Consider the following 115,343-nt stretch of genomic DNA (forward strand, 5'->3'; position numbering starts at 1 on the left):
CACGTCCTCCTTGACCTCGGCCATGTCCACCTTCAGGACGGCCACGTCCACCTTGAGCTCGGCGACGTCCTGCTTGACCTCGGCCATGTCCACCTTCAGGACGGCCACATCCTGCTTGACCTCGGCCATGTCCACCTTCAGGACGGCCACATCCTGCTTGACCTCGGCCATGTCCACCTTGAGCTCGGCCACATCCTGCTTGAGCTCACCGACGTCCACCTTGAGACCGGCCACGTCCTCCTTGACCTCGGCCATGTCCACCTTCAGGACGGCCACGTCCACCTTGAGCTCGGCGACGTCCTGCTTGACCTCGGCCATGTCCACCTTGAGCTCGGCCACGTCCTGCTTGACCTCGGCCAGCTCCTCCTTCGTGGCGCACCTGGCCACGTCCTGCCTGACCTCGGCCAGTTCTTCCTTCGTGGCGCACTTCGCCACGTCTCGTCGTAGCTCGTCGACATCCTGCTTGGTGGCGAGGGTGTCCATCTTCGCCATGATCTGCTCGAACATCGGAGCCACGTACTCCATGATCTCGGTACGAATCATCTCGGCCGACACGCGTCCTCTTCGAAAGAAGGATCAGGGGGAACCGGTGAGAGGGCCCGGTGTTGTTGCGGCGACAGACTACCAAGGGCGTTCACTCTGAGCATCCGAACGATTACCCGATCGGCATGGATGGGTAAACCCGGCGGACACCAGGCAGGACAGGAGTATTACAGGGAGTGAATATCTCTCACTACCGGTGGTGACCTCACATGTTCGTACTCGGCGTCTCCTGGCTCGTCCTGACCCCGCTGTGCCTGTGGAACCTCTTCCGCGGCGGGAGGCTGGTGCGGATGACGAGCGTGCTGGCGCTGGTCGCGCTGGAGGGGGCCACGATCTGGGCCACCGACGCCGCCCGCCTCCCCTCGCGGACCCCGGTCGTCGCCGCCTCCTCGGCCGCCGTCCAGGGCCAGGCCTCGTCCGCCGAGCCCGAGGCACAGCAGGCGGCCCGGCGGGACGTGCGGGCCGACTCCTGTGCCGGCTCGGCGCCCACGCCGCAGCGGGTATGGCCCGCTCGTCAGCGGGACGCGTCGCGGGGCGTGACGCCCTTCTGGACGGACGGGACGGACGGGTGCGCGACCGTGGTCCTGCGCCACCGGAACCGCGCCGTCAGGTGACCGGACGGCCCGCGCCCGCGGCCCGAGCCGTCCTTCCCTCCGATCCGGCCCGAGTCGCCAGCCCCGCCGTCCGGGCCGTCCGCCCCGGTGGCCGGTCAGTGGGAGCGCTGGGTGGCCCAGTGGCGGATCTTGGCGATCCGTTCCTGGATCTGCTCGGCGGACGCCTGCGCGATGGCCGGGCCGCCGCAGGATCTGCGGAGTTCGGCGTGGATGACGCCGTGCGGCTGGCCGGTGCGGTGGTTCCAGGCGCCGACGAGACCGTTGAGCTCCTTGCGGAGGGCGGCGATCACCTCGTGCGGGGCGACCTCCGGCTCCTTGGGCTCGGGCTTGCCGCGCCTGGCCTTCAGCTGGTCGGACTGGCGCTTGCTGAGCAGGGTCCGGACCTGGTCGGGCTCCAGCAGGCCGGGCAGGCCGAGGAAGTCCTCCTCCTCGGCGGAGCCGGTCTCCGCGGCGCTGCCGAACTCGCCGCCGTCGAACAGCACCCGGTCGAAGGTGGCGACCGCCTCCAGGGTCTCGAACGGCAGCTCGTCGCCCAGGACGTCGGGATTGTCCTTCTTGCGCTGGGCGTCCTCCATCAGGAGGTCGTCCAGCCCCTCCTCGGGCGGCTTTCGGTCGAGCACGTGGTCGCGTTCGGCCTCCATCTCCCCGGCCAGCCCCATCAGGGTCGGCACGGAGGGCACGAAGACGGACGCGGTCTCGCCCCGTTTGCGGGCGCGGACGAAGCGGCCCACGGCCTGGGCGAAGAACAGCGGGGTCGAGATGCTCGTGGCGTAGACGCCGACGGCCAGGCGCGGGATGTCGACGCCCTCGGAGACCATCCGGACCGCGACCAGCCAGCGCTGTTCGGAGGCGGAGAACTCCTTGATCTTCTTGGACGCCGTGGGGTCGTCGGACAGCACGACGGTGGCGCCCTCGCCGGTGATGGTCCGGATGTGGCGGGCGTAGGCGCGGGCGGTCTCGTGGTCGGTGGCGATGACCAGGGCCCCGGCGTCGGGAACGCCCCGGCGCACCTCGGTCAGCCTCCGGTCGGCGGCCCGCAGGACCTGGCGGATCCACTCGCCCTTCGGGTCGAGCGCGGCCCGCCACGCCTGGCCGAGCTGGTCCTTGGTGAGGGGGGTGCCCAGGGTGGCGGCGATCTCGTCGCCCGCCCGGGTCCGCCAGCGCATCTCGCCCGCGTAGGCGAGGAAGATGACCGGCCGCACGACGCCGTCGGCGAGCGCCGGCCCGTAGCCGTAGGAGTAGTCGGAGACGCTGCGCCGGACCCCGTCGCCGTCCTCGGCGTAGGTGACGAAGGGGATGGGGTTGACGTCGGACCTGAAGGGGGTGCCGGTCAGGGCGAGACGGCGGGTGGCCGGCTCGAACGCCTCGCGCACCCCGTCGCCCCAGGACTTCGCGTCGCCCGCGTGGTGGATCTCGTCGAAGATCACCAGGGTCTTGCGGGCCTCGGTGCGGGCGCGGTGCAGCGCGGGGTGCATGGCCACCTGGGCGTAGGTGATCGCGACCCCGATGTAGTCGCGGGAGGTGGCGCCCTGGCTGTTCTTGAACTCAGGGTCGATCGCGATGCCGACCCGGCTCGCGGCGTCCGCCCACTGCTGCTTGAGGTGCTCCGTCGGTGTGACGATCGTCACAGCGCGGATGATCCCCCGCGACAGGAGGTCGCTGGCGATGCGGAGCGCGAAGGTCGTCTTACCCGCTCCCGGGGTGGCGACCGCGAGGAAGTCGCGCGGCTCACGGCGGGTGTACAGGTCAAATGCCTCCTGCTGCCACGCGCGAAGCTTCGGCGCGGTGCCCCAGGCGGCACGGTCCGGATACGAGGGCGGCAGGTGGGATGCGGCGAAAGTGCTCACAGTGTCCCCAGCGTAATCGTCGTCGCCGACAGGACGTGCCGATCGGCCGAGATCCTCGCCAAGGCTCCTCCGGCGTGCTAGGGGCCCGCGAAGCCCTGTCCGGCGGGCCGTACGGCCCGGTGACCTGGGCGGGGGGGCCGTCGTGGCGGGGGGGGCGGGGCGGGCCCGCGACGAGAAGGACGAGGAGAGGGATCACCTCTCAGCGCAGGCCCGCGATCACCGTGTTGATCTCGGCCCTGAAGGCCGGGTCGTCCGGCTGGGCCATCCCGACCACGACCACCGGCCGGCCGCGGCCGACCAGGAGCGCCACGCGCAGGTAGGACGGCCGGTTCACCACGTCCCGGTACTCGGCGCGCAGGGAGCGGGTGTACCCGGTGCGCGGGCCCACCGAGATCTCGGTGTCGTCCACGACCTTCACCTCGTCGCCGTGCAGCAGGAGCCGCGCGTACAGCTCGCTGAGCTCGACGGTGGTGGCGCGCACGTCGGAGGCGGGCTCCACCGGCATGACCATGACGGTCGTGTTGGCGCCGTCGCCCACGACCGAGGTGAACGCGGTGACCGGTGGCGTCATGCCCGCGGACCAGCTGTCGGGCAGCGGGTAGCTGACCCCCGCGACCGGATCGGTCACCCGGCCCGGAGGCGTGGTGGGCAGCGCCCACAGGACCAGGGCGACCACGCCCGCGAGGACGGCGCCGACGGCCGCCAGGGAGAGCAGGACGACCAGCACGCGGCGCAGGCGCCCGGGCTCGCGCTCGGGCGGGGCGACGGGGGTGCCGTACCAGCGGGCCGAGGGAGGAAGGTCGTCACCCGGCTCGGGGATCCGGGGCGGCCAGGTGAGGTGCGAGCGCTCGTCCGGCGGATCCGATCCCCGGGATCGTTCGTGCACGGCGCCTCCTGCAAGCGGTCAGGTCATACCGTCCTACCACGCCCGCGAGGGCGCGGTCCGGCCATGCGCGAGCGCTGTTACGCCAGTGACCAATGAGTCAGGAGATGTCCCGCATCCGGCCGGCCACGATCACCCCGAGCAGTCCTATCGAGGCCATCAGCACGGTGAGCGTGGCGTAGCCGGTGCCGATGTCGTCGTGGCCGATCAGGTTGACGATGACACCGCCGAAGCCGATCGTGAGCGCGCTGCCCAGGGTGTCGACGACCTGGAGCGCGGCCGAGTTGGCGCCCTGCTCGGCGTCGGGCGACTGGCGCATCGCGGTGATGTTGACGCTGGTGGTGCCGATGCCCATGCCGAACCCGGCGATCACCCAGGCGGGCACGGTGATCCAGCCGGTGACGCCGGGCACCAGCGCGAGCAGGGTGAGCAGGATGCCGGTGGTGATCGCGGCGGCGCCGATCCGTACCAGCAGGGGACGGTCGTAGGAGCGGCGGCTCTGCAGGTAGGAGCCGCTGGTCCAGCCCAGGGCGCCGATGGTCAGCGCGATGCCGGCCTGGCCGACGGAGAAGCCGCGGACCTCGGTGAGGACCAGCGGGATGAAGGCGTTGACGCCGAAGAACGCCGAGGCGAGCACCCCGCGCATCATGAGCGTGGTGGGCAGGCCGCGGCCGAACCGCAGGGCGCCCGGGGGCAGCAGCCTCGGCAGCCCGGCGCCGAGGGCCACCAGGCCGAGGACGACGGCGACCGCGCCGGGCAGCGGGGTCTGGTGGAGGCGGTCCGCGCCGTACAGCAGCACTCCGGCGCCGACCGCGGTGGCGGTGGCGGCCAGGGTCATCGCCAGCGGCCGGGAGCGCGGCCCCGCGGGCACGGGAGCGGCGGCGTCGTCGGGGTCCCGTCCACCGCGCAGCGCGGGCAGGAGCATCACGAGGGCGGGCACGACCAGCGGGACGATGCCGTAGAAGACCCACCGCCAGCCGACGGTCCCGGCGATGAGGCCGCTGAGGCCGGGGCCGACCAGGGCGGGCAGCACCCAGGCGGCCGAGAGCGCGGCGAAGATCCGGGGCCTGGTGGCGGGGACGTACACGCGCGCGATCATCACGTAGATCGCCACGATGACGGCGCCGCCGCCGAGGCCCTGCACGGCCCGCGCCACGATGAACAGTTCCTTGGAGACGGCGGCCCCGGCCATGGCCATGCCCGCGGTGAAGAGCCCCACGCCGAGCAGGAACGGCCAGGCGTGCCCGCGCCGGTCGGACCAGAGTCCGGCGACGACGTTGGCGAGCAGCCCGGCGATGAGGAAGGCCGAGAAGCTCACCCCGTACAGGTCGAGGGCGTCGAGGTCCTTGGAGACGGCGGGCATGACGGTGCCCACGGACATGCCCTCGAAGGCGATCAGCGTGACGACGAGGATGATCCCCAGCGAGGCGGTGCGGTACTCGGGGCCGAAGACCCTGGGGACCTCGTGTGTAGCGTCAGGTGTCTTCGGTACTGTCACCCGTCAAGGGTAGTGTTCGCCTCCGCTGCCCGGTACGCGGCCCACATCTGCCGCATCCGCATGGCCTGACCTGCGGTGAAGCCGGACATGCAGCGGTCGTCGGAGTAGTCCATGAAGTTGTGGACCGGGTCCGGCCCGTCGCCCTCGCAGGTGTCCTTGACCGGCGGGCAGCCCTCGGTGGGGCGTCCCTGGGGCGAGGTGTCGGCCACCCCGTCGCCCATCGCCTCACAGCCCTTCTCGAAGGTGTGCAGCAGCCCGAGCCAGTGGCCGATCTCGTGGACGCCGGTGAACCCGCGGTCGAAGCTGCGCATCGCCCCGCCGGGCAGGCTGCGCCAGTCGACGACCACGCCGTCCAGGGTGGGCGCCTTGGTGTACCCGTGCGGGTAGGTGGAGTAGCCGAGCACCAGCTCGCCGAGCTGGGCCAGGTAAAGGTTGAGGGTCTCCGGACCGCCCCGGCGCAACCGCTTGATCTCCCGCTCGTGGACGACGGGATCGCGGAACCAGGCCGCGTTGACGGTACGGGTGACGCCGTCCAGCCTGAACCGGATCCCGGTGTCGGCCCCGCCGAGCTTCCCGGAGTAGGCGGCGTTGAGCGTGGCGATCTGGTCGCGTACCGCGGTCTCGGGGGCGCCCAGGCGGCCGTCGGTGAGGACGTGCACCCAGGTGGGCACGGTCACCGGGAGCGTGAGCGGCACGGCCGGGCCACCGGGCGACGCCGGAGCGGCCGGGCCCGTGGCCTGCGCGGGGACGGCGGGTCCTCGCGGCGGCTCCGGGGCGGCGTGCGCGCGGGGCGCGTCGACGCCCACCGTGAACAGGCATGCGGAAAGAACGGCGATCGCACGCCGAAACATGGACTCCCCCGACAGATCCAGGCGCTGGTCGTTTCGCCGCCCCCCGGCGACATCCCGACCGTAGCCTCATCCGCGGCGATCACCCGCGAGCAACACTCATTCCTTGTTGCCGTCTTCGCCCTTCGGCAGGCCCGAGTAGATCTCCTTGCACTCCGGGCAGACCGGGAACTTCTGGGGGTCGCGGTTGGGCACCCAGACCTTCCCGCAGAGCGCGCGGACCGGAGATCCGCTCAGCGCGCTCTCCATGATCTTGTTCTTCTCGACGTAGTGGGCGAAGCGCTCGTGGTCGCCGTCGCCGTGCGACAGGTCCGGGCGGACGTCGCTCTCAGGGAGAATCTTCGTACTCACCCTGGCGATTTTATGCCCGCGAGCGCCCGTCCTGGCCACCGGTGGCCGGGGAGGGCCGTCGAAGGGTCGCCGAAGGGCCGCCGGATCACACGGGACGAGCCGCCGGGAGGATCGCGGGATCACGCGGGACGGGGGGACCGCGGGACGGCCGGACCGCACGGAACGGGCCACCGGGAGGGCCCGGCGGATCGCGTGGGCCGCTAGTTCATCGAGGGGTCGTCCGGGCAGGTGGCCACGTAGGCGAGCTCGCCTCGCTGGCGGCGCAGCACCGCCCGCCACAGCGACTCGGGATCGTGGTGGAAGGTGTCACCGGGCTCGGACTCCACGACGTACCAGGCGCCCTCGCCGATCTCGCTCTCCAGCTGCCCGGCCGACCAGCCGGCGTAGCCCGCGAAGATGCGCATCTGGGCGATCTCCCCGGCGAGGATCTCCGGGGGCGCGTCGAGATCGACGGTGCCCAGCCTGGACACCGCCGCGATGCCCGCGTGCAGCCGCCGCCAGCCCAGCGGTTCCTGCCCGCTGGGCACCGCCGCCAGCGCCAGGGCGCTGTCGGTCTGGACGGGCCCTCCCTGGAACAGCACGGACGGGCCGGTGACCATGGTGTCCCAGGTGGGAAGCACCTGCGTCACCGAGATGTCGCTGGGTCTGTTGAGCACCACGCCCAGGGTGCCGCCGTCGAGGTCGTGCTCCAGCACCAGGACCACGCTGCGCCGGAAGTTGGGATCCTCCAGCTGCGGGGTCGCCACCAGGAGTCCACCGACGTAGATCGCCTCCGCCATACCTCCATCATGAGGGGTGAACCCCCCTGAGCGCTGCTCCCCCCTGCCTTTCCGATGCCCGGACCTCGGTCCGTGTCACCGGCCGCGCACGCCGGGCCACTCCGCGGAGCGTACGGGCCCGTGACGACGCCCGCGACGACGCCCGCGACGGCCCCGGATCCGCGTCCCGGGACGCGGATCCGGGCACGAGATCCGGGCACGAGGTCCGGCCGTGCGGTCCGGGCGCGAGGTCCGCGGCCCGCCGTCAGGCCTCGGTCATGCCGGTACGCGCCCGGCCGCCGGCCGACTCGCGTACCGCCGCCGCGACGGCGGCCGAGACGTCCGGGTGGAACACGCTGGGGACGATGTAGTTGGGGCCGAGCTCCTCGGCGGTCACCACGGCGGCCAGCGCCTTGGCCGCGGCCAGCAGCATCTCCTGGCTGACGATCGTGGCCTGGGCGTCGAGCAGGCCGCGGAAGACGCCGGGGAAGGCCAGCACGTTGTTGATCTGGTTCGGGTAGTCCGAGCGGCCGGTGGCGACCACGGCGGCGTGCTCCCGGGCGGCGTCGGGCGAGACCTCCGGCTCGGGGTTGGCGAGCGCGAAGACCACGGCGTCCTTGGCCATCGTGGCGATGTCGTCGCCGTTGAGGATGCCCGGCGCGGAGACGCCGACGAACACGTCGGCGCCCTTGACCGCACCGCGCAGGTCGCCGGAGTAGCCCTCGGTGTTGGTGTGGTCGGCGATCCACCGCAGCGACTCGTCCAGGTCGTCGCGCCCGCGGTGCACCGCGCCCAGGTAGTCGCAGACGATCACGTTGCGCGCGCCGGCCGCGAGCAGCAGGCGCAGCACCGCCGTACCGGCCGCGCCCGCGCCGGCCAGGGCGATGCGGACCTCGCCGAGGTCCTTGCCGACCACGCGCAGCGCGTTGGTGAGCGCGGCGAGCACGCAGATCGCGGTGCCGTGCTGGTCGTCGTGGAAGACCGGGATGTCCAGCAGGTCGCGCAGCCGCCGTTCCACCTCGAAGCAGCGCGGCGCCGAGATGTCCTCCAGGTTGATGCCGCCGAAGCCCGGGGCGATGATCTGCACGGTCCGCACGATCTCGTCGACGTCCTGGGTGTCCAGGCAGATCGGCCAGGCGTCGATGTCGGCGAACCGCTTGAACAACGCGGCCTTGCCCTCCATGACGGGGAGCGCGGCGGCCGGGCCGATGTTGCCCAGGCCGAGCACGGCCGAGCCGTCGGTGACGACCGCGACGGTGTTGCGCTTGATGGTGAGGCGGCGGGCGTCCTCGGGGTTGCGGGCGATGGCCATGGAGACCCGGGCCACACCGGGGGTGTAGGCCATGGAGAGCTCGTCGCGGTTGCGCAGCGGCACCTTCGACTTCATCTCGATCTTGCCGCCGAGATGCATCAGGAAGGTGCGGTCGGAGACCTTGTGGATGACGACGCCCTCGACGCCCTCCAGCTTGTCGACGATCGCCTGCGCGTGGTCGGTGTCACGCGCGGCACAGGTGACGTCGATGCGCAGCGTCTCGTGCCCGGCCGTGGTCACGTCGAGCGCGGTGACCACGCCTCCGGCGGACTCTACGGCGTGGGTGAGCTGGCTGACGGCCTTGCCGCCGGCGGGCACCTCCAGGCGTACGGTGATGGAGTACGACACACTCGGCACGGTGGCCACAGCCAATCCGCTCCTTTGCGACTGACTTTGGTTGGGATGACTCCCATCGTGCCACCACCGGCCGGGTCCGCGCGCCCCGCTCGGCGTCGCGAACCCGGCGGGAGGTCAGAACAGCGCGCTGGCCAGGTTCCTGCGGGCCCGCACGATGGACGGGTCGTCGCCCGGGAGGGTGTCGAACAGGCCGAGCAGGTGCACCCTGGCCCTGTCGCGGTCGGCTCCCGAGGTGCGGCGCACCACGTCGACGAGGCGGTCGAAGGCCCTGTCCACCTCCCCCGCGAGCATGTCGAAGTCGGCGGCCAGGAGCTGGGCCTCGATGTCGGCCGGGTCGCCCAGGCGGCTCTGCAGGTCGGCCGGGTCGACGTCCTGCGTCCGGCGGATCAGGCCGAGACCGGCCAGGCCGAGCTTGGCGTCCTGGTCGTTCGGCGAGCGGGCCAGCAGCCGCTCGTAGGCGGCCACGGCACCGTCGAGGTCACCGGCGTCGACGGCCCGCTCGGCCGCGAGCACGTCCGGGTCGACGGGGGGCTCCTGCGCCTGCTCCTGCCCCTGCTCGGGCTCCTCGCCGGGGGGCGGGAGGTACTGGGCGAGGGCCTCCATGAGCTGCGACAGCCAGTCGCGCAGCTGCGGCTCGGTGGCGATGCCGGGCACGACCGCCACCGGCTGCCCCTGGAAGATGGCGTACAGGGCGGGCACGTTCTGCACCCGCAGGGCCTGGGCGATCTGCGGGCTGAGCTCGACGTCGACCCTGGCGAGGGTGAACCGGCCGGCGTTCTCCGCGGCCAGTTTCTCCAGCAGCAGGCTGTACTGCTTGGCCTGCTCGGCACGGGTGACGGTGAGCTCCAGCAGCACGAGGCCGTTCATGGAGCGTTCGACGACCTCGGCCGCGAAGTTGGCGTCGTCGACGTCGAGGACCGGCGCCGGAACACCGCCGGTTTCCTGCGCGGCGGTCTCCCGCCGCGCCTGTGCCTCAAGTGCCTGCTTGCGTGCGCCGAGGTCCACGGCGCCGTAGAGCGATCCGGGTCGAGTGAAGTCCGCTGGGCTCATGCTCCAATCCTGCCGTATCCCGGTCGATGCCCCGGTCCGTCGCCGGAAGGTCCGCCGCCGCTAGAAGCGGGCCGGCTCGGTGTAGACGCCCCACTCGGCGCGCAGCGCGTCGCAGATCTCACCCAGCGTGGCCTCGGCCCTGGCGGCGTCGAGCATCGCGGGGATCATGTTGCCGTCGCCCCGTGCGACGCGCACCATCTCCGACAGGGCGGCGTCCACCGCCGCCTGGTCGCGCCCGGCGCGGCGCTCGGCCAGGACGCGGTTCTGCTCGCGCTCGACCTCGTGGCTGACCCGGAGGATCTCCAGCGGCTCGTCGATGGAGGCCGTATGGCAGTTGACCCCGACGATGCGCTTCTCGCCCTTCTCCAGCTTGCGCTGGTAGTCGAAGGCGGCCTCGGCGATCTCGGACATGAACCAGCCGTCCTCGATGCCGCGCAGGATGCCGGAGGTCATCGTGCCGTCCGGGCCCATGTCCCGGATCTTGGTGAAGATCGCCTCGGCCTCGGCCTCCAGCCGGTCGGTCAGCGCCTCCACGTACCAGGATCCGCCGAGCGGGTCGGCGACGTTGACCACCTCGGTCTCCTCCATGAGCACCTGCTGGGTGCGCAGCGCGATCTCCGCGGCCTTCTCCGAAGGCAGTGCCAGCACCTCGTCCAGCGCGTTGGTGTGCAGCGAGTTGGTGCCGCCCAGCACGGCCGCGAGCGCCTCGACCGCGGTGCGCACCACGTTGTTGTACGGCTGCTGCGCGGTGAGCGAGACGCCCGCCGTCTGGGTGTGGAAGCGCAGCCACTGGGCCTTGTCGGTCTTCGCGCCGTACACGTCGCGCAGCCAGCGCGCCCAGATCCGCCGGGCGGCGCGGAACTTGGCGATCTCCTCGAAGAAGTCGATGTGCGCGTCGAAGAAGAACGACAGGCCGGGGGCGAAGACGTCCACGTCCAGCCCGCGCGACAGGCCCAGCTCGACGTAGCCGAACCCGTCGGCCAGGGTGAACGCCAGCTCCTGCGCGGCCGTGGAGCCGGCCTCGCGGATGTGGTAGCCGGAGACGCTGAGCGGCTTGTACGCCGGGACGTCGGAGGCGCAGAACTCCATCAGGTCGCCGATCAGCCGCAGGTGCGGCTCGGGGGCGAACAGCCACTCCTTCTGCGCGATGTACTCCTTGAAGATGTCGGTCTGCAGGGTCCCGTTGAGCTTGCCGACCGGCACCCCCTGCCGCTCGGCGGCCACGACGTACATGCAGAAGATCGGGACGGCCGGGCCGCTGATCGTCATCGAGGTGGTGATGTCGCCGAGCGGGATGCCGTCGAAGAGCAGGTCCATGTCGAGGGCGGAGTCGATCGCCACGCCGCAGTGGCCCACCTCGCCGAGCGAGCGCGGGTCGTCGGAGTCTCGGCCCATCAGGGTCGGCATGTCGAAGGCGACGCTCAGCCCGCCGCCGCCCGCGCCGAGGATCATCTTGTAGCGCTCGTTGGTCTGCTTCGCGTTGCCGAACCCGGCGAACTGCCGGATGGTCCACGCCTTGCCCCGGTAGCCGGTGGGGTGCAGGCCGCGGGTGAAGGGGAACTCCCCGGGCCAGCCGATGCGCTCCATCCGCGGGTCGGCGCCGCCGGGCCCGTAGACCGGTTCGACGTCGAGCCCCGACAGGGTCCGGAACTCGGCATCGCGCTTACGCGCCCCGTCGAACCGCGCCTGCCAGCGCGCCCGTCCCGCCTCGACCTGCTCGGCGTCCATGGCCAACCCCCTTGTACGGCATATGGCTTCAATCCGGCTTGTGGCCTCCCCAAGATACTAGGACGTCCTACTAATTCTTGGCCAGCGATCCGCCCACCCCTTCGATCCGCCCTGAGGGAAAACCCCTCTCACCCCACCCCGGGGACCGCCCCGTGAGGCCGCGCCGGCGACTGGACCGAGGAGCGCCGTGAGGCCGCGCCGGCGACTGGACCAAGGAGCGCCGTGAGGCCGCGCCGGCGACTGGACTGAGGAGCGAAGGAGCGAAGCGGATGAGTGACGAGGGAAGGAGCCGGGTTCGAGCGGCCGAACCGCGACGCGCAGCGTCGCCATGAACACAGAGCCGGATCAGAGCGGACTCACCGCGACGCGCAGCGTCGCCATGAACACAGAGCCGGATCTAAGCGGACGAACCGCGACGCGAAGCGTCGCCATCAACACTGAAATCCCCCGCCGCCACCCGCAACGTCCTGAACAGCTCGAACATCTGCCCGAGCTCCTCCTCCCCGTACGCGGACATGGCGAAGTCGGCCTCCATCAGGTCGGCGGTCGCCAGCCGGACCACCTCGCGGCCCCGGTCGGTGATCTCGGCCAGCACTCCCCTGCCGTCGCGCGGGTTGGGCAGGCGGCGTACCAGCCCGGCGCGTTCCAGGCGGCCGACGGTGTTGGTCACGCTCGTGGGGTGCACCATCAGGCGCTCGCCGATCCGCGACAGCGGCAGCGCCCCCGTCCTGCTGAAGGTCAGCAGCACCAGGGCCTCGTACCTCGCGAAGGTCAAGTCATGTGGTTTGAGCAGCGTGTCCAGTTGCGACAGCAGGATCTGGTGCGCTCTCATGATCGATGTGACGGCGGCCATGGCCGAGGAGGGCCCGAAGTGAACGCGCCACGTCGAGGCGGCGCGTTCGATGGGGTCAAACGGGAGATTCAGCTGACCTGTGCCCACAGGGCTACGGTAGCGCGGCCTCACGCCGGTCCGTCCGGACGCGCAGAGTCACCGCGCTGATGGCTTCACCAAGAACCCGGGCGCCAAACATCACGCTCCGTTATGGTTCCCACATCGAATGGTGAGGCCGTGGCCAAGTGGCCGCGATGATCTCAGTCCGGCCTGCGGGGGACGCGAGCCGGACCGGCGCCGAGGGGACCGGCGCCCACACATTCACGGCACATTCACGGCACGGGGGGTGTCTTGATGAACGACAACGTGACGGCGTCCGAACGCCGGACCGATACCGGTCACACCGACGCGGCGTGGGTTCCCACCACGCCCGCCGGTGCGTGAGCGCAGGGGCGTTTCGCGCGAGGAACTCCGGCAGAGCGGGCTGATGGCGGTCGCCATCCTGCTCGTGCTCGGGGTGGCCGCGGCGTGGAGCGTCCTGGTTCCCGGTGTCAGCGCGTGGGAGAACATCATCGTCGCGGTGATCGGCTCGCTCCGGCTGACCGGCCCGGTGGCTGCGGCCTTCGCCGCCTGGGTGGCGGTGCGCAGGCGGCGCGGGGCGGGCGGCCGGGCGATGACCCCGTGGCAGGCGGTACGGGCGCCGCTGGCGATCCTGGTGGTGGCCGGGGGCGCGTTCACCGCCACCGTGATGGTCCTGGCGGTCAGGACCATGATGACCGAGCAGGCCGGGCGGCTGCTGCCCAGCGGCCTGGTGATGGGCGCGGCCGGGCTGGCGCTGTACGTCGTGATCGGCTGGGTGACCGGCTGGCTGATGCCCTGGACGATCACGCCGGTGCTGTCCGGGCTCGGCTGCTACAGCCTGTTCACCTGGCTGTCGCAGGGACCGGCCTGGGGCGACCGGCTCGCCCCCGCCACCCGGGAGCCGTACGACCCGTTCCGGGGGCTGAACGCGGCGGCGTTCACCGACCAGACGCTCTGGCTGGTGGGGATCAGCGCGGCGCTGCTGCTCGGCTGGGCGGCCGTGGTGACCCGCCAGGCGCTGGTGCTGGCCGCCGCGCTGATCGCGGTGCTGGCGGCGGGGACCGGGATGGCCAGGCTCTTCACCGAGCAGCAGCCGGTCTCGGCGCAGCGGGTGGTCTACAGCTGCCAGGAATGGCCGATCATGGTCTGCGTGCACCCGGGGATGCGCGCCGGGCTGCCCGAGCTGAGCGCGGAGTTCGTCAAGATCGCGGCTCGGCTGGCGGGGACCCCGGGTGAGTTCTCCCGGGTCGAGCAGCACTCCCGCGACGACGAGGCCCCCCTGTCGGCCGGTGTGATCGCGATCCACGTGGACGACCTGGCCGCGGGGTTCGCCGAGAAGGCGGCCGACGAGTTCGTCGACGGCCTGGCCTCGCGGTGCGACGCCACCCCGGCCGCGGGGTACCGCGACATCGTGACGGCCTGGCTGAGGGGGGAGCCGCTTCCGGGCGGGCCGCTGGCCGAGCACCGGTACGCCGCGGCGTGGTTCTCCGGCCTCACCGACGTCCAGCGACGCGACTGGCTCCGGCTCTACTACACCGACTTCACCGGCTGCAGGCTGCAGAGCACCCACTTCGGGGGGCAGACGGGCCAGGCCACCAGGACGGGGCAGACCGGAGGGGACGGCCAGGCCGGCCAGGGCGCGGGGGGCGCCTCGATCGGGCCCGAGCCGAGTCCCGGACCGGCCCACCGGGCACCCGGCGGGCCGCCGCCGTCACCGGCCGGCACCCCGGCGGCCCCGTGGAGCCTCCCCTACGCCGAGGGCGCCACGGTACCGTCACCCCGGGGCTGACAAGATCGGCATAGGCTCCGGGTGAGAAGACCACCGTCCGGGGAAGGAGAGCGCTGTGAAAGCCTCCCAGGAAGCTCCGCCCGGCACGCCACCGGCGCCGCCGCGCAGGCGTCGCTGGCCGCTCCTCGTCACGCTCCTCGTCGTCGCGGTCCTCCTCGCGGTGGGGGCCCGGCTGGCCTGGTCGTCGCTGAACCCGTTCGGCGAGGCCACGGTCGACCGCAGCCAGCCCGTGCTGCTGGAGTCCATTCACAACCTCAGCCGCTTCGAGGCCGCCACTGGTAACTTCCAGGTGGTGGTCGACCTGGAGAAGGACGCGGCCTTCCTGCCCGACGCGGTCAAGGGCAGCCGCACGCTCTTCGTCGGCGCGGGCAGCGTCGACGCCTACGTCGACTTCGGCGGCATCGCCCAGGGCGCGCTGACGGTCTCCCCCGACCGCACCGAGGTCACGGTCAGGCTGCCCCGCGCCCAGCTGGAGAAGGCGAACCTGGACAACAAGCGCTCCTACGTCCACGCCCAGCAGCGCGGTCTCTTCGACCGGGTCGAGGACCTGCTGTCCTCCTCCCCGAACGACCAGCGGGAGCTGTACATGCTGGCCGAGAAGAAGATCACCGAGGCCGCGGTGGCCAGCGACCTGCGCAAGCGGGCCGACCAGAACACCAAGATCATGCTTGAGGGCATGCTGAAGGGGCTCGGTTTCACGAAGGTCGTCGTCAAGTTCACCGACGAGCCCTGACCCCCGCCGTACCCCCCATACCCCCGCACCCGCGGCCGGTGCCCGGGTGGGACGGGCGCCCGCGCGGGCCGTGACACCACCGCCCTCCGGCCGGGACCGCCGTGCGAGCGGTCCCGGCCGGAGGGTCCGGGGTCAGCCGGTGGCCTCCATGAGCTCGTCCGCCGCCGTGTAGGGGTCGAGTCCCGCGTCCAGGACGCGGGTGGCCAGGGCGTCCAGGCGCCGGTCCCCGTGCAGGTGCGCGAAGCGCGAGCGCAGCGCGGCCAGGGCGATCGCCTCGATCTCGTCGCGGGCCCTGGCGTGGCGCCGCCGGACGAGCTCGCCCGAGGACTCCAGGTACGCGAGGTGGGCGTCGAGGGCGTCGGCCACCTCCTCGGCCCCCTCCCCCCGGTAGGCCACGGTCGGCACGATCGGCGGTCTCCAGGGCCGTTCGACCAGGGCGAGCATGTTGCGCAGCTCGCGGACGGTGGCCTGGGTCCCGTCGCGGTCGGCCTTGTTGACCACGAACACGTCGGCGATCTCCAGGATGCCCGCCTTGGCCGCCTGGACGCCGTCGCCCATCCCGGGGGCGAGCAGCACGATGGTGGTGTCGGCCAGCGAGGCGATGTCCACCTCGGCCTGGCCGACCCCGACGGTCTCCACCAGGACGACGTCGCACCCGGCCGCCTCCAGGACGCGCAGCGCCTGCGGCGCGGCCCACGACAGCCCGCCCAGGTGCCCGCGGCTGGCCATCGACCTGATGAACACGTCCGGGTCGGTGGCGTGGTCCTGCATCCGGACCCGGTCGCCCAGCAGGGCCCCGCCGGTGAACGGCGAGGACGGGTCGACGGCGAGCACGCCGACCCGCAGGTCGCGCTTGCGGAACGCCTGGACGAGCATCCCCGTCGAGGTGGACTTGCCGACGCCGGGCGAACCGGTCAGGCCGATGATCCTGGCCCGCCGCGGCCGGTCCGCGCAGAGCAGGGCGGTGATCTCGCGGAGCCGCGGGGAGCCGTTCTCGACCATGGAGATCAGCCGGGCCACCGCCCGGGGCCGGCCGGCCCTGGCCATCTCGACCAGGTCGGAGACCTCCACGGTCAGACCGAGGGGACGCGCAGGATCAGGGCGTCGCCCTGGCCGCCGCCGCCGCAGAGCCCGGCCGCGCCGAGACCGCCGCCGCGGCGCTTGAGCTCGTGGGCGAGGGCCAGCACGATGCGCGCCCCGGAGGCGCCGATGGGGTGGCCGATCGCGATGCCGCCGCCGTTGACGTTGACCTTGTCGAGCCCCACGCCGAGTTCCCTGGCCGACTGCAGGACGACCTGGGCGAAGGCCTCGTTGATCTCCAGAAGGTCCAGGTCGTCGACCGAGAGCCCCTGCTTGCCCAGGGCGTGCTTGATCGCGTTGGCGGGCTGAGAGTGCAGCGAGTTGTCCGGGCCGGCGACGTTGCCGTGCGCGCCGATCTCGGCCAGCCAGGTCAGCCCCAGCTCCTCGGCCCTGGCCCGGGACATCACGACCACCGCGCAGGCCCCGTCGGAGATCTGCGAGGCCGAACCGGCCGTGATCGTGCCGTCCTTGGCGAACGCCGGCTTCAGGCCTGCCAGGACGTCGACGGTGGTGTCCCCGCGGACGCCCTCGTCGGCGGAGACGATCACCGGGTCGCCCTTGCGCTGCGGGATGGCCACCGGGACGATCTCGTCGTCGAACGTCCCGTTCTTGATCGCGGCGGCGGCGAGGGCGTGGGAGCGGGCCGAGAACTCGTCCTGCTCCTCGCGGGTCACGCCGTGGCGGGTGTTGTGCCGCTCGGTGGACTCGCCCATGGCCACCTGGTCGTAGGCGTCGGTGAGGCCGTCGACGGCCATCGAGTCGACGACGCCGGCGCCGCCGTACTTCACGCCCCTGCGCATGCCGGGCAGCAGGTGCGGGGCGTTCGACATGGACTCCATGCCGCCCGCGACCACGATGTCGAACTCACCGGCCCGGATGAGCTGGTCGGCCAGGGCGATGGCGTCCATGCCCGACAGGCAGACCTTGTTGATCGTCAGCGAGGGGACGGTCATCGGGATGCCCGCCTTCACGGCGGCCTGACGGGCCGGGATCTGGCCGGTGCCGGCCTGGAGCACCTGCCCCATGATCACGTATTGCACGGCGTCGGGGGCGACGCCGGCGCGCTCCAGCGCGGCCTTGATCGCGATGCCGCCGAGCTCGGCGGCGGACAGTCCGGACAGCGAGCCGAGCAGGCGTCCGATGGGCGTACGAGCTCCGGCGACGATGACGGAACCAGACATAACAGGGGCCTCCCTGGCGGGACGTTGGGCGACTTTGCCACCATACCCATGAGTACCTCAGCGACCGCCATGGAGGAACACCCCATGTTCATGCGCATCGACCATGTGGGAATCGCCTGTCACGACCTTGAGGAGAGGATCGCCTTCTTCCAGCGGACCTTCGACCTCACGGTGGTGGCACGTGAGATCAACGAGGAGCAGGGAGTCAAGGAGGCCATGCTGCGCATCTCCGACGGGCAGGGCGGTGGATCGTACATCCAGCTCCTCGAACCGCTCGGGCCCGACACGCCGGTCGGCAAATTCCTGGCCAAGCGCGGGGAGGGGGTGCATCATGTCGCCTTCGGCGTCCCGGACGTCGCGCGGGCGCTGGAGGAGGTCGGCTCCCGGGGGGTGCGACTGCTGGACGAGACGCCGCGCCACGGCTCGATGGGTTCCTCGATCGGATTCCTCCACCCCAAGGACGTCGGGGGCATGCTCACCGAGCTCGTACAGGCCGCGGAAGGGCAGCCGGAGACCACGCAGGAGGCAAGAAACGCTGATACGTAACAAGTCACTCATAAAGCCGGACGAGACAGCCAACTCGGCACCGGCGGAGTACGCTGGCGTACCACCGGACGTGGATCCCGCCCCGGCTCCCGCTTCGGATGCCTGAAACCCCCGTCCGGCCCGTGTAGCCGTCTCGACAACCCAGGATCGAGCCTCCATGCAGTCCGACATCGACGCCCAGCTCAACAACTTCTTCGAGGACGCTCCCGCTCGGGAATTCGACGTGGTGCTCCGTGGCTTTGACCGGCACCAGGTGCACGACCATCTGAAGCAGGTCGACGGCGAGTTGCGACAGGCCCGGGAGCAGGTTCAGGCCCTGCAGCGGGAGCTGTCCGACTCGCAGAGGCAGCTCCAGGAGCAGGAGCGCCCGACCTACTCCGGCCTCGGCGCCCGGATCGAGCAGCTGCTCCGCCTGGCGGAGGAGCAGGCGACCGAGCTCGTGCAGGCCGCCAGGTCCGAGGCGAACGAGATCAAGGCGGCGTCCAAGGTCGAGGCCGCGGACCTGCGCGCCGCCGCCGAGAACGAGGCGGCCGAGAAGCGCGCCCTCGCCACCCGCGAGGTCGAGGAGATGCGCACCAGCGCCGAGCGCGACGCCGAGGAGATCCGCTCGACCGCCCGCCGCGAGGCCGACGAGCTGACCTCCACCACCGAGCGCGAGGTCTCCAAGCTGCGGGCCACCGCCGACCACGAGGTGGCCGAGAAGCGCGCCGACGCCGAGCGCGAGATCGCCAAGCTGCGCACCACCACCGAGCGCGAGGTCGCGCAGCTGCGCGCCTCGACCAAGCGTGAGCGCGACGAGGTCCTCACCACCGCCAAGCGCCAGGCCGACGAGATGCGCGCCCAGGCACAGCGGGTGCTGGAGGAGTCCGAGGCCAAGCGGGCCCAGGACGAGGCGGAGTTCGAGATCCAGCTCGCCGCCCGGCGCGAGGACGCCGAGCGCCAGGAGGCCGAGCGCCACGCCACCGCGCAGGCCGCGACCCAGAAGCTGGTCGCCGAGGCCGAGCAGCGGGCGGCCACCGCCGAGCAGCGGGCCACCCAGGCCACCCAGCAGGCCGAGCAGACCCGTCGCGAGGCGGACACGCACGCCAAGCAGCTGCTGGCCAACGCGCGCAAGAACGCCGACCAGGTCGTGTCGGAGGCCAAGGCGAGCGCCGAGTCCATCGTCTCCGAGGCCAAGGCCGAGTCCGAGCGCAGCCGCTCGGTCGCCCAGCGCCAGGTCGACGAGCTGACCCGCCAGCGCGACAGCATCACCAGCCACCTCGCCCAGCTGCGCCAGCTCCTCGGTGGCGCGCCGCTGCCGCCCGCCGAGCCGGAGCCCGCGATCGCCGCGGCCCCGCCGAAGCCGGCCATTCCGGCCGCGAGCGCCAACGGTGCCGAGAAGCCGGTCCCGGCTCCCGCCAGGGCCGAGACCAAGGACGACGACGCGGAGTGGTGGCAGGAGTAGGGCGGCCGACGGCTCGGGGCGTTGACGACGGCTACCGGAGAGCCTGGCGACCATCGCGGTCGCCGGGCTCTCTTCCTGTGCTCCCCGCCCGATCCCTCCGGCGTACGGGACCCGGGCCGGTCCCGGAGCCGGTCCCCGTGCCGTTCAGCGGCGGGGTGATCCCCCGCCGAGTTCCGCGACGAAGGCCGACACCGCCCGGTTGAACGCCTCGGGCTGCTCGATCGCGCTGAGGTGACCGGCCTTCTCGATCACCGCCAGCCGCCCGTCGGGGGCGGCCTCGGCCATCGCGTCCGCGACCGCGATCGGAGTGATCTCGTCCTCCTCGCCCACGATCACCAGGACCGGCGCGTCGAGCGCCCGCAGCGTGTCGAAGGAGTCCGGGCGGGCGGCCATGGCCCGCTGCGCCCAGGCGGCGGCGACCGGCGGCGCGGCCTGGACCAGCCCGCGCACCCGGCCGGAGACCATCGCCCTGCGCTCCAGCGTGGTCCGCCCGAGCAGGCCGGGCAGCACCTTCTCCACCAGGACGGACGTGCCCTCCCTCAGCACGTCGTCGGCGATCCGCTCGCGGCCGGACCTGGCCTCCTCGGGGTCGGCGCTCGCCTTGGTGTCGGCGAGGATCACCCCCAGCAGGCGGTCGGGGTGGCGGCGGCACAGGGCCATCGTCACGTAGCCGCCCATGGACAGGCCGCCGACGACGGCCCGGTCGACGCCCTCGCGGTCCAGCAGCCGGGCGACGTCGTCGGCCATCACGTCCAGGGAGGGCTCGTCCTCGCCCAGCACCGAGCCGCCGAAGCCGCGCAGGTCGGGCGTGATGACCTTGCAGACCTCGGCCAGGCCCTCCCGCTGGGCCAGCCACATGGCCGAGGACAGGGGGAAGGCGTGAAGGAGGACGACCGGAAGTCCCTCACCCGCCGAGCGTGTGTACAGCTGCACGCCCCCACCGTATTCCCGCGGCCCGTCCCCGGCACCCCCTGATCGCCCGCCGTTCCCGGCGGCGGGGTGATCGCGCCGCCGGTGAACGGGACGGTCCCGCCGATACGGTCACGAAGATCCCGGCGGGGGCACGGACCGGGCGGGTCTAGGGGCCCGCGACCTCGGCGGGCCGGTCGGTCCGGTCCTCCTCACCGGTTTGACCGGGCTGACCGGGCCGGCCGACCGGGTCGGGTTGGCCGGGCTGGTCGGCGACCTCGGTGGGCAGGGGGTGGGCCGCCGGGTTCACCCGCCGGACGATCTCGTCGAGCACGATCCGCACGTACGGCTCGCCGACCCACAGGTGCTTGGCGTCGTCCACCCCGACGACCTCGGCCTGCGGCACCCGGGCGAACCGCTCGCGGGCCTCCTGCGGGCGGAGGTAGTCGTCGAACTCGGGCACCAGCGCGACCAGCGGCCGGCCGAACCGCGCCCAGGCGTCGAGGTCGGCGTCGCCCGCCCGGCGCAGCGGCGGGGAGAGCAGGATCGCGCCCTGCACCAGCGGGTCGTGCCCCCACTTGAGCGCCAGCTCGGTGCCGAAGGACCAGCCGACCAGCCAGACCCGGGGCAGGTCGTGGAAGTCGGCGTACTCCAGCGCGGCGGCGACGTCCAGGCGCTCGCCCTCGCCCTCGGCGAAGGCGCCCTGGGAGGTGCCCCGCTCGGAGGTGGTGCCGCGGGTGTTGAACCGCAGCACGGCCAGGTCGGCGAGGGCGGGAAGCCGGTTGGCCGCCTTCTTGTACACGTGGCTGTCCATCATGCCGCCGTGGGTGGGCAGCGGGTGCAGGCAGACCAGCGTGGCCACCGGGGGCCGGTCGGCCGGGAGGGCCAGCTCGCCGACGAGGGTCAGCCCGTCACCGGTGTGCAGCTCGATCGGCTCCCTGCGCGCGGGCAGCACCGTGGAGGCCCTGATCTCCATGTCTCTCCTCAGATCCGCGTCGTCGGTCGTTCAGTATCTGCTGCGGCCGGGGCCGTGCCTGAGCCGGTTGCGCCAGCACGCGGTGTGCCAGTGCCTGCGCTCGTCCTCGCCGCCGGGCCAGGCCGGCCAGCTCACCACGTGCGGCACGCGCGCCCCGATCTCCTGGTCGCAGCCGGGGCAGCGGTAGACCTTGTCCGCCGCGCCACCGGTGAGCCTGCGCACCCGCCACTCACCGTCGGGCCACTCCTCGGTACTGTCCAGGCCGGGCACGAAGGCGCCCACCGGGCGTGCCGTCCCCTTGCCGTCGCGGTCGAAGGGGCCGGCGCGGCGTGCCCTGCGAGGGCTCACGGCCGGTCTCGGAAGCTCCGGACCCCGGCCGCGACGAGCTGCTCCAGCAGCGGCGCGGGCGCGAGGAACGGTTCGCGGTACTCCGCGTAGAGGGCGCGCAGCCCGTCGCGGACGGTCTCCAGGCCGAGTGCGTCGATCGTCTCGAACGGGCCCTGCCGGTAGCCGCAGCCGAGCCGCATGGCGACGTCGATGTCCTCGCAGGTCGCGTATCCGGAGTCGTACATCCGGACGGCGTCGTTGAGGTACGGGTACAGCAGCGCGTCGACCACGAACTCGGCACGGTCCCGGCACGGCACCGGGACGCGACCGGCGGCCCGGACCAGGCTCTGCACGGCGCGCGCGACCCGGGGGTCGGTCAGCACCGTGGAGGCGACCTCGGCGACGCCCTCGCCCACCAGGTGCACGCCGACCAGGCGCTCGGGGTGCGGCAGCCGCGGGGCGAGCTCGATCACCGGGACGCTGGACAGGGCGAGGACCGCCTCGGCCTCCTCCACCGGCGTGATCGTGAGGCCCTCATCGGCCAGGCGGGCGGCGAAGGCGTCGCCCCCCTCGCCCAGGACCGCGACCCGCTTCGGCGAGGGCTCGTCCGCGGACGGGCCGGGGGCGCCGGAGGTGTGGGAGGTGTGGGAGGTGTCGGCGTGCTCGCCGGGCCCGTAGAAGCCGCCGCCCGCCTTGCGGCCGAGCAGGCCGGCCGAGATCCGCTCGCGCAGGATCGGCGCGGGCGCGTGGCGGCGGTCGCGGCTCTCCTGGAACAGCACGCTCAGCACCTCGTAGGAGGTGTCCAGGCCGATCAGGTCCAGCAGGGCGAAGGGGCCCATCGGCAGCCCCGCGCCGAGCCGCATCGCGGTGTCGATGTCGTCGCGGCCGGCCAGGCCGCTCTCCAGCAGGACGGCGGCGTGGTTGAGGTACGGCAGCAGGAGCCGGTTGACCACGAAACCGGCCCGGTCGCCGACGGTGACCGGGGTCTTGCCGAGCCGCCGCGCCAGCTCCGCCACCTCCTCGGCCAGACCCTCGTCGGTGACCATCGTGTGGATCACCTCGATCAGCTTCATGACCGGCGCGGGGTTGAAGAAGTGCATGCCGATCACCCGGCCCGGCCGGGTGGTGGTGGCCGCGATCGCGGTGATCGAGAGCGAGGAGGTGTTGGTGGCGAGCACCGCGGACGGCTTGCAGATGCGGTCCAGGTCGGTGAAGATCGCCCGCTTGAAGTCCATGACCTCGGGGACGGCCTCGATCACCAGGTCGGCGTCGGCCAGGTCCTCCAGCGAGGTCGTCAGGGTCACCCTGCCGAGGATCTCCGCGCGGGCCGCCTCGGTCAGCCTGCCCTTGGCGAGCGCGCGTCCGGTGGAGTCCTCCAGGTGACCCCGTCCCCGTGCCAGCGCCTCCGGACCGGCCTCCACGCCGATCACGGAGATCCCCGCGCGGGCGAAACACTCGGCGATCCCGGCGCCCATCGTGCCCAGACCGACCACACCGACCGTCACGAACGTGCTCGTCATCACTCTCCCCACCCTGCCCGCGGAACCCGCTCCGCGTGGCGGACGACCTGCTCCGGCATCGCCACAGTGTCCCAGAGAGGTACCGGCTACCCCAAAAGCCGGTTCCTAGTAGTGAACAACACGCGACTACTTGAACGCGAGTTGAGTATCCATTACTGTTTGAGAACATGAGCAGAGGAGGAGGCGTGAAGGAAGAGCTGACACCCCAGGAGGCGCTGCGCCGGATCGGCGAGGTCGACCGGCGCGCCCGGCGCCCGGCGCGCGTCGCCGGGCTGATCTACCTGATCGTCGGCCTGGCCACGATCGTGTACTGGCCGGTCATGAACTTCGGTCCCGCCTGGTCCCAGCTGACGGTCGGCCTGCTGTGGCTCGTCCTGACCGTCGCGTCCACCTGGTATCTCGGCAGGATGAGCGTCGAGGACCGCGAGGTCACCTGGGCCGGCAGGCCGACCGGGCCGGTCACGGTCACCTACCTCGGCGCCGTCGCGGTCGTCTTCCTGGTCGGCCTGTTCCTCGTCCCCGACGATCCCGGTACCGGCTGGAAGGTGGCGCTGGTCGTGCTGGCGGCCTGCGCGAGCCTGCCTCCCCTCTACGCCGCCTGGCGGGTGCTGCGGGCGGCACGGTGAGCCAGGCGAACGGCACGGGCGGCGCGAACGGCACGAACGCCGCGGGCGGCACGACCGGCGCGGGAGGCACGGACGGCGCGGGAGGCACGGACGGCACGGGTGGAGCGGGCGGCGCGGGTTCACACCCCCGTCACGAGCTCGACGACGTCATCCACGCGCCCGTCCGGCTCTCGGTCATGGCCGCGCTGGCGGTCACCGACCGGGCCGAGTTCCGCTTTCTGCGCGACACGATAGAGGTCAGCGACTCCCTGCTGTCCAAGCACGTCATCACCCTGGAAGAGGCCGGCTACGTCCGCGTGGAGAAGGCCTTCGTGGGTAAGCGCCCACGCACCTGGCTGGCCCTCACCGACGAGGGCCGCCGGGCGTTCCACGACTACGTCTCCGTGCTGAGACGTCTCACCGATGGGTCCCCCTCATGATCGAAATTGACGACCTGCACAAACGCTACGGCGACAAGACCGCCCTGGACGGGGTGACGTTCTCGGTACGGCCGGGCGAGATGTTCGGCTTCGTCGGGGCCAACGGCGCCGGTAAGACCACCACGATGCGCATCCTGATGGGCGTGCTGACCGCCGACTCGGGCACCGTGCGCCGCGACGGCCGGGAACTGACCTTCGAGGACCGCCGCAGGTTCGGCTACATGCCCGAGGAGCGCGGCCTCTACCAGAAGATGAAGGTCGCCGAGCAGATCGAGTACTTCGGAAGGCTCAGCGGCATGGGCGCGGGCGAGGCCAGGAAGGCCACCGGCGACCTGCTGGAGCGGCTCTCGCTCACCGAACGCGCCGGTGACGCGGTGGACACGCTCTCGCTGGGCAACCAGCAGCGCGCGCAGCTCGCGGTGGCGCTGGTGCACCGGCCCGAGGTCCTGGTCCTGGACGAGCCGTTCTCCGGGCTGGACCCGCTGGCCGTCGACGCGCTGGCCGAGGTGCTCACCGAACGCTGCCGCACGGGCGTGCCGGTGCTCTTCTCCAGCCACCAGCTCGACCTCGTCGAGCGGCTCTGCGACTCGGTCGGCATCATCTCCGCGGGCCGCATGGTGGCCAGCGGCACGACCGAGAGCCTGCGCGACCGCGGCGGGCGCGGCCTGCTCAGGGTGGTCGTCAGGAACGCCGCCCCGGGCTGGACCGCCACCCTGCCGGGAGAGGTCACCGAGAGGGGCGACGAGGTGCTCGTCGCGGGCGTCGACGGCGACGGCCAGGAAGTCCTGCACCTGGCGATCAAGGCCGGGAGGGTCGAGCACTTCGGCTGGCAGCGGCCCACGCTCACCGAGATCTTCCGGGAGGCGGTCGCATGACGCGCCCGGCCACGAACGGCACGAACACGGACACGACGACCGCGGGCGTGACGCCCTCGGGTGAGGGGACGGTGCGGCGATGAACGGGCTCTGGCTGGTCGCGCGACGCGAGATCGTCACGCGCGCCCGTACGAAGGCGTTCGTCATCAGCCTGGTGGTGAGCGCCGTGCTGGTCGCGGCGGTCGCGTACCTGCCCACGCTCTTCTCCGGGCCCGACTCCTACACCGTGGGACTCGCCGGGACGCAGTCGCAGGCGCTGCGACCGGCCCTGACCGGCACGGCCGAGGACGTGAAGATCACCGTCCGGGACCTGCCCGACGAGAACGCCGCGCGCGCCGCGCTCACCGCGGGCGACCTGGACGCCGCCGTGGTGGACGGCCGCAGGGTGCTCGCCGACGGCGAGGTCGACCGCGAGCTGGGCCTGCTGCTGGAGAACGCCAACCAGACCGTCCAGGCCCAGAGCCGGCTGGCCGACGCCGGCCTCGATCCGGCCAAGGTCGCCCAGGCGATGCAGGTCGCGCCCCTGGAGCAGGTCTCGGTCGGCGCCGACGCCCGCTACGCGGGCGTGCGGGCGGGCATCGCGTCCCTGCTGGTCATGGTGCTGTTCTTCCTGCTCATCTACTCCTCCATGTACGTCGCGATGGGGGTGGTCGAGGAGAAGGGCAGCCGGATCGTGGAGATCCTGCTGACCTCGGTCCGCCCCTGGCAGCTGCTGGGCGGCAAGATCGTGGGACTGGGCGCGCTCGCGCTGGCGAACCTCGTCGTGATCATCGTGGCCGGTCTCGGCGCGGCCGCGGCCACCGGCCTCGCCGCCGACCTGCCCCCGGGCATGACCGGCATCGTGCTCAGCGCCCTGTTCTGGTTCGTCCTGGGTTATGCGTTCTTCGCGGCGCTGGCCGCGGCGCTCGGATCGCTGGTCTCCCGGCAGGAGGACGCCAACAGCGTCCTGACGCCGATGACGATGCTCATGATGGTCACCTACCTGGTGGCCTACTACGCGGCGGTCCAGCCCAACGGCTCGGTGGCCCGGATCCTGTCCCTGGTGCCGCCGTTCTCCTCCATGGTCATGCCGGTACGGATGGCCGGGGGCCAGGTGCTCGCCTGGGAGATCGCCGTGGCGGCGGTCCTGATGCTCCTGGCGACGGTGGGCACGCTCATGCTCGGCGCGCGCATCTACCGGCGCGCGGTCCTGCGCACCGGCGGGCGCGTCAAGCTCTCCGAGGCGATGCGCTGACGGCGGATGCGCTGCCGAACGCCGCGGAGAAGACGAACACCGCGGAGAAGCGGCACACCGCCCTGCCGGCCGAACGGATCACGGGGATCCGGGGACCGTCCGGCCGGTAGGGTTCGGTCATGCGTCTGGTCATCGCGCGGTGCAGCGTGGATTACGTCGGAAAGCTCACCGCCCATCTTCCGATGGCACCCCGGCTCATTCTCATCAAGGCCGACAGCAGCGTCTCCATCCACGCGGACGACCGGGCCTTCAAGCCGCTGAACTGGATGAACCCGCCGTGCAGGCTCCGCGAGGAGGAGGGCACCTGGACGGTCACCCACGGCAAGACCGGTGAGCAGCTGGTCCTCACCATGGAGGAGATCATCCACGACACCAGCCACGAGCTGGGCGTGGACCCGGGCCTGATCAAGGACGGGGTCGAGGCCCACCTGCAGGAGCTGCTGGCCGAGCACATCACCACCCTGGGAGCGGGCTGGACCCTGGTGCGCCGCGAGTACATGACGGCCATCGGGCCGGTCGACATCCTCTGCCGCGACCACACCGGCGCGTCCGTCGCCGTGGAGCTCAAGCGCCGCGCCGGCATCGACGCCGTGGAACAGCTGACCCGCTACCTGGAGCTGATGAACCGCGACCCGCTGCTCGCCCCGGTCAGCGGCGTCCTGGCCGCGCAGAGCATCGCCCCGCAGGCCAAGACGCTGGCCACCGACCGCGGTATCCGCTGCGTGACCTTGGACTACGACGAGCTGCGCGGCATCGAGCGCAACGACACGCTGTTCTGAGCGTTCCGGTCGTTCCGGGCGTTCCTGGCGTTCCTGGCGCTCCTGGCGTTCTGAGCGTTCCGGGCGTCGGGGAGACCGCGGATCACGCCCGCCCGGCGTGGACGCGACGCCGTTCCCACCGGTGCGGGCGTGACGGGAGTGCGGGCTCAGGCCCCTGCGGCGCGGACGTGCCGGGCGGGGCCCGTGGTCACCAGCCGCCGTAGGGGACGGTGATCACTTCCATGCCGTGCCCGTCGGGGTCGAGGAAGTAGAAACCCCGCCCGCCGTCGTTGTGGTTGATCTCGTTCGGGCGGGAGAGCCGGGGATCCGGATAGTAGGTGACCCCGGCCGCCTTGACCCGCCCGAGGATCTCGTCGAACTCGTCCTCGCCGACCAGGAACGCGTAGTGGTGCTCCGTGATCGTCTCCTGGTCGCTGGTCGCGAAGTCCAGGGTGACACCGTTGGCCGTCTCCACCGGGAGGAACGGGCCCCACTGCCTGCCGACCTTCAACCCGAGGATGTGGGCCAGGAACTCGGCGGAGACCTGCCTGTCCCGGGAGAAGACGATCGTGTGATTGAAATGAACAGCCATGCTGAAATGCCCCCAAAGGCATCCCGGACACCTCGTGCGCCTCACCCGACCGGTGACGACGTTTGATGCCCTCGCAGAGGATACAACGCCGGCCACGGCGAGGCACGCACCCGATCGCGCTCGCCGGTGACGTCCCCCGCCGTGTCCTCCGCGCGTCCTCCGCGTGTCCTCCGCGCGTCCTCCGTTCGGTGGACAACCGGCTCCGTCGAACGTTGGTCCCGCCGCGGCCTCGCCGACGCGAGGCTGGGGACATGAGCACAGCGGTGAGAGTGAGAGGCCTGACCAAGCGCTACGGCGACGTGCAGGCCGTCGCCGGTATCGACCTCGACATCCACGCGGGCGAGGTCTTCGCGATCCTCGGCCCGAACGGGGCCGGGAAGTCCACCACGGTCGAGATCCTGGAGGGGCACCGCACCAGGGACGCCGGCGAGGTCAGCGTCCTGGGCGTCGATCCCGGCAGTCCCACCCGGGCGTGGCGGTCGCGGATCGGCATCGTGCCGCAGACGGCCGAGGACGTGGCCGAGACGACCGTACGGGAGACCGTCCGGCACTTCGCGCGCTACTACCCGCGGGCCAAGGACCCGGACGAGGTGATCGAGCTGGTCGGGCTGACCGGGAAGGCGAACAGCCGCATCCGGCAGCTCTCCGGTGGCCAGCGGCGCCGGGTGGACGTCGCGCTCGGCGTGATCGGCGGCCCCGACCTGCTCTTCCTGGACGAGCCGACCACCGGGTTCGACCCGGAGGCCCGCAGGCGCTTCTGGGAGCTGATCGAGGGCCTGGCCCGTGACGGCACCACGATCGTGCTGACGACCCACTACCTGGACGAGGCCGAGGCACTGGCCGACCGGGTGGCGGTGGTCTCCGCGGGGCGGATCGTGGCCGAGGGCGATCCCGCGTCCCTGGGCGGCAGGGCCACCGCCAAGGCCGTGGTCGGCTGGTCCGAGGAGGGCGAGCGCCGCTTCGTGGAGACGGACACGCCCACCGCGACCGTCCTGGAGCTGACCGGCCGCTTCGACGGCGAGGTCCCCGAGCTGACCGTGACCCGGCCGTCCCTGGAGGACATCTACCTCGGCCTCATCGGCACCCCGGCCTGACCCCCTCCCCGGGACCGGTTCCACGCCGGCCCCGGGTGCGGACCCTGCCGGCGACCGGTCGGTCGACGGCCGCCCCGTCCCGCCCCCGAATCCCGGACCCTCGAACTCCAGGCCCTCGAATCCCCGCCCCCCTTCCCGAACATCTTCCAAACGTCGAACCCGCGCGTCGGCCCCCCGCGCCGACCGACCCGCAAAGGTACTTCCCGGATGAACCAGACCCTCGCCCGCCCCGCCGCCCCGCCCGCCGAGACGCGACAGCCCTCCACCGTCCACCTGGGACTGGCCCGCGCGGCCCTGGAGAGCAGGATGTTCTTCCGCGAGAGGGACGCGGTCATCTTCACCTTCGCCTTCCCGATCATCATGCTGGTGCTCTTCGGCTCGATCTTCTCCAGCCAGGTCGAGGGAACCGGCCTGACCGTCTCCCAGCTCTACGTGGCCGGGCTGATCGGCACCGCCGCGATGACGGGGTTCCAGAACCTCGGGATCACCATCGCGATGGACCGCGACAACGGCACGCTCAAGCGGCTGGCCGGAACGCCGCTGCCGCGGAGCGCCTACTTCATGGGCAAGGCCCTCACCACCCTGTTCGTCTCCTTCCTGCAGGTCGTCATCCTCCTGGTCATCGGGGTCGCGCTGTTCGACCTGCAGCTACCGTCGGAGGCGTCCAGGTGGTTCACCTTCGCCTGGGTGTTCGTGCTCGGCGTGGTCGGATCGTCGCTGCTCGGTGTCGCGATCAGCGGCCTGCCCCGCTCGGCCAAGAGCGCCGGTGCGGTGATCACGCTGCCGTTCACGGTGCTGCAGTTCATCTCCGGGGTGTTCATCCCCGTCTTCACGCTCCCGTCCTGGCTGGTAAACATCGCCTCGCTCTTCCCGCTCAAGTGGATGTGCCAGGGGTTCCGGTCGGTCTTCCTGGGTGACGCCGGTGCCACACTGGAGCTTGCGAACTCCTACGAGCTGGACCGGGTCGCCCTGGTCCTGGGAGCCTGGACCGTCGGAGGACTGGTGCTGTGCCTGATGACGTTCCGCTGGAAGAGCCGTCGCGACGGATGAGAGCCGACGACCGCGCCGAGCCCCTCCTTCGGGGGGCGGGGGCGCACGCGTGGCGATCGCTTCGCGGGTGGGAGGCGCTCCTCGTCATCGGGACGCTGCTGCCCACCTGGTTCGCGGTGACCTCCGACGCCCCGACGCACGTGAAACTGGTCGTCGCGGGCTGTCTGCTGACGATCCTCCCGCTCTACCTGCTGCTCGGCCGCCCGGCGATCCTCTCCGGGAACCGCCCGCGCGAGATCGCCTACATCGTCGTCATGATCGCGCTCTTCACCCCCGCGGGGCTGTTCGCGCCGGACGCGACGTTCGCCCTGTTCGGGCTCTGCCCGCAGTGCTTCATCGTCTTCCGTGCCAGGCAGGCGATCGTCGCCGTGATCGCGCTGAACCTCTCCCCGACCGTCCGCTACGTCTTCCTGACGTCGGAGCCGTTCAACTTCCTGATGGTGATGACCATCATCATCTTCTTCTCCAGCATCTTCGGTGTCTGGATCGAGAAGATCACTGCGCAGAGCGAGGACCGAGCCATGCTCATCGAACAGCTGGAGAACAGCCGGGCCCAGGTGGCCGCGCTCTCGGCCGAGCGCGGGGCCCAGACCGAGCGCGAACGGCTGGCCGGGGAGATCCACGACACCCTGGCCCAGGGCTTCACCAGCATCATCATGCTGATCCAGGCGGCCGAGGCGCAGCAGGACCCGTCCCGGCACCTGGCGCTGGCCGTCCGGACCGCGCGGGAGAACCTCGCCGAGGCCCGGCTGCTGGTCACCACGCTGAGCCCGGCCCCGCTGGACGGCTCCACCCTGGACGAGGCACTGGAGCGGCTGACGGGCCGGCTCGGCGAGGAGACGGGGTTGTCCGCCCGCTTCGAGGTGTCGGGGACGTCCCGGCCGCTGAGCGCACCGGTCGAGGTGGTGCTCGTCCGCGCCGTCCAGGAGGGACTGGCCAACGTGCGCAGGCACGCGGCCGCGGAGTCGGTCGTCGTGTCGATCTCCTACCGGGAGGAGTCGGTCCGTCTGGAGGTGCGCGACGACGGGCGCGGGCTCGACCCGTCCGTCTCCCGGGGGTACGGCCTGCGCGGCATGCGCGGCCGCGTCGAGCAGGTCGGCGGGACCGTGACGGTGACCGGCCCGCCGGGCGGCGGGACCTCGCTCGAGGTGATCGTCCCCACCGGCGGTACCGGCACCACCGAACGGGCCAGCACGACCGAACGACCCGATACGACCGAACGGACCGACCGGCCTGACACGACCGGCCCCACCGAACGGCCTGACACGACCGGCCCCACCGAACGGCCTGACACGACCGGCCCTACCGGCACGGCCGAACGACCCGGCACGGCCGAACGACCCGGCACGGCCGAGCGGGCCGGCACGACCGGCCGGGGTCGCGCGGCCGGGCGGATCGACCGGCTCGGCGGGAGAGGATGACGGATGCTGCACGTGATGATCGTCGATGACCACCCGGTGGTCCGTGAGGGGCTTCGGGGGATGCTGGAGGCCGATCCCGGGATCACCGTCGTGGGCGAGGCCGCGTCCGGGGACGAGGCGGTCGTGCGGGCCGGGGCGATCCGCCCCGACGTGATCCTGATGGACCTGCGGATGCCCGACGGGGACGGGGTGAGCGCCATCCCCCGCATCCTGGCCGACCGGCCGGAGAGCCGGGTGATCGTGCTGACCACCTACGAGACGGACACCGACATCGTCCGGGCGGTCGAGGCGGGTGCGGCGGGGTACCTGCTGAAGGACACCTCCCGGGCGGACCTGCTGGCCGCGATCCGTTCCGCGGCGCGCGGGGAGACCGTGCTCTCCCCGTCGGTGGCGACGAGGCTGGTCACGCGGATGCGGGCGCCGGTGACCGAGTCGCTCTCGCCGCGCGAGACCGAGGTGCTCTCCCTGGTGGCCAGGGGGATGACCAACGCGGAGATCGGCAGGGCCCTGTTCATCAGCGAGACCACCGTCAAGACCCATCTGCTGCGCGCCTTCGGCAAGCTCGGCGTCTCCGACCGCACCGCCGCCGTCACCACGGCCATGGACCGGGGCCTGCTCACCCGCTGACGCCCCCGCGGGACCCGTGCTCCCGAAGCCCCGCGCTCCCGCTCCCGGCCGGCCGCGCGGGACGGGCACCGGACCACCGCAGGCACCGGACGAACCGAAGACACCGAAGACACCGGAGGCACCGGAGAGGCCGGACGGGCCGGTCCCGGTGTACCGGACCGCGGCATCGGGTCTATCGTGAGCGCACCGTGTCCGCACGGCTCGCCGCGTCTCGCGGGTGGCGGGCGTCCCGCCCTCGTGGCGGGCGTCCCCGCCGCCGAAGGCGCGCCGCCCGCGCGGGCATCCGCCACGGCGCAGAGGAGACGACCTTGACCACGGTGACCGGACAGCGCACCTTCGACTCCCTGGACCCCGCCACCGGCGCCGTCGTCGGCACCCATCCGATCCAGGACGCCGCCGCGGTGCGCGCCGCCGTGGCCGAGGCGGAGGTCGCCGCCGCCTGGTGGGCGGGGCTGGGCCCGGCCGAGCGCAGGCGGCGGCTGCTCGACTACAAGGCGCTCCTCACCCGGGACCTGTCCAGGATCGCCGACGTGGTCCACGCCGAGACCGGCAAGCCCAGGGGGGACGCCGTCCTGGAGGTCGTGCTGGCCGTCACCCACCTGGACTGGGCCGCCAGGAACGCCCACCGGGTGCTCGGGCGGCGGCGCGTCTCCCCCGGCCTGGTCGGGGCGAACATCGCGGCCACCCTGGAGTACCTGCCGCTGGGCGTGGTCGGGGTGATCGGGCCGTGGAACTACCCGGTGTTCACGCCCATGGGGTCGATCGCCTACGCGCTGGCCGCGGGGAACGCGGTGGTGTTCAAGCCGAGCGAGCTGACCCCGGGCGTGGGGGTGCTGCTGTCCGCGCTGTTCGCCGAGGCCGTACCGGAGCACCGGGTCCTGCGGACCGTGACCGGGCTGGGCGAGACCGGTGCGGCGCTGGCCTCCGACCCCGGGGTGAGCAAGATCGCCTTCACCGGCTCGACGGCCACCGCCAAGCGGGTGATGGCCGCCTGCGCGACGAACCTGACGCCGATGGTCGCCGAGTGCGGCGGCAAGGACGCGTTGATCGTGGACGCCGACGCCGACCTGCCCGCCGCGGCGGACGCGGCGCTGTGGGGCGCGCTCTCCAACGCGGGCCAGACCTGCGTCGGGGTGGAGCGGATCTACGTGGTGGACGCGGTCTACGACGCCTTCATGAAGGAGCTCACCGACCGGGCCGGGCGGGTGCGGGCCGGTCGCGACTACGGCCCGATCACCATGCCCGCCCAGATCGACGTCATCCGGCGGCACATCGACGACGCGGTCGCCGGCGGCCGGGCCGTGGTGGGCGGGGCCGGCTCGGTGCGGGCGCCCTTCGTCGACCCGGTGATCGTCGAGGACGTGCCGGAGGACTCCCCCGCGGTCCGCGAGGAGACGTTCGGCCCCACGGTGACGGTGAAGCGGGTCGCCGACGTGGAGGAGGCGCTGGAGAAGACCAACGCCACCGCGTACGGGCTGGCCGGGACCGTCTTCTCGGGGAACGCGCGGCGGGCGGTGGAGCTCGCCCGCCGGATGCGGGGCGGGATGACCGCGATCAACTCGGTCATCTCCTTCGCGTCGATCCCGGCGCTGCCGTTCGGCGGGGTCGGCGACTCGGGGTTCGGCCGGATCCACGGCGCGGACGGGCTACGGGAGTTCGCCCGGCCCAAGGCGGTCTCCCGCCAGAGGTTCGCGCTGCCCGGGATGAACCTCACCTCGTTCACCCGGGGCGAGAAGGAACTTGACCGGCTGATCAGGCTTGTCACCTTCTTGCACGGACGACGTAAACAATAAAGACCACCCCTTCCACAAAAAGGATCTTGCACCCATAATGGTTAATTCTGGGGGCCAGGATCATGAGGTGGAAGTGATAAAGCGAATGTCCGTCAACCTCACACCGACCCGTGGGAGCTTGACATGAACGGACGGTCATATCGAGGAATGTCGCCGGAGGAGCGTCTGGCGGAACGCCGGGAACGCCTGATCGCCGCGGCGTACGTCCTCTATTCCGACCCCGGATTCCCAGAGACCACGATCGAGAGATTGTGCGCGCGGGCGCGCATCTCCAATCGCGCCTTCTATGAATGCTTCTCCGGGCGCGAGGAACTGATGCAGGCCCTGCACGCGCGGTGCATTCAGGAGACCCTGGAGTCGATGTACAAGGCCATCGACCAGGTTCCGGACACCCTGGCCGACCGGGTCGAGGCCGGGGTGACCGAGTACATCCGCTTCGTCACCGAGGACAGGCGCCGGGCGCGGATCCTGCACATGGAGGTACGCCGGGCGGGCGACTGCCTGATCACCTCCCGGCAGCTGGGCGTGGCGGGCTTCGTCGACGCGATCAAGGCGAACGTCGCCGACCTGCCGGAGGCCACCAAGGCCAACCAGCACCTGCTGGCGCTGGGCATGATAGGAGCGGTCCAGGAGCTGCTCATCGAGTGGGTCCTGTCCGACGACCCCCCGCCGGTCGAGAGCCTGATCAGCACCGCGACGCACATCTTCCGGCGGTCCTTCGTGACCTGAGGCGGACCGCGCCCTCCGGCGATCCGAGGGGACGCGCGACCTACCGGGGCCCGGGCGAGACCGGAACGGGCCCCGGGGACGAGCAGGGACCGGGCGGGAACGCCGGCCAGGCCGATCAGGCCCGGTCAGGCCCGGTCAGGCCATCGCCGCCACCGGGAGCTCCACGGTGAGGACCCGGTTGAGGCGGGTCACCGCCAGTACCCGCATGATCCTCGGGGGCACGCCCCTGAGGATGAGGCGGCGTTCCGCGCTCAGGGCCCGGCGATGCGTGCCCACGAGCACGCCCAGACCGGTGGCGTCGATCATTTCCAGTTCGGAAAGATCCACTATCAGATCACCGTTCCCGGTGTCGACCGCCTCGTGCAGCCGTGGCCGCACTCCGGCGACGGTTCCCGCGTCGAGACGGTTTCCGACATCGACCACCTGGGCCTGGGAATTGCCGGGGACGCGCATGCCTCCTCCTCACGCCTGACCGCGCTGCGGACGCGGCCGGGCACAGCGGCGGTGCGTCATCCTGACCGACGGATCACGCACCGCATTCGTACGACGTCACGGCATGCAAGAAGGCGCGAACCTCCCCCACCATCACATTCACCCTTCCTACCACCATGATGCTTCCTTGCCCGAAATGCGAAATAAAACGCGGCTCGAAGCGGATTCCTTGACGATCCCTTGACCGGCCGGCCCTGGAACGGCCCCGGACAGCCCGGGCGAGGGAACGGGACCTCCTACGGGCGGGGCGGCAGCGCCGGGCGCCCGCGGGACGGCCGGGTGGCCCGGTCGGGCGGGGTCGCGGCCGGGCGCTTGTCCAGCGCGGCCAGCGCGAGCCGTACCGCCTCCTCGATCTGCGGGTCCCGTCCGGCCGCCCAGTCGTCCGGCGCGATGTCGACCTCGACGTCGGGGTCCACCCCGTGGTTCTCCACCCCCCAGCCGAGCCCTTCGAACCAGAAGGAGAACCGGGGGACGGTGATGTGCGAGCCGTCGACCAGCCGGTGGGGGTCCTCGATGCCGATCACGCCGCCCCAGGTCCGGGTGCCCACCACCGGGCCGAGCCCGTGGAGCTTGAAGGCCGCGGTGACGATGTCCCCGTCGGAGCCGGCGCTCTGGTCGGTGACCGCGACCAGCGGGCCGCGCGGCGCGTCCTCGGGGTAGGTGATCGGCGCCATGCCCCTGGGCAGGTCCCAGGCGATGACCCGGCGCAGCAGCTTCTCGACGACCAGCTCCGAGGTGTGGCCGCCCCGGTTGGCCCGCAGGTCCACCACCAGGCCCTCGAAGCGCATCTCCCGGCGCATGTCCCGGTGGAACTGCGCCCAGCCCTCGGCGACCATGTCGGGGATGTGCAGGTACCCCAGGCGCCCGCCCCCGAGCTCCCTGACCCGCGACCGGCACCCGGCCACCCAGTGCTGGTAGCGCAGCCGCCGGTCGTCGCGCAGCGGCGTGACCACCACCCGGCGGCCACCGTCCAGGGTCAGCTCGACGGGCTTGTCCGCCGCCCCCACCAGCAGGCGCGCCGGGCCCTGCGGCGGCACCGGACGGCCGTCGACGGCGAGCAGCGCCTCCCCGGGCCGCACCCCCGCCCCGGGAACGGCCAGCGGCGAGCGGGCGTGCACGTCGGAGGACTCGGGCGGCAGCACCCGGTCCACCCGCCAGCGGCCGTCCTCGCCCCTGGACAGGTCGGCGCCGAGCAGCCCGACCGGTTCGGACGCCGGGTGCCCCCACGGGGCGGCGTAGACGTAGGCGTGCGAGCTGCCCAGCTCCCCCATGACCTCCCAGAGCAGGTCGGCGAAGTCGTCGGCGGTGGCGACGCGGTCCACCAGCGGCCGGTACTCCTCCAGCACGCCGTCCCACTCCACGCCTGCCATGTCCTCGACCCAGAAGTCGGCCCGCATCCTGCGGCCCATCTGGGCGTAGGCGTGCCGCCGCAGGGCCTGCGGGTCGGCGGTGATCCGGATCCTGGACAGGTCGACGGTCGTGTCGTCGCCGTTCTTGCCGCCCGGCTTGCCGTCGGCCGGGCGGACCGTGAGCGTGCCCTTGTCGCTGACGACGAGCTGGGTGCCGTCACCGCTCACCCGGTACCAGTCGAGCTTGTCGACGACCTCGTCGCACGTGCGCTTGAGGAGGTCGTAGCGGTCGAGAGCGGGACGGGGCCGCTCGCCCCCCACCTGGTCGCGGTCCTCGCCGAGCTCCCCGGCCAGCGGCTCGCGCAGCCAGGTGAACCCGCCCTTGACCGCCCGCAGGTCCGAGTAGCGGCCCTCGGGCACCGGCACCTGGACGACCCTGCCCCCGATGCCCTCCAGGTCCACGGTGATCGCGGTCTCCTCCTCCTTGCCCTCGTCCTGCCGGGCGGTGGAGGCGGCCCGGCCCTCGGCGCTGGGCGCGAACGGGGAGGGCGTGGTGGCCGACAGCGGCACCAGGTAGGGCCGGTAGCCGAAGGGGAAGGACATGTCGAAGGAGTGCGCGTCGTAGACCGGGTCGAACCCGCGGCGCGACAGGAACGCCAGGTAGTCCCCGGTGAACGCGGGCGAGACGTCCGTGAAGCGCCCGTCGGTGACGTCGGTCACGGTCCGGTCCGCCACCCGGGCCAGCCTGATCCGGCGCAGCTGGGGGCCGTCCGGGTGCGACCAGGCCAGCCAGGCCGAGTCCGGCGACCAGGCGAGGTCGCGGATCTCGCCGTCCGCCCTCGCCAGCTCCACGACCTCCCCGGAGGCCACGTCGACCAGGGACAGCCGGCCGTCCCTGGAGGTCGCCGCGATCGTGTTCCCGTCGGGCGCGACCGCCAGGTCGCCGACCTCGCCCAACCGGCCCACGGCGATCCTGCGGCCCTCGCCGCCCCCGGCCGGGACGATCTCCAGCCCCTGCGTCCCGCCGTCGTCGGCGACCCAGACCACCCGGTCGTCACCCAGGACGCGGGGCAGCGCCGCCGACAGGCCCGAGCTGAGCTGGCGGGCCGGGCCGTCCCGGTGGGTGAGCCAGTGCACGCTCCCCTGGACCTCCACCGCGCTGGCCCGCCCGGTCGCGTCCACCGCGAGGTCGTGCAGCCGCCGGGAGACGTTGACCCGGTAGGGCCGCGGCCCGGACAGCGGGGAGCCGAGCGTGACGTCGAGCCTGCGGGCCTCGGCGTCGAGGCCGTCCAGCAGGTACAGGTCACCGGCGCTCTGGTAGACGATCCTGGTCCCGTCGGTGGCCGGGTGGCGGACGTAGAAGGTCTCGTGGTCGGTGTGACGGCGCAGGCCGCGGCCGTCCGGCTCGCAGGAGTAGAGGTTCCCGACGCCCTCGTGGTCGGAGAGGAAGACCAGCCGCCCGCCGACGAGCATCGGGGAGGCGAGGTGACCGTTCAGCCCGGTCAGGATCCGGGTGAAGTCCCCCTCCCCCCGCCGCACCCACAGGCGGCCCGCCGTGCCGCCCCGGTAGCGCTTCCAGACCGCCGGGTCGCGCGACAGCCCCCCGGTCAGCAGCGCCACCGTGGCCGCGGCGCTCCCCGCGCCGTCCCCCTCTGTGTCGTCCCCCGCGCCGGGACCGCCGGCGTCCCGGGCGATCGACAGGTCGTTGACCGGGCCGTACGGCAGCCGCTCGGCGACTCCCCGCTCATCGAGGCGGTGGGCCCACACGTGCGACGCGAAGGCGCCGCCGGTCGCGCTGATCGCGAGGATCCCGCCGTCCGCGGTCCAGCCCCGGGTGCGCGTCCGCGCGTCCCCCCAGTAGGTCAGCCGCTCGGACGCCCCCGACCCCAGATCGGCCAGGTAGACCTCGGGAGCCCCGTCCCGCACACCGGTCCAGGCGATCCGGTCGCCACCGGGCGAGAGGTAGGGGTGGCTCACCGGGGCCCGGTCCGAGGAGAACCGCCAGGCCCGGCCCCCCTCCACCGGGGCCGTCCAGACGTCGTCGTCGGCGACGAACGTCAGCGTGTCACGGGAGAGGTGGGGGAATCGCAGGTAGAAACCAGAAACCATCGGTGAATCATATTGTCCGGGTTGAAATTAAACAGCGCGATTCCCGGCCGATACGCTGAAACGATGACGCGAGCTGACAGAGACAACCCGGTGGTGCTCTCCAAGATCTACACCCGTACCGGGGACGACGGCACGACCGCGCTCGGTGACATGAGCCGTACCCGCAAGACCGACCCGCGCCTGGCCGCCTACGCGGACGTGGAGGAGGCCAACGCGGCGATCGGCGTGGCCCTGTCCGCGGGCTCCCTGGCCGAGGACGTCACCGCCGTCCTGGTCCGGGTCCAGAACGAGCTGTTCGACGTCGGGGCCGACCTGTGCTCCCCGGTCGTGGAGAACCCCGAGTTCCCGCCGCTGCGCGTCGAGCCCTCCTACGTCGAGTGGCTGGAGGCGCGCTGCGACGAGTTCAACGAGCGCCTCACGCCGCTGCGCAGCTTCATCCTGCCCGGTGGCCCCCCGGCGGTGGCCGCGCTGCACGTGGCCAGGACCGTGGTCCGGCGGGCCGAGCGGGCCGTCTGGTCGGCGCTGGAGGCTCACGACGACGTCAACCCGCTGACCGCCACGTACCTCAACCGGCTCAGCGACCTGATGTTCATTCTCTGCCGCGTGGCGGCCGGGGGCGAGGAGATCCTCTGGAAGCCCGGCGGAACCCGCTGAGGGCGATCCTGGGGCCCGCCACGGCCCGTTCCGGCCCGTCCTGGCCGGAGGGGGCCGCTCAGGCCACGTCGAGGTAGGCGCTGGGCGGGGCGGACTCCAGCCAGGCGACGAAACCCGTCAGGGCCCGGTACCCCATGGCGAGCTCGTAGGCGCTGTCCCCGCTGCGGCACTCGATCGCGGTCACGCCCTCGATGAACCCGTAGAACTCCCCGGGTCCGACCTTGCGACGCCCGGAAACGACAAGGCCGCGCCTCACGATGACGTGGCGCGGCCTTGGCAGCAGACCTATGAGCGGGATCCAGTTCAGGTGCCCGTCGGCGTAGCGGGCCACACCGACCCGCCACCCTCGCTCCCTGGACAGGGAGCGGAGACAACACAGCACCGATCCTCGCGAGCGGGTCAGGACGAGCACCCGTAGTGCCAGCAGGGCTACGAGGGCGACGAGCAACCCCACCACGATGAGTACGTCCGCTATCACCATGTCTGCTCGCCCCCAAGAACCCGTACCGCTAAGAAGCAGAATTTATCCGACTTCTTCCCCGGCCGCGCGCAACCTGGCCCTGGCGCGCTTGGCTCCGGCGGTCGCGTCCTCTTCCTCCTGGCCGGAATCGACCGAGGACTGAGCCCGCTCCAGCGCGCTCTTGGCCCGGGCGACGTCGACCTCGGAGCCGAGCTCGGCCAGCTCCGCCAGGATCGACACCTCGTCGTCGGCCACCGAGAGGAAGCCTCCGTGGACGGCGGCGACCAGATCCGACTCGCCGTCGCCCCGCTTGATCGTCAGCACGCCGCCCTCGACCAGAACGCCGATCACGGGCGCGTGTCTGGGCATGATACCGATCTCGCCGTCGACGGTCTTGGCGATGACCATGTCGGCCTCGCCGGACCAGATCTCCCGTTCCGGCGAGACGACGCCTACTCGCAGCTTCGCCACGTTCTCTCCAGTTCCTTATCGAACCAGGCGCCGGTGCGGCCGAGGCCGCACCGGCGCCGAAGGCGACTAGCGGGCGAGTTCCTTGGCCTTGGCGACGGCCTGGTCGATGCCGCCGACCATGAAGAACGCCTGCTCGGGCAGGTGGTCGTACTCACCGGCGCACAGACCCTTGAACGAGGCGATGGTCTCGTCCAGCGGCACGTTCTCCCCGGGCTGGCCGGTGAACGCCTCGGCGGCGTACATCGGGTGCGACAGGAAGCGCTCGATGCGGCGGGCCCGGTTGACCGTGACCTTGTCCTCCTCGGAGAGCTCGTCGATACCGAGGATCGCGATGATGTCCTGCAGTTCCTTGTACTTCTGCAGGATCCGCTTGGTCTCCTGGGCCACGCGGTAGTGCTCCTCGCCGACGATCAGCGGGTCGAGGATCCGCGAGGTGGAGTCGAGCGGGTCCACCGCGGGGTAGATGCCCTTCTCCGAGATCGGCCGCGAGAGCACGGTCTGCGCGTCGAGGTGCGCGAACGCGTTGTGCGGGGCCGGGTCGGTGATGTCGTCCGCGGGGACGTAGATCGCCTGCATCGAGGTGATCGAGTGACCGCGGGTCGAGGTGATGCGCTCCTGGAGAACACCCATCTCGTCGGCCAGGGTCGGCTGGTAACCCACCGCGGACGGCATGCGGCCGAGCAGGGTGGAGACCTCGGAGCCGGCCTGGGTGAACCGGAAGATGTTGTCGATGAACAGCAGCACGTCCTGCTTCTGCACGTCGCGGAAGTACTCCGCCATCGTGAGCGCGGAGAGCGCGACCCGCAGGCGGGTGCCCGGGGGCTCGTCCATCTGGCCGAAGACCAGGGCGGTGTCCTTGAGGACGTCCGCCTCCTCCATCTCCAGCCACAGGTCGTTGCCCTCACGGGTGCGCTCGCCGACGCCGGCGAACACCGAGGTGCCACCGAAGTTGCGGGCGACCCGGCGGATCATCTCCTGGATCAGGACGGTCTTGCCCACGCCCGCGCCGCCGAACAGGCCGATCTTGCCGCCCTGCACGTACGGGGTGAGCAGGTCGATGACCTTGATGCCGGTGGTCAGCATCTCGGTCCGCGACTCGAGGGTGTCGAAGGAGGGCGAGGGGCGGTGGATGCCCCAGCGCTCGGTGATCTGGAGCGAGGAGGTCTCGACGTCCAGGGACTCGCCCAGGGTGCTCCACACGTGGCCCTTGACGACGTCGCCGACGGGGACCGAGATGGCCGCGCCGGTGTCGGTCACCGGGGCGCCACGGGTGAGGCCGTCGGTGGGCTGCATGGAGATGGCCCGGACGAGGTTGTCACCCAGGTGCTGGGCGACCTCGAGGGTCAGAAGACGGGTCTGCCCCTGAAGGGAGACCTCCACGGTGAGGGCGTTGTAGATCTCGGGCATCGCCTCGACGGGGAACTCCACGTCGACGACGGGACCGGTGACCCGCGCGACGCGTCCCACGCCGGTCTCAACAGTCTGTGCGGTCATTTCACTCTTTCCCCGCTGCGGCGTCAGCCAGCGCGTTCGCGCCACCGACGATCTCGCTGATTTCCTGGGTGATCTCGGCCTGGCGGGCCTGGTTCATCTGCTGGGTGAACACGCGGATGAGCTCGTTGGCGTTGTCCGTCGCCGACTTCATGGCCCGGCGGCGGGCGGCGTGCTCGGAGGCCGCCGACTGGAGCAGCGCGCTGAAGATGCGCGACTCCACGTACCTCGGCAGCAGCGAGTCCAGCACGTCGCCGGCGGTGGGCTCGAACTCGAAGTACGGCAGGGGCGTGTCGGACCTCTCCGTGGTCTCCTCGACCTCCAGGGGAAGGATCCGCTTGACCACGACCTCCTGCGTCAGCATCGAGACGAACTCGGTGGAGACGATGTGGATCTCGTCCGCGCCGTCCTCCGCCGAGAACGTCTGGATCAGCGTCTCGGCGATCCTCTTGGCGTCGGCGTAGGAGGGGTTGTCGGAGAACCCGTCCCAGTGCCCGCCCATCTCGCGGCCACGGAAGGTGTGCCACGTGATGCCCTTGCGGCCCACCACGAACGGCACGGGCGTGACGCCCCTGCCCCTGAGCAGGTTGCCCAGGGCCTCGGCCTCGCGCAGGATGTTGGCGTTGAAACCGCCGGCGAACCCGCGGTCGCTGGTGACGATGAGCACCGCGGCCGTGGTGGCCTGCTCCTTCGCCTGCGTCAGCGGGTGGTCGACGCTGGAGGTGTTGCTGACGACGCCCGTGACGGCGCGGGTGATCTCCCGCTCGTACGGCACGGCCGCCTGCATCCGCTGCTGCGCCTTGATGATGCGCGACGAGGCGATGAGCTCCTGGGCACGCGTGATCTTCGCCGTGGACCTGACCGACTTGATCCGCCTGCGCAGCAGTCTTAGCTGGGCACCCATCGGCTACTTCTTCTCGCCCGTGCGGACCTGCTTGGTGATCTTCTCCTGGCCGACCTCTCGCTCGCCGAGCGCGGCGACCGGCTCGTCGTTGACCAGGTGCTCGCCCGAGGAGGTCTCGAAGCCCTTCTTGAACTCGGTGATGGCGTCCTTGAGGGCCGTCACCGTGTCGTCGGACAGCTCCCGGGTCTCGCGGATGCCGTCGAAGATGCCCTTGTTCTCGCGGCCCAGGTGGTCCAGGAACTCCGCCTCGAAGCGGCGGATGTCCTCGACCGGGACGTCGTCGAGCTCGCCGGTGGTGCCGGCCCAGACCGAGACGACCTGCTTCTCCACCGGGAACGGGCTGTACTGGGCCTGCTTGAGCAGCTCGACCAGACGCTGGCCGCGCTCCAGCTGGGCGCGGGAGGCCGCGTCCAGGTCGGAGGCGAAGGAGGCGAAGGCCTCCAGGTCACGGAACTGCGACAGCGAGAGCCGGAGCGTACCGGCGACCTTGCGCATGGCCTTGACCTGCGCGGAGCCGCCGACCCGGGAGACGGAGACACCGACGTTGATCGCCGGGCGCACACCCGCGTTGAACAGGTCGGTCTCCAGGAAGCACTGGCCGTCGGTGATGGAGATGACGTTGGTGGGGATGAACGCCGAGACGTCGTTGCCCTTGGTCTCGATGATCGGCAGACCGGTCATCGAGCCGCCGCCCATGTCCTTCGACAGCTTCGCGCAGCGCTCCAGCAGGCGGGAGTGTAGGTAGAAGACGTCGCCGGGGAAGGCCTCACGGCCCGGCGGGCGGCGCAGCAGCAGGGAGACGGCGCGGTAGGCGTCGGCCTGCTTGGTCAGGTCGTCGAAGACGATGAGGACGTGCTTGCCCTGGTACATCCAGTGCTGGCCGATGGCCGAACCGGTGTAGGGGGCGAGGTACTTGTAGCCGGCCGGGTCGGAGGCCGGGGCGGCGATGATGGTGGTGTACTCCATGGCGCCCGCCGCCTCGAGGCGGCCCCTGACCTGGGCGATCGTGGAGCCCTTCTGGCCGATGGCGACGTAGACGCACAGGACCTGCTTGTCCGGGTCGCCGGAGAGCCAGTTCTCCCGCTGGTTGAGGATGGTGTCCACGGCCACGGCGGTCTTGCCCGTGCCACGGTCACCGATGATCAGCTGGCGCTGGCCGCGGCCGATCGGCGTCATGGCGTCGATCGCCTTGAGGCCGGTCTGCAGCGGCTCCTTCACCGGCTGGCGCTGGACCACCGAGGGGGCCTGCAGTTCGAGGGCGCGCATGCCCTCGGCCTCGATGGGACCCTTGCCGTCCATGGGCACGCCCAGCGGGTCGACGACCCTGCCGAGGAAGCCGTCGCCGACCGGCACGGACAGGACCTCGCCCGTCCGGCGGACCGACTGGCCCTCCTCGATCTTGCTGAAGTCGCCCAGGACGACGACGCCGATCTCCCTGACGTCCAGGTTCAGCGCCAGGCCACGCGTGCCGTCCTCGAACTCGAGCAGCTCGTTCGCCATCGCCGAGGGAAGGCCGGAGACATGGGCGATGCCGTCGCCGCAGTCGACGACGGTCCCGATCTCCTCGCGCGCGGCACCTTCCGGCTCGTACGCCTGGACGAAGCGCTCAAGTGCGTCCCGGATCTCGTCCGGTCGGATCGTAAGCTCCGCCATCTCTCTTCAGTCTCCCTATTCGCCTAGCCGGCCAACCGGCGGCGGACTTCTTCGATTCGTCCCGCGATGGTGGTGTCGATGAGGTCGTCCCCGATGTGCACCGAGAACCCTCCGAGCACTCGCGGATCCACCTCGACGTTCAGATGAACGTCGCGGCCGTACGAGGCGCGCAGCCAGGTGGCCAGCCGCCTCTTCTGTTCCTCCGAGAGCACGACGGCGCTGCGCACCACCGCGACGAGACGCTGCCGTTGGGCGGCGACCAGCCTGCCGAACTCTTCCAGCCCGACGTCCAGGCTACGTCCTCGCGGATGCAGCACGATCTGGTTCACCAGGCGGAGGGTGGTGGGGGCCACCTTGCCGGCCAGCAGGGAGCCGATCAGCTCCCGCTTGGCCCCCTCGGGCGCGGCCGGCGCGGTCAGGGAGCGGTGCAGTTCCAGGTCCGAGGCGGCGATGCGCCCGAACCGGAACAGCTCGTCCTCGACCTCGTCGAGCCTGCCCTGGGCCTCGGCCTCGGCCGAGGCCGCCACGACTCCGAGACGCTCCAGGGAGTCGGCCAGGTCGGCCGAGCGGGTCCACCGCGCGGACACGGCCGCGACGACCGTCTCCAGCGCGGCTTCGCTGATCTTGCCTTCCAGCAGCACCCGCACGATCTGCGTCTTCTGCGCCGCGGGGCGCGCGGGGTCGGAGAGGCTGCGGCGGAGTCCGTGCTCACGGTCGAACAGGTCGGCGACCGAGAACAGCTCCTCGGCCAGCGTGCCGAGGTCGGCGCTTCCCGCGACCGCGTTGAAGCGCTCCTCGACCTCGGCCAGCGAGGCCCTGCTCAGACCCCTCATCAGCGAACCGCCGCGCTGCTGCTGCTCGACTCGAGCTCCTCGAGGAACCGGTCGACGGTACGGCGCTGACGCGCCTCGTCCTCCAGCGACTCCCCGACGATGCGGCCGGCCAGGTCGATCGAGAGACGGCCGAGCTCGGCGCGGAGCTGGGCGAACGCCTGCTGACGGTCGGCCTCGATCTGCAGGTGCGCGGCCTCGATCAGGCGGCGGGCCTCGGCCTGGGCCTCCTCGCGGAGCTCGGCCTTGATCTGCGCGCCCTGCTCGCGGGCCTCCTCGCGAAGCCGCGAGGCCTCGTGACGGGCTTCGGCGAGCTGTTCCTTGTACTGCTTGAGCAGCGCCTGGGCCTCGGCCTGAGCGTCCTCGGCTCGCTTGATGCCGCCTTCGATCGCGTCGGTCCGCTCGGCCAGGGTCTTCTGGATGCGCGGGGTGAGGATCCGACCGACGACGAAGAGGACGACGAAGAAGGCGAAGCCGCCGACGACAAGCTCGTAGGTGTGCGGGATGAGGGGATTCTGCCCCTCCTCCGCTGCCAGGAGCGAAGCTGCCTGAATCATTTATGCAGCCTTCCGTCAGAGGTTTTCTGCGTTTAGCGACCGAACATGAACGGCGCGACGAGGCCGATGAGGGCCAGCGCCTCGGTGAGGACGAAGCCGAGCAGCATGTTCTGGCGGATCAGGCCGTAGGCCTCGGGCTGGCGGGCGATGGCCTGCACACCCTGACCGAAGATGATGCCGACGCCGATGCCGGGGCCGATCGCGGCGAGGCCGTAACCGATGGAACCGAGGGAGCCGGTGACCTCAGCGAGGATTCCCATGAGTGTGTTTCCTTTACAGGTCGGCCGGTGAAGGGTCACCGGTCTGGATATTCGAGGGAGGTCTGTGCGTCTAGTGGTCGGCGTGGAGCGAGTTGCCGATGTACATCGCGGCGAGCATCGCGAACAGGAACGCCTGCAGGAACTGGATGAACATCTCGAAGCCCGTCATCGCGATCGTCATGATCACGCCGATCACGCCGAGCGGGGCCCCCAGCGGGGTGAGCTTCTCGAAGAGGAACCAGAAGCCGACGAGGCTGAAGAAGGCCAGGATGATGTGACCGGCGAACATGTTGGCGAACAGTCGCACCGCGTGCGTGAAGGGCGCGATGATCAGGTTGGACAGGAACTCGATCGGGGCCAGCAGCACGTAGATCGGCTTGGGCAGCCCCGGCGGGAACATCATGTTCTTGAAGTAGCCGATGGCGCCCTGGTGCTTGATACCAAGGTAGATCTTGAGGAAGTAGACGCTCAGCGCCAGCACGACCGGGAAGGCGATGTGCGAGGCGACCGGGAACTGCAGGCCCGGGATGACGCCCATCAGGTTCCACACCCAGACCATGAAGAACATGCTGAGCAGCAGGCCCATCCACCGGTCGGCGTCCTTGCCGAGGAACGGCCGGGCGACCTGGTCGCGGACGAACATGTAGCCCATCTCGCCGACGTTCTGCACACCCCGCGGCACCAGCTTCGGGCTGCCGAAGGCCGACCAGCAGAAGCCGATGACGAGGACCGTGCTCAGCAGGGCCAGCAGCACCGGCTTCGTGAACCAGGAGACACCGGCGATGATCGGGGCGGCGTCGAAGAGTTCGAGTCCCGGAGGCGTGAACTCGTCCCCGGGAGCGAGGAGCGTCAGCGTGCTCACGCGGCGTTCCCTTCAGCGTGGTAGTTGATCGAAATGGCTTCGTCAGCGAAGCGACCGCCGCCGAAGGCTAGCGACCGTACTTCCGGTAGACCAGGTAGACGGCTAGAGCGACCCCGAGGATCAGCCCGATCGGAGTGAAGGCGACCACGCCTGTCCACTCGGACAGCAACCAGCCCGCACCGCCGTAAAGGATCATCCCGGAGAGGAGATAGCTGGGGATCGACCATGCGGCGCTGGCGAAGTCGCGGCCGTCGTCTTCGGGCCGGATTTTCTTTTCGCTCATCGCGGGCATGACGATAGCAGCCGTGGTGAGGACTAGTCATATCGGGTGGGAGCTGAGGCGCCAGCGAGATCATACGCCTCATCGCGGCCCGCCCTGACCCGGAACGGGGGCCTCCGGGTCGACGTACAGCATCTTGAGCTTCATGAAGCCGCGCATCTCGCCCACCGTCCAGGCGATCGTGCAGACGATGACGGCCCAGCCGAACGCCTTCGGCTCGAACGCGGTGGCGTCCTCGAACGTCTTGAGCAGCGCCATCACGATGATGATCTTCACCGCGTACGTCAGCACCGCGGCGGTCATCATCATCATCGGCGAGACGCGGCCGGCGTAGGAGACCGCGACGATGCCGAGGGCGAAGAAGACGCAGACGACGAGCGCCCCGATCGCGGCGCCGAGCGCCCCCTGGAACCCGGCCAGGAGGGCCGCGACGCCGATCACGACCAGACCCACGAGCACCGTGGGCACCACGGCTCCCTTGAGGAGACGCATGTCGTTGGCCTGCATCGACACTCCCGGTGACTGTTATCAAGCGAGCGATTGCTACCTCGCAGGTCCGGCGCCGCCGGCGACCTGCTAGTGAAAGCTATCACAAGCTCAGGGAAGAGCGCCTTTACCTGCCGTTTCAAGTGAACGATCAAGAGGCGGGCGGAGCCGCCTCACAGGGGCGTCTCAGGGTTTGAGAAGCCCTGGCGGGGAGCGGTGAGTGACAGGTCGGGCAGCACGCCCAGCGGCGCGGTGTCGTCGCCCGCGACCGAGCGCGGACCCGGCGGCCGCGACGGGTAGGGGTGGGGGCGCGCCGGGACCGGCGGCGGCGCCGGCGTCTCCGGGCGGGCGTGCCGTCCCGGGCCGTCGGCGGGCGGGAGCGGCCCGTCGGAGGGCAGGACCGTGAGCGGACCCCGGCCACCGGCCCCGCCCTCCCCGCCGGTGTCGCGGCGGGCGCGCAGGCGCGGCAGGGCCATCATCACCAGGACGCCCACCGCGAGCAGCACGATCACCGGGAACACGATCACCGGGACACCCTCGATGGACAGGCCCACGACCGAGAAGGCGAACAGGAACGTCCACGCGTACATGATCAGGACGCTGCGCCGGTGCGAGTGGCCGAAGTCCAGCAGGCGGTGGTGGAGGTGACCGCGGTCGGGCGCGAACGGCGACAGGCCGTTGGAGGTGCGCCTGACCACCGCCATGATCAGGTCCAGCAGCGGGAGCACCAGGATCGCGACCGGCACCAGCACGGGCAGGATCACCGGGAACTTGTTGATGTCGGTGGAGTCGAGCTGGGTGATGGTGATCATGGTGGAGGCGAGCACCAGGCCGATCAGCATCGCCCCGGTGTCCCCCATGAAGATCTTCGCCGGGTGGAAGTTGTGCGGCAGGAAGCCCAGGCAGACGCCGATGAGCACCGAGGCGATGAGCGCCGTGACGTTGATGCTGGTGGCGCCGAACTCCTTCGACAGCTGCACCGAGTAGGTCCAGGTGGCCATGGCGGCGATACCGATGATCCCCGCGGCCAGCCCGTCCAGCCCGTCGACGAAGTTCACCGCGTTGATGGTGACGACCACGATCAGGATCGTGATGATCGGGCTCAGCATGGAGTCCAGGACGATGATCCCGCCCATCGAGGTGGGGAACGGCAGCCACGGCAGGGTGACCCCGAAGGCGACCAGCACCCCGGCCGCGCCGATCTGCCCGGCGAGCTTGACCAGGGCGTCCATTCCCAGCCAGTCGTCCAGGAAGCCGGTCAGCGTGATCAGCCCCCCCGCGGCGATCAGCGCGATCGCCGTGTTGCCCTGGCCCACGGCCGCCAGGTTGCCCCCGGAGTAGGGCAGCTCGGTGGCGATCAGCAGGCCGGCGACGAGGCCGCCGTACATCGCGAGACCCCCGAGCCGGGGTGTCGGCGTGGTGTGCACGTCACGATCGCGGACCTCGGGCATCGCGCCGATGCGGATGGCGAAGGCGCGCACCAGCGGGACCAGAAGGTACGTCACCGCCGCGGCGACCAATGCCATGAGTAGGTATTCGCGCACAGGACCAGTTTCGCGGATAGTCCGGCCCGCTGTGACCGGAAAACGACACAGAACAGCTCATAGTTCGCTGGGATATATGCGGTGGGCGCTCGTCAGTGCGGCGACGCGCTCCCGGATCTCGCCCACCGCGTCCGGGCTCCGGACGACCTGCGCCACCATCGAGGCCACCTCCTTCATCTCCTCGACGCCCATCCCCTGCGTGGTGACGCAGGGGGTGCCGACCCGGATCCCGGAGGTCACGGTGGGCGGCTCCGGATCGTAGGGGATCGCGTTGCGGTTGAGGGTGATCCCGGCGGCCTGGCAGCGCTCCTCGGCCGTCGCGCCGGAGATCCCGGCGTCGCGCAGGTCGATCAGCGCCAGGTGGCTGTCCGTTCCCCCGGAGACCGGCCGCATGCCCTCGGCGGCCAGCGCGTCGGCCAGCACCCGGGCGTTCGCCACCACCTGCCGCGCGTACCGGGCGAACTCCGGCCGCAATGCCTCGCCGAACGCCACCGCCTTGGCCGCCACCGCGTTCATCAGCGGGCCGCCCTGCACGAACGGGAAGACCGCGCGGTCGATCCTGGGCCCCAGCTCCTCCGTGCACATGATCCCGCCGCCCCTCGGGCCGCGCAGCGCCTTGTGGGTGGTGAAGGTCACCACGTCCGCGTACGGCACGGCCGAGGGCAGGGCGCCACCGGCCATCAGGCCCACGGTGTGCGCGACGTCGGCGAGCAGCCAGGCGCCCACCTCGTCGGCGATCCCCCGGAACGCGGCGAAGTCGATCTCCCGGGGGTAGGCCGTGGCGCCGCATATGATCATCTTGGGCCGGTGGCGCAGCGCCAGCTCCCTGACCTCGTCGTAGTCGATCAGCTCGGTGTCCCGGCGCACGCCGTAGGCCACCACGTCGAACCACCGGCCGGAGAAGTTGACCTTGGACCCGTGGGTGAGGTGGCCCCCGTGCGAGAGCTCCATCGCCAGCGCGGTGTCCCCCGGCCGGAGCAGGGCCGCGTAGGCCGCCAGGTTCGCCGAGGCTCCGGAGTGCGGCTGCACGTTCACGTGCTCGGCGCCGAACAACCGCCTGGCCCGGTCGATCGCGAGCCGCTCGGCCCGGTCGACGACCTCGCACCCGGCGTAGTAGCGCCTGCCGGGGTAGCCCTCGGCGTACTTGTTGGTGAGCGTCGAGCCGAGCGCGGCGAGCACCGCGGGCGAGGTGAAGTTCTCGCTGGCGATCAGCTGGAGGCCCCCGCGGAGCCGGTCGAGCTCGTCGAGGAGCACCTGCGCGATCTCCGGGTCCTCCCGCTGCAGGAGGCCGAAATCCGGCCCGTAGTACGGCTCCGTGCCCATGACTCACATCCCGCATCCCGAAGATGACGACTCCCCCACTGTAAGCCCGGTCACCTCGGATGTCCCAGGTCAGGGGCGCATTGTCCGGGGAAGGCGTGTCGCCGCGCCGTGTGGTGCGGGTGCGTCCGACGGGGATCGGGAGGCGCGGCGGGCACGGGCCTCGAGTCCGCGGCGGGGCGCGGCGCGGGTGCGTCCCGCGTCTACGAGAACGCGTGCGGGGCCCCGGCCCCGGCCGGGATCCACCTCGGCGTGTCGGCCGCCTGGTCGCTGATCGAGGTCAGGATCGCCTGCCGGTACAGCCCCAGGCGGGTACGCCACTCCGTCATGTCCTCGACGTAGCGGCCCGAGACCGGCGCGTCCCAGACGTCCCTGCTCCTGGCGAGCCGGTACGCCTTGTCCAGGCTGGCGGCCAGCCTGTCGAGCTCGGGCAGCACCTGCCTCCACATCATGACCAGCCGCTGGTAGTCGGGGTTGAACTCCCACGACGTGGTGGTGTCCGAGGACGGCAGCCCGCCCCCGGACGAGACCGGCGGGGTCTCCCCCGGCTGCATCGGCTGCGGTGCGGGTGGATCCACGAACATCACAGGCTCCTCACCGTCGCTGACACGCTCCCCGCGCCCTGCTCACCGCTCGTCATCGCCCGCCTCCCGGGGGCGGGACGGGCCGTACCGGATCCGTGGGATCCACGTCGCCCGCCGGGCCGTCGGGCCCCACGTCCATGGGGGCCCAGGCGCCCTCGCCCCAGGTCTCCCCGTCCGGCACCTGGACACCGGGCATCTCCAGGGGCTCGATCCCGCGGGCGTTGTCGGCGAGCGTCCTGAGCGCGTCCGGATCCACCCGGCCCGCCTCCGCCGAGACCACGTCACTACCGTCATCGGCCCACCGAGACGCCGGCCCCTCGCCTCGCGACTCGGGCGCCTCGCCCTGCCGCTCGCCGGGCCTTTCACCCTGGCGCTCGTCCTGGCGCGCGGACGCGTCCTCGCCGGGCATCTCCAGGGGCTCGATCCCGCGGGCGTTGTCGGCGAGCGTCCTGAGCGCGTCCGGATCCACCCGGCCCGCCTCCGCCGAGACCACGTCACTACCGTCATCGGCCCACCGGGACACCGACCCCTCACCCCGCCCCTCGCCCTGCGGCGCGGGCGCCTCGCCGGAGAGCGGATCTCCGACGGAGGGCGTCTGACCGCCCGTCTGCGGCGCCTGGGCGGGCTGCGGGGGCGCCTCTCCCGTGGTCCCCGCCTGACGGACGGCGGCCTCACCGGAGGCCGTACCGGCCGTCTGCACGGCCGCCTCACCGGAGACCGTGCCCGCCGGACGGGGCGCCTCGGCGGGGGCCGTACCGGTGGAGCCGGAGGCGGCCTCGCCGCCCGTGCCCGGGGGCTGGACGGTCTGGTCGGTGACCGGGCCCGCCGTGTCGAGGACGGGATGGTCGGGCCTGGCGGAGTCGAGCGGGGCGTGCGGCTCGACCCAGCCGGGCTGCCCCGCCGTCGCGGAGACGCCCTCGGCGGCGGGCGTGCCCAGCGGCGGTATGTCCTCGATGTTCTTGAGCAGCTCGTCGACCTCGGCCGCCGTGGGCGAGTCCAGCGGGATCTGCAGCACCTTCACCCCGTCGACCTCCACGACCTTCGGCCCGGAATCGCCTCTCTGGTCGATGTCGTCGGGGTGGTCCTTGGCGGGGCCGTCGAGGATCGGGCCACCGGAGGTGCCGCCCTCCTGCCTGGGCGAGCGCTCGTCGCCCTTGGTCCCGGGGGCGTCCTTGGCGTCGGGGTCTTTCGACGGCGCGGTCCCGGTGGAGTCCTCCCCCCGGGGCGTCCGCTCGTTCACGTCGGCGGTCTCCGGCCGCGCGTCGTCGGCCCTGGGCGCCTCGGGCACGAGGTCCTGACGGGGCGCCTCGGGGACCTGCGGGGCCGGGGCGGAGTCCTGCCGGGGCGCCTCGGGGACCTGCGGGGCCGGGGCGGAGTCCTGGCGGGGCGCCTCGGGGGCCTGCGGGGCGGGCGCGGAGTCCTGCCGGGGCGCGGGAGGCGTGGAATCCTGTGGCGGGGCCTCGGGCGCCGGCGCCTGGGGCGCGGCCTCCCGCTCGGGGGCCTGCGGGGGCGGGACGGTGTCGGTGCGGGGGGCCTCGCGGGGTGCCGTGTCGACGGGCTGCCGTCCGTTCTCCCCGCCCTCGCCCGGTCCGGGAACGGCGGGCTTCAGGTCCTCGACCCTGGGCGTCTGCGGCCGGGCGTCGTCGGCCCGGGGCGTCTCCGGAGCCGGCGCCGAGTCCTGCCGGGGCGCCTCGGGGGCCTGCGGGGCCTGTGGGGCCTGCGGGGCCGGGGCGGAGTCCTGCCGGGGCGGCGGGGGCGTGGAATCGCGCTCGGGAGCCTGCGGGGCCGGGACCGTGTCGCGCTCGGGGGGCTGCGGGGCGGGAACCGTGTCGCGCTCGGGGGCCTTGGGGGCGGGCGTCGTGTCGCGCTCGGGGGCCTGCTGACGGGAGTCCTCGCCGCGCGGGGCCTCGGGGCCGGAGTCGGGCCGGACGGTCTCGCGGGGCGTGGGATCGGCGGGCTTGATCGTCTCCTTGGGCGTCGTGTCCCCGCCTCGCGGGGAGGTCTCGTCGCCCTTCGATCCGGTCTCCGGCTTACGGTCGTCCGTGCCCTGCGGCTCCGGCTTCCGCTCGGGGCCCTGCGCCTCGGGTCTCCGGTCTCCCGTCCCCTGTTCCGGCGTCTTGTGTTCCGGCGTCCTCCGGTCGTCCGCCCCCGGCTCCGACGGCTTCTCCGAGCCACCGCGCGGGGAGGTCTCGTCGGCCTTCGAGCCGGTCTGGGGCTTGGCCTCCTCCGCCCCGGACCTGGGCTCGCCGCCCTTCGCGTCCCGGGGGGAGTCGGAGCCGGTGCCGGACTCGGGGCGGCCCTTGGGGTCGTCGCTCCGCGTGTTCCCGGCCGACTGGTCGCCGACGCGCGGCCCGTCCCCGGACTCCTTGGGCGTCCGCGTCCCGTCGTCCCTGCCGGAGGTCTCCGCCTTGGAGGTCCCCGGCGCGGAGGCGTCCCCCTTGGGGGTGCCGGTCCCGTCGCCCTCTGCCTCTCCCTGGGAGTCCGTCCCGGGCTTCGCGGCGTCCTTCTGGGACCCGGCCTCGGCCTTGGCGTCCCCGGCCTTCGGCTCGGTGGACGGCGCCGCGGTGTTCTGGCTGATCCTCTTCTCCAGCAGCGCCACGCGGGCGGAGACGTCGCGGACCATCACGTCGCACGCCTCGGCGATCTGCACGGGCCTGTGGGCCGACTGCGAGGACAGCCCCGCCCCGCTCATCAGCCGGGTCACCCTGCCCTCGGCGTCGCGCATCTGCTCGGCCGCCTGCTTCACCTCGGACAGCAGATCGCGGACCAGCTTGGGGTCCATTCCTTCGAACTTGCCCATGCACGTCTCCCGGAAGTGTCGGCCCATTTCAAGGTACCGGGGAGACCGCCTCGCGTCACGATGATAATCAGACGGCATGGATCACGGCATATGGCCCGTGCGCTGGTCAGCCGGTGGGCTCCGGACCGGCGTCCGTCGCCACGTAGCCGATCACGCCGCGCAGCCTCTCCACCGGGAGCGCACCGCGGCGCAGCAGCCTGGGAACCGCCGTGGTCAGGTCGAGGATCGTCGAGGGGACGTCGCTGTCGCACCGCCCGGCGTCGAGGTACACCGAGACCGACTCGCCGAGCTGCTTCTCCGCGTCGTCGGCGTCGACGGCCGGGGGCGCGCCGGAGCGGTTGGCGCTGGAGACGGCCAGCGGGCCGGTCTCCTTGAGCAGGTCGATGGCGACCGGGTGCTGCGGCATCCGGACGGCGACGGTGCCCTTGGCGTCGCCGAGGTCCCACGACAGCGACCGGTTCACCCGGCAGATCAGCGTGAGCGGGCCCGGCCAGAAGGCGTCGACGAGATCCTGGCCGTACGGGCCGAGGTTCTCCACCAGGGCGTTCGCGGCGCGGACCGTGCCGACCAGCACGGGCACCGGCATGTCGCGGCCGCGGCCCTTGGCCTCCAGCAGCGCGGAGACCGCGGCGGGCGTGAAGGCGTCGGCGCCGATGCCGTAGACGGTGTCGGTCGGCAGCACCACGAGCTCGCCGCGGCGCAGCGCGGACGCGGCCTCGGTCAGGCCCGCGGCTCGCTGCTCGGTGTCGGTGCAGTCATAACGTCGGCTCACGGCGTGCATCCTATTCCTGGCCGAATCGAGCGGTCACGAAGCGGTCCCTGCGGGTCAGGTCCTGGCGGCTGCGCACGTCGCGCCAGCCGTTCTCCTCGGAGAAGATCAGATAGACCGGGGTGCCCTGCTGGTCGGCGTGTTCCACGGCGACGAACCCGCCGGGACGCAGCAGCCTTCTCGCGGTCCTCTCGACCGCCCTGACCTCGTCGAGGCCGTCGCTGCCCGACCCGTACAGCGCGCGGCGCGGATCGTAGTCACGGACCTCGGGGTCGCGGGGGACCGCGCCGGGCGGGATGTAGGGCGGGTTGGAGACCACCAGGTCGACCTGGCCGTTCAGCTCGTCCAGGGCGTCGGTGAGGTCCTCGGGGTGCAGGTGGACGCGGCCCTGGCCGTGCTCGATGATGTTGCGCTTGGCCCAGCCGTAGGCGTCGGGATCGACCTCGACCGCGTGCACGGTGGCCAGCGCGACCTCCTGGGCGATGGACAGCGCGATGGCGCCCGACCCGGTGCCGAGGTCGACGACCACGGGCGAGGCGACGTCCATCTCGCGCAGCCGGTCGATGGCCCAGCCCGCCATGACCTCGGTCTCCGGGCGCGGCACGAACACGCCGGGCCCGACCTCCAGGGACAGGTAGCGGAAGTAGGCCCGTCCGGTGATGTGCTGCAACGGCTCGCGCGACTCCCTGCGGGCGACCCCCTCCCAGAACAGGGCGTCGAAGTCGGAGTCCTTGACGGTGTGCAGCTCGCTGCGCCGTACGCCGTGCACACACGCGGCGATCTCCTCGGCGTCGGTGCGCGGCGACGGCACACCTGCCTCGGCGAGCCGGGCGGTGGCGAGGGCGATCTCGTCCAGCAGAAAGGTCATGGGCGCGTTCTATGAATGGGCGGCGAGCTTCTCCGCCATCTCGGCGTCGAGCAGGGACTGGATGACGGCCGTGAGGTCTCCGTCGAGCACCTGGTCGAGGTTGTAGGCCTTGAAGCCGACACGGTGGTCGGAGATCCGGTTCTCGGGGTAGTTGTAGGTGCGGATGCGCTCGGATCGGTCGACCGTGCGGATCTGGGACTTGCGCTCGGCCATGGCGGCGGCGTTGGCCTCCTCCTCGGCGATGGCCTGCAGGCGGGCCCGCAGGATGCGCATGGCCGACTCCTTGTTCTGGAGCTGGCTCTTCTCGTTCTGGCAGGAGGCGACGACGCCGGTCGGGACGTGCGTGATCCGCACGGCCGAGTCGGTGGTGTTGACGCTCTGCCCGCCCGGGCCGCTGGAGCGGTAGACGTCGATGCGCAGGTCGTTCGGGTCGATCTGGACGTCGACGTCCTCGACCTCGGGGTAGACGAGCACGCCCGCGGCGCTGGTGTGGATGCGCCCCTGCGACTCGGTGACCGGCACTCGCTGGACGCGGTGCACGCCGCCCTCGAACTTCAGCCGCGACCAGACGCCCTCGTCGCCCCTGGCCTTCAGGGCGATCGTGACGTCCTTGTAGCCGCCGAGGTCGGAATGGGTGGCGTCGATCAGCTCGGTCTTCCAGCCGACCCGCTCGGCGTAGCGCAGGTACATCCGCAGCAGGTCCCCGGCGAACAGGGCCGACTCCTCGCCGCCCTCGCCCGCCTTGATCTCCATGATGATGTCCTTGTCATCGTTGGGATCGCGGGGCACGAGCAGGTGGCGGAGCCGCTCCTCCAGCTCGGGGATCCGGGCCTCGAGCTCCTTGGCCTCCTGGGCGAACGCCTCGTCCTCGGCTCCCAGCTCCTTCGCCGTGCCGAGGTCGGACCGCACGCCCTCCAGCTCCCGGTAGGCGCCGATGATCGGGGTCAGCTCGGCGTAGCGCCGGCCGAAGGTACGCGCCTGCTTCTGGTCGGCGTGCACGGAGGGGTCGGCGAGCTTGAGTTCCAGCTCGGCGTACTCACTGAGCAGCTCGTCGAGATTCACCGTGCGTCCTTCCTTGAAAGCCCTTTTGTGCCTGCCTCATCACCACGAACGCCGACCCGGGCCCCCATGCGGGGGCCGTCGGGCCGGCGTCGGGATGAGTGCTACTGGCCCGAGGGCTTCTTGCCGAAGCGCTTCTCGAAGCGCGCCACCCGGCCGCCGGTGTCCAGGATCTTCTGCTTGCCCGTGTAGAACGGGTGGCAGGCGGAGCACACGTCGGCGTGGATCACGCCGTTCTTGGCCGTGCTACGGGTGGTGAAGGAGTTACCGCAGGTACACGTCACCTGGGTGGCGTTGTACTCCGGGTGGATGTCGGGCTTCATGTCGTCTTTCCTCTCCAAAACGCGGTCGCCGGGTCGCCACTGTCTCTCGCCTGTGAGGCTTGCGCGCTCGGCACACGGGGTGCGCGCGGGCGGGAACCGGAACCGCTACGGTTCGGCTACCAGTGTGCCAGATCCTCCAACCATCCCAGGCCACAAGACATTCCCCGCCCCCGCTCACCTGGAGCTCCCGGTCTCCCGCGGGATCCGGGCGTCATCGTCCCAGGTAGGCCAGCACGGCCAGGACGCGCCGGTGGTCGTCGGTGGCGGGCTCCAGGCCGAGTTTTCCGAAGATGCTGGAGATGTGCTTCTCCACGGCGCCCTCGGTGACCGTCAGCCGCGCGGCCACCGCCGCGTTCGAGCGGCCCTCGGCCATCAGGGCCAGGACCTCGCCCTCCCTGGCGGTCAGCGACTCCAGCGGATCGCCCCTGCGCCGGCCGCTCAGCAGCTGCCCGATCACCTCGGGATCGATCACCGTCCCTCCGGCCGCCACCCGGCGTACCGCGTCGAGGAACTCGGCCACGTCCGCGATCCGCTCCTTGAGCAGGTAGCCGACCGCCGCGGCGCCACCGCCGATCAGCTCGGTGGCGTACTGCTCCTCGACGTACTGCGACAGGACGAGGATCGGCAGGCCGGGCCGGGCCGACCTGGCCGTGAGCGCGGCGCGCAACCCCTCGTCGGTGTGGGTCGGCGGCATCCGCACGTCCACGACCGCCAGGTCCGGATCGTGTTCGGCGACCGCCGTGACCAGGCCGGGACCGTCCCCGGCCACCCCGACGGTCTCGATGCCCCCGTCCGCCAGCAGCCTGGCCAGCCCCTCGCGCAACAGCACCGAGTCCTCGGCGATCACCACCCGCACGTGTCCGGATCCTCACCACTCGCAGGGCAGCTCGGCCCTGATCATCGTCGGGCCGCCGAGGGGGCTGTCGACGCTCAGGGTGCCGTCGATGGTGGCCGCCCGGTCGGCCAGCCCCGACAGGCCGCCCCCGGGCCTGGGCACCGCGGCACCGACCCCGTTGTCGTAGACCTCGACGATCACCCGCTGCCCCCGGCGGCTGACCCGGACGAACGCCTCGGTCGCCTCGGCGTGCCTGGCCAGGTTGGTCAGGCACTCGGCGACCACGAAGTAGGCGATGCTCTCCACCGCCGGCGGGGGACGGTGGGAGACCTCCACCGACAGGTCCACCCGTACGGGGGCACGGGCGGCCAGCGACGACAGGGCGGCGTTCAGGCCCCGGTCGGTGAGGATCGCCGGGTGGATGCCCCGGGCGAGGTCGCGCAGTTCGGCGATCGCGGCCTTGGTGCCCCGGTGGGCCTGGGCCAGGAGCTCCCTGGCCTCCTGCGGGGCGGTGTCCAGCTTGGCCTGGGCCCTGCCCAGGTCCATCGCCACCGACAGCAGCCGCTGCTGGGCGCCGTCGTGCAGGTCACGCTCGATCCGGCGCCGCTCGGCCTCGGCCGCGTCCACCCCGCGCGCCCGGCTGGCCCGCAGGTGCGCGGCGCGGGCGGCCAGCCGGCTCTTCTCGCTCGCGCCCAGCAGGGCGACCCCGAGCAGGCCGTGCAGCCAGGCCATCCCCCGGGTCGCGTACAGGGCGACCGGCACCAGGGCCAGCCCGGCCAGCGTGCACAGCAGCGCCTCCGGCACGGTGTCGAGCACCAGCCCGCCGACGGGGTTCATCGGCTCCCCGGCCAGCATCGACGGCAGCGGCGCGAGGGTCAGGGCCAGCCCGAGGGTCCACAGGACCACCGAGACGGTGAACTCCGCGATCCCGATCGGCAGCAGCAACAGCAGGTAGAGCAGGTCCTTCCAGGTCGCCGGGTCGACGAACATGTCCTTCCAGCGCAAGAACAGGTTGTCGCCCTCGGAGGGCCGGTAGGGGTCGGGGATGTCGACGCCGAGGGCCGTCCGCAGGAGCCTGCGCTCCAGCATCGCCGCCCCGCGCCAGGCCAGCATGGTCAGGGCGAGCAGCGGCAGGCCGACCCAGACGATCACCAGGACCAGCGAGATCGGGACCGTCCCCGCCAGGAACGCGAAGCAGGCCAGGCCGTAGAACATGCTCCCCAGCAGGTACGGCACGGCCCGCCAGGTCGTCGGGTCGAGCAGCACGCCGACGGGGCCGTCCGGCCCGAGCGGCACGCGCCGCCGGAGCGGTGTCCCGGCCACGGTCGTGCCCGCCACCGTCTCGGCCGTCATGCGCCTCCCCGCCCTGTTCCCGCCCGCCGCCGCGGGCCGTCCGGTCACGGGCGTGGCGCCCGCGTGGACCCTGATCGCCGACCGATCGCCGACCGATCGCCGACCGATCGCCGGCTGATCGCCGGCCGTGCCCGCGGGCCGTGATCGCGCCCGCGCCCTCCGCGCGCTCCGGACGGGGACGGCTCATCCGGTACGGGGCGCGCGGTACGAGAATCCGTCCCCAGAAGTAGGGATATCCCGAAGCGCGGGGCCGGGCAAGGGCTTTGGAGACGCCGAACGCCCCGGCCTTTCCCGGCCGGGGCGTTCGCGTACCACGGATGATCAGTCCCGGTCGGAGCTGACCGTCGTCTTCTGCACCTGCAGGAGGAACTCCGCGTTGGACTTGGTCTCCCTCATCTTCTCCAGGAGGAGTTCGAGGGCCTGCTGCATGTCGAGGGCGTGCAGCACCCGGCGGAGCTTCCAGGTGATCTGGAGCTCGTCCTTGCCCATCAGGATCTCCTCCTTGCGGGTGCCGGACGCGTCGACGTCCACCGCGGGGAAGATCCTCTTGTCGGCCAGGGAGCGGTTGAGCTTGAGCTCCAGGTTTCCGGTGCCCTTGAACTCCTCGAAGATGACCTCGTCCATCTTCGAGCCGGTCTCGACCAGCGCGGTGGCCAGGATCGTCAGCGAGCCGCCGTTCTCGATGTTGCGGGCGGCGCCGAAGAAGCGCTTGGGCGGGTAGAGCGCGGTGGAGTCGACACCACCGGACAGGATGCGGCCGGAGGCCGGGGCGGCGAGGTTGTAGGCGCGGCCCAGACGGGTGATCGAGTCCAGCAGCACGACCACGTCGTGGCCCAGCTCCACCAGGCGCTTGGCCCGCTCGATCGCCAGCTCGGCGACCGTGGTGTGGTCCTCGGCCGGACGGTCGAAGGTCGAGTGGATGACCTCGCCCTTCACCGACCGCTGCATGTCGGTGACCTCTTCCGGACGCTCGTCCACCAGGACGACCATCAGGTGGCACTCGGGGTTGTTGCGGGTGATCGCGTTGGCGATCGACTGGAGCACCATCGTCTTGCCGGCCTTGGGCGGGGAGACGATGAGGCCGCGCTGCCCCTTGCCGATCGGGGCCACCATGTCGATGATGCGGGTGGTCAGGATGTTCGGCTCGGTCTCCAGACGCAGGCGCTCCTGCGGGTAGAGGGGGACGAGCTTGTTGAAGTCGGGCCGCTGCCGGGCCTGCTCCGGGTCCATGCCGTTGACCGTGTCGAGGCGGACCAGCGCGTTGAACTTCTCGCGGCGCTCACCGTCGCGGGGCTGGCGGACGGCGCCGGTGACCACGTCACCCTTGCGCAGGCCGTTGCGGCGGATCTGGGCCAGGGAGACGTAGACGTCGTTGGAGCCGGGCAGGTATCCGCTGGTCCTGACGAACGCGTAGTTGTCGAGGATGTCGAGGATTCCGGCGATCGGGATCAGGACGTCGTCGTCGCCGACCACGGGCTCGTTGCTGTCGAAACGGTCACGGCCACGGCGGTTGCGCTCGCGGAACCGGCCGCGACGGCCGCGGCGGTCGTCATCCTCGCCCACCCCGTGCTGGTCGTTGCGGTCCTGGGGGCCGCGGTTCTGCGGGCCCCGGTCGGCGCGCTCGCCACGGTCACCGCGCTCGGAGCGGTCACCGCGGTCGTTCAGCCGCTCGGAGCGGTCGCCACGGTCGCCCAGGCGCTCGGAGCGGTCGCCACGGTCGTTCAGGCGGTCGCCACGGTCACCGCGGTCGTTGAGCCGCTCGGAGCGGTCACCGCGGTCGCCCAGGCGCTCGGAGCGGTCGCCACGGTCGTTCAGGCGGTCGCCACGGTCGTTCAGCCGCTCGGAGCGGTTCTGGCCGGCGTCGGCGGCGCGCTGGTCACCGCGCTCACCGCGCTCACCGCGGTCGCGGGTCCGCTCGCCGCGCTCGCCGTTGCGTCCACGGCGCTCGCCGCGCTCGCGGCGGCTCTCGCCACGATCGCCACGGCCCTCGGCCGGGACGGTGTCGATGGTCTGCTGCTCCACGACGGGCTCGGGCGCCACCACGGCGGCCACGGGCTCGGGGGCCGCGGCCGGGGGCGCCTGCTCCACGACGGGCTCGGCGGCCACGGCGGGGCGGGAACGTTCCCTGCGGGTACGCGCCGGACGCTCGGTGACCGGGGCGGCCACGACGGCGGGGACGGCCGCGGCCGGAGTCTCCGGGACGGTGACGGGAGCCTGGGCGCTCTCGCTGGAGACGCCCTGCTTCTCCTGGATGGCCGCGATGAGCTGGCTCTTGCGCATCCGGCCCGTCCCGCTGATGCCGAGGCCCGAGGCCATGGCCTGCAGCTCGGGCAGCACCATGGCGGACAGGCCGGTGCCGGAGCGACGGCGCGGCTTGGCCGCGGGGCGGGTGGGGGTGTCACCGGCCGCCGGCGGCGTGCCGGTGACGTCGGAGAGGAGTTCGGTGGTGTCGCTCACTAATGGGTCCTTCCCAGGGGTCGGGCGTGGCCATGATCAGCCAATCGTCCCGGTGGTGCCATCGACCCGGTGGGACAGACCGGGTCGGGTTGCACGTCGCGATCCTCGACGGCCCATGGAGGGCCGCCGCCGCTGTCGGAGAAGGCGTATCCAGGCCGTCACCATCGAGAATCGCCGACGGTGGGACTTGGAGGACACCTCCCGGATCGCTAACCGGCAACCAGATGTCGAGGTAGATCGAACGCGCATGTCCCCGAAAACACCGCTTCTCGGTGCCCCAACCGAATGTGGAGCGTTCGGAGGCGGCGAATTTCGGGGAGGCCACTGCGGCGCTCACGCCTCACAGGTGAGACATGATGCAGCGATGTGTGGCTGACAAGCACGCACCCAACGCGGGGCACCTGGTGCGGCTATCAGCCTAACATCACCAGCGCACACAGCTATTCCCTGAAGGTCGAAGAGACGTCAGCGTGTCTCGGGAGAAACGACGCGGGCACCCCGGGTTTCGACATCCAGTGGCTGGATGTGCCAGTCATTACCCACTTCCGCCACCATCGAATCCTGCGTATTCGGCGTGGAAAACGCAAGAACCGTGGGACCCGCTCCCGAGACGACCGCCGCGACGCCGGCCTTGCGCAGCCGTCGTACCAGGTCGGCCGTGTGCGGCATCGCCGGGGCGCGGTACCCCTGATGGAGCCGGTCCTCGGTCGCGGCCAGCAGAAGGTCCGGTTCCGGCCGCGCGGTCAGCGCGGCGATCAGCAGCGCGGCCCGCCCGGCGTTCGCGGCGGCGTCGGCGTGCGGGACGTCCTCGGGCAGCAGCCCGCGGGCGACCTCGGTGGAGAGACGGAACCGGGGGATCATGACGACCGGGCGGACGTCCGGGTGCGGGAGCAGCCGCACCAGGTGCGGCACGCCCGCGTCGTCCGTCCACGCGATGGTGAGCCCGCCCGCCAGGCACGGCGCCACGTTGTCCGGATGGCCCTCGATCGCGGTGGCCAGCGCGAGGACGCCGTCGTCGGTGAGATCGCCGTCTCCGGACGGGTCCCCGACCAGGACGCCGTCGACGGCCCCGGGGTCACCGGCCGGGCCCTGCGGGCGGGAGGCGGTCGCCAGCGCGCGGGCGGCGAGGATCCCGGCGCAGATCGCCGCCGAGGAGGACCCCAGGCCGCGGGCGTGCGGGATGCGGTTGAGGCAGCGCAACCGGATGCCGCGCGGCTGCGGGAAGCCCACCGCGTCGAAGGTGGCGCGCATCGTCGTGACGATGAGGTGCCCCTCCCCGTCGTCGAGCTCGCCCGCCCCCTCCCCCTCGACCTCGATCACGACGCTCCGGGAGCCGGTCCCGGCGGAGGGCTCGAACAGCTCGGCCTCGACCTCGTCGTACAGGCCGAGGGCCAGTCCCAGCGTGTCGAAACCGGGACCGAGGTTGGCCGACGTCGCGGGAACCTGGACGATCACCCTGCCGGCGGTCATCGGTGTCCGGGGGCCAGGCCCCCCGGTGTGGCCATGGCGGACACGTCACCTCTCCTTCCTGCCCCGCTCGGCGGGGTGTCTGCTGCCGTACCCGTGTACGCGCGCGGTGGCGGACGGCGCCGCGAGGTCACGCGGGGCCGTACGGGCCGTGCGGGGACGCGGGGGCGGCCCGGCGGTGGATCCGGACGAGCCGGGGTCACTAGGCGAGTTCGAGGGCGGTGGCCGCGGCGTGGGCGTCGATCGGGATCGTCACCGGCGTCGGGGCGCCCGAGATCGCCCAGTCGGGGTCCTTGAGGCCGTTCCCGGTCACCGTGCACACGATGCGCTGCCCGGGCTCGACCAGCCCCTGCCCGTGCGCCTGCAGCAGGCCCGCCACGCTGGCGGCGGAGGCCAGCTCGACGAACACGCCCTCCTCCTGCGCCAGCAGCTTGTACGCGGCGGCGATCTGGCGGTCGGTGACGGCCTGGATGACGCCGCCGGACTCGTCCCTGGCGGCCTCGGCGAGGCCCCACGAGGCGGGGTTGCCGATGCGGATCGCGGTGGCGATCGTGTGCGGGTGGGTCACCGGCGCGCCGCCGACGATCGGCGCCGCGCCGCTGGCCTGGAAGCCGAACATGCGGGGCGTCCGGGTCGCGACGCCGTCCCCGGCGTACTCGGTGTAGCCCATCCAGTACGCCGAGATGTTGCCGGCGTTGCCGACCGGGATGCAGTGGATGTCGGGGGCGTCCCCGAGCGTGTCGACGATCTCGAAGGCGGCGGTCTTCTGCCCTTGCAGCCGGAACGGGTTCACCGAGTTGACCAGCGCGATCGGGTAGCTCTCCGAGAGCTTCCTGGTCATCTCCAGGCAGTCGTCGAAGGAGCCCTCGACCTGGAGCAGCTTCGCCCCGTGCACCAGCGCCTGGGCCAGCTTGCCCATCGCGATCTTGCCCCGGGGCACCAGCACGGCGCAGGTCAGGCCCGCGCGGACCGCGTAGGCCGCGGCGGAGGCGCTGGTGTTGCCGGTGGAGGCGCAGATGACGGCCTTCGCGCCCTCCTCCACGGCCTTGCTGATGGCCATGGTCATGCCGCGGTCCTTGAAGCTGCCGGTCGGGTTGAGCCCCTCGACCTTCAGGTAGACCTCGCAGCCCGTCAGCGCCGACACCCGGTTGGCCGGGACGAGCGGGGTGCCGCCCTCCAGGAGCGTGACGACAGGCGTCGTCGTGGTGACCGGCAGCCGGTCACGGTACTCCTCGATGAGGCCACGCCACGCCCTGGTCATGATCACTCCTCCCGCGCCCGGCCGGTCCGGGCGCGCCACCTGCGGTGTTGAGAAAGGAGTCTACGGGCAACCCGCCCGGTTCCGGGATCCGTGGTCCACCAGATGGACAGGCCGCGCGTCCTGTCCCCAGGAAGCACTCAGAATGGGCCGGTATGGTCTGCCGGGTTCGAGGGGCCTCGACGAGGGCTCGACTGATCGTGGAACACGGTTCTCCGAACGGACGAGGGGTTGTCACATCATGAGGGGCGGGGCGGCCGATCTGCCGCCGATCCGGCACAACGACTACTCACCGCTGGTCCCGCCCGTACTGGGTGAATGGGAGCCGGAACTCCCGGTCAGCGTGGTCGTCCCGGCCCGGGGCGGGCAGCACGGGCTCGACCTGGTCCTCGCCGCGCTGGCCGCGCAGACCTATCCGGATCACCTGATGGAGGTGATCGTGGTCGACGACGGCAGCGAACCGCCGCTGCGGCTGCCGGAGATCACCCCGCCGGACACCAGGATCGTGCGGGCCGGCCCGTCGGGGTGGGGCATCGCCCACGCGGTCAACACCGGCGCCGCACTGGCGCGGGGGCGCGTCGTCCAGCGCCTGGACGCCGACATGGTCGTCTGCCGCGAGCACATCGAGGCGCTGGCCCGCTGGCACCACCTGACCGACCACGTGGTCGCCATCGGCGCGAAGAGGTTCGTCGAGGAACCCGTCCTGACGCCCGAGCAGGTGCACGAGGGCGTGCGCGCGGGCTCCCTGGGCTCGATCTTCGACCTGACGGCCGCGCTGCCCAGCTCCACCGAGCAGACGATCGCCCGCACCGACGGCCTGAGGAGCAGCCGCAACCCCTACCACGTGTGCACCGGGCCGACGGTGTCGATGCGGCGGGAGATCTTCGAGGCCGTGGGCGGGCTGGACCCCGCGGTGCTGCGGGGCGAGGACACCGAGTTCGCCTACCGGCTGGCCGCGCACGGCGTGGTCTTCGTCCCCGACATGGCGGCCCAGGCCGTCCACCTGGGGCTTCCCGCCCAGCGCAGGGACCGGGACCGGGCGGTGCGGCTGGTGGCCCCCTACCTGGCCCACCGGGTGCCGCTCCGCCGCGACCTGCGCAAGGACCGGGGCCGGCACTGGCTGGTCCCGTACGTGGAGGTGGTGCTCGACGCGGGCGGGCCCGCCGGGCCGATCCGCGAGGCGGTGGGCGCGGCGCTCGACGGGTCGCTCGGCGACGTGATCGTCACCCTGGTGGCGCCCTGGTCGCGTCTGGCCGGCGACGGCCGTCCGGAACCGGACGACCCCCTGTTCGACCTGCGGCTGCTGCGCGAGCACTTCGCGCACGACGAGCGGGTGCGGTTCGCCGACGAGGTCTCCCCCACCCCGGCCCCGATCCCGTTCCGCTACACCGGCCCGGTCTCGGTCCCGCTCGGACGGGACTCGCTGGAGCGCATGATCGCCCGCGTGCAGGAGGACCGGTGGGGCATGCTCGTCGTCGATCTCGGCGACGCGGGCACGGCGACGCTGGAGCGGACCGAGGCGCTGGGCCGGGCGAGGCTGCTCGGCGCGCAGGACGTGGCGGCATCGGTCGAGGCCACCCACGGCGTGCTGCGGGGCGACCGGGCGGAGTTCTGGCCGGCCGGGAGGGCGTCCCGCGCACCGGCCGCCGACGGGGCACCGGCCGTCACCGGGGCCGGGGCACCCGCCTCCGGGCGGGCCGCGGGCACCGGCCCCGCCCGGCCCTCGTCCCCGGCGTCCCCGGCGTCCCCGGCACGACCCCGGGATCAGAACCGGGAGCAGGACCGGGGACGGTCCCGCGACCAGGACCAGGCACGGTCACGGGATCAGGACCGGGACCGGGACCGGGCTCAGGGACAGGCTCCGGCGCGGCCCCGGCCCGAGGAGGAGCGCCGTTCCCTTCTCGGCAGGCTGCGCACCGCCCTGAAGAACTGAGGCCCCGCCGCCGGTACGGGAGCGCGCGGGCGAGACCGGACCTCGCGTCCACCGGGACAGGGCCCGGGGAAGATCAGCGGCGACGGGTGATGGCCCGTCTGACCGAGGACAGCAGCCCGTACTGGACGACCTTCCTGGCCGCGGCCAGGTCCTTGCGCAGGGCGCCGACCTCGCGCCGCAGCTCGACCGTGTTCCTGCGCCAGCGGCCCGCCTCGTCGCGCCACTTGGCCACCTGGCCCCTGAGCCGCTCGGTCTCCCTGGTGAGGCGGGCCACCTCGGCCTCGGCCTCGATCCTGGCCCGGTGGGCGCCCCGGCGACCGGTGATGGGACGGGCTTCGGACGCGAACCCGTAGCTCTCGCCGTCCACCCAGATCACGCCGAAGGTGTCCTCCACGGCGTCGTCGAGGTCCTCGCCCTCCTCGCGCACGATCGCGGCACGGGCGAAGGCGGCGGTCCGTTCCAGACGCGCCGTGACGATCATCGGCCCCGCCTCCCGGGTGGGGTCGGCTCCCTCGGCCAGCAGCACCGAGACCAGGCCGTACCCCTCGTCGGCGGCCAGGTCGAGCAGGCGCGCCAGGGTGTCCTCGCCGGGCACCCATCCGGCGGGCAGCCTGAACCGGAACGGGACCGCCCCGACGGCGGAACCGGTGCCGGTGCCGGTGACGGACTCGGTGACGGACTCGGTGACGGACTCGGTGACGGACTCGGTGACGGACTCGGTGACGGACTCGGTGCCGGAGCCGGACTCGGGCGAGGAGTCGACGAGGCGGACCCTGGGCTCGTGGGCGTAGTGGCCGCGGATCAGCGCCAGGTCCAGGTCGGGGTCCCTCAGCGGCGCGCGCCCCTCGGTGCCGACGCGCCCCCACGGCCCGGTCAGGGTCACCGCCACGTCGGGCACGGTGCCCGCGAGCACGGCGTCGACGGTGGCGCGGACCTCGTCGTAGCCGTACCGGTGGCCGTGTCCGGGGCGGCGCCCGTGCTCCTGCCCGTCCCCGTGTCCACCACCGTGCCCGTCGTGCCCGTCGTGCCCGTCGTGCCCGTCGTGCCCGTCGCTCCGGCCCGGCCGTGCCGCGGGTTCGACGATCACCTCGACGTAGGGCACCTTCCACTGCCTGGCCGGGTGCGAGCGGAGCCAGCGGTAGGACGGGATGCGGTCGGCCACGAACGCGTGGCTGACCCGGTCGATCCGGGCCTTGTCGCGCATGCGCATGGTCGGGCCCAGGTGGAAGGCGCGCGAGCGCGGCTCGGGGACGAAGACGGCCCCCGCCTGGGCCAGCCGGTAGCCCAGCTCGGTGTCCTGGCCGAGGATCAGGTCGGTGTCCATCGGCCCGGCGGCGGCGAGCAGCGCGGCGTTGACCGAGGTGGCGCCGCCGACGTGCAGGCTGAAGGCACGGTGCGGGTTGGCGGTGAGGCCGTCGGTGCGGTCGACGAGATCGACCAGCCAGGCGTGCGGCTCGGCGGGCTCGAAGATCGCGGCGAGGTCGTCGGCCGCGGCCACCGTCCCGGGCGCGGGCAGCGCGGCCGGGGTGAAGCGCAGGTACCCGGTGACCACCAGGTACGGGGCCGCGTGGTGCCAGCGCATGTGCGCCTCGATCGACCCTCGGTCGAGGACCACGTCGGAGTCCAGCCAGTGGATCACGTCTCCGGTGGCGGCCGACAGCCCGGCGTTGCGGGCGTGGGCCCGGCCCGGGACGGGACAGACGATCAGGCGGGTCCCGGGCGGGCGGAGGTCCGGCAGGCGCAGCGGCGGCTCGCTGCCGTTGTCGACCACGACGACCTCGGTCAGGGCGGCCGGGTAGGTCTGACCGGCCAGCCCGGCGAGCGCCAGATCGAGTTTCTCCTGGTCACCGTAGGCGGGGACGACCACGCTGACCCGCAGCGACGGCGTCCAGGCCCCTGAGGCGGGGGGTGTGAGGCCGCGGTAGTCGTTGCCGGCGATCCGTGCGGTCATGGCGTTTCCAGGATCAGGCTCGGGCGGAAGCCGCGCCACTGGTTCGACGCGACGCGGAGGAAGTGGGCCAGGGGCAGCCGCCAGGTGTGCCGGGCCTCGATCTGGCGCCGCAGCACGTACCCGAGGCCGTGGGTGCGGTAGGCGCGTGCCCCGGCGGCGTGGGCGGCCTTGAGCAGCCCGGCGTCGACCGCCCTGGGCAGCGGGGGGAAGCCTCCCAGGTCGGCGAAGTCGTCCCTGCGGATCAGGATCGTGCCTCCGGCGACGTGCTCGGACCAGACCTCGCTGGTGTAGTCGGTACGGCGGATCGTGGCGTTCAGCGGCTCCAGGTAGAAGAACTCGGCGGCGGTGCCCACGATGTCCGCTCCGGCGTAGGACCTGGCCAGGAGCAGGTCGGCCAGGTGCTCGGGGCCGTACCAGTCGTCGTCGTCCCACTTGGCGAGGTGGTCGCCGCCCGCCCGGGAGGCCGCCAGGTTGAGCACCTCCCCGAACGGCGTCTCCTCGGCCGCCTCGACCACGGTGACGGGCAGGCCGCACTCGCCCACCGCCCGGCGTACCGGCTCGTGGTCGGCGGGCACCCCGTGCAGGCCCAGCACGACCTCGACCCCGACCCGGCGCTGCCGGGCGATCTGGCCGAGCGCGAAGCCCAGCAGGTGCGGTCTCCTGCTGGCCATCACGACGCTGACCTCGGGCTCCGCCGTCGCCGTCCGGCCGCCTTTCGCGTACTCGCGCAGCCCGTGACGGCGCAGCCGCACGCTCTGCTCCTCCCTGCGCAGGGCGGTGACCGACCGGGCACCGGCACCACCGCCCTCGCCGGGCGTCGCACCGGCACCACCGCCCTCGCCGGGCGTCCAGGAGGCGAGCAGGCGGGCCAGGACGGGGTCCGTCCAGTCCGGCGAGGCCGCGGCATGCAGCGGCACCCCCGCGGCGGCCAGCCCGATCACCGCGTCCACGGGCACCGGGGAGGAGGGCCACCGTACGACCAGCCCGTGCAGCGGGCGCAGACGGGCCGCACAGGCGGCGTCCGGCCGGGCGCCCAGCGGCTCGCCCGCGGCCGACCAGCCCCGGCCGTCCCAGGTCAGCTCGGCGGTCTCCCCGTCCGCCGGGCGCAGGAAACCCACCGGCGTCGCGGGGACGACGGGAGCCGGGGCGGGGGCGAGCGAGGCGGACGGCGCGGGCACCAGCGAAGGATAGCGAGCCCGGAAGATCCGTTTTCACCGCACTTCATACCCGGCATGGACGGTCGCCGACGGTGACGCGTCCCGCCGCCCAGGTCGTCCCCCGGGTCTGTGCCTCACCTGTCACATGGGTCACAGGAACCTTCGAATTCCCATTTATCGACATATTTGCGCTTGCAGGGCGGATAGCCTCGCTTATCTCCCCTCACACGACAGGTAACACCAGGAAGAAGAGCGGCACGGAAGGTAGGCGCGGATGCCCACGCCCCGAAAACTGACGCTTCTCGCGGCGATCGTCGGCCCGCTGGTCCTGATCACGCTGGCACTGCTCGCGATCACCGGGATCGTCTCGGTCACCGCGGCCCTCGTGCTCGGCGCCCTGGCGACGGTCCTGGCCGTCCAGCTGCTGATGATCCTCACCGTCCGCAGGGTGGACGGAAAGGCCCTGCGCATCGACGCCCGCGTCAAGCGTCACGAGGCCGAGATGGCCACCGTCAAGACGGTCGCGGAGCGGCTGGACCGTCGACTGGACGAGATCACGGCGCTGATCGAGAAGCACGAGAACAGGCGGGACGAGGATCTGCAGGCGATCCTGGTCTCCCTCGGCGAGGACCGGCTGGCCTTCGCGCCGGGACGCCGTCAGATCGAGGAGACGGTCCGCGACCTGCTCTCGCACCCGGCCGAGAGCGCGCACGGGCAGGCCCCGTACGCGCCCGCCGCGCACGGACAGGCCGCGCACGGGCAGGGCCCGTCCCGGGAGGGGACGGGCCGGGTCCTGTCGGAGAGGGAAGCGTGACCGCGACCGGTCCCGCCTCCCCGGGCGCGGGCGGCCCCGGGCCCGCCCGCGCGGACGCCCCCACCCCTGCCCCCGTCCCCGTCCCGGTCCCCGGGACCGTGCCCGCCGGACCGGCCGCGCCGCGTACCGGGCCAGGGGCCGTCCCCCGCGCCAGGGTCAGGCACAACGACCACGGATCGCTGGTCCCGCCCGAGGTGGGCGAGTGGGAGCCCTGGCTCAGGGTGAGCGTGGTGATCCCGGCGCACGACTGCCAGGAGTCCCTGGAGCGCACGCTCGCCGCCCTGGCCGCGCAGACCTATCCGGCGCACCTGATGGAGGTGGTCGTCGCCGACGACGGCAGCGACCCGCCGCTGCGCCCGCCCGCGCTCGCCCCGGCCGCGACCCGTCTGGTCCGGGTCCCCGACGGCCGCTGGGGGCGGGGCTGGGCCCGCCAGACCGGTGCCGCCGAGGCCGCCGGGGACGTGCTGCACTGGGTCGACTCCGACGTGATCCTGGACCGGGAGCACGTGGAGGCGCACATGCGCTGGCACCACGTCGTCCCCTACGCCGTCGTGATGGGCGACGTCCGCTTCACCCCGGAGGAGACCGGCCCCTGCCCGGGGGAGATCTTCGAGGCCGTGGCCGCGGGGGACGCGGAGAAGCTGTTCGACGAGTCGGCGCCGCACGCGTGGCGGGCGGGGATCCTGGAGGGGACCCGCCTCCTGCGGGACGCCGGCGCCGGGGCGTACCGGCTCCACTCGGGGGCCAGCACCTCGGTCCCGGCGGCGCTGCTGCGCTCGGTGGGAGGGGTGAACACCACGCTGAACATGGGCGAGGACACCGACCTGGGCTTCCGCCTCGCCCAGGCGGGCGCGGTCTTCGTCCCCGACCCCCGGGCCCGGGCCTGGCACCTGGGCCCGTCCACGGTCATGGTCAGGGAGAAGGAGGTGCACCGGCACAACTGGTCGGTGCTGCCCGACCTCATCCCGGATCTTCGCTGGCTGCGCACCCACCCGCGCAGGAACTGGCTGGTGCCGTACGTGCACGTGATCGTCGACGCGCGCGGCACCGGTTACGAGGACGTGCGGGGATGCGTGGACGCCGCGCTCGCGGGCACCCTGGTCGACGTCGCCGTCACCGTGGTGGGCCCGTGGACGCAGCTCCCGGCCGGGCGCCGCCCCTCCCTGGACGAGCCGCTGCTCGACCTGCGGCTGGTGTACAACCTGTACGCCCACGAGCCGCGCGTCTCCTTCACCGAACGGGTGCCCGCGAGCTCGGCGCCCGCGCCGTTCCGGCTCCTGCTGCCCGCGGGGTGGGCGCTCGGTCCCGGCAGCCTGGCCGAACTGGTCGCCCTCGCCGAGCGCGAGGGGTACGGCCTGCTGAGCGTGGCCCTCGACGAGAGCGCCGCCGGGGTCGGCGCGGCCAGGCTGGAGCGCACCGCCGCCTTCGCCAGGGCGGCCCTGGTGGCCGACGACGGGGTCCCTGGGGTCCCTGTTCCGGCCCCGGACGCCGGGGAGACCGCCGACGGCGCGCCCGCGGACCTCGACGGCCTCGTCCACGAGCTGTTCGGGTCGTTCTGGGTGGGCGCCGCCGAGTTCGGCGTGACGACCGTCGCGGAGGCCGAACCCGTCACCGGCGACACCGCGAGGTGGCGGGCCGACGCGGCCCGCTGGAAGCGCGAGGCGCGGCGCCTGGAGGGCGAGCTGCGGGACCTGCGCGCCGAGGCCGACCGGCTGCGGGACGAGGCCGGGCGCCTGCGGGACGAGCGGCGGCGCGGCCCGCTGGGGAGGATCCTCTCGACGGCCGCGCGCCGGGGCGGGACCGGCTGATGTCACTCCTGACCGATCTCGTCCGCGCCGCCCGGGAGCGCGCCGGCAAGGGGCGCGTGCTGGTCTACCACGTGGGCTTCGAGACGCCGGGCGAGCTGGAGGCATGCGGGGCGATGGACCTCGACGGCGACACCGGCGGCCTGCCCGGCGCCGAGGAGAGCGCCGCGGAGGTCCTGGTGCTCGCCCGGACGGCGACCGACGTCCGCAGGGCCGCGAGCCTGCAGGCGCTGCTGCCCCTGGCCGCCCGGGTCGTCGTCGCCGTACGGGAGACGCCGCACTGGTACACCGCGCCGGTGCTCTCCCCCACCCCGGCCCACCGCTGGCGCGCGCTCGTCGAGCTCCGCGTCCACCGGCCGGCACCACCGTCCTGGGTGGTCGAGGCCACCTTCTCCAAACCCGTCCCGGCCGGTCGCACGCTCGCCGCGACCGCCAGGGCGTTCGGCGGGCACCGGCTGGACGCGGTGGCCGCGCCCGTCGCCGCGCTGGCCGGTCCCGGGGCGGCCCACTGGCGTCCCGGCGACCCGAACGCGGCCCCCGCCCCCCCGGCCGGGCCGGTCCCGGACAGGTTCGGCGCCCGCGGGGCCGACCTGGGGGTGCGCGCCGTCGGGCAGGAGCCGCCGGACTGGGAAGGTGAGACGGTCCCGGACGACCGTCCCGAGGCCGCGCTGATGAGCTGGGAGCGGCTCGGCCGGCCCGGCGGGGGCGCGATCGCCCGGAGCGGGCTCGGCGACCTGTCCGAGCCCCGGACCATCCCGCCGGTCGACGACCGCTCGGTCAACCCGATGGGCTTCGTCACCGTGCCCTCCCTGGGCATGGCCGACCTGTCGGTCCGCTCCGGCCGCTGGACGATCGTCTGCGAGGGCCGCGAGCTGACCGTCTTCGACGCCTCCGGCCGCGTCACCGACGTGGACGTCGACCGGATCCGGCAGGTCCGGGGCGTGCGGGTGGACTGGCGGCGCGCCCACACCGGGCCGGTGGCCGCGCTGCGGGTCGTCACCGGCCTGGCGGCGGCCGGGGTGCCGCTGGTCTGCGAGACCGTGCCGCGCTGGGCGGGCGCCCTGGGGGACGAGCTGACCAGGCTGATCACCTCGACCGGGGAGCCGGGCCTCAAGGACGACCTGGAGCGCGAGGAGCACAGCGTCCGGTTGCGCCGGCAGGCGCTGCGCGTGCACGGCGTCCGGGCCCGCTGGGAACAGCTCGGGGCCCCGGCCCGGCCCCCGGCCCCGGTCTCGGTGCTGCTGGCCACCCGGCGCCCGGACATGGTGCCCTTCGCCCTGGAGCAGCTCGCCAGGCAGCGCGGCGCCACGTTCGAGGTGATCCTGGCCCTGCACGGCGTCTCCGCGGCGCACCCCGGCGTGGCCGGGGCGCTGGCCTCCTTCGAGCATCCGGTGACCGTGTTCGAGCCGGACGCGGGCACCGTGTTCGGGACCGTGCTGAACCAGGCCGCGGCCAGGGCGTCGGGGTCGTTCCTGCTGAAGATGGACGACGACGACTGGTACGGGCCCGACTTCGTCTCCGATCTGCTGCTGGCCCACTCCTATTCGGGTGCCCAGGTCGTGGGCATGGTCCCGGAGTTCGTCCACCTCGCCTCGATCGGGGTGACCGTCCACCGCGAGCAGGTCACCGAGCAGATCACCAACTTCATCGCCGGAGGGACCATCTTCTCCGAACGTTCCGCCTTCGAGGCCGTGGGCGGTTTCCGTCCCATGCCCGGGACGATCGACGCCCAGTTCCAGCACGCCGTGCAGGCCGCGGGCGGGCAGATCTACCGCACCCAGGGCCTGGGCTACATCCTGCGGCGCGGCAACGTCGCGAACCACACCTGGCGCGAGCCGATCGGCACGTTCCTGCGGCGCAACAAGCGCCAGTGGCGGGGTTTCCGGCCCAGCGCGCTGATGGAGCTCCCGGCGGAGGCGCCATGAGCGCGCCGCGGCCACCCGGCGCCGCGGACGCGCCACGGACCCCGGACCCCGTGGACGCGCCGCGGATCCCGGGCAACGACTACGGGGTGCTCCGCCCGGCCGATCCGGGCGCCTGGGAGCCCCGCCTGCCGGTGAGCGTGGTCATCCCGGCCCGGGGACGGCAGGACAGGCTGGACCTCACGCTGGCCGCGCTCGCCGCCCAGACCTACCCGTCGCACCTCCTCGAGGTGATCGTCGTGGACGACGGCAGCACGCCCCGGCTGCGGCTGCCCGAGATCGCCCCCGAGCGGACCCGGATCGTCGGCACCGCGCCCGGCCGCCGGGGCATCGCCTGGGCCATGGAGACCGGCACGGCCGTCGCCGACGGCGAGGTGATCCACCGGATGGACGCCGACATCGTCGCCTACCGCGAGCACGTCGAGACGCACCTGCGCTGGCACCACCTGACGGACTACCTGGTGGTGACGGGCACCCTGCGCTTCACCGCCATGGACGGGACCCCGCCCACCCCGGCCGAGGTGCGGGCCGCCGTCGCCGGGGACCGGGCCGGGACCCTGTTCCAGGAGGACCCCGACCACGGGCACGACTGGATCGGCGAGCTCGTCGAGGCGCACCGGGGCTTCCGCGACGCGCCCGGTGCGCTGCTGCACCGCGTCCACGTGGGCGCGACGGTCTCGCTGCCCGCCGCCCTGCTGCGCGAGGTGGGCGGGCTGGACACCTCGCTGGTCCTCGGCGAGGACACCGAGCTGGGGTACCGGCTGACCCAGGCGGGCGCGGTGTTCGTCCCGGAGGAGCGGGCGCTGAGCTGGCACCTGGGCACGACGACGGCCATGCGCAGGCCCGCCGAGGTCAGGCGGCACAACGAGCCGTTCATCGCCGACCGGATCCCCTACCGGCGCACCCTGCGCACCGACTCCGGACGGCAGTGGCTGGTCCCCTACGTCGACGTCGTGGTGAACGCCGAGGGCGGGGCCCGCTTCGAGGACGTCCGGGCGAGCGTGGACGGGACGCTGGCCAGCACCCTGCCCGACGTGCGCGTCACGGTGACCGGCCCGTGGGAGTCGCTGGAGGGCGAACGCCCCGCGCCGCTGGACGACCCCCTGCTCGACCTGCGGCTGCTGCACGGCCAGTACGCCCACGACGGCCGCGTCCGCTTCCTCGGACGGGTCCCCGCCACCTCGGCGCCCGCGCCGTTCCGCTTCGTCTGCCCGGCCGGGTGGGTCCCGGGGGCCGAGTCGCTGGACATGCTGATCGAGCGGGCCGAGAAGGGCGGCGAGGGCCTGCTGCTGGTGGCGCTGGACGAGGACGAGACGGGCGTCCTGGCCGCGCGGCTGGAGCGGACCGCCGCCGTCTCCCGGGCACTGCGGGTGGCGCGCGAGGACGAGCCGATCGACGACGTGATCGCCGAGCTGTACGGGGTGACCTGGCTGGACGCCGAGTCTTGGCGGCTGCTGCCCGCGGCGCGCGCGTACCCCTCCTGGACCACGAACCGCAACCGGGAGGCGGCGCGCTGGCGGGCGACGGCCGAGACCCGGGCGCGGGAGGCCGAGCGCGCCCGGCGGCAGGCCGCCGCTCTCAAGGCCGAGGTCAAGCGGCTCCGGGCCGACGCCGCCAAGGGACGGCGCGACGCCGACCGGTGGAAGGAGAAGGCCGAGCAGCGCCGCCTGGAGGCGGTCGCCCTGCACCGGGCTCGGCAGCGTTCCCTGCTGCGCCGCGCCGCCCGCCGCCTGCGGGGGCTCGCGGGGGGCTCGCGGTGAGATCCGGGCCCCCGGCGGCGGGGACGGGAACGTCCCCGCCCGGCCCGGTACGACCGTCAGGGACGGGAGCGCCCTCACCCGGCCCGAGGTGGTGGCCGGGACGGGAGCGTCCTCGCTCAGCCCGGTGCGGCCGCCGGGTCCTCCGCCGGGGGCAGGGGGCGGTGGCGGGCGCCGACGGCGTCCTTGAGGGTCTTCACCACCGTGCCCCGGGACCTGCGGTCCTTGAGCCAGCCGAGGAAGTCGTTCATGCGCTCGGGGGTGACCGAGTAGAGGCCGCAGTCGTCGCAGACCCGGTGGAACACCAGGGGCACCAGGCCGCCGGTCTTCTCGGCGTTGAGGATCTGCTGCCTCATGTGCCGCAGCAGGGTGTCCTCGCGGATCGATCCCGGCGTGCGGATGTCGTAGCGGTCCCTGGGGCGGAGGGTCTCGGCACCGGGGCAGGCGGGGCAGGCCCACTCCTTGAGCCCGCCGACCCCGCGGGCCGCGTCGTAACCGCACCGCCGGGCCACCGCCTTGGCGTCGGAGTCGACCGAGCCGAACGGGTAGGCGAGGGTGGCGGGCCGGTACCCCCAGGAGACGAGCCTCCTGCGGTCGTCGCAGATCTGCGTCTCCTGCTCGCTCCGGGTCAGTTCGGTGAGACGGACGTGGGTGAGGGTGTGCCCGCCGATCTCGTGGCCCTTCTTGGCGATCCGGGCGAGCTCGCGCCGGGTCAGCTTCTCCTCGCCGCCGACGGTGTCGGTGTTGACGTAGAACGTCCCCCGCATCCCGTGTCTCTCCAGCATGCCGGCCACGGCCGGGTGGGTGGAGTCGCCGTCGTCGAAGGTCAGCGAGACGACCGTCCTGACCTTCGGAGGCTTGCCGGCCCCCGCCAGGGCGGCCGGTGCGGCCACCGTCACCAGGACCGGTACCGCGAGGAACGCCACCATCCGACGAACGACCTTCACGGAGGGTCCCCTTCCCGGAACTGCTGACACCGACAAAGGCAACATATCGCCCATCGAGGGCCGCGAGATCATCCGTTACCGAACACCCAGGAACCATGCCGACCCGGCATGACGAGCGCCCCGGGCCCCGGGCCGCGAACGCGCGGCTCCCGCCGGGCCCGACCAGGACCTGAGCGGGGCCCGGCCCGGGATCTGAGCGGGCCCCGGCCCGGAATCCGGGCGCGACTCGAGCGGGCCCCGAGCGGCACCCGGACGGGCGGACGCGGACGGCCGGGGCCGGGACCCCGGCCGTCAGGGGACGACGGCCGCCGCTAGGAGGCGTCCTCGCCCTCGACGCGCATGACGCTCACCACGTTGCGGACGATCTCCAGCTCGCGCAGCGCCTCGATGGTGGCCGAGAGCGCGGCGTCGCTGGCCCGGTGGGTGACCAGGACGAGCTGGGCGTCGTCGCCGTGACCCTGCTGGCGGACGGTCTGGATGGAGACGTCCTGCTTGGCGAACATGTCGGCGACCCGGGCGAGCACGCCGGGCCGGTCGGCGACGTCCAGCGAGACGTGGTAGCGCGTGACGGTCTCGCCCATCGGGTGCACGACCAGGTCGGCGTAGGTGGACTCCTCCGGCCCCCGGGTGCGCGCCAGCACGTTGCGGGCCACCGCCACGATGTCGCCCAGCACGGCGCTGGCGGTCGGCGCGCCGCCCGCGCCCGCGCCGTAGAACATGAGCCGTCCCGCCGAGCGCGCCTCGACGAACACCGCGTTGTAGGCCTCGCGGACCCCGGCCAGCGGGTGCGTCCGGGGGATCATGGCCGGATGCACCCGTACGCCGAAGGAGCGGCCGTCGTCGGAGCGGGCGCAGATCGCCAGCAGCTTGATCACGTAGCCCATCGCCTTTGCGCTGGCCACGTCCGCCGCGGTGATCTCGGTGATGCCCTCGCGGTGCACGTCGGCGGCGGTGACCCGGCTGTGGAACGCGATCCCGGCGAGGATCGCGGCCTTGGCCGCGGCGTCGAAGCCCTCCACGTCCGCCGTGGGGTCGGCCTCGGCGTAGCCCAGCGCCTGCGCCTCGCCCAGCGCGTCGGAGAACGAGGCCCCGCTGGAGTCCATCTGGTCGAGGATGTAGTTGGTGGTGCCGTTGACGATGCCGAGCACCCGGTGCACGTGGTCCCCGGCGAGCGACTCGCGCAGCGGCCGGATCAGCGGGATCGCGCCCGCGACGGCCGCCTCGAAGTACAGGTCGGCACCCCCGGCCCTGGCCGCGGCGTGCACGGTCGCGCCGTCCTCGGCGAGCAGGGCCTTGTTGGCCGTGACGACCGACTTGCCGGCGTTCAGCGCGCTCAGGATGAGCGACCTGGCGGGCTCGATGCCGCCGATCACCTCGATGACGATGTCGATGTCGTCGCGGGTGACCAGCGCCTCGGCGTCGGTGGTGAGCAGGGCGGGGTCCACCTCGGCGTCCCGCCTGCGGCCCAGGCGCCGCACCGCGACACCGGCCAGCTCCAGCGGGGCGCCGACGCGGGCGGCGAGGTCGTCGGCCTGCTCGTGCAGCAGCCTGACCACCTGGGAGCCGACGACGCCGCATCCCAGAAGCGCGACTTTCAGTGCCATGAGGTCACACGCCCCTCTCGTTCGCACGGCGGACGGGGCCGTCGGCCACGAGGGCCGCCCCCGCCGCTCCAGGTCGTTTCACAGCTGTCCTCTCAGCAGGTCGTCCTCGGTCTCCCGGCGGACGATCACGCGGGACACCCCGTCCTTGACCGCGACCACGGCGGGCTTGGGGAGGTAGTTGTAGTTGTTGGCCAGCGAGCGGCAGTACGCGCCGGTGCCGGCCACGGCGATCAGGTCGCCGGTGGCCAGGTCGGCCGGGAACCACAGGTCGCGCACGATCATGTCGCCGCTCTCGCAGTGCTTGCCGACCAGGCGGGAGAGCATCGGCCCGGCGGCGCTCTCCCGGGAGGCCAGGCGCGCGGTGTACTCGGCCCCGTACAGGGCGGTGCGGATGTTGTCGCTCATGCCGCCGTCGACGCTGACGTAGGTGCGCAGGCCCTCGACGTCCTTGATCGTGCCGACCTCGTAGAGCGTCACCCCGGCGAGCCCGGCGATGCCCCGGCCCGGCTCGACGGTGAGCCTGGGCACCGGCAGGCCGGCGGAGGCGGCCACCTTGGCGACGATCTCCCGCAGGCTGTCGGCGATCTCCTTGACGTCGGGCGCGACGTCGCCCTCGACGTACGGGATGCCGTACCCGCCGCCGAGGTCGAGCTCGGGCAGCACGACGTCGTGCTCGTCCTTGATCTGCACCAGCAGGGTGGCCAGGCGGCGCGCGGCCACCTCGAACCCCGCGGTGTCGGTGATCTGCGAGCCGATGTGCGAGTGCAGGCCGACCAGCTCCAGCTGGGGCAGGGCGAGGATCCGCCTGGCCGCCTCGGCCGCGGCGCCGCCGCTCAGCGAGAAGCCGAACTTCTGGTCGTCGTGGGCGGTCGCGATGAACTCGTGGGTGTGGGCCTCGACGCCCACGGTGACCCGGATCATCACCTTGGGGCGCGTGCCGTGCTTCTCGGCCAGGAAGCCCAGGCGGGCGATCTCCTCGAAGGAGTCGGCCACGATGTGCCCGACGCCCGCCTCGACGGCCCGCTCCAGCTCGGCGAGCGACTTGTTGTTGCCGTGCAGGGTGATCCGTTCGGCCGGGAACCCGACGCTGAGCGCGACGGTGAGCTCCCCTGAGCTGCACACGTCGAGGCCGAGGCCCTCCTGCATGATCCAGCGGGCCACCTCGCGGCACAGGAACGCCTTGCCCGCGTAGTGGACGTCACCGCCGGAGAACGCCTCGGCGTAGTCGCGGCAGCGGGAGCGGAAATCCTCCTCGTCCACCACGTAGAGCGGGCTGCCGTGCTCGGCGACCAGGTCCCTGACGTCCGCGCCGCCGATCGTGACCGCGCCGTCGGCGCGGCCGGACGTTCGCGGCCAGATGGCGGGATCGAGGGTGTTCAGGTCGGCGGGTGCGTGCGGAGGGCGCTCCTCGGGCAGCACTTCGGCATGCCGGTCACCGGCGGGATGGGCGAATCGACTCACCCGATCGAGGCTATCGGACCCGGTGATCCCCCTGAGACGATTGCCCACCCATCGAGACGGGATCGCCCGCCACCGCGCGAACTTTTTACGTTATTTGCCGATTTAGCGACATATTTTCGCGCCGGGGTCCGTCCGGAGGGCTCAGGAGACCTGGTCGGCCGGGGCGCCCCAGGTGTTGCAGGCGGCCACGCTGCCCTCCTGCTGGCCCCGCCGCATCCACTCGGCACCGCTGGCGCCAGAACCGTGCGAGCGCCGGTGGTCCGCCCGTACGTCGTCGTCGGCGCCGTCCTGGGGTCCGGCCAGGGCGCGCAGGCGCTCCAGCCGTCGCGGGGCCACCTGCCGCAGTGTCGCCGCGGCCAGGCAGTCCGCCTGGAGCTCCAGGCGTCGCGACCATGCCTCGTCGAACGCCTCGGAGCCGCGCCGGTCGGCCAGCCCGGTGACCTCCTGGACGTGGTGGGCGTACTCGTGCGCGAGCGTGAACATCATCGGGAAGACCTCGTCGTCCTCGATCAGCACGTTGACGACCCGGGAGTCCGGGCAGTAGATCCCGGCCCAGTCGTCGTCGCCGGTCCCGCACGCGGCCCGGGAGGCGGAGGTGACCAGCCGCACCTGCTCGGGCGGCTCGTACTCCATCCCGGCCCGGTTCAGGGTGGCCGTCCACATCCGGTCCAGGCAGCGGCCGAAGGCCCGGAGCGACGCCCCGGCGTCGGCGTCCAGGTCCTTCGGGAGCGTGGCGCAGCGGGCGTCGATCGGCTCGGCCCGCTCGTGCAGGCCGTGCGTCGCCGCCTGCGAGCGGGGCGAGCCGGGCGCGGTGCCGATCAGCTCCCGCACCTCGTCGCCGAAGTACGCGAGCCCGCCGAGGACGACGGCGAAGGCCAGCAGGACCGGCAGCGTCCTGCGCAGCGCCCGCCGGGCCGTACGCCCGGTCCCGGGCGGGGGCTCCCCGGAGCCGTCCATCGCGCCCCTTCCGCTCTTTCCGCTGTTCTCATGTCGATCAGGAGGATTCATTACATCCTGCCGGGGGCCGCCTCGCCAACGGCCGCCAGCGCCTCGGCCAGCACGTCCCGGACCGCGCGCGCCAGCCGCACCCGGGCGGCGTGCAGCGGAGAGGGCTCCTCGTCGCCCACCGGGAGCACCCCGGCCCCCTCGAACGCGTCGTGGTAGGCCAGGGCCAGCCGGAGGGCGTAGGCGGCCCACCCGGGGTCCCGGCTCGCCCTCCTGCCGTGCGCCTCGGCCAGCACCCTGAGCACGGCCCGGTCCAGGCGGCCGTCGAGCAGTTCCGGCACGAAGGGCCCGCCCACGCCCAGCTCCGCCGCCCAGCGCTGCACGGCGACCGCCCGCACGTGCGCGTACCTGACCGCGAATCCGGGGTTGGCCCACGTCCGGGGCAGGTCCTCCCACGGGGAGGCGCCGGTGACCGCGGGGGCTCCGGCCGGGCCGATCCCGGTGACGAGCTCGCCCGGCACGGCCACCACGATCTCCAGGAACCCCCCCGGGCGCACCCGCACGTCCGAGACGCCGTCCAGCGCGCGCAGCCGCCCGGCCGTCGCCTCCGGGTCCCCGCCGGGGCCCACGATGGAGCCCGCGACGGGGCCCGCGGCGGGCGGGCAGAGGTAGACCGCCTCCCGGGCCCAGGTGCCCCGGGGGATCGGCGGCCGGCCGAGAAGCTCGTCGAGCCGGGCGGGCGTCATCCCGGCAGCCTAACCCCGGGCCCGGCGCCGCCCTCCCCCTCGGTGACGGGGCCGCGCCAGGCCGGGCGCGACCCCGTACCGGACGGACCGGCGACCCCGACCGGACGACGTCGGCGACCCCGTACCGGACGGGCGCCGGGCGAGAACGCGCGGCCGGGCCGGGGGCGCGGACGTCAGACCAGGGCGTGCGGCTCGGCCGGGCCGTAGTCGACGAGCTGGGCCGAGCCCAGCAGCCACCGGTCGCGGTCGCGCAGGCAGACGTAGCCGAAGCGGTCGGCGGAGAAGACCTTGACCCCGTCGGCGCGGCACTGGCGCATCAGCACCTCGGCCCAGCCGTCGGAGACGTCGGCGAACCCGATGCCGCGCAGCACCGTGCGGCGGGCCAGCAGGGTCGCCCCGGCCACGTCGGGCAGGTAGGAGTACTCGGCCGAGGGCTGGCGCAGCACGGTCGCGGCCACGTCGCGCAGGTGGGCGTAGTAGGCCGCCTTGCCGACGATGTCGGCGGTGGTGAACAGGAAGGCCCTGCTCAGGTCGGCCAGATAGTGCTCGCCGTACCGGTCGCGGGCGTCCATGACGGCCACCAGGTCGCCCTGGCACAGGTCCAGCGCCCGGTCCAGCATGCCGCCCACGGTCAGGCCGGAGTCGGTACGGCGGACCGTGACGTCCACCCCGTCCGGCATGGCCTCGCGGGCCCGCCCCGGGGCGTCCGGGGCGTCCGAGAGCAGCACGAGCTGCACGACGCCCTTCTGCGGCGCGACCTGGGCCAGGGTGTGGTCGAGGTCCCCCCGGTCGATCATGATCACCGAGATGTTCAGGGTGGCCCGGCCGCTGGGCAGCCCGATCGCGTCCAGCAGGTCGTCGACCTTCTCGGTCATCGTCCCCGAGGCGTACGCCTGGCGCAGCGCCACGTGCGCGCGGACCGGGTCGGGCTCGGTGCCGATGGGCGTCCCGCAGGCGGCCAGCTCGGCCATCCGCCAGGGCTCGGTGCCCGCGGGACAGTCCACCGCGACCGGCCAGCGGTAGGAGGTGAGCACGTCGGGGTAGGACAGGTGCCCCGGGAGCAGCTCCTCCAGGGACAGCACCCGCCCGAACCGGTCCCCGGCCAGCGGCAGCGGGTTGTGCACCCGGGGCTGGACGGCGAACGGCAGGATGCCCAGCGAGGGCGCCCTGCGGCCGGGCTCGGGCTCGCGGGTCGCCAGCGCGGCGCCCCAGGACTTCACCGACGCCGGCAGCGCGGTCACCACGTGCTCGAACAGTCCGGCCGCGGGGGCGAGGTCGTCCACCTCTCCCCGGGTGTGCCAGAAGACCGTGCGGATGCCCCGCTGGGCGCACCAGGACAGCAGGGCGCGCAGTCCCTGCCCCGGCCGGCGCAGCTCCTCGGCCCACGGGCCCTCGGTCACCGACTCCACCAGCAGCAGGTGCGGCACCTCCGCGGCCAGCACCCGGGCGAAGTCGCGCGGCGTGAAACCGGTGGTCTGGCGCCACTCGTAGCGCAGCAGCGCCTCGCCGTGCGGTTCGGCGATCACGGCCGCGGTCAGGTGCGGGCGGGTGTTCGGCCCGGTCGGGACGCGGAACGGCTTGAGCTTCACCGACCTGCCGCCGACGGTCCTGACCGAGCTGGTGGCCTGGAAGGACGCGCCGGGGGCGGCGGGCTTGTCGGCGGTCTTGCGCGGGACGGGCTGGCGCTTGGGGGCGGTCGGGCGCTTGGCCGGCTTGGCCGCGCCGCGCAGGCCCCGGGCCAGCCGTACCGGGTTGCTCTTCCCGGTCTTGATCGCGTCGCCGAGCCTGGACCAGCGGGCCACCTGCACCGACGACAGCTTCCACTTGGCCACCTCGGCCTGGTAGCGCTGCTCGGCGAGGTCCTTCCTGAGCTTCTCCTCGGCCGCGTTCGCGGCCTCCAGCCGTTCCTCGGTCTCGCTCAGCCGCTCCCGCAGCGCCCGCAGCTCCTCGGCCGCACGCTCCGCCTCGGCGACCCTGGCCTGCGCCGCGTCCAGCAGCCGGGCCAGTTCGGAGGCCCGCTCCGCGTGAGCCACCGCCTCGCGTAACGCCTGTCGTGTGCTTTCGAGTTGGTCGCCCGCCACGCCGTCCTCCGTTTTCTCAGCCGGCCGAAAGGATACCCTTTGGTCAATCGCGACATAGAGGAGTCAGCACGGTGCAGTGGCCGACGTTCAATGTGAGGCCGTACGTCTGCGGCGGCATCGGACACCTCGACGAGGCCGTCCTGGAGACGCTGCGCGGGGCCGGGCCGCGGGTCACGCCCGCCCTCCGGGAGCCGGGCGCGGCCCTGTTCAGCTCCTCGCCGCTGCCGCCCTACCGGCGCGACGAGCGCACCTGGGCCTTCGCCTGGGGCGAGCGCACCCCCGAGGGCACGGCGCCCTGGATCACCGTGGCGGAGACCTACGAGACGCCCGGCCTGATCGGCGACGGCGAGCGGGTCGTCCTGCACGCCGGCGGCCTGGGCCTGGTGGACGTCTACCACCTGGAGCGCGACGGGGCGGTCTACTTCTCCTCCCTGCTGGAGCCGCTGCTCGCCCTGGCGCGCGGCCCGCACGAGGTGAACTGGGAGGCCTGGGCCTCGATCATCCGGCTGACCTTCCCGCTGCGCGACGACACCCCCTACGCCGGGGTGCGGCGGCTGGCCGGGTCCGGCGCGCTGGTCTGGGACCGGGCGAGCGGCCGGATCTCGGCCGAGCGGATGCTGCCCCGGTGGCTGCGCGAGGAGCCCTACGAGGCCGGGCGGACGGCCGGGGAGATCCTGGAGATCCTGCACGAGGTCTACAAGGAGTTCGACGGGCGCCCGCTGCTGGTGCCGGTCAGCGGCGGCTACGACTCGCGGCTGCTCTGCTCGGTCGCGGTGGCGCGCGGGGCCGACGTGGAGTCGTGGACGACCAGTCCCGACGACGGCACCGACACCGACATCGTCTTCGCCAGGGCGATCACCCGCGAGCTGGGCGTGCGCCACCGGGTGATCCCCCAGGACGCCGCCGCCTACCCTGACGACGCGCTGGCCGCGGCGCGGCGGCTGGAGTTCCTCACCCCGCACCACGCCTGGTACACCCCGTTCGCCCGCGAGGTGCACCGGTCGGGCCGGACCCTCGTCGACGGGCTGGCCGGAGGGCCGCTGCTGAAGAACTTCATGGTCAGCGGGGCCGCGCTGGAGGCCACCACGCAGGCCGAGCGCAAGGCCGCGCTGCTCGGCTCGCTGACGCTGGGACCGGCCTCGGTGCCGTTCCTGTCCGAGCAGGCCGAGTCCTGGATCGCCGACGCGGTCGAGCGGGCCTTCACGCAGTCGACCGCCGTGCTCAACGGCCACCGGGCCGAGCTGCCGCTGTCGGTCCTGCACACCCGGACCGCGCGGGGCATCGCCCGCTCCCCGGTCAACCTGGTCGGCCCCGAGGCGTCGTTCGCGGCGCCGTTCCTGCACCCGGAGTTCTTCGACGCCGCGCTCTCGGTCGGCGTGCACCGCAAGGCCGCCGGGCGCTTCTACCGCGAGCTGCTGCACGCGGCCGACCCCCGGGTGGCCGCGCTGCCCTCCACCAACGTGGTCAAGCAGCCGCTCCAGCGGGTCCCGCTGCGCTCGGCCGCCGCGCCCGCCCGGCGGTACGGCCACCGGATGCTCGGCCTCGTCGCCGAGACGGTGCCCTCGCTGCTGTCGGAGCAGCTGCTCGCCGCCCTCGCCGAGGGCCCGGACGCGCTGGCCCGCTTCCACGGCTGGAACGACCGCTTCTGGGTGCGGAGCCTGGTGCTGTTCGGCGCCTGGATCGGCGACCACCGCGACCACCTGGACGATCTCTCCCCGCCCTGGGCCTGAGCCTCCCGCGATCGGGCGTCCCCGGGCGTCGGCCCAGGTGGGCGCCGTGCGGCGTGCCATGTTTCCGGCAGGAGAACACTGAGCGACGCGGCGATTACGCGGCCTCGGCACGGCCCCCGGGAGGATTCCGCGCCAGAGGGCCGATCGACCATGCCAAGAGGGCTTCCGGACGTTCGGCCGGCTGGTAGTGTTCGGCCCAGAAAGCGCCAGAACGGATGGACCAGAATCACAAATTCGGTCTGTCCAAGGGCACGGAGCTCGTGGGGATGACGGCTCCCGCCGGCGCGGTCACCAAACATCATCAGCCGGAGCATCCGGTGACTTCGTCCTGCCTCCATCACCGTGAGCGAGAACACGATGAACGCATCCCCCCTTTTCCATGCCTCCGAGTCCGTGGCCGAGGACTTCGTCTCGGCGGACCCGCAGTGGTACAAGCGCGCCGTCTTCTACGAGGTGCTGGTCCGCGGGTTCAAGGACTCCAACGGCGACGGTACGGGTGACCTGCGCGGTCTCATAGAGAAGCTGGACTACGTCCAGTGGCTCGGCGTCGACTGCCTGTGGCTGCTGCCGCTGTACGAGTCCCCCCTGCGCGACGGCGGCTACGACATCTCCGACTACATGAAGATCCTGCCGGACTTCGGCGACCTCGGGGACTTCGTGCAGCTGATCGAGTCGGCGCACCGGCGGGGCCTGCGCATCATCACCGACCTGGTGATGAACCACACCAGCGACAGGCACCCGTGGTTCCAGGCCTCCCGGCACGACCCCGAGGGCCCGTACGGGGACTTCTACGTCTGGTCCGACGACCCCACCGGCTACCCGGACGCGCCGATCATCTTCGTCGGCGCCGAGGAGTCGAACTGGACCTACGACCCGGTCCGCAAGCAGTACTACTGGCACCGGTTCTTCCACCACCAGCCGGACCTGAACTACGAGAACCCCGCGGTCCAGGAGGCCATGCTGGAGGTCCTGCGGTTCTGGCTGGACCTCGGCATCGACGGCTTCCGCCTGGACGCGGTCCCCTACCTGTTCGAGCGGGAGGGCACGAGCTGCTCGGGGCTGCCGGAGACCCACGCGTACCTGAAGAAGATCCGCGCCGAGGTCGACCGGCTCTACCCCGACCGGGTGCTGCTGGCCGAGGCCAACGGCTGGCCCGAGGACGTGGTGGAGTACTTCGGCGACCCCGCGACCGGGGGCGACGAGTGCCACATGGCGTTCCACTTCCCGCTGATGCCGCGCATCTTCATGGGGGTGCGCCGGGGCAGCCGCGAGCCGATCTCCGAGATCATGTCGCGGACCCCCAAGCTCCCCGACAGCGCCCAGTGGGGCATCTTCCTCCGCAACCACGACGAGCTGACGCTCGAGACGGTGACCGAGGAGGAGCGCGACTACATGCACGCCGAGTACGCCAAGGACCCGAGGATGCGGGCCTACCTGGGCATCCGGCGTCGCCTCGCGCCCCTGCTGGAGAACGACCGTGACCAGATCGAGCTGTTCACGGCGCTGCTGCTGTCGCTGCCGGGCTCCCCGGTCATGTACTACGGCGACGAGATCGGCATGGGCGACAACATCTGGCTGGAGGACCGCGACGCGGTCCGCACCCCGATGCAGTGGAGCCCCGACCGCAACGCCGGCTTCTCCAGGGCCGACCCGGGCCGCCTGTACCTGCCCGCCGTGATGGACCCGATCTACGGCTACCAGGCGGTCAACGTCGAGGCCCAGCAGAAGAACCCGGCCTCGCTGCTGCACTTCACCAGGAACATGCTGGCGATCCGCCGGAACCACCCGGTCTTCGGGACCGGCGTCTACAACGAGCTGTGGTCCAGCAACCCGGCGGTGCTCAGCTTCGTCCGCGAGGACGGGGACGACCTGATGCTCTGCGTCAACAACCTGTCGAAGTTCCCGCAGCCGGTCGAGCTGGACCTGCGCCGCTTCCTGGGCATGACCCCGGTGGAGGCCAGGGGCGGGGTGCGCTTCCCCGAGGTGGGCACCCTGCCGTACCTGCTGACCCTGCCCGGTCACGGCTTCTACTGGTTCTCGCTGACGTTCTGAGCGGCACCCCAGGGCCCGGGGAGACCCCCGGGCCCTGTCGCCTGCCCGGAGGCCGTACGGGATCCCGCAGCCGTGCGGGACCGGCCGGATCCGCGGGACTAGCGGGCGGTGACCGGGACCTGCGCGCGGGCCGCGCGGCCCGCCGGGATGAGGGTCACCAGCAGGGAGGCGCCGACCGCGACGAGCACCGCGACGGCGAGCGTCATGGCCGAGGGCGTACGGCCGATACCGGCCCCGACGCCGCTGGTGTGGCCCTGGAGGTCGATCAGCCCGCCGACCACCGAGGCCCCGGCCACGGTGCCCGCGACCACGCCCAGCACGATCAGCAGGCCGGTCCCGGTGACCAGGGTCGCGGCCACCTGCCGGGGCGTCAGGCCCATGGCCTTGAGCACCGCCAGGTCGAAGGCGTGGTCGCGCAGGCCCAGGGCGCCGGCGGTGAGCAGGTTGGCCAGGCCCAGCAGGGCGAGCACCGCGATCAGCGCCACGATCACCACCCGGATGACGGCGAGCCGCTCGGCCGGGTTGACCACCCGCGCCACCTCCAGCGTCTCGCCCGAGGCGGCCAGCAGCCGCGCCCGGACCGTGGCCGGGTCGGCGCCCTGCCTGAGCACCAGGCTGTAGAACTGCGGCGGCACCGCGTCCTTGGCCGGGAGGCTGTCGATCCCCAGGGAGAGCACCTCCCCGTCGTGGTCGGGCTCCACCACCCGGCCGACCAGGTGCACGATCAGCGGGGTGCCGCCGACGGTCAGCCTGACCCGGTCGCCGATGCTCACGTCCAGCAGGTCCAGCAGCCCCTGCCCGGCGACGGCCTCGCCCCGGGCGGCGAACATCCGGCCCTCCACGACCGAGAAGGGGTACGGGTCGGCCGAGGTGCCCACGGCGCGCGCCAGCACGCTCCTGGTCTGCTCCGGCTCCAGCGCGGGCACCTCGGCGCCCGGGTGGGCGGCCAGCACGTCGGGGTCGGCCCTGGCGATCCGCACGGCCTCGGCGGCCGGGACCTTGGCGGGCCGCACCACGAGCGCGGCGGCCTGGCCGACCCGCTCGGGGTGGCGCAGGAAGTCGTCCAGGGTGCTCCAGCAGCCGAGCGCGATGGTGATCATCATCATCGGGATCGCCACCCCGAAGATGCTCAGAAAGGCCGGGAGCCGGCGGGTGAAGGCGTCCCGGCTGCCCAGGACGAGGGCGGGCGGCAGCCGCGCGAGGAGCGCCAGCCGGGCCAGCCGGGACAGGTGGCCCCTGGGCGGCGCGGCCGGGGCCGCGGGCACCGGCGGGGTCCGGCCGCCGCGCCAGGCCGGCAGCGCGACGGCCACCAGGACCACCGCGGCGGTGCCGCCGGCGATGGCCAGCAGCGGGACCGGCGAGAGCGGCGGGATCGGCACGCCGTCCAGCACGAACGAGGCGGCGACCTGGCCGCAGACCAGCCCGATGGCGATGCCGACCGCCCCGAGCGCGCCGTGCTCGACCATCAGGACGGCGAAGACCTGGCCGCGGGTGTAGCCGAGGGACTTCAGGGTGGCGATGTCACGGGTCTGGGTGAGCACCCGGCCGCCCACCGCGTTGGCGATGGCCAGGGCCGCGGCGACCAGCCCGGTGACGCCGAACAGGGCCAGCAGCAGGCCGAGCAGCCGGTTGTCCAGCTCCATCGAGGCGCGCACCTCGCGCCAGGTGGACATCCGCTGGATCTGCCCGTCCAGCAGGGTGACGGCGCCGTGCACGGCGGGCAGGGTGGCCTCGCCGTCGGCCAGGCGCAGGCCGGTGACGGACTCGCTGCGGCCTAGGGCCGGCTCGACCCTGGCCAGCGCCGACGGGAGCGTCCAGGCCAGGCCCGGCGTCCACTCGGGGTAGAAGCCCTGCTCGGCGCTGTCGGCCAGGCCGACCACGATGAGCGGGTGGGTGGCGCCGTTGAGGGCGGTCACCGGGAAGGGCGCACCGACCCGCAGGCCGAGCGCCCTGGCGAAGGAACGCTCGACGATCACCCCGTCGGTGTCGCCGGAGCGGAGCGTGCGCCCCTCGCGGATCAGCGGGGCGGCGACCCGCGGGGGCGCCGACGACGTCTCCCGCAGGGCCACCGGGGACTTCTTGCCGTTCAGGGTGAGGGTGACCGGCGCCGACCGGTAGGGGCCGGCGACCTCGACCACGCCCGGCAGCCGCGACAGCGCGGCCGTGTCGGGGGCCTCCCCGGTGTGGATCCACACGTGCGCGCCCCTGGACTCGGCGAACAGCGCCCGCCAGGGGTTGGTGCCGTCCTCCAGCAGGGTCGCGGAGGTGATCAGCGCCGTGACGATCCCGGCCACGGCCAGCACCGTCAGCAGCGTCTGCCCCCGGCGCGCCCGCAGGTCGGCCCGGACCCACCTGACCGAGGCGCGGACGGTGCTCACCGCGCCCCCGCGGGGCGCGCGGACACCGGGGCAGGTACGGGAGCCTGAGCACGCACGGAGGCCGCAGGGCTCATGAGGAGCGCGGGGCGCACGGGGAGCGCGGGCGGCCCGGCCCGGAGAGGCACCGGTCAGCCCCTCAGCTCGACGACGTCGCCCGCGCCGCCCCTGGGGCGGCGCCGGACCAGTCCCGCGCCGCCGTCGTCGACGATCTGGCCGTCCAGCAGGGAGACCACCCGGTCGGCCAGGCTGGCCACCCTGGCGTCGTGGGTGACCAGGATGACGGTCTGGCCGTCGCGGTGCACCTCGCCGAGCAGGCGCAGCACGTCGCGGGTGTTGCGGCTGTCGAGGTTGCCGGTGGGCTCGTCGGCGAGCAGCAGGCTCGGCTCGTTGGCCAGCGCGCGGGCCAGCGCGACCCGCTGCTGCTCGCCACCGGCGAGCTGGGAGGGCGCGGCGTCGGCGCGGTCGGTCAGGCCGAGCTCGCCCAGCAGGTGCTCGCGGCGCCTGCGGGCCTCACGCGCGGAGACCCCGGCCAGCAGCGCGGGCAGCTCGACGTTGTCGGCCACGGTCATGTTGGCGACCAGGTTGAAGAACTGGAAGACGAAGCCGATCTTCCGCCTGCGCAGCAGCGCCCAGGCGCTCTCGCCCAGCGTGTCGGCCCGCTGGCCGTCCAGCCAGATCTCCCCGCTGGTACGGCTCTCCAGGCCGCCGAGCATGTGCACCAGGGTGGACTTGCCCGAGCCGGACGGTCCCATGATCGCGACGAACTCCCCCGCGGCCACCCGCAGGTCGACCCCGCGCACGGCGGGCACCGGCACCCCGCCGTCCTGGTAGATCTTCACGAGATTGACGGTGTCGACCACGGGAGGGACGTCGACCGCGGAAGGGGTCACCTCAGGTCCTCCTGGCAGCGCTCGAGCCAGTCGAGGTCGGCCTGGAGGTGGAGCATGGCCCCCTCGACGAGCAGCAGCGCGACCTGGTTGGCCGGGTCGGTCCGCTCGGCGAGCTCGTTGAGGTCACGCATCAGTCCGAGGTAGTGACGTCGCTGGCGATTGATCATCGCTGTTCTGTCGGCGATTCCGGTCGTCGGGGCCAGCACGAGCTTCATGAAGAACTCGTCCCGGACCCTGGGCCCTTCCGAGGGCTCGTCCACCCACGTGCCGAGCGCCTCGCGGCCCTCCGCCGTCAGGTGGTAGACCTTCTTGTTCGGCCGGTTGGACTGCTCGACGCCCACGGCGCGCACCAGGCCGTCCTTCTCCAGGCGGCCGAGCGTGACGTAGATCTGCCCGATGTTCGGTGAAGGGTAGGCGCTGCCGAAGATCTGTTCAAGTGCCTGTTTCAGCTCGTACCCGTGGGCAGGTTCCTTCGCGAGGAGCGCCAGCAGCGTCAGCCGCACGCCCCACCTCCTCGGAAGCTCGTTACGTGAGCGTTACGTGTCCATCCGTTGACGCTGATGTTATCGCTATGCATAACATGCATGCATCTACCTAACACGTATGTAACCAACTGGAAATCAGGAGGTCATGATGCGCCGATTCATCCCCGTCGCGCTCACCATGATCCTTCTGAGCGGATGCTCGGCGGCCGACGCGCAGCCCACCGACCGTTTCGGCGGGAGCGGCCCGTTCACCCTGGTGATCGGGCGCGACACCACCGCGTACCTGCAGCCGCTGCTCGACCGGTGGAACCAGGCGCACCCCGAGGAGCGGGCGACCCTGCTCGAACTCCCCGAGGCGGCCGACGAGCAGCGCGCGCAGATGGTCGCCAACCTCCAGGCGAAGAGCGACCGCTACGACGTGCTCGGGCTGGACGTGGTCTGGACGGCGGAGTTCGCCGACGCGGGCTGGATCCTGCCGCTGGAGCGGGGCACGTTCCCGCTCGGCCGGTTCCTGCCCCCGGTCGTCGACACCGCCGTCTACCGGGGCAAGCTCTGGGCGGTGCCGTACACCAGCAACGCCGGGCTGCTCTACTACCGGAAGGACCTGCTGGCCAAGCACAAGTTCTCCCCGCCGAAGACCTGGAAGGAGCTTCGCGAGCAGGCACGCGCCCTGCACGCCAAGCACCGGATCGGCGGGTACGCAGGGCAGTTCCTGGCGTACGAGGGCCTGACCGTCAACTTCACCGAGGCCGTGCAGTCGGCCGGCGGGCAGATCCTCAGCCCCGACGGCACCAAGGTGACCATGGACGTGGCCAAGGCCACGTCCGGGCTCAACTTCCTGGTGAACGGCTTCCGCGAGGGGTGGATCCCCGTGGAGTCGCTCACCTACAAGGAGGAGGAGTCCAGGTTGGCCTTCCAGGAGGGCAGGCTGGCCTTCGCCAGGAACTGGCCGCACGCGTACGGACCGGCCACCGCCTCGTCCGTCGCGGACCGCTTCGCGGTCACCCGGCTGCCCGGCCCGAACGGGCCGGGCACCGGGGCCCTGGGCGGGTACAACCTCGCGGTCAGCGCGTTCTCCAAGCGGCAGAAGTCGGCCGTGGAGTTCATCCGCTACTTCACCAGCCTGGAGAACCAGCGCCGGGTGCTCACCGAGGGCTCGTTCCCGCCCGTGTGGGCCGAGCTGTACGACGACCCCGAGCTGATCAAACGTTTCCCCTACCTGCCGGTCCTGAAGCAGAGCATCCTGTCGGCTCGGCCCAGGCCCGCCAGTGCCAACTACGAACAGGTGAGCCTGGCGATCGCCAGTGCGGTCTCCAACGCGCTCACCCCGCCCTTCGAGGAGGCCGGCGACGACGTCGTCGCCTCCATGAAAAGCCAGCTCGACGAGATCATCCGAGGCCGGTGACGCCGGGACGCCCCGGTACGGCACCGCCTCCGAGCACGTCGAACGAAAAACGTCACACCGAATACATCTCAATTCGTACGACCGTTCCCGTCCCGGCAGCTCCCCCGCCGGTGGGAACGCCATATCCAGGAGGTCTGTCCAGCATGCGCAAAACCATCCCCGCGGTGACCACGGCGGGACTGGCGCTGGCTCTCGCCGCGTGTGGCGGCGGGTCGTCGACCCCGGCCGCGTCCCCCGCAGCGAGCGGCGGCTCCTCCGCGGCGGCCGCCGCGGCCAAGACCCTCGAAGGCGTGACCGTCGAGGTCGCCGCCAAGTGGACCGGCGCCGAGCAGGAGAACTTCCAGCAGGTGCTCAAGGCGTTCGAGGCGAAGACCGGTGCCAAGGTCACCTACGCCTCCACCGGTGAGGACACCGGCGCCTACCTCGGCCCGCGCATCCAGGGCGGCAACCCGCCGGACATCGCGATCCTGCCCCAGCCCGGCCTGGTGGGCCAGTACGCCGACCAGAAGGCGCTCAAGCCGCTGACCCCCGAGGTCCTGGCGCAGATCGACCAGAACTACACCCCGTACTGGAAGGAGCTCGGCTCGGCCGGCGGCCAGTCCTACGGCGTGCTGGTGAAGGCGGCCCACAAGTCGCTCATCTGGTACCGCGACCAGGCCTTCCAGGACGCCGGCGCGCAGCCCCCGGCCACCTGGGACGACCTGATCAAGACCGCCCAGACCGTCGCCGACTCCGGCACCCCGCCGTTCTCGCTCTGCGGCGCCTCCGGCTGGACGCTGACCGACCTGTTCGAGAACGTCTACCTGTCCACCGCGGGCCCGGAGAACTACACCAAGCTCTCCAAGCACGAGATCCCGTGGACCGACCCCAGCGTCACCACCGCGCTGGAGAAGATCGCCCAGCTCGTCGGCAAGAAGGAGTTCCTGCTCGGCGGCTCCGCCGGCGCCCTGCAGACCGACTTCCCGACCTGCGTGACCCAGGTCTACGGCCAGGACAAGTCGGCGATGGTCATCGAGGCGGACTTCGTGGGCGTCACGGCCGAGCAGTCGGGCGCCAAGCTCGGCGAGGAGGCCAAGTACTTCCCGTTCCCCAAGGCCGGTGACACCGCCCCGGTCGTGCTGGGCGGCGACATCGCGGTGGCGCTGAAGGACTCCAAGGGCGCGATGGCGCTGCTGGAGTTCCTGGCCTCCAAGGAGGGCGGCGAGGTCTGGGCGAAGCTGCCCGGCTACCTGTCCCCCAACCGCAACGTCTCCCCGGACAACTACCCGGACGAGCTGACCAAGAAGCTCGCCGAGACGATCATCGCGGCCGGTGAGACCGTCCGCTACGACATGTCCGACCTCGCGCCCAGCGCCTTCGGCGGCACCGACGGCAAGGCCGAGTGGAAGCACCTGCAGGACTTCGTCCGCGACCCCTCCGACATCAAGGGCATCCAGGCCAAGCTCGAGGCCGACGCCAAGAAGGCCTGGAAGTAGGGGAGAGCGGCCGTGACCGAACGGTTAGACGGCCCGCAGGGCCCGCGCGGCGGCGGCGACGCCGCCCGCGGTCCCTCCTCCGGACCGAACGACATCCCGCCGGACGACTCCTCGTCGCCGGCCTCCGACACCGCCCCCGGGGCCCCGGGGTCCCCGGCCCTGGGGACGGCGGCCCCCGGGACCACCACCGCCGAGGCCACCGCCTCCGAGGGCGCGGTCTCCGGGTCCACCGGCACGACCGAGCGGTCCGGCCACCCGGCCGTACCGGAGGCGACCGCGGGGCCCGAGCTCGCCCCGGCGGGGCCCGCCGCCCCGACGGTGATCCCCGCCGGGGCCTCCCGGCTGGGACCGCCGCCCCGGCTGGCGCTGTGGTTCCTGCTGCCGGGCGCGCTGGTGCTCGGGGTGATGGTGATCTACCCGATCATCTACTCCATCTTCCGCAGCCTCTACGACGCGAGCGGCAACACCTTCGTCGGGGCGGACAACTACGCGACGATCTTCAGTGACTCCAGCACCCTGACCACGATCAGGAACAACCTGATCTGGGTCCTGGTGGCCCCGGCCCTGGTCACCGTGATCGGCCTGATCTTCGCGGTGCTGACCGAGCGGATCCGCTGGGCGACCGCGTTCAAGCTGATCGTGTTCATGCCGATGGCCGTCTCCCTGATGGCCTCGGGCGTCATCTTCCGCCTGGTCTACGAGCAGGACCCCGACCGGGGCGTGGCCAACGCCGTGGCCACCACGGTGACCGGCTTCTTCGGCTCCGGCCAGACCTACCCCGACGCCCGCGCCCGGCAGAACGACCAGGCGCCCGTCGTCACCCAGCAGGGCGCGGTGGTGACCAGGCAGCCCGTCAAGCCCGGGCAGCCGGTGCTCATCCCGCTGGTGGGCGTGAAGCCCGCCGACGTGGCCTCGGCCGCGACGGCGAAGGCCGCGCAGCCCGCCTCCGGCGAGCTGGCCGGGACCGTCTGGGTGGACTTCACCCAGGGCGGCGGTGGCGCGCTCAACCAGGTGGACGCCACCGAGAAGGCCCTGTCCGGGGTGACGGTCGAGGCGGTGCAGAACGGCGCCGTCAAGGCCACCGCCACCACCGAGGCCGACGGGACCTTCCGCTTCGGCGGGCTCGCTCCGGGCGACTACCAGGTACGGCTGCCGCAGTCGAACTTCCAGGCAGCCTTCAACGGCATCCCCTGGCTGGGCCCGGCACTGATCACTCCGGCGATCATCGGCGCGTTCATCTGGGTGTGGGCCGGGTTCGCCATGGTGCTGATCGCGGCCGGCCTCGCGGCCATCCCGCGCGACGCGCTGGAGGCGGCCCGCATCGACGGCGCCACCGAGTGGCAGGTGTTCCGGAAGATCACCGTTCCGCTGCTCTCCCCGGTGCTCCTGGTGGTGTTCGTGACGATGATCATCAACACCCTGAAGGTGTTCGACCTGGTCTTCGTCATCGCCCCGGGATCGGTGCAGCCACAGGCCAACGTGATCGCGCTGGAGATGTGGCGGGTCTCGTTCGGCGGGGGCAGCAACCAGGGGCTGGGCAGCGCGCTGGCCATCTTCCTGCTGATCCTCGTCCTGCCCTTCATGATTCTCAACATCCGCCGGTTCCGGAGGGACAACCAGTGACGACCTCCACTCTCGGCGCCCCGCGGCGCGGCGCCCTCGGCAGGATCGTGGACCGGATCGGCGGCGGTGTGGTCCAGGCGGTCCTGGTGGTGATCGGCCTGTTCTGGCTGGTCCCCACGCTGGGCCTGTTCGTCGTCTCGATCCGCAATGAGACGGCCAACAACTCCACCGGCTGGTGGACGGTGTTCACCAAGCCGGCCGAGCTCACCCTGAAGAACTACTCCGACCTGCTGGCCACCGGATTCACCGCGTCGTTCTGGAACACCGTGTTCATCACGGTGCCCTCGACCGTCCTGGTGATCGGCATCGCGGCCATGGCGGCGTACGCGTTCGCCTGGATGGAGTTCCCCGGCAGGGACGCCCTGTTCCTGGTCGTGGTCGGCCTGCTGGTGGTGCCGACCCAGATCGCGCTGATCCCGATCGCCAAGCTCTACGGATCGGCCGGGATCTTCGGTTCCATCGTCAGCGTGGTGCTCTTCCACGTGGCGTTCGGCCTCCCCTTCGCCATCTTCCTGCTCCGTAACTTCTTCGCGGGCATCTCGCGCTCGCTGCTGGAGGCGGCGCGGATGGACGGCGCCGGGGAGTGGAAGATCTTCTCGACCGTGGTGTTCCCGCTGGCCAAGCCCGCGATCGCCTCGCTCGGCATCTTCCAGTTCCTCTGGGTGTGGAACGACCTGCTCGTCTCGCTGGTCTTCGCCAACCCCGAGAACCAGCCGATGACCAAGGCTCTTCAATCGCAAATGCGGCAATTCGGGACCAACGTGGACATTCTTGCGCCGGGTGCATTCCTGTCGCTGATCATCCCGTTGATCCTTTTCTTCGCCTTCCAGCGCTACTTCGTTCAGGGGATGATGGCTGGTTCGGTGAAATAGATAACAGGGGCAGGCCCGGTACGGCGCGCGTCGATTCGACGGGGTGCGCCGTACCGGACCTCAAACCTCGATAGGGTCCACCCATGGCCGCACGTCCCTTGAACGAAGTCGTGGAAGCCGGGTGGGCCAAGGCCCTCGAACCCGTCTCCGAGAAGGTCGCCGAAATGGGCGAGTTCCTGCGGAGGGAGGTGGCCGAGGGCAGGCAGTACCTCCCCTCCGGGCCCAATGTGCTCCGCGCCTTCCAGCAGCCCTTCGACCAGGTGAAGGTCCTGATCGTGGGGCAGGACCCCTACCCCACCCCGGGTCACCCGATCGGCCTGAGCTTCTCCGTCGCGGCGGACGTGAAGCCCATCCCGGGCAGTCTGCGCAACATCTACAAGGAGCTCACCGAGGACCTCGGGCTCCCGATGCCGAGCAACGGCGACCTGACCCCCTGGACCGAGCAGGGCGTGCTCCTGCTGAACAGGGTGCTCACCGTCATGCCGGGCAAGCCCGCCTCGCACCGGGGCAAGGGCTGGGAGGAGATCACCGCGCGGGCCATCGAGGCCCTCGTCGCGCGCGGCACGCCCCTGGTGTCGATCCTGTGGGGCCGCGACGCCCGCACCCTGCGCCCGATGCTCGGCGACCTGCCCGCCGTCGAGTCGGCCCACCCGAGCCCCCTGTCCGCGCGCAGCGGTTTCTTCGGCTCCCGCCCGTTCAGCAGAACGAACGACCTTCTCCGGCAACAGGGCGCGACCCCCGTGGAGTGGAAGCTCCCCTAGGCGGGTCCGCCCCTCTCCAGGCACTAGGATTTCCACCATGAGTGATGAATCGGGCACCGAACGCTATCTGCGTCTTACCGTTGAGCTGACCGTGGAGGTGCAGGACATCGCCGCCCTGCAGGCCGCCGCGCTGAAAGAGGTCAACCACCCTGACGCCGATCTGGACGACGACGAGCGCAAGGAGCAGGCCGAGCTGGTCTCCTCCGACGAGACCGGCGCCACCGCGCTGCAGTGGCTGATCGAGCCGGACCACGTGCTGGGACTGATCGAGCATGTGGACCAGATCGAGCCCCGTGAGGCCGTGCTGGGTGTCGAGCCCTCGGACGGCCCCTCGGACGAGGACGATGACGAGGACGACCACCAGCACTGACGCCCCGCCCTCGCCGACCTTCCCCCCTGGCCGCCCTGCCGGTGGGTGGCCCTCCCCGCCGGCGCCCCGCGGGGAGGGCCGCTCGCCGGCAGGGCTTTTTCACGGGCCTTCCGCGCGGCCGGAGCCTCTCCCCGGGCCTTCCGGCCGGTCCGTCCTGGCGGGCCCTCCGGTCAGTCCATGGACACCAGCGGCGGCGGGTAGCCCGGCACCGGCGCCGGGAGCCGCCACGGCTCGTGGATCATCCGCTTCGGCACGGCGCGCAGCTCGGGGACGTACCGGCGGACGTACTCGCCGTCCGGGTCGTAGCGCCTGGCCTGGCGGATGTGGTTGACGGGCCGGTTGGGACGGGTGTCGTTGCCGGTCCCGGCGACCCACTGCCAGTTGCCGTAGTTGTTGGCCACGTCACCGTCGAGCAGGTGCTCGAAGAAGTGGTCGCCCCCGACGCGCCAGTCGACGCCGAGCCGCCTCACCAGGAACGAGCCCGTGATCAGCCGGGCCCGGTTGTGCATCCAGCCCTCGGTGAGCATCTGCCGCATGCCGGCGTCCACGATCGGGACGCCGGTCATGCCCTCCTTCCACGCCTGCGCCGCCTGCTCGTCACCGCGCCACTCGTTCCCGCGCGGGCGGTAGTCGTCCCGGTCCATGCGCGGGAAGGCCCGCGTCACCTGGTAGAAGAAGTCGCGCCAGCACAGCTGCCTGACGAAGGCCGCGACCTCGCCCGCGGCCCGGGCGTACGCGGCCTCCCGCGGGTCCCCGGCGTCCTCGGGACGCGCGTTCCCCGAGGGGTCGGCCTCCCCGGCGGGGTCGGCGTCTCCGGCGAGACCGACGATCCCGGCGGACCCGGCGGCCCACATGTTCCCGGCCTCCCGGGCCAGCGACTCCAGCTCCAGCGGTGAGATGCAGCCGAGGCGCAGATACGGGCTGAGCCTGGACGTGCGGTTGCCGGCCATGTCGTCGTGGCCGTCGGTGTACTCCCGCACGCAGTGCCTCAGCCACTGCTCCATCCTGCGGCGGCCGACCGTCTCGCCGCCGGTGAACAGCTCGTAGGTCCGGCACTCCGGCTCGGGCAGGGGGCCCGCGAACAGGCTCCGCGGAACGGGCACCGTCCCCGGGGCCTTGAGCACCTCCCGCCGCGGGCGCCCGCTCCAGGCCCTCCAGTAGGGCGTGAAGACCCGGTAGTGGTCCCCTCCGCCCGAGGGGCGCAGGGCGTCCGGTGGGACGACCGTCAGGCCCGGGAACAGCCGGTACTCCATCCGGGCGCGCTCGCACTCCTCGGCCAGCCTGCGCTGGCGCAGGCGCGCGAAGGTGCTGACGTCCAGGCTCGCGTAGACGGCGTCCGCCCCCAGCTCCCCGGCCAGGCGCATCGTCTCGGCGACCGTGTCGCCCCGGCGGACGGCCAGCTCGCCGCCGCGTTCACGAAGTGACTCCCGCAGGTCGGCCAGGCACTGTGACAGGAAGCCCCACCGGTTGCCCGACGGCACGGCGGGGTCGGCCACGAAGAGCGGTATGACATGACGTGCGCGCTCGCACGCCGCGGCGAGCGCCGGGTGGTCGTGCACCCGGAGGTCGCGGCTGAACAGAACGATCACCGTATCGGTCACGTTTTCCTTTCGGCCGGTCACGCTGGGTCGGTTGCATCCAGCAGAGCCCGCATCTCGAAGGAACGTTCAGGGAGCGACCGCTCCCGTCGCCTGTCACTCTTGGTATTGCGGTGACGGGCCGGAAATGAGATGAGATGGACGAGCAGCGTCAGGTGGAGATCGATGAGGAACCGGGCTATGGCATCGGAGCCGTCGCACGGCGCCTCGGCGTACCCGCCCCCACGCTGCGGACCTGGAACCTACGCTACGGCCTGGGTCCGAGCCGCCGGAGCCCGGGGGGGCACCGCCGCTACGACGCCCGTGACCTGTGGCGCCTGGAGGAGATGAACCGGCTCATCAAGAGCGGCGTCCCCGCGGCCGACGCGGCCCGCGAGGTGCTGAGGATCGAGATCGTCCCCGAGGCGCGGGCCGAGCCCGCCCCCGGCTCCGGGACCGCACCGGAGCCCGGTCCGAGGCGGCCGTCCCCGGAGCGCGTCCCCTCCCCCGCGGCCGGGCGGCAGGACGCCCCGGCGGTGCCGACCGTGGCGATGCTGGCGCGGGCGGCGGCGGCGCTGGACAGCCGGACGGTGCACGACTGGCTCGGCGCGGCGCTGGCCAGGCACGGCGTGCCGTGGACCTGGGAGCGGCTGGTGATCCCGGTCTTCGAGACGATCTGCAGGCTCCAGCAGGAGAGCTCCGCCGGGGTCGAGGTCGAGCACCTGTTCTCCGACCGGCTGCTGGCCTCCCTGATCGGGCTCACCGAGCGTCCGGCCCGGCCGGTCAACGTCCGTCCCGTCCTGCTCGCCTGCGCCCAGGACGACCAGCACAGCCTGCCGATCTACGCGCTGGCCGCGGCCCTGACCACCGAGCACCGGGTCGAGACGCGGGTGCTGGGCTCCCGCACCCCCTACCCCGCGCTGGCGGACGCGATGCGCCGCCTGGGGCCCTCGGTGGTCTTCGTCTGGTCCCAGCTCCCGGCCACCGGCGATCCCGCCCCGCTCGCGTCGCTGCCCGCGCTCCGCCCGCCGAGCCGGATCATCGCCGGGGGCGTCGGCTGGCAGGAGGGGCTGCCCGCGTCGATCCCGCACGTCACCTCGTTCGAGGACGCGATCACCCGCGTCCTGGCCGCCCTGGACTGACCCCGCCCTCCCGGGGCGTCCCGGGGACGTCACCCGTCCCGGGCCCGGCCTCCCGCGTCCCGGGACGCCCCCACCCCCTCCCACCGGTCCCGGACGGCCTCGGCGCCCGGTTCCCGGCGTGACACCGCCCTCTCCTCGGGCGTCCCGTCCACGCCCCCACCGGCCCTGGACGGCCTCCGCACCCGGTTTCCGGCATCTCGTCCCCGTCCTCACCCCGTGGGGTGAACGTCTCACGACCGGTCGTCCCCGCCGCTTGCGATCACGCCCACCGAGCGAGTATGAATAAGTTTTGAGTAGCTTATCTCGGTAAGGGAGTCATCATGACAGACACCTTGAACATTCGCTTCGCCGCCGGCGACGACATGGCGCTCGCCGAGTGCTTCCGTGTTCACGGCTCCCTGGTGCGCTCCTACCTGCGGCGCTTCGTACCGCCACAGGAGATCGACGATCTCCAGCAGATCGTGTTCGCCGAGGTCTGGCGCTCGCGGCATCGTTTCGACCCGTCACGCAGCCTGCCCGCCTGGATGCTCGGGATCGCCCACAAGCGCGCGGTCGACCACCTGCGGATGCGCACCCTGCGCACGGTGCCGCTGGACGTGCTGGCGGACCCGGCGGGCGACGACGGCCGGGTGGACGGGGACGGCATGGCCGAGCGCGACCAGGTGCAGCGGGCGCTGGCCGAGCTGCCCGCGCCCCAGCGCCAGGCCATCGAGCTGGCCTACTACGCGGACCTGACCCAGCGGGAGATCGCCGAGAGGCTGAGCGTCCCCCTCGGCACGGTCAAGGCCCGTACGGCCCGTGGCCTGCGCCGCCTGTCCGGCATACTCACCGCGGCCGCCGCATGAACGGCCGGTCCACCCCCGCGCGGACGCCCCAGGCCGGGACCACCGCGACCACCGGAGCCGAGGAAGCGGCCGTCAGGCCGAGGATCGCGGTCTCCAGCTGCCTCATGGGAGAGCCCGTCCGGTTCAACGGCGGCCACAGCCGCGACCGCTTCCTCGGCGACGAGCTCGACGCCCACGTGGACTGGGTGCACGTCTGCCCGGAGATGGAGATCGGCCTCGGCTCGCCGCGCGAGACCCTCCGCCTGGAGAACTCGCCGGACGGCCCGCGCCTGGTCACCCGCAAGACCCGGATCGACCTCACCGACCGGATGACCGCCCTGGCCGCCGAGCGGGCGCGCACCCTGGACGAGGTCGACGGCTACGTCCTCAAGTCCAAGAGCCCCAGCTGCGGTGTGCACGGCATCCCCCTGTACGCCCACGACCCGGAGGGCGTCACCTCGACCTGGGGTGACGGCAACGGGCGCAAGAGCGGCAACCGGAACCCGGTCGTGCACCGGCGGGGCCGGGGCGTGTTCGCGGCCGTCGTCCTGGAGACCCACCCGCTGCTGCCGGTGGAGGAGGAGGGACGGCTCAACGACGCCCTGCTCCGCGAGACCTTCGTGGAACGGATCTTCGCCCACGCCCGGCTCCGCGCCCTGCTGGCGAGCGACTGGCGGCCCCGGGACCTGGTGGCCTTCCACGCGCGGCACAAGATGCAGCTGCTCGCCCACCATCCCACGGCCTACCGGGAGGCCGGGCGGCTGGTCGCCCAGGCGGGCGTGCTTCCCCGCGAGAAGCTGGCCGGCGACTACGCGCGCTCCTTCACCACGGCGTTCACCGCCAAGGCCGGCATCGGCCGCAACGTCAACGTCCTGCAGCACTGCGTGGGCATGCTGAGCGAGGCGCTCGACCCGGCCCGCAGGGCCGACCTGGCCGAGGTCATCGCCGCCTACCGGGCCGGCCGGGTGTCGCTGAGCGTTCCCACCACCCTGATCCGCCACCACGCCCGGGGCGAGGCCTCCGAGTACGTGCGCGACCAGACCTACTTCGCCCCGTACCCGGAGGGGCTCCGGCTTCGCAACCACGTGCCCGCCTGAACTTCCGGCCATCGCGACGCCTGCCCACGAACCCGGGCGCGGGGGCCTTCGCGGCGGCCGGGAAGACCGCGACCACGGGAAGGCCGGGCTCCCGCGAGGGAGGGGCCACCGGTCCGCCTCACCGGGCACGAGGAGACGGACGGCGGAGGACTCCCGGCGTCCCGGGGAACGCGCGGCACACCGGGGTGCCGGTCGGGGCGCCCTAGGAGCGTGCTTCGCTCCGGGACGCGTCCCGGCGCACCATCTCGTCGATCCAGACGGGCGCGAACGGGGACGTGCAGCCCGGGGGGGTCGGGTAGTCCTTGAGCACCTCCAGGCGCTCACCGATGTCGATCGCGCGGGCGCGGTGTTCCGCGTGCTCAATCCCGATCTGAGCCAGGCAGTGGTTCATCGCCCACTGCAGGCGGTCCGGGGCGTCCTTCATCCGCGCCTCGACGACGTCCAGCAGTCCCGGCAGGTCGAGGCCCTCGGGCCGCTTCGCCACGCGCTCGACGGTCAGCGCCCATCCCGCGCTCGCGACGACCGGGTCCGGATCGGCCGACCAGGCCAGGCGCAGTTCCTCGGCGTGCGGGCCCTTCTTCACCACGTAGTTCACGAGCCAGTCGTGCACCTTGGGCGCGCGCGCCTCGCGCAACATGGCGTCCAGCTCGTCGCGCCCGAACGCCTTCGGGCGGCAGATCAGGATCGCCAGCAGCCTCGCCGCGGTGTCTCCCGTCTCCCAGAGTCGGCACGCGAGTTCCTGCTGGGTCTTCAGCCGCTTCGCGATCGCGCGCAGCTTGCCGAGGTTCACACCGTGATCGTCACCGTGTCTCTCGTTCACCTCGCGCATTCTCGGGTTCTCGAGCTCGGCCAGCTCGGCCATCACCTCGGCCACCGTCATCCCGGCCACCTCAGCCTTCCGTCCGTCACAGGTGGGATGCAGCCTACGGCGGAAGGCCGCCTCCCGTCGTACCCGCCGGTCCGGCGGCCATCGGCACGGGACGCCGCGTCCTCGCCCGTTCGAGCGGTTCGCGGCACCGCCGTCCTCGTACGGACGGGGTGAGGGCAGGATTCTCAGTTCGGCGGGGTCAGGTCGGTGAAGGCCTCGCAGTTCCGTGGCCAGGCCGGGTTCGACAGCGTTCCCGGGGTGGGCCGTACGAGGCAGGTCGTGTGGGAGACCATGCCGGTCGCGTTCAGCACCGTGACGTAGAGGTTGGTGGCGTCACTGTCCAGTGCCACCTGGGTCACGTCGCCGGGGTATCCCGGCACCGACATGACGCCGTGCCAGGGCGGGTTCGTGCGCGGGTCCCGGATCGACGTCGTCCCGTTGCCCAGGACGAGCGCGGTGAACCGGGCCACGTCGTTGAGGGAGGTGGCGACGCTCCCGCCCGACCGCACGTTCAGGACGGCGGCACCCGCGGGTCCCGGCGGACCTGCGGGTCCCACCGGGCCCACGGGACCCGCAGGCCCGGCCGGGCCGGCCGGGCCCGCAGGACCGGTCGGACCCGCGGGCCCGGCCGGACCCGTGGGACCCGCCGGGCCCGTCTGCCCGGTCTGGCCGGGCTGGCCGGCAGGACCCGGTTGACCGGGCTGCCCCACGGGACCCGCGGGCCCCTGCTGCCCTGCCGGCCCCTGCTGCCCGATCGGGCCGGTGGGGCCCGTCTGCCCTGTCTGGCCGGGCTGCCCCGCCGGACCGGGCTGGCCGGGCTGTCCCGGCTGACCGGCCGGACCCTGCTGTCCCGCGGGCCCCTGCTGCCCGGTCGGACCGGCGGGACCGGTCTGCCCGGTCTGTCCTGTCTGGCCGGGCTGACCGGCGGGGCCCTGCTGGCCGGGCTGCCCCGGCTGGCCCGCCGGACCTTGCTGACCGGTCGCGCCGGTGGGACCGGTCTGTCCTGTCTGACCGGGTTGACCGGGCTGTCCCGCGGGGCCCTGCTGGCCGGCCGGACCGATCAGGCCCCGGGGCCCGGTGAGACCTCTCTGGCCCGTCGCACCCGTCGCCCCTCTCTGCCCCGTCGCACCCGTCTGTCCTCTCGGCCCCGTCGCCCCCACGGGACCGGCCGGGCCCGCCGGACCGGTCTGGCCCGTGGCTCCGGTCAGTCCCCGCGCCCCTCTCAGCCCCCGAAAGCCCCTCGGTCCCCGGAAACCTCTCGGCCCCCTCGGCCCCGTGGCACCCGTAGCACCCGTAGCACCCGTAGCACCCGCGGGACCGGCCTCGCCCGTGGCACCGGTCGCACCCGTGGCACCGGCGGGTCCACGCCGTCCCTGCACGCCTCTGGGCCCCGTCGCGCCCACGGGACCGGCCGGGCCGGTCGGGCCCCTGGCACCCGCGGGTCCGGCCGCACCGGCCGGGCCGCGTGCACCGGTCGCACCGGTCGCACCGGTGTCACCGGCGGGTCCCCTCACACCGCGCGGGCCCCTCGGCCCCGTCAGGCCCGTCGGTCCTGCCGGTCCTGCCGGTCCTGTCGCGCCCGGTGCGCCCGGTGCGCCGTCCGTACCGTCCGCCCCCGCGGGGCCGGCCGGACCTGCGGGACCGACCGGCCCCGCGGGCCCCGGAGGACCTGGGGGCCCCGGAGGGCCTGTGTCAGCGGGAAACACGCCGGGAGGCCCCTGCGGGCCCACGGGACCCGGGGGGCCCGCCGGTCCCGGCAGGCTCGGACCCGGCCGGCCCTCCTCACCCTCGGCCCCCTTCTCACCCCTGGGGCCCGCGGGACCGCGTGGTCCGCGCCTGCACTCGCGGTGGCAGACCGTGATCCCGCAGCCGCAGCGCCTGCATCGCCCGTCCCGGCACCCGGCCCCGGGACGGGTGCGGTGCTTCGCGAGGGGATCGGTGAGGTAGGCGTCCGCGGCCGTACCGGCGAGCACGAAGGACGAGCCGTACCGGCCCTCCCTCTCCCCGGCGTCGGCACCCGCGAGCGTCCGGCACGACGCCGCCAGGTAGGCCCCGGCGATCGTCGCCGTGACGATCAGGGTGTAGGCACACCCGTCGAAGCCCACCCACGAAATGCGCCTATTACCCCTATAGGTCATTTTTCCCATTCAAGGTCTGTCATGAGGAATCCGGGCAGCAGCCCCGATCGGCGACCAGCATTACATTCCCGATCCGGGAAACATCGGCACATCGAACACGCCAACAGTCATTAAATTACGAGCGTAGTAACGAAATCCCCACAACAGTGAATTTTCTACCAGAAACTAATGATGAACCACTCCGGCGCCGGGTCGACGAGGTGCCGGCCGCCGTACGACCGCGCGACCGGATCGGCTCCCCGGGGCGCTACAGCCCGGTCGCGCTACCGTACGGGGCCCTGACCTGCCGCCGGGGCGACCGGCCCGCGACGGGTCAGGGCCATTCCTCGCCGTTCCGGGAATGGAGTGGGCATTTCCATTCGGTGTCCGCCGTTTCGGGCCACGTCCCGTTCTCGTACCGGGCCGGGCCCCGTCCGGTGACCTGATCGGCGCAGGCGCTTTCTGAGCCGGCCCTCAGCTCCTCTCAGCGTGATCACAGCGGCCCGCGCACATGATGAGGGCCGTTCACCGGGGGCGCGGAAAGGCGCCTCGACACCAGGGAGAAGCGCATGAGAAGAGCGACCGGCGGCATGGCACTGATCTCGGTCGTCGCCCTCACCGTTCCGTCGACGAGCGCGACGACGGCGAACGCGACGACAGCGAACGGGACGACGACGAGCACGACGACGGCGAGCGCGACGACGGCGAGCGCGACGACGGCCGACGCCGCGACCGGACGCCCCGCGGCGGAGAGGCCGGTCATCGGGGTCGTCAAGGGCTCGGGCCGGATCGCCTATCCCGATCCGGACGACGACGTGCGGTTCACCGTGGACGCCACCGTCACCTACCGGCCCGGGGAGCTCGACCCCTTCGCCGGTGAGGCACGAGGCACCGCGCGGGTCCGCCACCACTTCGCGAACGCCCCCACGCCGACCACCGTATGGGCGGACGTCTCCGTGGACTGCGTCCTCACCGGTGGGCGGAGTGCCACCGTCACCGGGTTCGTCACCGCCGCCTCGGCGAACAACGCGGACTGGGTCGGCCAGCGGGTCGGGTTCAGCGTCACCGACAACGGCGCCGGCCGTTTCGACAGGATCGGATGGTCGGGCCCACGCCTGGCCGGTGACCCCGAACTGCGCCGGTGCGCGGCACCCGCGCCGTTCTTCAGGGTCAAGGCGGGCGGGTACACGGTCAAGGACGTCTCGCCGTTCCCCGGCTGACCCCCGCGCGTGCCCCGCGAGGTTCCGGGATCACCGGAGACCCTCCGCGGGACTCCGTGCCGGGGGACCGGAGACCCTCCGCGGGACTCCGTGCCGGGGGACGGTGCGCGGAGGCGGGCCGCCGTACCCCGTTGACGCCCCGCGACCACGACCGGGGCCCCGTGGCACCGTCCCGCCGGCGACGGGAGGGTGCCACGGGGACAGAGGTCAGACCGGCGGGTCCAGCCGGACGACCGCGAGCGAGCGGGGCGGCAGGGACAGCTCCTCCCCCTGCACGGTCACCGACGCCTCCGAGGCGAGCAGGACGTGTCCCGGCGCGGACCGGCCCGTGCCGAGCCTGACCGTGAGCGGGACCGGCCCGAGGTTGGCCGCCACCCTGAGCCCTCCCCGGTGCACGACCAGCCAGGACTCGCCGTGGTCGACCTTGACCCGGTCCAGCCGGGGGTCGGTCAGCTCGGGGTGGGCGCGGCGCAGCGCGATCAGGGCCCGGTACCAGTCCAGGTGGGCCCGGTGGGCGTCCTTGTCCAGCTCGCTCCAGTCGAGCTTGGAGCGCAGGAACGTGGTCTCCTCGCCGGGGTCGGGCGCCTTCTCGGCCCAGTCGTCGTAGCCGAAGCCCACGAACTCCCGGCGCCGCCGGTCACCCTCGCCCTCGCGCAGCTGCGGCTCCACGTGGTCGGTGAAGAACAGGAACGGCGAGCGCGTCCCCCACTCCTCCCCCATGAACAGCATGGGCGTGAACGGCGAGGTCAGCAGGAGCCCGGCGGCGAGCCGGAGCGCCTCGGGGTCCAGCCGGTCGCCCTCGGCCCGGTTGCCGATCTGGTCGTGGTTCTGCGCGCAGCAGACGAAGCGGTACCCGGGAACGTGGGACGCCGGGCGGCCGTGGGAGCGTCCCCGGAAGGCGGAGAAGGTCCCGTCGTGGTAGTAGCCGTGGCTGAGCACCTTGGGCAGGGCACCGTGGAAGTCGTCGTAGTAGCCGTGCCGCTCACCGCTCACCGCGACGTGCAGGGCGTGGTGGACGTCGTCGTTCCAGGCCCCCGTCAGGCCGTACCCACCGGCCTCGCGGGGCGTCATCAGCCGGGGGTCGTTGAGGTCGGACTCGGCGATGAGCGTCAGCGGCCTGCCCACCGCCGCCGAGAGCGCCTCGGTCTCGACGGCCAGCTCCTCCAGCAGGTGCACGGCCCGGCTGTCGTGCAGCGCGTGCACGGCGTCCAGCCGCAGGCCGTCGACGTGGTAGTCGCGCAGCCACTGCATCGCGTTGCCGACGAAGTAGGCGCGCACCTCGTCGGACCCGGGACCGTCCAGGTTGACCGCCTGCCCCCAGAAGGAGGAGGCGCTGGAGTGGAAGTACGGGCCGAAGGGGGCCAGGAAGTTCCCCGAGGGACCCAGGTGGTTGTAGACGACGTCGAGGATCACGCCCAGCCCGCGTCGGTGGCAGGCGTCCACGAAGCGCTTGAAGGCGTCCGGGCCGCCGTAGTTCTCGGTGACCGCCCACAGGTCCACGCCGTCGTAGCCCCAGTTGCGGCCGCCCGGCACCGGCGGCACCGGCATGACCTCGACGAAGTCGATGCCCAGGTCGACCAGGTGCTCCAGCTTGCCGATCGCCGCGTCGAAGGTGCCCTCGGGGGTGAAGGTGCCGATGTGCAGCTCGTAGATGACCGCGCCCGGCAGGTCACGGCCCCGCCACAGCTCGTCGCCCCACTCGAAGCGGTCGTGGTCGTACAGGCGGCTCGGGCCGAAGATGCCCTCCGGCTGCCAGCGGCTCCGGGGATCGGGCATCGGGTCGCCGCCGTCCAGCCGGAACCGGTAGTCGGTGCCGTGGCCGGCGCCGGGGACCTCCGCGGTCCACCAGCCGCCGCCCGACGCCGACATGGGGTAGCGGACCTCGCCGATCTCCACGTCCACCGACGTCGCCTGTGGCGCCCATACTTCGAACACGTGTCAGTTCCTTTCCAGCAGCGCGACAGGGTGGATGGCGAGCAGGTGCGCCAGGGGGATGCGGCCGGTGTGCTCGGTGCCGGTCAGCAGGTCCCGCCAGGTGCCGCGCGGCAGGGTGAGCGTGTCGCTCCCCCAGCCACCGCGCCGCTCCAGCCCGACCGGGAGCCGGGTGGCGACGGTCACGGCCCGCTCGCCGCGGGCGAAGGCGATCGCGTGCTCGCCCGCCTCGATCGGCAGGTACGGCGCGTCCGGGCCCAGCCGGTGCCGCAGCCCCAGGGCGTGGGAGGTGACGGCCAGCTTGGCCTCGTCCCAGGTGAGGTCCTCGGCGGCGGTGCTCGGGTTGGCCTCGTCGGGGTTGGCGTGACTCGCGTGGGCCTGGGCCGACGAGAGCATCCGGCGCCGGAGCTGGAAGTCCACCGGGCGGCGGTTGTCCGGGTCGACCAGGGAGAAGTCGGTGATCTCGTTCCCCCAGTACAGGTCGGGCACGCCGGGCAGCATGAGCTGGACGAGCTTCTGCCCCAGCGAGTTGGACCTGGCGTACGGCTCGATCCTGGCGCCGAACTCCGCGATCGAAGGACCGCACTCCTCCACCGCGCGGGTGACGAAGTCGCGGATGCCGCGCTCGTAGGCCGGGTCCGGGGTGGCCCAGGAGATCGAGGTCTTGGCCTCGCGGGCCGCCTTGAACAGGTAGTCGAAGAACCTGTCCGGGTCGATCGGCCAGGACGCCATCAGGTTCTGCCAGGCCAGGTAGTCCAGGGCCGGGTCGAAGGAGACCTTCGCCGACCACTCGCCGACCGCCGCCGCCCAGTCGGCGGGCATCTCCGACAGCACGGCCAGCCGGGCCCGTACGTCCTCGGAGCGCTTGGTGTCGTGGGTGGACAGCGTCGTCATGGTGGCCGGGGACATCCTCCGGCAGAACGCGTGGAACTCCTCGACGGACTCGCCGAACCGGTCGGGCTCGCCGCCCACCTCGTTCAGGCAGGACAGCGGGTACCAGCGGTACAGGGCGGTGTCCTCGACCCCCTTGGCCATCACCGGCCCGCAGGTCTGCTGGAAGCGGGTGACGGCCTCGGCCGGCCCGTGCAGCACCTGCCGGACGACCTCGTCGACCGGGGCGCCCTCGGGCAGGTGCCCGGCCGCGATCCGGCCGGCCTCCTCGACGATCCGCGCCGACGCCTCGGGCACCGGCTCCCCGGGAACCGCGTACGCGCGGTAGACCGGCATGGCGGCCAGCAGCTCCACCAAGGTCTGCCGGTCGGAGCCGGTCACGGCGTGCAGCCGGTCGATCTCGGAGCCGAAGAACAGGTCCAGGACCTGGATCTTGGACTCGCGGACCACCTGGGCGTAGTCGGACGGCCCGCCGGTGTGCGTGACGTACAGCTCGACCAGCGGTTGTTTGCCGGCCGGGTCGACGAACAGGCCGGTGATGCGGTTGAGCACGTCGTAGCCGGTGGTGCCGTCGCAGTCCCAGTCGGCGGGCAGCCGCTCGGAGCCGACCAGGATCTTCTCGGCCACGGTCCACAGCCCCGAGGCCGCGCGCAGCCGAGACAGGTAGCCGCGCGGCTCGGCGAGCCCGTCGGGGTGGTCCACCCGCAGCCCCTGGACGACGCCCTCCTTGACCAGGGCGAGGATGAGGGCGTGCGTGTCGTCGAAGACCTGCGGGTCCTCGACGCGCAGCCCGATCAGCGAGGAGACGTCGAAGAAGCGGCGGTAGCCGGGCCCGCGCCGCCAGTCGACCAGCCGGTAGTGGGTGTCGGGCAGCGGGAACTCGTGGTCGTGGTAGCGCAGCACGTCGCCGTCCGCCACGACCTCCTCCGGGTCGCCGCCGAGGACCGGCATGTTGACCCTGCCCTCGCCGCCCTCCCAGTCGATGTCGAACCAGGAGGCGTACGGCGACTCGCGCCCCTCCTTGAGCACCGACCAGAGCTGGGCGTTGCCCGACTCGGGCACCGGGATCGTCATGTGGTTGGGCACGATGTCGACGACGATGCCGATCCCGTGCTGGGCCAGCGTCGCCGACAGCTCCCGCAGGCCCTCGGCGCCGCCGAACTCCTCGCGGATCCGCGAGTGGTCGGTCACGTCGTAGCCGTGCTGCGACCCGGGCACGGCCTGCAGGATCGGCGACAGGTAGACGTGGCTGATCCCCAGGTCCCGCAGGTACGGGGCGAGCTCGGCCACCTTGTCGAACCCGAAGTCCGGGGTCAGCTGGAACCGGTACGTCGACAGCGGCACCTCGTAGGAGCCGGGCGAGGGCAGCGGGATCTGCCCGTCCGTCTCCAGCGGCGCCGGGTCGACGATCTGGTCGCCGTCCTCACCGGTCCTGGCGCCGGGCACCGTCTCGGCGGGCGGCACGTCCGGCACACCCTGCGGCGGCACGCTCCCGGGCCCGGGAACGGGCGCGGGCTCGGCCGGCGGTGCCCCCGGGCCGGCCGGTGCGGGCTCGGGGACGGGCGCCGGCTCGGCCGGGACCGGTCCGGTCAGGACGGGCTCGGCCGGGACGAGTCCGGGCTCGGGCCGGGTCAGCGGCTCGTGGCGGTTCATCGGCTCAGACACGGCGCAACACCCTCACCGAGCGGCCGACCACCGGCACGCTCTCTCCGGCCCGGCACAGCCGGGTGTCGATCGTGATCGGCATGGCCGTGTCGATCTCCGTCAGCCACATCTCGCCGTAGTCCTTGGGAAGGGTGAACTTGATGACGTCGTGGTGGGCGTTGAACAGCAGCAGGAACGAGTCGTCGGCGATCTGCCGGCCCCGGCGGTCGGGCTCGGTGATGGCGTCGCCGTTCAGGAAGACCGCGAGCGACTTGGCGTAGCCCACGTTCCAGTCGGCGTCGGTCATCTTCTCCCCCTTGGGGGTGAGCCAGGCGATGTCGCTGAGGCTGTCCTCGGACCCGCGTACCGGGCGCCCGTAGAAGAACCTGCGCCGCCGGAAGACCGGGTGGTCGGCGCGGAGCTTGGCCACCCGCCGGGTGAACTCCAGCAGCAGCCAGTTCTCCCTGACGTCGGACCAGTCGACCCAGCTGAGCTCGTTGTCCTGGCAGTAGACGTTGTTGTTGCCCCGCTGGGTGCGGCCCAGCTCGTCGCCGTGGGAGAGCATCGGGACGCCCTGGGACAGGAACAGGGTCGTCAGGAAGTTCCGCTTCTGCTGCTCGCGCAGCGACTCGATGGCCAGCGACGCCGGCCCCTCCTCACCGCAGTTCCAGGAGCGGTTGTCGTCGGCGCCGTCCCGGTTGTCCTCGCCGTTGGCCTCGTTGTGCTTGCCGTTGTAGGACACCAGGTCCTGCAGGGTGAACCCGTCGTGGCAGGTGACGAAGTTGATGGAGGCGGCCGGACGGCGGCTGTCGTCCTGGTAGAGGTCGCTGGAGCCGGTCAGCCGGGAGGCGAACTCGGGCAGCGCGGCGGGCTCGCCCCGCCACAGGTCGCGGATCGTGTCGCGGTACAGGCCGTTCCACTCGGTCCAGCGGGCCGGGAAGTTGCCCACCTGGTAGCCGCCCGGGCCGACGTCCCACGGCTCGGCGATCAGCTTGACCTGCGAGAGCACCGGGTCCTGCTGGACCAGGTCGAAGAAGGCGCTCAGCCGGTCGACCTCGTGCAGCTCCCGCGCCAGCGTCGAGGCCAGGTCGAACCGGAAGCCGTCCACGTGCATCTCGATGACCCAGTAGCGGAGCGAGTCCATGATCATCTGGAGGACGTGCGGGGAGCGCATGAACAGGCTGTTGCCGGTGCCCGTGGTGTCCATGTAGTACCGCTTGTCGTCGTCGACCAGACGGTAGTACCCGGCGTTGTCGATGCCCCGCATGCTCAGCGTCGGGCCCAGGTGGTTGCCCTCGGCGGTGTGGTTGTAGACCACGTCGAGGATGACCTCGATGTTCGCCTCGTGCAGGGCCTTGACCATGGCCTTGAACTCCAGCACCTGCCCGCCGCGCTGCCCGGTGCTCGAATAGGCGTTGTGCGGCGCGAAGAAGCCGATGCTGTTGTAGCCCCAGTAGTTCGTCAGCCCGCGGTCGGACAGGATGTGGTCGGTGACGAACTGGTGCACCGGCATCAGTTCGAGCGCGGTCACCCCGAGCGACGTCAGGTGGTCGATGATCTCCGGGTGCCCGATCGCGGCGTAGGTGCCGCGGATCCGCTCGGGGATCTTCGGGTGGTTGATCGTCAGGCCCTTGACGTGCGCCTCGTAGATCACCGTGTTGTGGTACGGCGTGCTCGGCGGCCGGTCGTGCCCCCACCCGAAGAACGGGTTGATCACGACGGACTTCGGCATGAACACGGCCGAGTCGGCGTCGTTGAGGCTGTCGGGCTCGCCGAAGCGGTAGCCGTACACGGCCTCGTTCCAGTTCACGTCGCCGTCGATCGCCTTGGCGTAGGGATCGAGCAACAGTTTGGCGGGGTTGCATCGCTGCCCCGCCGCCGGGTCGTACGGGCCGTGGACGCGGTAGCCGTACCGCTGCCCCGGGCCGACGCGCGGCAGATATCCGTGCCAGACGAAGCCCTCGCACTCGGTGAGAGGGACCTTCGTCTCCTGATTGTCATCGTCGAACAGACACAGCTCGACGCGTTCCGCGGCCTCGGTGAAAAGCGCGAAGTTGGTTCCCGCGCCGTCGTAGGTGGCCCCCAGAGGATAGGGATCACCCGGCCAGATCTCGATCATTACACCGCCCCTTCAGCGGTGGACAGATATGCCCCGTGTTCGCCGTGGCATGCATACATTCTCACTCCTGTGACTCCGATCTCAGCAGATGGACGCGGCACGCCGTCACGAGCCTAGGACGGGCCCGGCCTCAGGCGTCCGGCCAGCGCGCGCACGGCGGGCTCGTACACGCGCAGGCCCGCCCGCGCCACGAAGGTCTCGGCCGCCCCCAGGTGGGCCGCGGCCCGCTCCTCGTCGCCGCCGAGCAGGGCCAGCCTGGCCAGGCAGAGGTCGGCCTGCGACCAGCCCAGCAGCCGTCCGGCGTGCGGTGCGAGCAGGCCGTACAGGACCTTGCCCGCGGTCTCGTCGCCGAGCGCGGCGCAGATCTCGCTGACGGCGTCCGCCACGAACCGGTAGGCCAGCTCGGGACCTATCGCGGCGAAGCCGTCCCGGGCCAGGCCGGCCAGGACCTCGCGCGCCTCGCCCGTCCTGCCCAGGTCGACCAGGGCCAGGCAGCGCAGGATCGTCCAGGGCCGCTGGCCGGGCCGGCGGCCGAGCATCTCCTCGGCCAGCGCGAGCGCCCGGCCGCTCTCGCCCGCGGCGCGCAGGGACAGGAAGCGGAACGTCTCCCGGCGCAGCAGCGCGTCGTCGCGGCCCAGCGCCCCCTCGGGGTGGGCGGCACCGGAGGCGTCGGCCGCGGCGAGCGCGCCGGCGAGGTGCCCGGACAGGTAGGCGCGGACCGCGGCCTGCCACTCGGCGAGGCTGACCATCGAGGGGAGCCGCAGCCGCCCGGCGTTCTCCCGCAGCCAGGCCAGCAGCTCCGCGGCGGGCCCGGCCTCGCCGCGGGCCATCAGCTCGACGTACGCGTTCTCCCTGCCGATCCACTCGGTGACCAGGTCCCCGGTACGGCGGCCGAGCTCCACGATCTCGGCGGCGACCTCCCGCCCGCGCTCGTGGTCGCGGTCGGAACGCAGCAGGATCTCCAGCGCGATCAGCGTCCTGGCCAGGGTCGCCTCGTCACCGCTGCGGCGGGCCAGCGACACCGCCTCCCGCGCCGTCTCCACGCTCCGCTCCACCGGCCGGCCGGTCGATCCGGTCAGCGCGGCGGCGGCGAGCAGCCGGGCCCGCCACGGCGAGTCGGAGGCCAGGCCGGAGGCGAGGACCCGGTCGATGCGCTCGGCCGTCCGGTCGATGCCGGTCATCTCCTCGTACATGGCCAGGTGCAGCGGGTCGGAGAAGCCGAGCACCGCCCTGGCCAGCCGGTCGTCGTCGCCGAGCCCCTCGGCGAGTTCCGCGGCGGCCTCCAGCGAGGCGCGGGCCGCCCCGGTCATCCCCGCCGCGGCCTGGGCCTCGGCCAGGTCGAGCAGCAGGTCGCAGCGGAGCGCGGCGTCCGGCTCCGCGAGCCGGTCGACCAGCGCGATCGCCTTCTCCAGGCCCTCCGCCGCGTCCTCGTGGGCGAACTGGGCACCGGCCTGGGCCGCCGCGCGCCGCGTGTAGCCGATGGCCCTGGCCGCCGACTCCGGGCCGAGCAGGCCCTCGCGGCAGTGGTGGGCGATCTCGCTCAGCCGCGTCCCGCCCCGCTCCCGGAGCACCTCGGCGATCCGCGCGTGCGTCCTCCTGCGGCGCAGCGGCGGCAGCGCCTCGCGCAGCACGTCGCGGACGATGTCGTGGACGAACCGGCAGGCCGGCCCGTCCTCGGCGACCAGCAGCCGGGCCTGCACGGCGGCGTCGACGATGTCGAGCACCCGCTCAGGGGGCGGTCCTGCCACCCGGGTCAGCACGTCGAGGTCCGCCTCCCGGCCGAGCAGCGCCGCGGCGGTCAGCACCTCCTCGGTGCCGGGCGGCAGGCCCGCCAGCCGGCCGCGTACCACGTCCGGCAGCGCCCCGGGTGTCTCACCGAGCCGGAGCGCCTCGCCCAGGAAGAACGGGTTGCCCGCGGTGAGCCTGCCCATCTCGGCCGCCCTGCCCGGGTCGGCCCCGGCCCGCTCCAGGTAGCGGCGGATCTCCTGCTCGTTCAGGCCGCGCAGCGGGAGCCGCCGCACGTGCGGCAGCCGCGCCAGCGCGCCCAGCGTGCGCTCCAGCGGTCCCGCCTCCCCTCCCCCGGTGTCGCGGTACGTCGCCACCACGGTCAGCTCCGGGCAGAGCCGGGTGGAGGCCAGGAACTCCAGCAGCCGCAGCGACGACGGGTCCGCCCACTGCAGGTCGTCGAGCACCACCAGCGTCCGGCCGTGCTCGTTCAGCAGCCGGGCGAACGCCTCGTACAGCTCGAACTGCCCGGTCCCCGGCGAGGCACCCGGCGTGCCCGGCGTGCTTTGAGTGCCCGGGGTGCCTTGGGCGCCTTGGGCGCCCGGGATGCCCGGTCGCGCTCCGGTTCCGGTGAGCTGCGCCAGCTCCCCGTCCCTGCCGACCAGTTCCCGTACCGCCTGTGTCCAGGGCCAGAACGGGGGCGCGCCGGCGCCGTCCCAGCAGCGGCCCCACACCACCCGCCGGCCCCGGGCCCGCGCGGCGTCGGCCGCGTGCTCGGCGAGGCGGGTCTTGCCGATGCCCGGCTCCCCGGCGAGCAGCACCACCCGGTGCCCGGCCCCGGCGACCACCCGCTCCAGCACCGCGGTCTCGGCGTCCCTGCCGACCGGCCCGTCGTCCTGCCCGGCCTCGGTGGCCGTCCCCGTCCCCGCGTCCCCGGCCGCGCCCACCGTGCCCACCGTGCCCACCGCGCTCGCCGCACTCGCCCGGTTCGTCACGTCCGCGACACCCACCGCGCCCACCGCGCCCACCGCGCTCGGTGTGCCCACCGTGCTCGCCGTGCTCGGCGCACCCCTCGCGCTCTGCACGCCCGCCGGGGGACGGGG

At 72.6% G+C, this 115,343-nt stretch carries 97 protein-coding genes (1 of these 97 cut by a window edge); 34 read left to right on the plus strand and 63 right to left on the minus strand.

The window, feature by feature from the left end:
• Positions 1 to 543, minus strand: a 543-nt coding sequence (locus tag ACIBCT_RS11605) for a hypothetical protein (protein ID WP_399187407.1), incomplete at its 3' end; no start/stop codon positions are given.
• 209 nt (positions 544 to 752) lie between these two features.
• On the opposite strand from ACIBCT_RS11605, the gene ACIBCT_RS11610 reads away from it, so the two are divergent.
• Positions 753 to 1,157, plus strand: coding sequence for a hypothetical protein (locus tag ACIBCT_RS11610; protein ID WP_399187409.1), 405 nt, complete (start codon positions 753 to 755; stop codon positions 1,155 to 1,157).
• A 95-nt stretch (positions 1,158 to 1,252) separates the two neighbouring features.
• Here ACIBCT_RS11610 and ACIBCT_RS11615 read toward each other — a convergent pair whose 3' ends face one another.
• The 10 genes from ACIBCT_RS11615 to ACIBCT_RS11660 all read right to left on the minus strand — a co-directional run bounded on the left by ACIBCT_RS11615 (position 1,253) and on the right by ACIBCT_RS11660 (position 12,753).
• Positions 1,253 to 3,004 carry a DEAD/DEAH box helicase gene (locus ACIBCT_RS11615; RefSeq protein WP_399187411.1) on the minus strand — a complete coding sequence of 584 codons (1,752 nt, stop codon included), beginning with the start codon at positions 3,002 to 3,004 and terminating at the stop codon, positions 1,253 to 1,255.
• A gap of 199 nt (positions 3,005 to 3,203) precedes the next feature.
• Positions 3,204 to 3,890 carry a hypothetical protein gene (locus ACIBCT_RS11620; protein WP_399187413.1) on the minus strand — a complete coding sequence of 229 codons (687 nt, stop codon included), beginning with the start codon at positions 3,888 to 3,890 and terminating at the stop codon, positions 3,204 to 3,206.
• Positions 3,891 to 3,987: 97 nt separating this feature from the next.
• Complete coding sequence (locus ACIBCT_RS11625; RefSeq protein ID WP_399187415.1) at positions 3,988 to 5,385, minus strand: MFS transporter; 1,398 nt, start codon at positions 5,383 to 5,385, stop codon at positions 3,988 to 3,990.
• Positions 5,382 to 6,236, minus strand: coding sequence for a M43 family zinc metalloprotease (locus ACIBCT_RS11630; protein ID WP_399187417.1), 855 nt, complete (start codon positions 6,234 to 6,236; stop codon positions 5,382 to 5,384). Before ACIBCT_RS11630 ends, ACIBCT_RS11625 begins: the two co-directional genes overlap by 4 nt.
• A gap of 96 nt (positions 6,237 to 6,332) precedes the next feature.
• Complete coding sequence (locus tag ACIBCT_RS11635; protein WP_399187419.1) at positions 6,333 to 6,584, minus strand: DUF3039 domain-containing protein; 252 nt, start codon at positions 6,582 to 6,584, stop codon at positions 6,333 to 6,335.
• Positions 6,585 to 6,784: 200 nt separating this feature from the next.
• On the minus strand, positions 6,785 to 7,363 hold the full coding sequence (locus ACIBCT_RS11640) for a YqgE/AlgH family protein (RefSeq protein ID WP_344888026.1): 579 nt from the start codon (positions 7,361 to 7,363) through the stop codon (positions 6,785 to 6,787).
• 244 nt (positions 7,364 to 7,607) lie between these two features.
• The gene (locus ACIBCT_RS11645; RefSeq protein WP_399187766.1) at positions 7,608 to 9,020 is read right to left on the minus strand and encodes an NAD-dependent malic enzyme; all 1,413 of its coding nucleotides are present in this window, start codon (positions 9,018 to 9,020) and stop codon (positions 7,608 to 7,610) included.
• Between the two features lie 105 nt (positions 9,021 to 9,125).
• Positions 9,126 to 10,061 carry a tetratricopeptide repeat protein gene (locus tag ACIBCT_RS11650; protein WP_399187421.1) on the minus strand — a complete coding sequence of 312 codons (936 nt, stop codon included), beginning with the start codon at positions 10,059 to 10,061 and terminating at the stop codon, positions 9,126 to 9,128.
• A gap of 60 nt (positions 10,062 to 10,121) precedes the next feature.
• Entirely contained in the window at positions 10,122 to 11,789 is a 1,668-nt protein-coding gene (locus ACIBCT_RS11655; protein WP_399187423.1) for a methylmalonyl-CoA mutase, read from the minus strand.
• Positions 11,790 to 12,186: 397 nt separating this feature from the next.
• Positions 12,187 to 12,753 (minus strand): MarR family winged helix-turn-helix transcriptional regulator, encoded by a 567-nt coding sequence (locus ACIBCT_RS11660; RefSeq protein ID WP_399187425.1) that lies wholly within the window; start codon positions 12,751 to 12,753, stop codon positions 12,187 to 12,189.
• Positions 12,754 to 13,057: 304 nt separating this feature from the next.
• Here ACIBCT_RS11660 and ACIBCT_RS11665 point away from each other — a divergent pair, with 304 nt between their 5' ends.
• Positions 13,058 to 14,491, plus strand: a complete 1,434-nt coding sequence (locus tag ACIBCT_RS11665; RefSeq protein WP_399187427.1) for a hypothetical protein — start codon at positions 13,058 to 13,060, stop codon at positions 14,489 to 14,491.
• Between the two features lie 55 nt (positions 14,492 to 14,546).
• A complete protein-coding gene (locus ACIBCT_RS11670; protein ID WP_399187429.1) occupies positions 14,547 to 15,224 on the plus strand; it encodes a DUF4230 domain-containing protein in 678 nt (225 codons plus the stop codon).
• Between the two features lie 132 nt (positions 15,225 to 15,356).
• On the opposite strand, the gene meaB is transcribed toward ACIBCT_RS11670, so the two are convergent.
• Both meaB and ACIBCT_RS11680 read right to left on the minus strand, forming a co-directional pair.
• Positions 15,357 to 16,295 (minus strand): methylmalonyl Co-A mutase-associated GTPase MeaB, encoded by a 939-nt coding sequence (meaB, locus tag ACIBCT_RS11675; RefSeq protein ID WP_399187431.1) that lies wholly within the window; start codon positions 16,293 to 16,295, stop codon positions 15,357 to 15,359.
• Positions 16,296 to 16,297: 2 nt separating this feature from the next.
• Positions 16,298 to 17,485 carry an acetyl-CoA C-acetyltransferase gene (locus ACIBCT_RS11680; RefSeq protein WP_399187433.1) on the minus strand — a complete coding sequence of 396 codons (1,188 nt, stop codon included), beginning with the start codon at positions 17,483 to 17,485 and terminating at the stop codon, positions 16,298 to 16,300.
• 84 nt (positions 17,486 to 17,569) lie between these two features.
• Here ACIBCT_RS11680 and mce point away from each other — a divergent pair, with 84 nt between their 5' ends.
• Positions 17,570 to 18,031 carry a methylmalonyl-CoA epimerase gene (mce, locus tag ACIBCT_RS11685; protein ID WP_344888579.1) on the plus strand — a complete coding sequence of 154 codons (462 nt, stop codon included), beginning with the start codon at positions 17,570 to 17,572 and terminating at the stop codon, positions 18,029 to 18,031.
• A 157-nt stretch (positions 18,032 to 18,188) separates the two neighbouring features.
• The gene (locus ACIBCT_RS11690; RefSeq protein ID WP_399187435.1) at positions 18,189 to 19,475 is read left to right on the plus strand and encodes a DivIVA domain-containing protein; all 1,287 of its coding nucleotides are present in this window, start codon (positions 18,189 to 18,191) and stop codon (positions 19,473 to 19,475) included.
• A gap of 144 nt (positions 19,476 to 19,619) precedes the next feature.
• Here the strand turns inward: ACIBCT_RS11690 and ACIBCT_RS11695 are convergent, their stop codons facing one another.
• The 4 genes from ACIBCT_RS11695 to ACIBCT_RS11710 all read right to left on the minus strand — a co-directional run bounded on the left by ACIBCT_RS11695 (position 19,620) and on the right by ACIBCT_RS11710 (position 23,207).
• Positions 19,620 to 20,408, minus strand: coding sequence for an alpha/beta fold hydrolase (locus ACIBCT_RS11695; RefSeq protein WP_399187437.1), 789 nt, complete (start codon positions 20,406 to 20,408; stop codon positions 19,620 to 19,622).
• A 145-nt stretch (positions 20,409 to 20,553) separates the two neighbouring features.
• Complete coding sequence (locus ACIBCT_RS11700) at positions 20,554 to 21,360, minus strand: alpha/beta hydrolase (RefSeq protein WP_399187439.1); 807 nt, start codon at positions 21,358 to 21,360, stop codon at positions 20,554 to 20,556.
• Positions 21,361 to 21,390: 30 nt separating this feature from the next.
• Complete coding sequence (locus ACIBCT_RS11705; RefSeq protein ID WP_399187441.1) at positions 21,391 to 21,708, minus strand: ATP/GTP-binding protein; 318 nt, start codon at positions 21,706 to 21,708, stop codon at positions 21,391 to 21,393.
• Positions 21,705 to 23,207: a 3-hydroxyacyl-CoA dehydrogenase family protein gene (locus ACIBCT_RS11710; RefSeq protein ID WP_399187443.1), complete on the minus strand. Its 1,503-nt coding sequence runs from the start codon at positions 23,205 to 23,207 to the stop codon at positions 21,705 to 21,707. The genes ACIBCT_RS11705 and ACIBCT_RS11710 overlap by 4 nt, the downstream gene beginning before the upstream one ends.
• Positions 23,208 to 23,392: 185 nt before the next feature.
• Between ACIBCT_RS11710 and ACIBCT_RS11715 the strand changes: the two genes are divergently transcribed.
• The 5 genes from ACIBCT_RS11715 (at position 23,393) to nucS (ending at position 27,140) form a co-directional block, all read left to right on the plus strand.
• Positions 23,393 to 23,833 (plus strand): hypothetical protein, encoded by a 441-nt coding sequence (locus tag ACIBCT_RS11715; RefSeq protein ID WP_399187445.1) that lies wholly within the window; start codon positions 23,393 to 23,395, stop codon positions 23,831 to 23,833.
• On the plus strand, positions 23,830 to 24,252 hold the full coding sequence (locus tag ACIBCT_RS11720) for a winged helix-turn-helix domain-containing protein (RefSeq protein WP_399187447.1): 423 nt from the start codon (positions 23,830 to 23,832) through the stop codon (positions 24,250 to 24,252). Before ACIBCT_RS11715 ends, ACIBCT_RS11720 begins: the two co-directional genes overlap by 4 nt.
• The gene (locus ACIBCT_RS11725) at positions 24,249 to 25,127 is read left to right on the plus strand and encodes an ABC transporter ATP-binding protein (protein WP_399187449.1); all 879 of its coding nucleotides are present in this window, start codon (positions 24,249 to 24,251) and stop codon (positions 25,125 to 25,127) included. Before ACIBCT_RS11720 ends, ACIBCT_RS11725 begins: the two co-directional genes overlap by 4 nt.
• A 79-nt stretch (positions 25,128 to 25,206) precedes the next feature.
• On the plus strand, positions 25,207 to 26,361 hold the full coding sequence (locus ACIBCT_RS11730; protein WP_399187450.1) for an ABC transporter permease: 1,155 nt from the start codon (positions 25,207 to 25,209) through the stop codon (positions 26,359 to 26,361).
• Positions 26,362 to 26,480: 119 nt separating this feature from the next.
• The gene (nucS, locus tag ACIBCT_RS11735; RefSeq protein ID WP_399187452.1) at positions 26,481 to 27,140 is read left to right on the plus strand and encodes an endonuclease NucS; all 660 of its coding nucleotides are present in this window, start codon (positions 26,481 to 26,483) and stop codon (positions 27,138 to 27,140) included.
• 187 nt (positions 27,141 to 27,327) lie between these two features.
• Here nucS and ACIBCT_RS11740 read toward each other — a convergent pair whose 3' ends face one another.
• Entirely contained in the window at positions 27,328 to 27,711 is a 384-nt protein-coding gene (locus ACIBCT_RS11740) for a VOC family protein (RefSeq protein ID WP_399187454.1), read from the minus strand.
• A gap of 251 nt (positions 27,712 to 27,962) precedes the next feature.
• Between ACIBCT_RS11740 and ACIBCT_RS11745 the strand changes: the two genes are divergently transcribed.
• From ACIBCT_RS11745 to ACIBCT_RS11770, 6 genes are all read left to right on the plus strand, one after another.
• The gene (locus tag ACIBCT_RS11745; RefSeq protein ID WP_399187456.1) at positions 27,963 to 28,805 is read left to right on the plus strand and encodes an ABC transporter ATP-binding protein; all 843 of its coding nucleotides are present in this window, start codon (positions 27,963 to 27,965) and stop codon (positions 28,803 to 28,805) included.
• A gap of 207 nt (positions 28,806 to 29,012) precedes the next feature.
• Positions 29,013 to 29,855, plus strand: coding sequence for an ABC transporter permease (locus tag ACIBCT_RS11750; RefSeq protein ID WP_399187458.1), 843 nt, complete (start codon positions 29,013 to 29,015; stop codon positions 29,853 to 29,855).
• A complete protein-coding gene (locus ACIBCT_RS11755; protein WP_399187460.1) occupies positions 29,852 to 31,276 on the plus strand; it encodes a sensor histidine kinase in 1,425 nt (474 codons plus the stop codon). Before ACIBCT_RS11750 ends, ACIBCT_RS11755 begins: the two co-directional genes overlap by 4 nt.
• Positions 31,277 to 31,279: 3 nt before the next feature.
• The gene (locus tag ACIBCT_RS11760) at positions 31,280 to 31,903 is read left to right on the plus strand and encodes a response regulator (RefSeq protein ID WP_399187462.1); all 624 of its coding nucleotides are present in this window, start codon (positions 31,280 to 31,282) and stop codon (positions 31,901 to 31,903) included.
• 308 nt (positions 31,904 to 32,211) lie between these two features.
• Positions 32,212 to 33,696, plus strand: coding sequence for an aldehyde dehydrogenase family protein (locus ACIBCT_RS11765; RefSeq protein ID WP_399187464.1), 1,485 nt, complete (start codon positions 32,212 to 32,214; stop codon positions 33,694 to 33,696).
• 147 nt (positions 33,697 to 33,843) lie between these two features.
• Complete coding sequence (locus ACIBCT_RS11770; protein ID WP_399187466.1) at positions 33,844 to 34,425, plus strand: TetR/AcrR family transcriptional regulator; 582 nt, start codon at positions 33,844 to 33,846, stop codon at positions 34,423 to 34,425.
• Positions 34,426 to 34,560: 135 nt separating this feature from the next.
• Here the strand turns inward: ACIBCT_RS11770 and ACIBCT_RS11775 are convergent, their stop codons facing one another.
• On the minus strand, positions 34,561 to 34,878 hold the full coding sequence (locus tag ACIBCT_RS11775; protein WP_399187468.1) for an STAS domain-containing protein: 318 nt from the start codon (positions 34,876 to 34,878) through the stop codon (positions 34,561 to 34,563).
• Between the two features lie 275 nt (positions 34,879 to 35,153).
• Positions 35,154 to 38,375, minus strand: coding sequence for a S41 family peptidase (locus ACIBCT_RS11780; protein WP_399187470.1), 3,222 nt, complete (start codon positions 38,373 to 38,375; stop codon positions 35,154 to 35,156).
• A gap of 63 nt (positions 38,376 to 38,438) precedes the next feature.
• Here ACIBCT_RS11780 and ACIBCT_RS11785 point away from each other — a divergent pair, with 63 nt between their 5' ends.
• On the plus strand, positions 38,439 to 39,029 hold the full coding sequence (locus ACIBCT_RS11785) for a cob(I)yrinic acid a,c-diamide adenosyltransferase (protein ID WP_399187472.1): 591 nt from the start codon (positions 38,439 to 38,441) through the stop codon (positions 39,027 to 39,029).
• 58 nt (positions 39,030 to 39,087) lie between these two features.
• On the opposite strand, the gene ACIBCT_RS11790 is transcribed toward ACIBCT_RS11785, so the two are convergent.
• The 24 genes from ACIBCT_RS11790 to thrC form a co-directional block, all read right to left on the minus strand.
• Positions 39,088 to 39,510, minus strand: coding sequence for a DUF2550 domain-containing protein (locus ACIBCT_RS11790; RefSeq protein WP_399187474.1), 423 nt, complete (start codon positions 39,508 to 39,510; stop codon positions 39,088 to 39,090).
• Between the two features lie 42 nt (positions 39,511 to 39,552).
• On the minus strand, positions 39,553 to 39,960 hold the full coding sequence (locus ACIBCT_RS11795) for a F0F1 ATP synthase subunit epsilon (RefSeq protein WP_399187476.1): 408 nt from the start codon (positions 39,958 to 39,960) through the stop codon (positions 39,553 to 39,555).
• Between the two features lie 66 nt (positions 39,961 to 40,026).
• On the minus strand, positions 40,027 to 41,454 hold the full coding sequence (gene atpD, locus ACIBCT_RS11800; protein ID WP_399187478.1) for a F0F1 ATP synthase subunit beta: 1,428 nt from the start codon (positions 41,452 to 41,454) through the stop codon (positions 40,027 to 40,029).
• A 1-nt stretch (position 41,455) separates the two neighbouring features.
• Positions 41,456 to 42,355 (minus strand): F0F1 ATP synthase subunit gamma, encoded by a 900-nt coding sequence (locus ACIBCT_RS11805; protein WP_399187480.1) that lies wholly within the window; start codon positions 42,353 to 42,355, stop codon positions 41,456 to 41,458.
• A 3-nt stretch (positions 42,356 to 42,358) separates the two neighbouring features.
• On the minus strand, positions 42,359 to 44,008 hold the full coding sequence (gene atpA, locus ACIBCT_RS11810; RefSeq protein WP_399187482.1) for a F0F1 ATP synthase subunit alpha: 1,650 nt from the start codon (positions 44,006 to 44,008) through the stop codon (positions 42,359 to 42,361).
• 23 nt (positions 44,009 to 44,031) lie between these two features.
• Positions 44,032 to 44,841: a F0F1 ATP synthase subunit delta gene (locus ACIBCT_RS11815; protein WP_399187484.1), complete on the minus strand. Its 810-nt coding sequence runs from the start codon at positions 44,839 to 44,841 to the stop codon at positions 44,032 to 44,034.
• Positions 44,841 to 45,395 carry a F0F1 ATP synthase subunit B gene (locus ACIBCT_RS11820; RefSeq protein ID WP_399187486.1) on the minus strand — a complete coding sequence of 185 codons (555 nt, stop codon included), beginning with the start codon at positions 45,393 to 45,395 and terminating at the stop codon, positions 44,841 to 44,843. The genes ACIBCT_RS11815 and ACIBCT_RS11820 overlap by 1 nt, the downstream gene beginning before the upstream one ends.
• Positions 45,396 to 45,427: 32 nt before the next feature.
• Positions 45,428 to 45,655, minus strand: coding sequence for an ATP synthase F0 subunit C (gene atpE / locus ACIBCT_RS11825; RefSeq protein WP_068921643.1), 228 nt, complete (start codon positions 45,653 to 45,655; stop codon positions 45,428 to 45,430).
• 70 nt (positions 45,656 to 45,725) lie between these two features.
• Positions 45,726 to 46,517, minus strand: coding sequence for a F0F1 ATP synthase subunit A (atpB, locus tag ACIBCT_RS11830; RefSeq protein ID WP_399187488.1), 792 nt, complete (start codon positions 46,515 to 46,517; stop codon positions 45,726 to 45,728).
• Between the two features lie 67 nt (positions 46,518 to 46,584).
• Positions 46,585 to 46,800: an AtpZ/AtpI family protein gene (locus tag ACIBCT_RS11835; protein WP_344888631.1), complete on the minus strand. Its 216-nt coding sequence runs from the start codon at positions 46,798 to 46,800 to the stop codon at positions 46,585 to 46,587.
• A 78-nt stretch (positions 46,801 to 46,878) separates the two neighbouring features.
• A complete protein-coding gene (locus ACIBCT_RS11840; RefSeq protein WP_399187490.1) occupies positions 46,879 to 47,304 on the minus strand; it encodes a hypothetical protein in 426 nt (141 codons plus the stop codon).
• 152 nt (positions 47,305 to 47,456) lie between these two features.
• Positions 47,457 to 48,827: a glycosyltransferase family 4 protein gene (locus tag ACIBCT_RS11845; RefSeq protein WP_399187492.1), complete on the minus strand. Its 1,371-nt coding sequence runs from the start codon at positions 48,825 to 48,827 to the stop codon at positions 47,457 to 47,459.
• A gap of 57 nt (positions 48,828 to 48,884) precedes the next feature.
• The gene (gene glyA, locus ACIBCT_RS11850) at positions 48,885 to 50,150 is read right to left on the minus strand and encodes a serine hydroxymethyltransferase (RefSeq protein WP_399187494.1); all 1,266 of its coding nucleotides are present in this window, start codon (positions 50,148 to 50,150) and stop codon (positions 48,885 to 48,887) included.
• Between the two features lie 200 nt (positions 50,151 to 50,350).
• Entirely contained in the window at positions 50,351 to 50,731 is a 381-nt protein-coding gene (locus ACIBCT_RS11855) for a hypothetical protein (RefSeq protein WP_344888643.1), read from the minus strand.
• Positions 50,732 to 50,783: 52 nt separating this feature from the next.
• The gene (locus ACIBCT_RS11860; RefSeq protein WP_399187496.1) at positions 50,784 to 53,531 is read right to left on the minus strand and encodes a hypothetical protein; all 2,748 of its coding nucleotides are present in this window, start codon (positions 53,529 to 53,531) and stop codon (positions 50,784 to 50,786) included.
• A 106-nt stretch (positions 53,532 to 53,637) separates the two neighbouring features.
• Positions 53,638 to 54,303, minus strand: coding sequence for an L-threonylcarbamoyladenylate synthase (locus ACIBCT_RS11865; RefSeq protein WP_399187498.1), 666 nt, complete (start codon positions 54,301 to 54,303; stop codon positions 53,638 to 53,640).
• Between the two features lie 10 nt (positions 54,304 to 54,313).
• Complete coding sequence (gene prmC, locus ACIBCT_RS11870) at positions 54,314 to 55,168, minus strand: peptide chain release factor N(5)-glutamine methyltransferase (RefSeq protein WP_399187500.1); 855 nt, start codon at positions 55,166 to 55,168, stop codon at positions 54,314 to 54,316.
• Between the two features lie 9 nt (positions 55,169 to 55,177).
• A complete protein-coding gene (gene prfA, locus ACIBCT_RS11875; RefSeq protein WP_399187502.1) occupies positions 55,178 to 56,230 on the minus strand; it encodes a peptide chain release factor 1 in 1,053 nt (350 codons plus the stop codon).
• 101 nt (positions 56,231 to 56,331) lie between these two features.
• A complete protein-coding gene (gene rpmE / locus ACIBCT_RS11880; RefSeq protein ID WP_399187504.1) occupies positions 56,332 to 56,550 on the minus strand; it encodes a 50S ribosomal protein L31 in 219 nt (72 codons plus the stop codon).
• A 211-nt stretch (positions 56,551 to 56,761) separates the two neighbouring features.
• Positions 56,762 to 57,406 carry a response regulator gene (locus ACIBCT_RS11885; protein WP_399187506.1) on the minus strand — a complete coding sequence of 215 codons (645 nt, stop codon included), beginning with the start codon at positions 57,404 to 57,406 and terminating at the stop codon, positions 56,762 to 56,764.
• Positions 57,407 to 57,418: 12 nt separating this feature from the next.
• Complete coding sequence (locus ACIBCT_RS11890) at positions 57,419 to 58,738, minus strand: sensor histidine kinase (protein WP_399187508.1); 1,320 nt, start codon at positions 58,736 to 58,738, stop codon at positions 57,419 to 57,421.
• 321 nt (positions 58,739 to 59,059) lie between these two features.
• Positions 59,060 to 61,195 carry a transcription termination factor Rho gene (gene rho / locus ACIBCT_RS11895; RefSeq protein WP_399187510.1) on the minus strand — a complete coding sequence of 712 codons (2,136 nt, stop codon included), beginning with the start codon at positions 61,193 to 61,195 and terminating at the stop codon, positions 59,060 to 59,062.
• 465 nt (positions 61,196 to 61,660) lie between these two features.
• Complete coding sequence (locus ACIBCT_RS11900) at positions 61,661 to 62,665, minus strand: homoserine kinase (protein ID WP_399187512.1); 1,005 nt, start codon at positions 62,663 to 62,665, stop codon at positions 61,661 to 61,663.
• A gap of 199 nt (positions 62,666 to 62,864) precedes the next feature.
• On the minus strand, positions 62,865 to 63,923 hold the full coding sequence (thrC, locus tag ACIBCT_RS11905) for a threonine synthase (protein ID WP_399187514.1): 1,059 nt from the start codon (positions 63,921 to 63,923) through the stop codon (positions 62,865 to 62,867).
• 238 nt (positions 63,924 to 64,161) lie between these two features.
• Here thrC and ACIBCT_RS11910 point away from each other — a divergent pair, with 238 nt between their 5' ends.
• Complete coding sequence (locus tag ACIBCT_RS11910; RefSeq protein WP_399187516.1) at positions 64,162 to 65,853, plus strand: glycosyltransferase; 1,692 nt, start codon at positions 64,162 to 64,164, stop codon at positions 65,851 to 65,853.
• Between the two features lie 73 nt (positions 65,854 to 65,926).
• Here ACIBCT_RS11910 and ACIBCT_RS11915 read toward each other — a convergent pair whose 3' ends face one another.
• The gene (locus ACIBCT_RS11915; RefSeq protein ID WP_399187518.1) at positions 65,927 to 67,804 is read right to left on the minus strand and encodes a glycosyltransferase; all 1,878 of its coding nucleotides are present in this window, start codon (positions 67,802 to 67,804) and stop codon (positions 65,927 to 65,929) included.
• Positions 67,801 to 68,982, minus strand: a complete 1,182-nt coding sequence (locus tag ACIBCT_RS11920) for a glycosyltransferase (protein WP_399187520.1) — start codon at positions 68,980 to 68,982, stop codon at positions 67,801 to 67,803. The genes ACIBCT_RS11915 and ACIBCT_RS11920 overlap by 4 nt, the downstream gene beginning before the upstream one ends.
• A gap of 253 nt (positions 68,983 to 69,235) precedes the next feature.
• Between ACIBCT_RS11920 and ACIBCT_RS11925 the strand changes: the two genes are divergently transcribed.
• The 4 genes from ACIBCT_RS11925 to ACIBCT_RS11940 are packed head-to-tail and all read left to right on the plus strand — an operon-like array spanning position 69,236 to position 75,262.
• On the plus strand, positions 69,236 to 69,775 hold the full coding sequence (locus ACIBCT_RS11925; protein ID WP_399187522.1) for a hypothetical protein: 540 nt from the start codon (positions 69,236 to 69,238) through the stop codon (positions 69,773 to 69,775).
• Positions 69,772 to 71,583: a glycosyltransferase gene (locus ACIBCT_RS11930; protein ID WP_399187523.1), complete on the plus strand. Its 1,812-nt coding sequence runs from the start codon at positions 69,772 to 69,774 to the stop codon at positions 71,581 to 71,583. Before ACIBCT_RS11925 ends, ACIBCT_RS11930 begins: the two co-directional genes overlap by 4 nt.
• Positions 71,583 to 73,505 (plus strand): glycosyltransferase, encoded by a 1,923-nt coding sequence (locus ACIBCT_RS11935; RefSeq protein WP_399187525.1) that lies wholly within the window; start codon positions 71,583 to 71,585, stop codon positions 73,503 to 73,505. Before ACIBCT_RS11930 ends, ACIBCT_RS11935 begins: the two co-directional genes overlap by 1 nt.
• Positions 73,502 to 75,262: a glycosyltransferase gene (locus ACIBCT_RS11940; RefSeq protein ID WP_399187527.1), complete on the plus strand. Its 1,761-nt coding sequence runs from the start codon at positions 73,502 to 73,504 to the stop codon at positions 75,260 to 75,262. Before ACIBCT_RS11935 ends, ACIBCT_RS11940 begins: the two co-directional genes overlap by 4 nt.
• Before the next feature lie 116 nt (positions 75,263 to 75,378).
• Here ACIBCT_RS11940 and ACIBCT_RS11945 read toward each other — a convergent pair whose 3' ends face one another.
• The 6 genes from ACIBCT_RS11945 to ACIBCT_RS11970 form a co-directional block, all read right to left on the minus strand.
• Positions 75,379 to 76,206, minus strand: coding sequence for a polysaccharide deacetylase family protein (locus ACIBCT_RS11945; protein ID WP_399187529.1), 828 nt, complete (start codon positions 76,204 to 76,206; stop codon positions 75,379 to 75,381).
• A 311-nt stretch (positions 76,207 to 76,517) separates the two neighbouring features.
• Positions 76,518 to 77,810, minus strand: a complete 1,293-nt coding sequence (locus tag ACIBCT_RS11950; RefSeq protein WP_344888697.1) for a homoserine dehydrogenase — start codon at positions 77,808 to 77,810, stop codon at positions 76,518 to 76,520.
• Between the two features lie 78 nt (positions 77,811 to 77,888).
• A complete protein-coding gene (gene lysA / locus ACIBCT_RS11955) occupies positions 77,889 to 79,271 on the minus strand; it encodes a diaminopimelate decarboxylase (protein WP_399187531.1) in 1,383 nt (460 codons plus the stop codon).
• 141 nt (positions 79,272 to 79,412) lie between these two features.
• Entirely contained in the window at positions 79,413 to 80,279 is an 867-nt protein-coding gene (locus tag ACIBCT_RS11960; protein WP_399187533.1) for a neutral zinc metallopeptidase, read from the minus strand.
• Positions 80,279 to 80,962, minus strand: a complete 684-nt coding sequence (locus ACIBCT_RS11965; protein ID WP_399187535.1) for an anticodon-binding protein — start codon at positions 80,960 to 80,962, stop codon at positions 80,279 to 80,281. Before ACIBCT_RS11965 ends, ACIBCT_RS11960 begins: the two co-directional genes overlap by 1 nt.
• 173 nt (positions 80,963 to 81,135) lie before the next feature.
• Positions 81,136 to 83,043 carry a hypothetical protein gene (locus ACIBCT_RS11970; protein WP_399187537.1) on the minus strand — a complete coding sequence of 636 codons (1,908 nt, stop codon included), beginning with the start codon at positions 83,041 to 83,043 and terminating at the stop codon, positions 81,136 to 81,138.
• A 71-nt stretch (positions 83,044 to 83,114) separates the two neighbouring features.
• Between ACIBCT_RS11970 and ACIBCT_RS11975 the strand changes: the two genes are divergently transcribed.
• Positions 83,115 to 84,773: an asparagine synthetase B family protein gene (locus tag ACIBCT_RS11975; protein WP_399187539.1), complete on the plus strand. Its 1,659-nt coding sequence runs from the start codon at positions 83,115 to 83,117 to the stop codon at positions 84,771 to 84,773.
• Between the two features lie 357 nt (positions 84,774 to 85,130).
• Positions 85,131 to 86,825 (plus strand): maltose alpha-D-glucosyltransferase, encoded by a 1,695-nt coding sequence (treS, locus tag ACIBCT_RS11980; RefSeq protein WP_399187541.1) that lies wholly within the window; start codon positions 85,131 to 85,133, stop codon positions 86,823 to 86,825.
• A 98-nt stretch (positions 86,826 to 86,923) separates the two neighbouring features.
• On the opposite strand, the gene ACIBCT_RS11985 is transcribed toward treS, so the two are convergent.
• The 3 genes from ACIBCT_RS11985 to ACIBCT_RS11995 form a co-directional block, all read right to left on the minus strand.
• A complete protein-coding gene (locus ACIBCT_RS11985) occupies positions 86,924 to 89,203 on the minus strand; it encodes an FtsX-like permease family protein (protein WP_399187542.1) in 2,280 nt (759 codons plus the stop codon).
• Positions 89,204 to 89,331: 128 nt separating this feature from the next.
• On the minus strand, positions 89,332 to 90,093 hold the full coding sequence (locus ACIBCT_RS11990) for an ABC transporter ATP-binding protein (protein WP_399187544.1): 762 nt from the start codon (positions 90,091 to 90,093) through the stop codon (positions 89,332 to 89,334).
• Positions 90,090 to 90,596: a PadR family transcriptional regulator gene (locus ACIBCT_RS11995; RefSeq protein ID WP_344888722.1), complete on the minus strand. Its 507-nt coding sequence runs from the start codon at positions 90,594 to 90,596 to the stop codon at positions 90,090 to 90,092. Before ACIBCT_RS11995 ends, ACIBCT_RS11990 begins: the two co-directional genes overlap by 4 nt.
• Before the next feature lie 127 nt (positions 90,597 to 90,723).
• Between ACIBCT_RS11995 and ACIBCT_RS12000 the strand changes: the two genes are divergently transcribed.
• From ACIBCT_RS12000 to ACIBCT_RS12025, 6 genes are all read left to right on the plus strand, one after another.
• Positions 90,724 to 91,983: an ABC transporter substrate-binding protein gene (locus tag ACIBCT_RS12000; protein ID WP_399187547.1), complete on the plus strand. Its 1,260-nt coding sequence runs from the start codon at positions 90,724 to 90,726 to the stop codon at positions 91,981 to 91,983.
• A gap of 143 nt (positions 91,984 to 92,126) precedes the next feature.
• A complete protein-coding gene (locus ACIBCT_RS12005) occupies positions 92,127 to 93,458 on the plus strand; it encodes an ABC transporter substrate-binding protein (protein WP_399187549.1) in 1,332 nt (443 codons plus the stop codon).
• Between the two features lie 12 nt (positions 93,459 to 93,470).
• Entirely contained in the window at positions 93,471 to 95,081 is a 1,611-nt protein-coding gene (locus tag ACIBCT_RS12010) for an ABC transporter permease subunit (protein ID WP_399187551.1), read from the plus strand.
• Positions 95,078 to 95,953 carry a carbohydrate ABC transporter permease gene (locus ACIBCT_RS12015; protein WP_399187552.1) on the plus strand — a complete coding sequence of 292 codons (876 nt, stop codon included), beginning with the start codon at positions 95,078 to 95,080 and terminating at the stop codon, positions 95,951 to 95,953. Before ACIBCT_RS12010 ends, ACIBCT_RS12015 begins: the two co-directional genes overlap by 4 nt.
• A gap of 83 nt (positions 95,954 to 96,036) precedes the next feature.
• Positions 96,037 to 96,714, plus strand: a complete 678-nt coding sequence (locus ACIBCT_RS12020; RefSeq protein WP_399187554.1) for a uracil-DNA glycosylase — start codon at positions 96,037 to 96,039, stop codon at positions 96,712 to 96,714.
• Positions 96,715 to 96,751: 37 nt separating this feature from the next.
• The gene (locus tag ACIBCT_RS12025) at positions 96,752 to 97,084 is read left to right on the plus strand and encodes a hypothetical protein (RefSeq protein WP_344888737.1); all 333 of its coding nucleotides are present in this window, start codon (positions 96,752 to 96,754) and stop codon (positions 97,082 to 97,084) included.
• Between the two features lie 170 nt (positions 97,085 to 97,254).
• Here ACIBCT_RS12025 and ACIBCT_RS12030 read toward each other — a convergent pair whose 3' ends face one another.
• Positions 97,255 to 98,685, minus strand: a complete 1,431-nt coding sequence (locus ACIBCT_RS12030; protein ID WP_399187557.1) for a cryptochrome/photolyase family protein — start codon at positions 98,683 to 98,685, stop codon at positions 97,255 to 97,257.
• A gap of 134 nt (positions 98,686 to 98,819) precedes the next feature.
• Here ACIBCT_RS12030 and ACIBCT_RS12035 point away from each other — a divergent pair, with 134 nt between their 5' ends.
• Both ACIBCT_RS12035 and ACIBCT_RS12040 read left to right on the plus strand, forming a co-directional pair.
• Complete coding sequence (locus ACIBCT_RS12035; protein ID WP_399187559.1) at positions 98,820 to 99,803, plus strand: MerR family transcriptional regulator; 984 nt, start codon at positions 98,820 to 98,822, stop codon at positions 99,801 to 99,803.
• 320 nt (positions 99,804 to 100,123) lie between these two features.
• A complete protein-coding gene (locus tag ACIBCT_RS12040) occupies positions 100,124 to 100,648 on the plus strand; it encodes an RNA polymerase sigma factor (protein WP_399187561.1) in 525 nt (174 codons plus the stop codon).
• On the opposite strand, the gene ACIBCT_RS12045 is transcribed toward ACIBCT_RS12040, so the two are convergent.
• Positions 100,629 to 100,754: a hypothetical protein gene (locus tag ACIBCT_RS12045; RefSeq protein ID WP_399187563.1), complete on the minus strand. Its 126-nt coding sequence runs from the start codon at positions 100,752 to 100,754 to the stop codon at positions 100,629 to 100,631. The genes ACIBCT_RS12040 and ACIBCT_RS12045 overlap by 20 nt on opposite strands.
• On the opposite strand from ACIBCT_RS12045, the gene ACIBCT_RS12050 reads away from it, so the two are divergent.
• On the plus strand, positions 100,753 to 101,724 hold the full coding sequence (locus ACIBCT_RS12050) for a YbgA family protein (protein WP_399187565.1): 972 nt from the start codon (positions 100,753 to 100,755) through the stop codon (positions 101,722 to 101,724). The genes ACIBCT_RS12045 and ACIBCT_RS12050 overlap by 2 nt on opposite strands.
• A 202-nt stretch (positions 101,725 to 101,926) precedes the next feature.
• Here ACIBCT_RS12050 and ACIBCT_RS12055 read toward each other — a convergent pair whose 3' ends face one another.
• Positions 101,927 to 102,604, minus strand: a complete 678-nt coding sequence (locus tag ACIBCT_RS12055; protein WP_399187567.1) for a DNA alkylation repair protein — start codon at positions 102,602 to 102,604, stop codon at positions 101,927 to 101,929.
• Between the two features lie 173 nt (positions 102,605 to 102,777).
• Positions 102,778 to 103,149 carry a hypothetical protein gene (locus ACIBCT_RS12060; protein ID WP_399187569.1) on the minus strand — a complete coding sequence of 124 codons (372 nt, stop codon included), beginning with the start codon at positions 103,147 to 103,149 and terminating at the stop codon, positions 102,778 to 102,780.
• A gap of 2,129 nt (positions 103,150 to 105,278) precedes the next feature.
• Between ACIBCT_RS12060 and ACIBCT_RS12065 the strand changes: the two genes are divergently transcribed.
• Complete coding sequence (locus ACIBCT_RS12065; RefSeq protein WP_399187571.1) at positions 105,279 to 105,929, plus strand: hypothetical protein; 651 nt, start codon at positions 105,279 to 105,281, stop codon at positions 105,927 to 105,929.
• A gap of 207 nt (positions 105,930 to 106,136) precedes the next feature.
• Here ACIBCT_RS12065 and treZ read toward each other — a convergent pair whose 3' ends face one another.
• The 4 genes from treZ to ACIBCT_RS12085 form a co-directional block, all read right to left on the minus strand.
• Positions 106,137 to 107,864, minus strand: coding sequence for a malto-oligosyltrehalose trehalohydrolase (gene treZ / locus ACIBCT_RS12070; RefSeq protein ID WP_399187573.1), 1,728 nt, complete (start codon positions 107,862 to 107,864; stop codon positions 106,137 to 106,139).
• A 3-nt stretch (positions 107,865 to 107,867) separates the two neighbouring features.
• Complete coding sequence (gene treY / locus ACIBCT_RS12075; RefSeq protein WP_399187575.1) at positions 107,868 to 110,417, minus strand: malto-oligosyltrehalose synthase; 2,550 nt, start codon at positions 110,415 to 110,417, stop codon at positions 107,868 to 107,870.
• Positions 110,410 to 112,515 (minus strand): glycogen debranching protein GlgX, encoded by a 2,106-nt coding sequence (gene glgX, locus ACIBCT_RS12080; RefSeq protein ID WP_399187577.1) that lies wholly within the window; start codon positions 112,513 to 112,515, stop codon positions 110,410 to 110,412. The genes treY and glgX overlap by 8 nt, the downstream gene beginning before the upstream one ends.
• 113 nt (positions 112,516 to 112,628) lie before the next feature.
• Positions 112,629 to 115,343 carry the 3' portion of a BTAD domain-containing putative transcriptional regulator gene (locus ACIBCT_RS12085; RefSeq protein WP_399187579.1) on the minus strand. It continues 765 nt past the right edge of the window, so 2,715 of the gene's 3,480 nt are visible here — the last part of the coding sequence; its start codon lies beyond the right edge, outside the window — the gene reads right to left on this strand; its stop codon occupies positions 112,629 to 112,631.

The sequence above is a fragment of the Streptosporangium sp. NPDC050855 genome (genome assembly GCF_044456585.1).
Classification (GTDB): domain Bacteria; phylum Actinomycetota; class Actinomycetes; order Streptosporangiales; family Streptosporangiaceae; genus Streptosporangium; species Streptosporangium longisporum.

Excerpts from the sequence above, each read along its gene's own strand:
- ACIBCT_RS11650 (WP_399187421.1), bottom strand. The coding sequence starts at position 10,061 with ATGAGCCCAGCGGACTTCACTCGACCCGGATCGCTCTACGGCGCCGTG.
- ACIBCT_RS11775 (WP_399187468.1), bottom strand. The coding sequence starts at position 34,878 with ATGCGCGTCCCCGGCAATTCCCAGGCCCAGGTGGTCGATGTCGGAAAC.
- ACIBCT_RS11815 (WP_399187484.1), bottom strand. The coding sequence starts at position 44,841 with ATGAGGGGTCTGAGCAGGGCCTCGCTGGCCGAGGTCGAGGAGCGCTTC.
- ACIBCT_RS11840 (WP_399187490.1), bottom strand. The coding sequence starts at position 47,304 with ATGCAGGCCAACGACATGCGTCTCCTCAAGGGAGCCGTGGTGCCCACG.
- treS (WP_399187541.1), top strand. The coding sequence starts at position 85,131 with ATGAACGCATCCCCCCTTTTCCATGCCTCCGAGTCCGTGGCCGAGGAC.
- ACIBCT_RS12055 (WP_399187567.1), bottom strand. The coding sequence starts at position 102,604 with ATGACGGTGGCCGAGGTGATGGCCGAGCTGGCCGAGCTCGAGAACCCG.
- ACIBCT_RS11915 (WP_399187518.1), bottom strand. The coding sequence starts at position 67,804 with ATGACCGCACGGATCGCCGGCAACGACTACCGCGGCCTCACACCCCCC.
- ACIBCT_RS12000 (WP_399187547.1), top strand. The coding sequence starts at position 90,724 with ATGATGCGCCGATTCATCCCCGTCGCGCTCACCATGATCCTTCTGAGC.
- ACIBCT_RS11680 (WP_399187433.1), bottom strand. The coding sequence starts at position 17,485 with ATGTCTGGTTCCGTCATCGTCGCCGGAGCTCGTACGCCCATCGGACGC.
- ACIBCT_RS11950 (WP_344888697.1), bottom strand. The coding sequence starts at position 77,810 with ATGGCACTGAAAGTCGCGCTTCTGGGATGCGGCGTCGTCGGCTCCCAG.
- rpmE (WP_399187504.1), bottom strand. The coding sequence starts at position 56,550 with ATGAAGCCCGACATCCACCCGGAGTACAACGCCACCCAGGTGACGTGT.
- ACIBCT_RS11785 (WP_399187472.1), top strand. The coding sequence starts at position 38,439 with ATGACGCGAGCTGACAGAGACAACCCGGTGGTGCTCTCCAAGATCTAC.
- mce (WP_344888579.1), top strand. The coding sequence starts at position 17,570 with ATGTTCATGCGCATCGACCATGTGGGAATCGCCTGTCACGACCTTGAG.
- ACIBCT_RS11755 (WP_399187460.1), top strand. The coding sequence starts at position 29,852 with ATGAGAGCCGACGACCGCGCCGAGCCCCTCCTTCGGGGGGCGGGGGCG.
- ACIBCT_RS11700 (WP_399187439.1), bottom strand. The coding sequence starts at position 21,360 with ATGGAGATCAGGGCCTCCACGGTGCTGCCCGCGCGCAGGGAGCCGATC.
- ACIBCT_RS11965 (WP_399187535.1), bottom strand. The coding sequence starts at position 80,962 with ATGACGCCCGCCCGGCTCGACGAGCTTCTCGGCCGGCCGCCGATCCCC.
- ACIBCT_RS12040 (WP_399187561.1), top strand. The coding sequence starts at position 100,124 with ATGACAGACACCTTGAACATTCGCTTCGCCGCCGGCGACGACATGGCG.
- glyA (WP_399187494.1), bottom strand. The coding sequence starts at position 50,150 with ATGGGCACGGAGCCGTACTACGGGCCGGATTTCGGCCTCCTGCAGCGG.
- ACIBCT_RS11835 (WP_344888631.1), bottom strand. The coding sequence starts at position 46,800 with ATGAGCGAAAAGAAAATCCGGCCCGAAGACGACGGCCGCGACTTCGCC.
- ACIBCT_RS12065 (WP_399187571.1), top strand. The coding sequence starts at position 105,279 with ATGAGAAGAGCGACCGGCGGCATGGCACTGATCTCGGTCGTCGCCCTC.
- ACIBCT_RS11760 (WP_399187462.1), top strand. The coding sequence starts at position 31,280 with ATGCTGCACGTGATGATCGTCGATGACCACCCGGTGGTCCGTGAGGGG.
- ACIBCT_RS12045 (WP_399187563.1), bottom strand. The coding sequence starts at position 100,754 with ATGAGGCAGCTGGAGACCGCGATCCTCGGCCTGACGGCCGCTTCCTCG.
- ACIBCT_RS11790 (WP_399187474.1), bottom strand. The coding sequence starts at position 39,510 with ATGGTGATAGCGGACGTACTCATCGTGGTGGGGTTGCTCGTCGCCCTC.
- atpA (WP_399187482.1), bottom strand. The coding sequence starts at position 44,008 with ATGGCGGAGCTTACGATCCGACCGGACGAGATCCGGGACGCACTTGAG.
- thrC (WP_399187514.1), bottom strand. The coding sequence starts at position 63,923 with ATGACCAGGGCGTGGCGTGGCCTCATCGAGGAGTACCGTGACCGGCTG.
- ACIBCT_RS11690 (WP_399187435.1), top strand. The coding sequence starts at position 18,189 with ATGCAGTCCGACATCGACGCCCAGCTCAACAACTTCTTCGAGGACGCT.
- atpE (WP_068921643.1), bottom strand. The coding sequence starts at position 45,655 with ATGGGAATCCTCGCTGAGGTCACCGGCTCCCTCGGTTCCATCGGTTAC.
- ACIBCT_RS11630 (WP_399187417.1), bottom strand. The coding sequence starts at position 6,236 with ATGTTTCGGCGTGCGATCGCCGTTCTTTCCGCATGCCTGTTCACGGTG.
- ACIBCT_RS11750 (WP_399187458.1), top strand. The coding sequence starts at position 29,013 with ATGAACCAGACCCTCGCCCGCCCCGCCGCCCCGCCCGCCGAGACGCGA.
- ACIBCT_RS11900 (WP_399187512.1), bottom strand. The coding sequence starts at position 62,665 with ATGACCGCCGGCAGGGTGATCGTCCAGGTTCCCGCGACGTCGGCCAAC.
- ACIBCT_RS11960 (WP_399187533.1), bottom strand. The coding sequence starts at position 80,279 with ATGAATCCTCCTGATCGACATGAGAACAGCGGAAAGAGCGGAAGGGGC.
- ACIBCT_RS11940 (WP_399187527.1), top strand. The coding sequence starts at position 73,502 with ATGAGCGCGCCGCGGCCACCCGGCGCCGCGGACGCGCCACGGACCCCG.
- ACIBCT_RS11860 (WP_399187496.1), bottom strand. The coding sequence starts at position 53,531 with ATGGGCAAGTTCGAAGGAATGGACCCCAAGCTGGTCCGCGATCTGCTG.
- ACIBCT_RS12020 (WP_399187554.1), top strand. The coding sequence starts at position 96,037 with ATGGCCGCACGTCCCTTGAACGAAGTCGTGGAAGCCGGGTGGGCCAAG.
- ACIBCT_RS12050 (WP_399187565.1), top strand. The coding sequence starts at position 100,753 with ATGGGAGAGCCCGTCCGGTTCAACGGCGGCCACAGCCGCGACCGCTTC.
- ACIBCT_RS11655 (WP_399187423.1), bottom strand. The coding sequence starts at position 11,789 with ATGGACGCCGAGCAGGTCGAGGCGGGACGGGCGCGCTGGCAGGCGCGG.
- ACIBCT_RS11710 (WP_399187443.1), bottom strand. The coding sequence starts at position 23,207 with ATGACGAGCACGTTCGTGACGGTCGGTGTGGTCGGTCTGGGCACGATG.
- ACIBCT_RS11745 (WP_399187456.1), top strand. The coding sequence starts at position 27,963 with ATGAGCACAGCGGTGAGAGTGAGAGGCCTGACCAAGCGCTACGGCGAC.
- ACIBCT_RS11725 (WP_399187449.1), top strand. The coding sequence starts at position 24,249 with ATGATCGAAATTGACGACCTGCACAAACGCTACGGCGACAAGACCGCC.
- ACIBCT_RS11730 (WP_399187450.1), top strand. The coding sequence starts at position 25,207 with ATGAACGGGCTCTGGCTGGTCGCGCGACGCGAGATCGTCACGCGCGCC.
- ACIBCT_RS11935 (WP_399187525.1), top strand. The coding sequence starts at position 71,583 with ATGTCACTCCTGACCGATCTCGTCCGCGCCGCCCGGGAGCGCGCCGGC.
- ACIBCT_RS12025 (WP_344888737.1), top strand. The coding sequence starts at position 96,752 with ATGAGTGATGAATCGGGCACCGAACGCTATCTGCGTCTTACCGTTGAG.
- ACIBCT_RS11770 (WP_399187466.1), top strand. The coding sequence starts at position 33,844 with ATGTCGCCGGAGGAGCGTCTGGCGGAACGCCGGGAACGCCTGATCGCC.
- ACIBCT_RS11740 (WP_399187454.1), bottom strand. The coding sequence starts at position 27,711 with ATGGCTGTTCATTTCAATCACACGATCGTCTTCTCCCGGGACAGGCAG.
- ACIBCT_RS11610 (WP_399187409.1), top strand. The coding sequence starts at position 753 with ATGTTCGTACTCGGCGTCTCCTGGCTCGTCCTGACCCCGCTGTGCCTG.
- nucS (WP_399187452.1), top strand. The coding sequence starts at position 26,481 with ATGCGTCTGGTCATCGCGCGGTGCAGCGTGGATTACGTCGGAAAGCTC.
- glgX (WP_399187577.1), bottom strand. The coding sequence starts at position 112,515 with ATGATCGAGATCTGGCCGGGTGATCCCTATCCTCTGGGGGCCACCTAC.
- ACIBCT_RS11805 (WP_399187480.1), bottom strand. The coding sequence starts at position 42,355 with ATGGGTGCCCAGCTAAGACTGCTGCGCAGGCGGATCAAGTCGGTCAGG.
- ACIBCT_RS11820 (WP_399187486.1), bottom strand. The coding sequence starts at position 45,395 with ATGATTCAGGCAGCTTCGCTCCTGGCAGCGGAGGAGGGGCAGAATCCC.
- prmC (WP_399187500.1), bottom strand. The coding sequence starts at position 55,168 with ATGACCTTTCTGCTGGACGAGATCGCCCTCGCCACCGCCCGGCTCGCC.
- ACIBCT_RS11780 (WP_399187470.1), bottom strand. The coding sequence starts at position 38,375 with ATGGTTTCTGGTTTCTACCTGCGATTCCCCCACCTCTCCCGTGACACG.
- ACIBCT_RS11855 (WP_344888643.1), bottom strand. The coding sequence starts at position 50,731 with ATGTTCGTGGATCCACCCGCACCGCAGCCGATGCAGCCGGGGGAGACC.
- atpD (WP_399187478.1), bottom strand. The coding sequence starts at position 41,454 with ATGACCGCACAGACTGTTGAGACCGGCGTGGGACGCGTCGCGCGGGTC.
- ACIBCT_RS11640 (WP_344888026.1), bottom strand. The coding sequence starts at position 7,363 with ATGGCGGAGGCGATCTACGTCGGTGGACTCCTGGTGGCGACCCCGCAG.
- ACIBCT_RS11925 (WP_399187522.1), top strand. The coding sequence starts at position 69,236 with ATGCCCACGCCCCGAAAACTGACGCTTCTCGCGGCGATCGTCGGCCCG.
- ACIBCT_RS11910 (WP_399187516.1), top strand. The coding sequence starts at position 64,162 with ATGAGGGGCGGGGCGGCCGATCTGCCGCCGATCCGGCACAACGACTAC.
- ACIBCT_RS12035 (WP_399187559.1), top strand. The coding sequence starts at position 98,820 with ATGGACGAGCAGCGTCAGGTGGAGATCGATGAGGAACCGGGCTATGGC.
- ACIBCT_RS11890 (WP_399187508.1), bottom strand. The coding sequence starts at position 58,738 with ATGACGGCCGAGACGGTGGCGGGCACGACCGTGGCCGGGACACCGCTC.
- ACIBCT_RS12005 (WP_399187549.1), top strand. The coding sequence starts at position 92,127 with ATGCGCAAAACCATCCCCGCGGTGACCACGGCGGGACTGGCGCTGGCT.